The sequence below is a fragment of the Micromonospora sp. NPDC005206 genome (assembly GCF_040608175.1).
In the GTDB taxonomy this organism is placed as follows: Bacteria; Actinomycetota; Actinomycetes; order Mycobacteriales; family Micromonosporaceae; genus Micromonospora.
This window is the reverse complement of sequence record NZ_JBEXHU010000024.1, coordinates 1-112602: the sequence shown is the minus strand read 5'-3', so window position 1 is coordinate 112602 and position 112602 is coordinate 1. Positions and strand designations below refer to the sequence as shown.

The following is a 112602-nucleotide window of genomic DNA, read 5'->3' as shown; positions in this document are numbered from 1 at the left end:
CCGTCGACGCCGCCACCAAGCCCGCGCCAAGGCCAGCCACTACACCCGACAAGCCCTCATCGAGCCATGATCACGATCCCCGGCTGGAGTACTAGACGAAGGATTGAACCAGCCCTTCCAGCGCGGAAGACCTGTATGGCCCCCGCTCCCAGTTGAGACTGCCGCGGACGACGCGTCACCGTAAGAGCGAGCGCGTCTCATGGCTGCTCAAGCTCAGATGCACTACGCTCGACCGACCTGCATCATCGCGACGTTCTTGTGGGCCGGTGGCCGGTAGGGCGCGAACAGTGATGCGAAAGGAGTAGCCAAATGCCGGCGATCTTCATCGATCATCAGCCGAGAGGCCGCATCGCCTTCAACGACACGCTCGTACGCGATAGCTACACCGACAGCGCCCCGATCGACAATGACCTGCCGAGGTATGCCGTCGCGGTCATCTGCTCGCGGTCCTCATCAGAGCCGTCATCCGTTGAAGCGATCGCGATCGGATCGTTTCGCCGTAGCGTGCGAGTAACCAGCTTCGCCCGACGGTACGAAGTCTCCGGCATCTCGTTACTCCGGCGCCCGGTTCCGCTTGAAGCTGTGCTGGATCGTGTGTCGCCCCAGATCAAGCCACATGTGGCCCCGGCGCACACCGCGAGGAGCGCTCTGCCCGAGGGAAGCTCTACCGCCGTTGTTCGTGTATTGAGCGAGCTGACGAGTGACGCAGCCGGCCTGATCGAACAAGCGAGCGGCTACCCCATCGGTACCAGGCGGATCACCGAGGCACGGCGAACCTTACTCGCCGAAGAAAAGGACACCCTCGGGCTCATCGCCGAGATATCCGGTCTCGGTCGTCGCCTTGGCCAGCCAGGCCGCGCGCTAATGACTCCGCCCGACGAACTGGACACGCGCCGCACCTTGCTGGAGACAGCGCGGCTCAGCTACAACGACGAGGACACACTTATCGATCGCGACATGGAACGCTTCGATGGCATTCTAGGACGGCGCGCACGCAGGAACGCCCGGGGCATGCTGATCCGCCTTCGTGGCGGCGAAAGGCTCACTGTCCTCAACACGAACAAGCGCGACCTGGAAACCACCAGAGGCAGTGACCTCATCTACTACCATGCCGAGCGACATTGCGGCATCCTTGTGCAGTACAAACGTATGAAGCAGGATCCCGATGGCGGATGGACCTACCGCGGCGATCCCCAACTGGCGACTCAACTTCGCAGCATGCGCGCACTTGATCCAGGGAAACAACCCGGCACGGTCGGGCAATACCGGCTCAGCGCTCAACCGCACTACCTCAAGATCGTCCGCCCCAGTGACTACGACGGCCAGTCGACAGAGCTAATGAAGGGCCTCTATCTTCCACTGGATCTCGTCGACCTCATGCACGAATCTGCGGCCGACACGACCAAAGGTGGCGACAATCTGCGCGTCACGTGGGACGACGACCGATGGCCAACTCAACGGCACCTGAACAACACCGACTTCACGCAACTCTTCCGGGACGGCTGGATCGGCTCGTGCGGCACCACAAGCGACGAGATCCGAAGCTGGCTGGAGCCTCTATTCGACGCAGACGAACTGATCACGGTCGCCATCGCCGAAGGGGCATCGAATAAAGCCAGAACGCTACGGCACGCTGCGCCATCGGCGCAGCCGTCTACGCGGGTCCGATGATCTACCCATCACAGTCCGGCGCCGACCTGCGTGAGCCCCCGGGCGGCGGGCGATGCGCCGTCCGAGATCCTTCCCCCATTTACCCTCGAAAACCCGTGTCAATGGTTGACCAGCGGTGACAACTGGTGATCACCTTGTTGCTGCGTCCCCGGTTCGTGACCGCGCCGGAGTCTCTGAAAGGCTGGTCGTCACGTCTTGTGCGACCGGCGCGCCAGAGCCTAGCCAGAGGGGTGACCACGGCGAGGACGCCGACTGCGACGGATTCGCTGAGCCGGGACTGCCCCCGGTTCGGTTGACTCCTGACCTGTGGGGATGCGTTCCTCGCTGGAAGGATGTCTGTCATGCCGAAAGCGTTCCCGCCGGAGTTCCGCCGTGACGTGGTCGCGGTCGCCCGTAAGGGCGAGGCGCCCCTGTCGCAGATCGCGAAGGACTTCGGGATCTCCGAGTCGTGTCTGCACCGCTGGCTCAAGCTCGCCGACATTGATGAAGGGGTCCGTCCCGGGACCACCGGCAGTGAGTCCGCTGAGCTGCGGGAGCTGCGCAGGCGTAACAAGCTGCTGGAGCAGGAGAACGAGATCCTGCGTCGAGCGGCGGCGTTCTTCGCCAAGGAGATCGCCCCAAAATGATGTACCCGCTGGTCGGTGACCTGGCCGCGGACGGGATTCCCGTCGCGGTGACCTGTCGGGTGCTGGGCTTCAGCAAGCAGGCCTACTACACGTGGCGCGCCAACCCGGTCACCCGACGGGACCTCAACGACGCGTATCTGATCAACGCCGCCCTTCACATCCACCACGACGACCCGGCGTTCGGGTACCGGTTCATCGCCGATGAACTACCCGCCCACGGCATCACCGCCGGCGCCAATCGGGTGGCTAGGCTCGGCAAGGTGCAGCGCATCTGGTCGGTGTTCGCCAAGAAGAAGGGGCTGACCCGGCGGGCCGGGCCGCCGGTGCACGACGACCTGGTGCAACGCCGCTTCACCGCCGATGCCCCGGACCGGGTGTGGCTAACCGACATCACCGAGCACCCCACCGCCGAGGGCAAGCTGTACCTGTGCGCGATCAAGGACGTGTACTCCGGCCGGATCGTCGGCTACTCCATCGACTCGCGGATGAAGGCATCCCTGGCCGTCGCGGCGTTGTCCAACGCGGCCCGACTCCGGGACCCGACCGGCACGATCGTGCACTCGGACAGGGGCAGCCAATATACGTCGTTCCGGTTCACCACCCACCTCGTCGCCGCCGGCGTCGACGCCTCCATCGGCATCGTCGGTGACGCCCTCGACAACGCCCTCATGGAATCCACGATCGGCCTGTACAAGACCGAACTGATCAAACCGCGGCGGCCGCGGCGCAGCCTCGCCCAGGTCGAGCTGGCCACCGCGGAATGGGTCGACTGGTACAACCACCACCGCCTGCACTCCGCGATCGGACACCGCCCACCCGCCGAACACGAATCGATGTTCTACGCTCACCAACAGCCCGACCAGCCGGAGCTGGTCACAGTCTGAGGACTCCACCAGACTCGGGGCGGTTCAGCGATGATCACCTGTGCTGTCTCGTCGGTCCGTAGCCCGCGCATCGGTCTCAATCGGTGTTTGAGCTGGCTGTGATCAGCCTCGATCGGATTGTTGGCGTACTGCTCGACGTGGTGCCACGCGGACGGGATCAGCTCGTCGAGCACGCTGGGGTAGACCGGCGCGGCGTCGGTGACCACCTCGCTGGGTGTCACCTTCAACGTCGACAGCGCCTGGCGGAAGAACCGCCGGGCCGCGTCGGCGTCCCGGCGGGCCGAGACCAGCACGTCGATGACCTGCCCGTTCTCGTCGACCGCCCGGTACACGTACCGCCACACCCCGTTGACTTTGACGTACGTCTCATCAACGTGCCACCTGTCGCCTGGTGAGTGGCGGCAGAAGCGGGCGGCGTCGGCCAGCAGTGGGGTGAACCGCTGCACCCAGCGGTACACGGTGACGTGATCGACCTCCACGCCACTTTCGACCAGCAGTTCTTCAACATCCCGGTAGGACAAGCAGTAGCGCAGATACCAGCGTGCCGCGACCACGATCACCTCCGGCGGGAACCGGAACCCGGCGAACGCCGACTTCGGAGGCAGCCACGGGTCGGGTCGGGTCGATGACGTCACTGCTCCAGCCTGCCTCGATCTTGCCAACGCTCAACGCAACGGAGCCGCTCTACCCCCGTAGCACGCCGTTGACGCGTTCCAGCAGGGCTGTCAGGTCGGCTTGTGCCGAACTGCGGGTGAGCGTGCGGGCGGACGGCTGAGGGCGGGGGCTGCAGTCGAACGTCGGGCCGGTGGAGCACCGGGCTCACCCTGGCGGTGTTTGACCTGCTGCAACGCGCCGACGGCGCCGAGCTGCTGAACCGGCACTTGGCCCAGCCCCGTGCCGAGCTTGCCGAGCTGCTCGTCGGCCGCATCTCCGAACTCCTTGCGGATACTGACCGGAGAGTATACAAATAGCGAAGGAACCGATTCCGGCCGTCCGCGCACACCCGGCTACGGTGGCCCGCGGAACTTGGGGGACGATGTGATCGAAAGCTCGGCCACGTACCCGATCGCCGTCGAGGAGGACGCGAGCGCGGTTGCGGCGCTGCGTGAGGCCCTCGCGGAGGCGAACATCCCGACGCTGCTGATGGTCCTCGTGCAGCTCACCGGCGACCGTCATTGGCTGGCGGACCCGTACCGGCCCCAGCGCACCAAGGGGATGAGCGACAACGACACCGGCGGGCTGCCGCCGGAGGTCCAGGAGCTGATCCGCGGCGAGGCGTTTGACGCCATCCGGCGATGGCGCGCCGGCGAGCTGACCCCGATGGGTCTGCCGCCGGAGGAACTGTTCGTCGAGATGATGAGCGTCTGCGTTGGCGAGCCGGTCCCGCCGGAGTACGCGCCGATGATGGCCGAGGAGATGGGCTTCCGCGCGCGCGACGTCACCTGGGACACGTCGCCGGACCCCGAGGCGCTGAGCCGCTTCCACGTCCTGGTGATCGGTGCCGGGGTCTCCGGCCTGTGCACGGCCTTCAAGCTGGAGCAGGCCGGCATCCCGTACACGGTGATCGAGAAGAACGACGCCGTCGGCGGTACCTGGCTCGACAACCGGTATCCGGGTTGCGGGGTGGACACGCCGAGCCACCTGTACTCGTACTCATTCGCGCAGCAGGAGTGGCCGCACTACTACTCCAAGCGCCAGGACCTGCACGACTACCTGGAGCGGTGCGCCACCGAGTTCGGCGTACGGCACCGGATCCAGCTCCGCACCGAGGTGCGCTCCGCGCGCTACGACGCCGTGACGCACACGTGGACTGTCATGCTGCGCGGCCCCGACGGCACCGAGCGCGAAGTCGTCGCCAACGTGGTAATCAGCGCAGTGGGGCAGCTCAACCGGCCCTCCGTGCCGAACATCCCAGGGCGGGACACCTTTGCGGGGCCGGCGTTCCACTCCGCCCAGTGGCCGTCAGAGGTGGACGTGCGGGGCAAACGGGTCGCGGTGGTGGGCACCGGCGCCAGCGCGATGCAGCTCGTCCCGGCGATCGTGGACGAGGTCGCTCAGCTGACCGTGTTCCAGCGCTCGCCGCAGTGGACGGCACCCAGCGAGAACTACCGCCGCGAGGTCACCGACGGCATCAAACTCCTCATGAAGGAAGTGCCGCTCTACGCGGCCTGGTACCGGTTCCGCCTGGCGTGGGCCTTCAACGACAAAGTGCACGCCTCGCTGCAGGTGGATCCGGACTGGCCACACCCCGAGCGCTCGGTGAACGCGGTCAACGACGGGCACCGCCGCTTCTTCACCGACTACATGCTCGGCAAGCTGGGGGACCGCAGCGAGCTCATCCCCAAGGTACTGCCCGACTACCCGCCGTTCGGCAAGCGGATGCTGATCGACAACGGCTGGTTCGAGGCGATCACGCAGGACCATGTTGAGCTGGTGACCGAGTCCGTCGCGGAAATCCGCCCACACGGTCTGATCACTGCGGACGGTGCGGAGCACGAGGCGGACGTGATCGTGTTCGCGACCGGATTCGACAGCCGCAAGATGCTCGCGCCGATGGAGATCCGCGGGCGGTCCGGCCGGACCCTGCGCGAGACCTGGGGCGACGACGACGCCCACGCGTACCTCGGGCTCGCCATCCCGGACTTCCCGAACTTCTTCTGCCTGTATGGGCCGAACACGAACCTCGGCCACGGCGGCAGCCTGATCTTCCTGACCGAGTGCGGCGTCCGCTACATCATGGAGATCATCCAGGCGATGGTCTCCGGCGGACTGGCCGCCGTGGAGTGCCGCCTGGACGTCCACGACGCGTACAACGCCCGGGTAGACGCCGCGCACGGCCGGATGATCTGGACCCACACCGGGATGGACACCTGGTACCGCAACGCGCGGGGCCGGATCGTCACGAACTCGCCCTGGCGGGTCGTCGACTACTGGCAGATGACGCGCAGGGCGCGCCTGGAGGAGTTCCACGTGGAGGGAGCGTCGTGAGCGAGGTACTCATCGAGGTACGCCCAGACGGGGTCGCGACGCTGACCCTGAACGCGCCGGACCGCCGCAACGCGCTGACCGCGGAGATGGCCGACGAGATGGTGGCCGCCTGCGACGCGCTGGACGCCGACGAGCGGGTCGGCGCGGTGGTGGTGCAGGCGCAGGGCAAAGCCTTCTGCGCCGGGGCGCACCGCGACGTGCTCGCCGCGGTAGCGAAGGATCCTGCCGCCGACGGGGCGTATCGGACGCTGACCCGGATCTACGCCGCGTTCACCCGGGTCGGGCGGCTCGCGGCGCCGACGATCGCGGCCGTCCGTGGGCCCGCGGTCGGCGCCGGGATGAACCTGATGCTGGCCACGGATCTGCGCGTGGTGGCCGACGATGTGCGGCTGGCGTCCGGCTTCCTGCCGCTGGGCGCACACCCCGGCGGCGGGCACTTCACCCTGCTGAGTCGGACGGCGGGGCGCGAGGTGGCGGCGGGGATCGGGCTGTTCGGGGCAGCGCTCACCGGCCGGGAGGCGGTGCAGCGCGGTCTCGCGTTCGCGTCCAGTCCTGCGGACCAGGTGGAGGCCGAGGCGATCCGGCTGGCGTCCACGGTGGCCAAGGACCCGGCGTTGGCCCGGGCGGCGGCCCGCTCGTTCCGTCTCCAGGCTGGCCCGCCCGGCGTCGGCTGGGACGTCGGCGTGCAGGTCGAGCACCCCGCGCAGATGTGGTCGTTCCGGCGCGGCCCACTCGGGGAGGCCTGAGTGGCCCTCACCCTCCCGCCCGCGGTGCTGCCGAAGTCCGCGGAGGCACTCCGCGCCGAGGTGCGGGAGTTCCTGACCGAGCAGCGCGCGTCCGGGGCGTTCGTGCCCGGCGTCGACACCTGGCTGTCCAGCTTCGACGCGGAGTTCAGTCGCCGGCTGGGGGAGCGCGGCTGGCTCGGGATGACCTGGCCCAAGCGGTACGGCGGACATGAGCGCTCGGCGCTGGAGCGGTTCGTCGTCATCGAGGAGCTGCTCGCGGCCGGCGCGCCCGTCGCCGCGCACTGGGTGGCGGACCGGCAGTCCGGCCCGTCGCTCCTGCGGTTCGGCACCGAGAAGCAGCGCCAGACGTTGGTGCCCGCGATCGCCCGGGGCGAGTGCTACTTCGCGATCGGGATGTCCGAACCGGACAGCGGCTCCGACCTCGCCTCGGTGCGCACGAGAGCAACCCCGGACGGCGAGGGCTGGCGGCTCGACGGCACCAAGGTGTGGACCAGCGGCGCGCACCATTGCCACTACATGATCGCGCTCTGCCGGACCGGCCCGGACCGGCACGGCGGGCTCACCCAGTTCGTGGTGGACCTGTCCGCGCCGGGCGTGCAGATCCGTCCGATCGAGCTGCTGACCGGGGAGCACCACTTCAACGAGGTCGTGCTCGACAACGTGTACGTCCCCGGCGAGATGCTGCTCGGCACGGAGGGCGACGGCTGGAAGCAGGTCACCTCGGAGTTGGCGAACGAGCGCAGCGGCCCCGAGCGATTCCTCAGCACCGCGCAGCTCCTGGTCGAGCTGGCGAGGTACGCCGAGGCCGCACGGGACACCCGCACGCTGGCCACCCTCGGCGGGCTCTTCGCGCAGATGTGGTCGATCCGGCAGTTGTCCCTGCGGGTCGCCGGGGCGCTGGACCGGGGCGCCTCCGTCGAGGTCGAGGCGGCGCTGGTGAAGGACGTCGGCACCCGCTTCGAGCAGGAGGTCGTCGACGCGGTCCGCGTCGCGCTGGCCGGGAACGTGGACCGGGACAGCCGGGCGGCGGCACTGCTGACGCATGCCGTGCTGCACAGCCCGGGTTTCACGCTCCGGGGCGGCACCACCGAGATTCTCGGGGTCATCGTGGCGAGAGGGCTGGGGCTGTGAGCGACGAACGTGAGCTGCTGGCCGGTGCTGTCACCGACCTGCTGACAGACCACTGTGGGCCAGATCGGGTCGCCGCCGCCGACGGCGGCTGGGACGAGGGGTTGTGGCGGCACCTCGACCGCGCAGGGTTGACCGGCATCGGCATCCCCGAGGAGGCGGGCGGCTCCGGCGGCGACGTGGCCGACGCGGCGGTCGTCGCGCGGCTCTGCGCGAGCTTCGCCGCCCCGGTGCCGATCGCGCCGACGCTGCTCGTCGCCCCGTGGCTGCGGGACGCGGCCGGGCTCGCGCAACGGCCCGGCCCGGCGGCCGTCGCCGGGAAGGCCGACGTGACGGCGGTACGCGCCGACGGTGGCTGGACGCTGCACGGCGAGGCCCGCGGGGTGCCGTGGGGAGGGTGCGCGGCCAGCGTGCTGGTCCTCGCCTCGACAGATGAGGGGCTGGCGCTCGCGGAAGTCGTCGGGGCCGCCGCCACGCCCGGGACCAGCCCGGCCGGCGAGCCGTCCGACACGCTGCGGTTCCACGGCCTCGGCCTCCCCGACGAGCGGGTGCGCCCGGTCACCACCGAACTCCTCGGCGAGCTCCGGCTGCGCCAGGCGCTGGCAACCACGGTGATGCTCGCCGGGGCGCTCGACCGGGTGCTGCAGCTGACCCGGCGGTACGTCGGGGAACGGGTGCAGTTCGGCAAGCCGATCTCCTCGTTCCAGCTGGTCAAGCAGAAGGTCGCCGTCCTCGCCGGCGAGGTGGCCGTGGCCGGTGCGGCAGCGGACGCGGCGGTGCTCGCAGTGGCGGCAGGTTCCACCGACGCCGCACCGGCCGTGCTCGCCGCCCGCGTCCGGGCGGCGCGCTCGGCCACCGCGGCGACCGCGATCGCGCACCAACTCCACGGCGCGCTCGGCTTCACGAGGGAGCACCAGTTGCAGCACTTCACCCGGCGGCTCTGGGCCTGGCGGGACGATGGCGACGCCGAGGGCACGCTCCAGGAGGAACTGGGCCGGATCCTGGCCGAGCGCGGGGCCGCGGGTTTCTGGCCCACCGTTGTCCGGGCGGGGGTGTGACGATGGAGATCACCGCACTGTCGGTGTACCGGCCCGCTTGGGCCGACGCCCGGGGCCGCCGGATGCTCGGCCCGGACGAGGACGTCACCACGCTCGCGGTCGCCGCGGCCACGGGGCTGGGCGGGGAGGCACTGGTCGCGGTGGCGCGGGTCGTGCTCGTGACCCGCCGCCCGGACGCGACCCTGGGCACGTTCCCGGAGATCGTGCTCCAGGCCCTCGGCCTCGACCCGGCCACCCCGGTGGAGGAGCGGCTCGGCGGCGCGCCGTCCACGCTGGACGCCCTGCTGTCCGCCGCGCCGGGGACGCTGGTGATCGGCGTGGACCCGGCGGCCCCGGCGGCCGCGGGGGCGGCGCTCACCGGCCCGGGCGGGCTGTCGCTGGAGCGGGCGGACACGGTCCGCCACAGCGTCCCGGTCCGCACCCGGGCCACCGGCGATGCCACCGACCGGGTGTACGACGACCCGCGGCTGCTGCGGGAGCGGGGCTGGCGGCGGGCGCTGCCCGGCGCGGGAGAGGCGACCGTCGTCGCCGGGCTCCCCGACCGCGACGTTCGCAAGCTCGCCGAGGGAGCGCACGGGGTGCCCGACGCACAGGAGGCAGCTGCCCCGATCTTCGCGCTGGCCCGGGGGCCCGGACTCCTGGTCGCGGTCGAGAACGGGCACAGCGTCTCCGCCCGGGTCACCGGCGACGCCCCTTGCACGGTGACCGCCCGTACCCCGCACACCGCCCCGGAGACCTGGGCGCCCCGCACCCCGGCCGAGATCCCCGCCTCGCTCGCCTCCTACGAGCGGGCGCTGGAGGCCAAGGTCGGCCTCAAAGCGGGGGAGTGCCGGGACTGCGGCGAGCGCAGCCTCCCGCCGCGGACCCGCTGTCTCCACTGCGGCGGAATGGACACCCAGGACCTCGTCGCCCTGCCCCGGAGCGGGGAGGTCTACTCGATCGTCACGATCCACGCCACGGTGCCCGGCAAGCACGGGCCGTACTCGCTCGCGGTCGTGGGCCTCGCGGGCACCTCGCTGCGGACGCTCGCGCACGTCACCGACGCCGAGGCCGGCAGCGCGCGGATCGGGGACCCGGGCGCGCTGGTGCTGCGCTGCGTCGCCGTCCGCGCCGGAGTGCCCGACTACGGATACGCCTTCCAACCCGAGGAGCAGCCGTGAGAGATGTGGCCATCGTCGGGGCGGGGATGATCCCGTTCGGCGAGCTGTTCGACCAGGGCATCAAGGACATGGTCGCCCGCGCGTTCGACGCGACGCTCTCTTCCGTGGACAAGGGCATGCGGCCGGACGAGATCGGTGCCGCGTGGTTCAGCGAGGTGCAGAGCGTCGACGGGTTCCCGGCCGGGCTGCTCGCGGACAGCTGTGGCCTCGACGACATACCGGTGACCCGGGTGGAGAACGCCTGCGCCAGTGGCAACGACGCCCTGCGCAACGCGCTCTACGCGGTCGGCGGCGGGTACGTTGACGTCGCGCTCGTGCTGGGCACCGACAAGATCCGGGACACCTCGGCCAGCTCCACGTTCTGGGACTGGATGAGCACCAACCGGGACACGGCCTGGGACCTGCCGCTGGCGCTGATCTCGCCGGCCAGCTTCGGGCTGCACGTCGCCCGGTACATGCACGAGTTCGGCGCCACCCGCGAGCACCTCGCGATGGTCGCGGTGAAGAACCACCACAACGGCGCCAACAATCCCTACGCCCACCTGCGGTACGAGGTGACGATCGAGCAGGTGCTGTCGGCGCCGATGGTGGTGGAGCCGTTCGGGCTGCTCGACTGTGTGCCGCAGAGCGACGGCGCGGCCGCAGTCCTGCTCGCCGGCCGGGACGTGGTGGACCGCTATACCGACCGGCCGGTCTGGGTCCGTGGGGTCGGCACCGGAATGGACCGGGTGCTGCACGCCGAGAAGGCGAACCTCGCACGATTCCCGGCCACGGCGAAGGCGGCGAAGCAGGCGTACGCGATGGCGGGCATCGGGTCCGAGCGCATCGACGTCGCCGAGGTGCACGACTGCTTCACCGGCGTCGAGATGATGACGTACGAGGAGCTCGGGTTCTGCGGCCGCGGCGAGGCCCCGCGGTTGCTGGAGAAGGGCGCGACCACCCTCGGCGGGCGGCTGCCGGTCAATCCCAGTGGCGGGCTGAAGTCCAAGGGGCACCCGCCGGGCGCCACCGGCCTCGCGCAGTGCACCGAGCTGTTCGAGCAGCTGCGTGGCGAGGCAATCAACCAGGTGGACGGCGCGCGCTGGGCCCTCGCCCACAACGTGGGCGGCCCGACCGCGGTCTCCGCCGTGACGATCCTGGAGGGTCCCGATGCATGAGCTGAACGGCAAGGTCGCGGTCGTTACGGGCGCGGCGCAGGGCATCGGCCGCGCGGTGGCGTTCGCGCTCGCTGAGCAGGGCGCCCGGGTGGCGCTGCTGGACCGGGACGGCGACGGCGTCGCGCGCGCCGCCGCGGAGCTGGGTGACCGCGCTCTCGCGCTCGCGGTCGACGTCGGGGACGAGGCCGCCGTCACGGAGGCCGCGGACCGCGTCGAACGAAAGCTCGGCCCGCTCGCCGTCTGGGTGAACAACGCCGGCATCACCCGTCCGGCGATGCTGCCGTCGATGTCGGCGGACGACTTCGACCTGGTGCTGCGCGTGCACGCCCGCGGTACATTCCTCGGCCTGCGGGAGGCGGCCCGGCGGATGGGCGCCGGGGGCTCGATCATCAACGTCACCTCGTCCGCTGGGCTGGACGGCACGATCGGGCAGATCAACTACGCCGCCGCCAAGGGCGCGATTGTGGCGATGACGAAGTCCGCCGCCCGGGAGCTCGGCAAGGCCGGGATCCGGGTCAACGCGGTGTCGCCCGCCGCGGCCACTCCGATGACCGAGAAGATCCGGACGGACGAGCGGTTCGCCGCGCGCTACCTGGAGCGCATCCCGCTGCGGCGATGGGGTGAGCCGGACGAGGTGGCGGAGGCGTTCGTGTTTCTCGCCGGGGCCACGTCCCGGTACGTCACCGGCCAGGTCCTCTGCGTCGACGGTGGCACCTACATGGCCAGCTGACGTGGAAGGCATGGTTCCGGCGGAGCTGACCCCGGACGAGGCGCGGGTCGCGGCGCGGATCGCAGAGTTTCTGACCCCGGGCTGCCGGGTGGCGATCGCGGACGGGGCCGGGGCTCCGGTCGGACTGGGCCGCCCGCTGGCGTACGCCGCCCGGCAGGTCGGCGGGGTGCGGCTGCTGCTCGGCTGGTCGTTCACCCTGCCGGTGCCTGAGGACCCGGTAGCGTTCCCGGAGGTGCGGACGCTGCTCGGCGGGTACGCGCTGCGGCGGGCGTTCGGCGGCGGTGTGCGGTACCTGCCGGTCCGGCTCAGCGCGGTCCCGGCGTTGTTCGCCTCGGCGTGGCGGCCGGACGTGCTGCTGGCCGGGCTGCGGCCCACGCCGGGCGGGTTGGGCTTCGGCAGCGAGGTCGCCTGGATGCGCGCCGCGGTCGACGCCGGCGCGCACGTGCTCGCGGAGGTGAACCACGCGCTCCCGGCCGCCAGCCGCGAGCCCGCGCTGCCCGCCGGCCGGGTGACGATCGTGAGCGAGGTGGAGCGGCCGCCGCTGGAGCTGCTACGGCCCCGGGTCGACGACGTGTCCGACGCGGCGGGCCGGCATGTCGCCGCGCTGGTGCGGCCCGGCTCGGCGGTCCAGTTTGGCCCGGGCACGATCGGCGACGCCACGCTGCGGGCGCTGGACGTCCCGGTGCGCATTGACTCCGGGATCGTCGGCGACGCGGTGCTGGATCTGGACCGGCGGGGCCTGCTGGAGGGCGTTCCGCTCGCCACCTACGTCGCCGGGACGGCGGCGGCGTACCGCTGGGCCGACGGGCGGGCGATCACCGCGCGGCTGGAGCACACCCACGACCTCACCCGGCTGTCCCGGCAGCCGCTGGTCGCCGTGAACACCGCGCTCGAACTGGACCTGGTCGGCCAGGTCAACGTCGAGGGCTTCGGCGGGGACGTGGTGGCCGGGGTGGGCGGCCACCCGGACTACGCCGTCGCTGCGGCCCGGGCGATCCGGGGTCTGAGCGTGGTCGCGCTGCCCACCCGGCGCGGTGGGCACCGCACACTCGTCGACCGGCTGTCCGCGCCCACCTCCACCGCCCGCTCGGACGTCGACGTGGTCGTCACCGAGCACGGGTCGGTGGACCTGCGCGGCCGCACCGACGCCGAGCGCACGGCCGCGCTGCGGCGCCTGTGGGAGTGTTGAGGCTCCGGGACGAACTGGGATGAGCGGGGGCGTCGCCGCCCGGGGCCGCGGGACGCTGCCCGGGCGCAGACTTCGCCCTGCCTGCCCGTCCGGACCGGTGCTGATCCGCGCCCTTGGGCAGGTGCAGGTTCCGACCGTCCCACCCGAGTTTCGATATCCCGAGGTTCTTGACCCGCCGGGGCCCTTGTGTATACCGTCCGGTCAGTATCAATGTGATGCTCGTTACAGGTCTCCAAAGAGGAGTAGCCACGTGACATCCAGTACGAGGGGAGCCCAGGTGCGGACCGATGACGCACCGGACGGCCCGGGCCGACCGGCGGTGCTGGCGGTCGCGGACCTGACCGCCGGCTACGCCAAGCACACCGTCCTGCGGGGCGTCGGGCTCACGGTCGGCGAGGCCGAGCTGGTGGCCCTGCTGGGGCACAACGGGGCCGGCAAGACGACCCTGCTGCGCTCGGTCACCGGCCAGGTCAAGCCCGCCGGTGGCCGGGTGGCCCTGGACGGCGGGGACTTCACCGGCCGGCCGCCCTCGGCCACCGCGGTCGCGGGCATGAGTCTCGTGCCGCAGGGCCAGGGGGTGTTCCCCTCGCTGACGATCGAGGAGAATCTCACGCTCGCCGCCGCCACCGGCGGCAAGCGCGGCGCCTCGGCGAGCACGCTGGCCGAGACGAAGGCGTTCGTCTTCGACCTCTTCGGGATCCTCAAGCATCGCCCGAAGGACCGCGCCGGATCGCTCTCCGGCGGGCAGCGCCAGATGCTCGCGATCTCGATGGCGCTGATGACCCAGCCACGGCTGATGCTCCTCGACGAGCCGTCCACGGGCCTCGCCCCGGTGCTCGTCGACGAGGTGCTCGCCGCGGTGCGCACGGTGAACCGGGAACTCGGCACCAGCGTCCTGGTCGTCGAGCAGGACATCAAGCGGGTGCTGGGCGTCGCCGACCGGGCGTACGTCCTGAAGCTGGGCGCCCTCGTCTTCGCGGGGACTCCGGCGCAGCTGGAGACGAGGGACTGGGCAGAGCTCTTCTGAACGCGCACCACCCGGGCCTGGTTGCGCCCGGCCCACCTTGAGAGGAGAAGCCGTGAAGTTCGGAGCAGGTCGGCGGCGGCTGGTCGCGATAGCGGCGGTGGCCGCACTGGGTACCTCGGCATGTGGAGGGGCCGCCCAGGGCGGCGACGCCTCCGTGACCAAGGACGGCGTGACGACGTACAAGATGGGCGTCGCGATGGCGCTGTCCGGCAGTCAAGCGGCGCTGGGGCAGGACTTCGTCACGTTCGTGAAGTACGGCGTCGAGGACGCGAACAAGCAGTACAAGGCGGACGGTTTCCAGATCGAGCTCGTCACCGAGGACACCGCCGGCACCGCCGACGTCGGCCTCAGGGCGTTCAACAAGCTCACCTCGGTCGAGCAGGCGCCGGTCGTGTTCACGGCGTGGAGCGCGGTCGTCAAGGCGATGGTGCCGGCCGCGAAGGACGTCGGCGTCGCGCTGATTAACAGCGGCGCGAACAGCCCCGAGCTGGAGGGCGCCGGCGAGAACCTGCGCAACTTCTTCCCGCTCGCCTCCAACGACGTCGCCGCGGTCAGCACGTACATGGCCGAGACGCAGAAGAAGAAGCGGGCCGCAATCATCCACGTCGACAACGCGACGGGGCAGGGCGCGACGGAGGTCTACAAGAAGTCGTTCGAGAAAGCCGGCGGCGAGGTCGTCGCGGTCGAGTCGATCCGGCAGGACGCGGTCGACGCCTCGGCGCAGGTCGCGAAGGTGCTCGCCGCGAAGCCGGACACCATCCACATCCACGCGCTGCTCGGTGAGGCGCCGGTCATCTTCAAGGCGCTGCGCGAGCAGGGTTCGACGATTCCCCTCACCACTTACGCGGGGCTCGGCGAGGCCGTGGCGGTGCGCACCGCGGCCGGCTCGTCGATGGACGGGCTGGTCTACACGACGCTGGCGAACACCTCGGCGGAGGACCCGAAGATCGCGGCACTGGTCGAACGGTTCAAGAAGGAGAAGAACCGCGAACCGGCCGGCCTCTCCTACGACGTCTACATGTACGACAGCGCGTTCTTCTTCGCCGAGCTGGTCAAGGGCCTGCGCGCCGCCAACAAGCCGGTGACCGGGGAGAACATCCTCAAGGCTATCGGCGACACCGACAGCTTCCCGCTGCCGCTGCAGAAGTCGACCGAGTTCACTGACACGGGCACCGTCCGCAAGCCGGTGATCCTCAAGCAGATCGCGGCGACCGCGGACAACCCGGCCAAGGACAAGGCCGTCGCGACCATCGAGCCCTAGCCGACCCATCTCCCGCCGCCCCACCCCAGGGGCGGGGCGGCGGGACCCCCTGAACCGAGGGACGACCATGGACCTGCTCCTCCAGCTCGCCAAGAACGGCGCGATCATCGGGCTGCTCTACGGCCTGTTCGCGTACGGCATGAGCCTGATCATCTCGACGACCGGCGTGCTGCACTTCGCCCACGGGTTCACGCTCGTCGGCTCCGCGTACACGTTCTGGTGGCTGTTCCAGGGCCACGGCGTCCACCCGCTGCTCGCGGCGGTGATCACCCTGGCGGCGGCCGGGGCGATCGGTGTGCTGATCGAGCTCGGCATCTACCGCCCGCTGCGGCGCCGCCGGGCGGGGGAGATGGTCTTCCTCGTCGCCTCGCTCGCGGTGCTGACCCTTGGCCAGAACCTGCTGGTGCTGCTCTTCGGCACCGACCCCAAGCCCACACCGCCCTCGGACTTCATGTCGTGGAACGCCTCGTTCGGGCCGCTGCTGATTCGCACGTTCGACCTGCTGGTGATCGCGGCGAGCCTCACGGCGTTCGCCGGCCTGTACCTGCTCCAGACCAGGACCGCGGTCGGGCTGTCGTTCCGCGCCGTCGGGGACAACCCGCACCGCGCGGAGACCCTCGGCATCCGGCTCCAGCACACGTACGTGTGGGTGTTCCTGGCCGGCTCGGTGGTCGCGGGGCTGCCCGCGGTGCTGCTCGCCGTGCAGAACCCCGTCACCCCGTCCATGGGCTTCGACCTGCTGGTGAAGGCGGTCATCGCGCTGGTCATCGGCGGCGTCGGCAGCATGCCGGGCGCGCTGCTGGGCGGCGTCCTGATCGGGCTCGTCGAGAGCCTAGCCGTCTACCAGCTCCCGACGCACTGGGCCGAGTTCGTCCTGTTCGCGGTCCTGTTCCTGTTCGTCGTGATCCGGCCGAACGGCCTGACCCGCAACACGCTGCGGTCGGCATGACCGCGGCCGCCGCCGTCGCCACAGAAGGGGCCGCGTCAGCATGGCTTTCTATCTGAGCAACCTGATCGCGCTGCTGGCGATCTTCATCATCCTCGGGATGTCGTTCAACCTGCTGATGGGGAACGCCGGGCTGTTCTCGATCGCACACGGCGCCTTCTTCGGCCTCGGCGCGTACACCACCGGCCTGCTGATGCGCGATGCGGGCTGGGGATTCCTGCCCGCGCTGCTGGCCGCCTGCGCGTTGTGCGCGCTGATCAGCATGATGCTCGGCATCGCCGCCAGACGGGTCACCGACGTGTACCTGGTGATCCTCACGCTGGCCTTCCAGGTCGGGGCCATCGAGATCATCCGCAATTCCGAGCTGACCGGCGGAGCGGGCGGCCTGATCGGCATCCCGAGGCCGGATCTCCTCGGGGCGGTGCTGATCACGCCCGAGGAGGTTGCCACCCTCGCCGTCGTCTTCTGCCTGCTGGTCGCGGCCCTCCTACGGGGCGTGGTGCGCTCGCCGTTCGGCCGCTCGCTCAAGGCGTTGCGGGAGGACGAGTTGGCGGCCCGCTCGCTCGGCAAGGCCACTCCCGCCGCGAAGATCAAGGCGTTCGCGCTCTCCTCGGCGCTGGCAGGGATGGCAGGCGCGCTGTTCGCCGTCCAGGTGCGGTACATCAGCACCGCCGACTTCGGCCTCGACCGCTCAATCGAGGTCCTGTCGCTGACGATCATCGGTGGGCTCGCGGTGTGGTGGGGGCCGTTCGTGGGCGCCGCGGTCGTGCTGCTGATCCCCGAGGCGCTCACCTACCTCGACCTGCCGGACACGCTCGTCGGCGCGGTGAAGGGCTTCGCGTTCTCGCTGCTGCTGCTCGCGTTCCTGCTGTTCCGGCCGCAGGGCATCGCGGGCCGGCGGCGCCGGGAGGCCGCGTCCACTCCGGCGGCGAGTGTGGTCTCGAGGCAGCGGGAGGAGGAGTCGATCCTGCTCCCCGAGGCCGCCTCCCCGGTCGACGGGCGTTCTGGCGGCGACGCACTGCGGTGCGAGGGTGTGTCGATCTCGTTCGGCGGCCTCACCGCGGTCGACGACGTCACGCTGACGCTGCGGCCGGGCAGCATCACCGGCCTGGTCGGTCCGAACGGCGCCGGCAAGACCACGCTGTTCAACCTGCTCTCCGGGCTGCTGGACCCGAACACCGGCCGCGTGTACTTCGGCGAACGCGACATCACCCGGTCCCCATTGGACGCCAGGGCGCGGGGCGGAATTGTCCGGTCGTTCCAGGAGATGCGGCTGTTCGGCGGCATGACGGCGCGGGAAAACCTGCTCCTTGCGCTCACCCCGAAAAGCGACGAGCGGCTGCTCACCCCGGGCGTGGTGCTCGGCGGCAAGCACGGACCCGAGCGGGAGCGCCTGGCCCGGGCCGACGAGATGCTGGAGTACCTCGGCATCGCCCACCACGCCGACACAAACGCCGGCGACATGTCGTACGCCGAGCAGAAGTTGCTCATGATGGGGCGGCTACTCGCCACGAAGGCCGACTGCTACCTGTTGGACGAGCCCATGTCTGGGTTGGACGCCGCCGGGCGGGAACGCATCCTCGCGCTGCTGCGGGACACCGTCGCGCAGGGCGCCACGATCTGCCTCGTCGAGCACAGCCTCGACGTGATCCGCAGCGTCTGCTCCTGGGTCGTGTTCCTCGCCGACGGAAAGCTCGTCAGAGAGGGCCCGACCGCGGAGATCACCGGCGACCGCGAGCTTGCCGCGATGTACTTCGGAACATGAGAGGAACCAGAGTGGACGGAACCGTGATCGTCACTGGCGCCGCCCGGGGGCAGGGGGCCGCCGAGGCGCGTCTGCTCGCCGGGCAGGGCGTGGCGGTCGTGCTCACCGACGTACTCGACGCAGTGGGCGAGGATCTCGCGGACGAGTTGGGGGACCAGGTAATCTACGCCCACCTCGACGTCACGTCCGAGGCGGACTGGGCGCGCACCGTGGAGCTCGCCGAGCGGACGTTCGGCCCGGTGCGCGCGCTGGTGAACAATGCCGGCGTGAGCCACCGCGTCGGGCTGATGGAGATCGACCTCGGCGACTGGAACCACGTCCTCGATGTCAACCTCACCGGCCCGCTGCTGGGGATGCGCGCCTGCGTCCCGTCGATGCGACGTGCGGGTGGCGGGTCGATCGTCAACGTCAGCTCGATCGCCGGGCTGACGGCATACTCCGCCTCCGCGTACTCGGCGAGCAAGTGGGCGCTGCGTGGGCTGACCAAGGTCGGCGCGCTGGAGCTCGGCCCGTCCCGCATCCGGGTCAACTCCGTCCACCCGGGACTGATTGAGACGCCGATGCTCGGCGACGCGCCCCAGGCGATGCTCGACGCGTTCGCCAGCCTCACCCCACTGGGTCGGGGCGGGCGGGCGGAGGAGGTGGCGGCGCTGGTCGCGTTCCTGTGCTCCGACGGGTCGAGCTACATCAACGGCGCGGAGATCGCGGTCGACGGCGGCTTCACCGCCGCGGGCCAGATGCAGGGTGTGCTCGGCGCGATCGAGCGCACGACCGGGGGGCCCGCCACGCTGCGTGTCCCGCAGCGAGAGGAGTAGCAATGAAGTTCGGGTATCTGCTGGCCGGCCAGTTCCTGGAGGGCGAGGACCCGCAGGCCCAGCTCGGCCAGGCGCTGGAGCAGGTGCGGGCCGCGCGGGAGGCCGGGTTCGGCTCGATCTGGGTGACCCAGCACTTCCTCGCGGACTTCCAGTTCCTCCAGCCGATCCCGTTCCTCTCCCGGGTCGCCGCGGAGGCCGAGGGGATGTCCCTTGGCACCGCAGTGCTGCTGGCACCGATGTACCCGCCGGTGCTGCTGGCCGAGGAGCTCGCCACGCTGGACGTGCTCTGCGGCGGCAGGCTGATCGTCGGGGCCGGGGCCGGGTACCGCGAGGAGGAGTTCCAGGCGCTCGGCGTACCGCGGAAGGTGCGGGCCGGTCGGCTCGCCGAGACCGTGAAGCTGCTTCGACAGCTGTGGAGCGGCAAGCCGGTCACGTACAGCGGCAACGGCGTCGAGCTGAACGAGGCCCGGCTCCGGCTGCTGCCCGCGAACCGGGAGGCCACTCCGTTCTGGATCGGGGCCACCGGACCGAAGGGCGTCGCCCAGGCCGCGCGCATCGGAGACGAGTGGTTGGTGTCGCCCGAGTTGCCGATCGGCACGATCGTCGAGCGCCAGCAGTGGTATCGGGACGCGCTGCCCGAGGGCGTGCGCGCGGAGGACAAGCAGTTCCCGATCCTGCGCGAGGCGTACTGCGCGGCGAGCTACGACGACGCCGTGCGGATCGCCCGGCCGGCGCTGGAGACCAAGTACGCGGCGTACGCCCGGTGGGGTCACGAGGTCGGCTCGTTCGACGAGATGGCCCGGGACTCGTTCGTGCTCGGGGACGTCGATCGGTGCGTCGAGCAGGTCGAGCGGTACCGCGCCGAGGTGAACACGTCGTTCCTCGGCCTGCGGATGCAGTGGCCGGGGCTCCAGCACTCCGACGTGCTCGCGAGCATCGCGGCCTACGGCGACGTGATCGCGCGGTGCTCGCGGTGAGCGCGAGCGCGCCGGACTCTATGGGAGGTGTGATGACCCAGGACATGGCCGGGGTAACGATCGGCGCTCTGCTGAAGCGGGCGATCGAGCGGTCCGGCGACCGCGAGGCCTGTGTGGACGGTTGGCGGCGGCTGACGTACCGCGAGCTTTCCGCGGAAGCGGACCGCTACGGCCGGGCCCTGATGGCGCTCGACATCTCCTCCGGCGACCGCGTCTCGATCTGGATGGGCAACCGGCTGGAATGGGTCTGCTTCTACCTTGCGGCGGCCCGCATCGGCGCGGTGCTCGTGCCGGTGAACACCGGTCTCACCGTGGACGAGGCGGCGTACGTCGTCGGCCAGTCAGACTCGGTGATCCTTGTCGTCGGGGACCGGATCCGGGACCGGGACCTGGCCGCCGATGCGCTCGCGGTGCTCCGGGACGACCGGGTCAGCGCGCACACGGTCGTCGTGGCCGGGGAGGGCTGCCCGGAGGGGGCGCTGCCGCTGGACGATCTGCTCGCGCGGGCGGATGAGACCTCTGAGGCCGACCTTGCCGCACGGCTGTCCACCGTGGACGCCGACGACGTGGTGCTGATGCTCTACACCTCGGGGACGACCGGGTTCCCCAAGGGCGCGATGCACTCGCACAAGGTCATCCGGAACATGTGCGACGCCGCCGACCGGATGCGGATCTCGTCCGAGGACACGCTGGTGCTGTACCTGCCGCTGTTCCACGTCTTCGGCGCCGCGGCCCTGCTCAGCTTCATGTACGCGGGCGGCCGCATCGTGCTGCAGCGGTCGTACGACGTGGCGCAGACGCTGGAGCTGATCGAGCGCGAGCGCGCCACGGTTGTGTACGGCGTCGCCACCATGTACTACGACCAGCTGCAGCACCCGACGTTCCCCTCCCGGGACCTGTCCCGGGTCCGCCTTTGCCTCGTGCCGGGCACCGGCGACCTGATCCGGCTGGTCTCCGAGAAGATCAGCCCCGCCATCAACGTGTACGGGATGACCGAGACAACCTCGATCACCACGCTGGCGGGCATCGAGGACCCGTTCGAGCGGCGGGGAGACACGGTCGGGTACCCGCTGCCCGGGTTCGAGGTGAAGATCGTCGGGCCGGCCGGCGAGTCGCTGCCGGCCGGGGAGAGCGGCGAGCTGGTGGTCCGCGGGCACCCGGTGATGCTCGGCTATTACAAGAAGCCGGAGGCCACCGCGGCCGTCCTCGACGACGAGGGCTGGTTCCGCACCGGGGACCTGGCGGCGCTGACCGAGGACGGGTATGTGCGGTACGGCGGCCGGATCAAGGATATGTACAAGGTCGGCGGTGAAAACGTCGACCCGATCGAGGTCGAGACCGCCCTCCTGCGCCACCCCGCGGTCGCGATGGCCGCGGTCGTCGGCGTGCCGGACGCGCGGCTGGAGGAGGTCGGCGTCGCGTACGTGCAACTACTGCCCGGCACCAGTGTGTCGCCGGAGGAGCTGCGGGAGTTCGTGCTCGGACACCTGGCCCGGTTCAAGGCGCCGCGGCATATCCAGCTGGTCGAGGTGTTCCCGATGACGGCGAGCGGCAAGATCAAGCGGTACCTGCTGCGGAAGCGGTTCCTGGAGGCGCAGACGTGAGCTCGCTGGAGGAGCAGCAGGTGGAGGCATTCGCCCCGGGGCTGCTGCCGGCCCACCTCGGGATGACGATGAAGCGCTGCGGGGACGGCTCCGCGGTGGTCTGCCTGCCGTTCCGGGAGGTACACCGGCAGCACCTCGGCGTGCTCCAGGGCGGGGTCACCGCTACGCTCATCGATGTCGCGATGGCGTGGGCGGTCTCGTCGCTGATCCATCCGCGGTCGGCGCCGACGATCGACCTCAACGTGCAGTACCTACGGCCGGTCGTTGACGAGGATCTGGAGTGTGAGGCCACCGTAATCCGGGCGGGACGGTCCGTCGCCACCGCCCGGGCCGAGGTGACGACGAACACGGGAGCGCTCGTGGCGGTCGGTACGGGGACATTCTTGGTCAGGCCGTCGTGGTAGGACGAGCAGCATGAACATACGGGTAGCCACCGAGCAGGCTCCGCGGACGTCCCGCCGTGCCCTCGCGGAGGAGCAGCGCCGTCGCGCGATCCTCGACGCGGCGACCAGCCTGTTCGACGAGCGCGGGTTCCACGGCGCCACCACCGACGACATCGCCGAGGCGGCCGGGGTCACCAAGCGCACGCTCTACCGGTACATGTCGAGCAAGGAGCAGATCCTCTTCGAGATCCACGACCGTTTCCTGAACCGGACCGTGTTCGAGGAGGTCACCGGGGCGGGCACAGCGGTGGAGCGCTTCGAGCACATGCTCCGCACGCACGTCAACGTGGTCGCCAACCACACGCAGGAGATCCGCGTCTTCATGGAGGAGCGGAAGCACCTACCGGAGGATAAGAAGCAGGAGATCTACCGGGGACGCGACACGTACGAGGCCGTGCTGCGGGACATCCTCACCGACGGCATGGAGTCTGGCGTGTTCGTGCGCGGGGACGTAAGGCTGCTCGCACAGGGCGTGCTGGGCGCGCTCACCGAGATGTACCGCTGGTACCGGCCGCGGCGGAACTCCCGGCCCGACGCCATTGCCCGCGTGGTGAGCGATCTGTTCCTCCGCGGCCTGCTGCCGCCGGGCGCCGACACCGCAGGCGAACCGGCGAGCTGGGTCGAGGGCGTGCCCGAGGTCGGGTCCACCGCGGACTCCGACGAGCCGATGGCTCGGATCATGCACGCGGCGACCGAGCTGTTCAGCACCCGTGGCTACCACGGCACGGCCACCCGCGAGCTCGCCGACGCGGCCGGACTGACCAAGGGCGCGCTGTTCTATCACGTGGGCCACAAGGCGGAGGTGCTGTTCGCGATCCAGAGCGCGGTCGTGGAGGAGGGCATCGCCATGCAGGGCGCGGTGCTCGACACGCCCGGCTCGGCCGCGCAGACGCTCGCCCGGATGGTGGTGGGGCACTTCCGGATCCTGCACAACTACCACCACTCAATGGCGGTGGTGAGCGAGGAGCTGAAGTACCTCGACCCCGAGCCGAAGGCGGCCGTGATCGCGCGGCGCGACCGCTACACCGCGGGGATCCAGGAGCTGCTGCGGGTGGCCAGGGAGGCGGGGGAGCTGCGGGTCACCGACGACCGCGTCGACACGCTGACGATCCTCGGCATGCTGAACTCCACGTACCGCTGGTATCGGCCCGGTGGACGGCTCTCCGCTGACGCGATCGGCGTGCAGCTCAGCGATCTGCTGCTGCACGGGCTGCTGGCGGGGGAGGCACGCTGATGGTCGAGGTGAAGATCGAGGGCCGCTGCGCGTGGGTGAGCCTGGCGCGGCCGGACCGCCGCAACGCGGTGGACCGGCACATGGTCGCGGCGCTGCGGGAAGTCTTCGACGACATGGCGGGCCACGAGGACGTGGACGCGCTCGTGCTGCGCGGCCTCGGTCCGAGCTTCTGCGCCGGCGGGGACATCGCGGAGTTCCGGGAGCTGGGCGAGCTGGGCCCGGCCGAGTGCGAGGCGGTGTTCGCGGGGCATGTCGCGATGCTGGACGCGCTGGGGTCGCTGCCCCAGGTGACGGTCGCGGCGGTGCACGGCGTCGCGGCCGGGCTCGGTGTCTCCCTGGTCAGCCGCTGCGACCTGGCGGTGGCTGCGAGCTCGGCGCGGTTCCTGCTGCCGGAGCTGGCGATCGGGGTCGTGCCGTCGCTCGTGCTAGTGGACGCGCTGCGGGTGATGCCGGACAAGCGTGCCCGGGACTGGCTGCTCACCGGCGGTCAGCGGAGCGCCGCGGAGGCTCTCGCCGCCGGGCTGCTCAGCCGGGTCGTCGAGGACGCGGACCTGGCGGCGGAGGTGGACCGTATCGTCGCGTCGCTCGGCGGCACCTCACCGGTGGCGCTGCGGCGCACCGTCGCGCTGCTCGGGGAGGTGGCGGACGCCCCCGCGGATGCCTGGGGCGCGATCTCGGCCCGGGAGGCCGGGGCCGCGATGGGCAGCGCCGAGGCTCGGGAGGGCGTCCGGGCGTACCTGAAGCGCCGCCCACCCCGCTGGGAGGACGTCAAGGCCGGCTGACACGTTTACCGGGGCTGAATCCGGCGGTGTCCCCAGGTCGGGTTTCCGCGGCGAGTCGCAGCACCAGCTCCCGCACTTGCTGGTCGACCGGTGGCCGGCCGGGCCGGGCGTGCGGGTAGGTCCAGTGCGAGATCAGCTGTCGGTGCCAGCGGAGCAGGGTCGCTGGGGTGACGAAGAACGCCGCCCAGAGCGGGCGGGGCAGCAGCCGCGACAAGGCGGCCAGGACCACCCCGTCGGCCGGTTCGAGATCGGGGCGGTGCACCTCTCGGCGTAGCACCGCCACCTGGTGGCGGAGTACAAGTATCTCGACATCCTTGGCCCCGCCATCGCGGACGATCTGGGTCAACATCTGCAGGACCTGCCGAAGCAGCAGGTACAGAAGGGACGCGGTCATGGCCGCCATCGTGTCGGCCACGCCGGCGGCGAGCATGTGCCGAACCGCAGGTCAGCCGATGTAACCCAATTCTCGAGCCCCACAGGGGCAGGCCTCCTCGCACGGGAGATTGTGGACCCGAGGGTTGTGAACTTCGTCGCGGCTGCCTATGGTCGCCTGAAACCGGTTTCTGTGAGGCCGGTTACGGATTGAGGGAGCGATGGGCAACAGCCGTATGACGGTTCGCGAGATCGCCAGGCTCGCCGGCGTCTCCGTGGCGACCGTCTCGCGCGTCTCCAACGGCACCGGCCAGGTCTCGGAGGAGATGCGGCGACGGGTGCTAGAGGCGATCGAGAAGCACGGATACCGCCCCGACCACCTCGGCCGAGCCCTGGCCGCCGGCCGGCACGGCGCCCTCGGTCTGGTCTTCCCCGGTCTGTCCGGCCCCTACTTCACCGAGCTGATCCAGGGCTTCGAGTCCGAGGCGGTGGGGTCGCGGGCCAGCGTGCACATCCTCTGCACGCACCTGCGCTCCGACTCCGACGACCAGGTGCTGGAGATGGGCCGCCGGGTGGACGGCGTCGCCGTCATGGGTGGCACGATCGCCGACGGGGCGCTGCTCCGGCTCGCCGGGATGGTCCCCGTGGTGGTGGTCGCCGGCGAGGGGCCCGGCGACATCCCCTCGATACGCGCCGACAACGCCGGCAGCATGCTGGCGCTCACCCGTCACCTGCTCGCCGACCACGACCTGCGCGAGCTGACCTTCGTCGGCAACCCGGCCGGCTCGCCCGACGTCAACGAACGCTGGGCCGCCTTCCGGCGGGCGCACCACGACCTCGGCATCGAGCCGCCCAACGAGCCGGTCGCGGTCAGCATGCAGCAGGCCGACGGGTTGCTCGCCGCCGACCAGTTGCTGGGCGGCGACGCACCCCGGCCCGCCGGGGTGGTCTGCGCCAACGACGAGATCGCCCTCGGCGTGCTGGTCGGTGCGCTCGGCCGGGGCCTGCGGGTGCCGCAGGACCTGGTCATCACCGGCTTCGACGACGTGCCGGCCGCCGCCCTCGTCACCCCGTCCCTGACCACCGTCCGGCAACCCGTACGCGAGCTCACCGCCGAGGCGGCCCGGCTGATCCTGCGTGCCGCCGACAAGCCCGGCGACACTCCTGCGGGCAGTCTCGTGCTGCCCACCGAACTCGTCCTGCGCGGCAGTTGCGGCTGCTCGGCGCCTCCGACCGGAGGTACCGGCAGGTGAGTAGCTCACACCCATCGAAACCACCAACCTCCGGAGGTACGAGATGAGAAGTAGGCGGTTAACCGCCGCGGCCGCGGTCGTCCTGGCCGCGTCGGTCGCGCTGGCCGGTTGTGGCCGTGACTCGGGCGGCGGCCAGGACGAGGCGAAGTCCGTCGGCGCGGGAAAGGCGAGCGGGGACATCACCGTCTGGGCGATGGGCACCGAAGGCGAGAAGCTCGCCGAGTTCGCGAAGGAGTTCTCCACCGAGAACCCCGACGCCAAGGTCTCCGTGACGGCGGTGCCCTGGGACGCGGCGCACCAGAAGATCGCGAGCGCCATCGCCGCGAAGCAGACGCCGGACGTGTCGATGATCGGTACCACCTGGCAGGGCGAGTTCGCCAAGACCGGTGCGCTCGACCCGGCCCCGCCGGACCTCATCAAGAAAGACGACTTCTTCCCCGGCGCCTGGGACACCACGATCGTCGACAACACCTCGTACGGCGTCCCCTGGTACGTCGAGACCCGGCTGATCTACTACCGCAAGGACCTGGCCACCAAGGCCGGGTTTCCCGACGGCCCGAAGTCGTGGGACGACCTCAAGGCCATGGCCAAGGGCATGAAGGAGAAGGCCGGCGCCAAGTGGGGCCTCAACCTCCAGCCCGGCAAGACCGGCAGCTGGCAGTCGGTCCTGCCGTTCGCCTGGTCCAACGGCGCGGACGTGGCCAGCGCCGACAAGCTGAGCTTCGACACCTCGGAGATGACCGAGGCGCTCGCCTACTACCAGTCCTTCTTCAAGGAGGGCCTGTCCCCGACCGCGCTGCCGGACGGCTCGCTCGAGCCCGGCTTCGTCAAGGGTGAGATCGGCTCCTTCATCTCCGGCCCATGGCACATGGGCATCGTCGAGGAGCAGGGCGGCGCCGGCTTCAAGGACAAGTACGCGGTCGCGCAGATGCCGACGAAGAAGTCGTCGACCTCGTTCATCGGCGGCAGCAATCTCGCGGTCTTCAAGGATGCCAAGAACCGCGACGGCGGCTGGAAGTTCGTGCAGTGGCTGAGCCGGCCCGAGGTGCAGGTCAGGTGGTACCAGGCGGTCAAGGACCTGCCCGCGGTGCAGTCGGCCTGGAACGACCCGACGCTGTCCGGCGACACGTTCCTGACCACGTTCGGCCAGCAGCTCAAGAGCGCCAAGGCGCCGCCGGCGATCACGACCTGGGAGCAGATCGCGGCTGCCTTCGACCTTGAGGCCGAGAAGCTGTGCAAGCAGAATGCGGACCCGGCCGCGACCGCCAAGGCGATCCAGGAGAGAGCGAGCGCCATCGGGACCGGGAGCTGACATGGCCGCCGCCCCCGCGGCGACGGCACCGGCGCGACCGGCCGGGGCGACGAGCCCCGACCGGCCCGCCGGGTCGGTCCGGCGGCGGCAGCGCCTGCAGCGGGCGCTGACCGGCTGGGCCTTCTCTGCGCCCTTCACCGTGTTGTTCCTCGTGTTCATGGCACTGCCGGTGGTGGTCTCGCTGCTCATGAGCTTCACCGACCTGCGCTCCACCGACCTGCGCCACCCGCTGGCCGTCAACGTCGTCGGCATCGACAACTACACCCGCCTGTTCTCTGATCAACTGTTCCTGCGCTCGTCGGTCAACACCCTGGTCTTCGTCGTCATCGGCGTGCCGCTGACGATGGTGCTGGCCCTGGCCGCCGCGACCGCGCTCAACTCCGGGCTCGTACGCTTCCGCGCGCTGTTCCGGGTCGGCTTCTACCTGCCGGTCGTGACCAGCATCGTGGCGATCGCGGTGGTCTGGCGCTTCCTGCTCGATCCCGAGATCGGGCTGGTCAACAACCTGCTGCGCCTGGTCGGGGTCGACGGGCCGAACTGGCTGTACGACACCACGCTCGCGCTGCCGTCGCTGATCGTCATGGCGGCCTGGCGCAACTTCGGTTTCCTGATGGTGATCTTCCTGGCCGGACTCCAGGCGGTGCCGGCCGACCTCTACGAGGCGGCGACGCTCGACGGCGCGACGCGGTGGCAGCAGTTCCGCAACGTCACCGTGCCGATGCTCCGGCCGACGCTGCTCTTCGCCGGGGTGATCACCGGCATCGGCTATCTCCAGTTCTTCGAGGAGCCGCTCGTCATGACGCAGGGCGGCCCGCTCTCCTCGACGCTGTCGGTGTCGTTCCACATCTACAACCAGTTCGGCTTCGGCAACTACGGCTACGCGGCCGCCGCCAGCTACGTGCTCTTTCTGGCGATCGTGGCGCTGTCGGTCGTGCAGTTCCGCCTGCTGGGGGAGAGGAACTGACGATGGCCACGAAGGACACCACCCTGCGTACCCGCGATCGGGTTGCGAAGGCCGCGCTCTACGCCGTCCTGCTCCTCGGGCTACTCGCCGTGGCCGGACCGTTCCTCTGGATGGCATTGTCATCGCTCAAGCCGGAGCGGGAGATCCGCGACGTGCCGCCGACCTGGTGGCCCGAGACGGTCACGCTCGACAACTTCCGTGGGCTGTTCTCCCGGCTCGACTTTCCGCTCTACTTCTTCAACTCCGCACTGGTCGCGACGCTGGTCATGGTCGGCAACCTGCTGTTCTGCTCGCTCGTCGGGTACGCATTGGCCAAGCTGCGGTACCCCGGCAAGCGGGCGCTCTTCCTGGCCGTGCTCGGCATGCTCATGGTGCCCGGCATGGTCACCTTCGTCCCGCAGTTCGTGCTGGTCAGCAACATGGGCCTGACCAACACGTACGCCGGCCTGATCCTGCCGTTCCTCGTCGGACCGTTCGGCGTGTTCCTCATGCGGCAGTTCCTCCAGTCGATCCCCGACGAGCTCATCGAGGCCGCCAGGGTCGACGGCGCCGGCGAGTTCCGGATCTTCTGGCGGGTGGTGCTTCCGCTGTGCCGGCCGGCACTGGCCACCCTCGGGATCCTCACGTTCCTCGCGTCCTGGAACAACTTCCTGTGGCCCCTCGTGGTCGCCACCACGGAGGACAAGTACACGTTGCCGGTCGCCCTCGCGCTCTACAGCGTCGGCGAGAACGAACGCAACTACGGGCTGCTCCTCGCCGGCGCGGTCGTCGTGGTGCTCCCGGTGCTCATCGTGTTCCTGTTCCTCCAGCGGCACTTCCTGCGCGGCATCGCGACCACCGGAATCAAGTGACCATCCCCGAACCAGACAAGGAGACCCATGCGACGCCTTCTCGCACCGCTGCTCGCGCTGGCACTCGTGCTGGCAGGCGGCCCGGCCGCCGTCGCGGCACCCGGCGAGCGCGGCCCCGACCGGGCACTGCTCCGCTACGCCACGGACACCTGGCGGTCGATGGCCGCCATGACCGACCCCGGCACCGGCCTGGTCGCCGACAACATCACCGGCGACCTTGCCGCCGGCGGCCGCGCCACCTACACGTCCCCCACCAACATCGGCGGCTACCTGTGGTCTGCGGTGGTCGCCAGTAGGCTCGGCATCATCTCGCGGGCCGAAGCCCGCCAGCGGATCGCCAGGACCCTCGACACGCTCGCCCGGCTCAAGCATCACACCGCGTCGGGCATGTACTACAACTGGTACGACCCGCGAGACGGCTCGGTCGTCACGGTATGGCCCGACAACGGCGACCCGGTCTATCCCTTTATGTCGAGCGTGGACAACGGCTGGCTGGCGGCCGCGCTCAACGTGGTCAAGGGCGCCGTGCCGGAGCTGCGCGGCAAGGCCGACGCGATCCTGCGAAAGATGAACTTCGGCTTCTACTACAACCCGGCGGCGTCGACGCCGTTCGGGGCCAGCGGCCTGATCGCCGGCGGCTTCTGGGACGCGCCGCCCCCCGGGTGCTCGCAGCAGCGCGACGGCGTCTGGTTCACCTGCAACCACTACGACATCACCGTCACCGAGCCGCGCATCGCGACGTACCTCGGCATCGCGATGGGCCAGATCCCACCGAAGGCCTACTACAACACGATGCGCACCCTGCCGGCCACCTGCGACTGGAGCTGGCACGAGATGCAGCCGGTCGGCTTCGACACCACCTACGAGGGCGTGCCGGTGTACGAGGGCGCGTACCGGTACCGCGGCATCCAGTTCGTACCCAGCTGGGGTGGCGACATGTTCGAGGCCCTGATGCCGGACCTGTTCGTGCCCGAAGCGCAGTGGGCCCCCAACAGCTGGGGCCGCAACCATCCCGCGACGGTCGCCGGCCAGATTGAGCACGGGATGAACGACGCCGGGTACGGATACTGGGGCTTTTCCCCGGCGAGCGACCCGGCCGGCGGTTACCAGGCCTGGGGCGTCGACGCGATAGGCATGGACACCGACGGCTACCCGTCCGACATGGAGCGCTCGAAGTACGACGCCGGGTTCGGTGACTGCCGCCCAGCCGGCCCGGACCCCGACTACGGCGACGGCGTGGTGACCCCGCACGCGGCGTTCCTCGCCCTCCCGTACGCCAAGGCAGCGGTCGTCGACAACCTCGCCCGCCTCAGGGCCAACTTCGACTCGTACGGTCCCGGCGGCTTCTACGACGCGATCGCGGTCGGCAGCGGCACCGTGGCCAAGCGCTACCTCTCGCTCGATCAAGCCATGATCATGGGTGCGCTCGGCAACGAGCTCGCCAACGACCTCCTGCGCCGCGCGTTCGTCTCGCCACAGTTCGAACGCCGGATCCGTCCACTGATCGCACAGGAGACCTTCAACGTGCCGGCCAACCAGAGCCTTCCACAGCTGCGTGGGGCCGCCTGACGGCGCCGGAAAAGGTAACGGTCGACCTGCCCAACCCGTCGCGGTGCAGCGAAGTAGGGCCCACGGCCACGCGCCGTAGGGCGCTACTTCCGCAATCGAGCACGATCCTTCGAGTGGTCGGCACCGCGGGAGCCGAGCCGAGGCCGGCCGGTCCGCGGACCTGGCTGCCCGATACCCCGGCCGACGACGCACCGGGGTGGGCAGGGATCAGGCCCCGGGGACCTCCACCAGCACCGCGCCGGGCTGCGGCAGGTCCAGCTCGATCACCGCCGCTCCAGCGTCTGTGGAGGGCTGCACCTTCTCCGCCGCGACCTGGTCGGCGGCGCGCAGCGCGGCCCACTGCTCATCGGTCGGCCACTCGGCGACGCCCAACCGGTCGGCGAGGGTGGTGATGTCACCGTGCTCCCGGTCGAGCCGGGAAACCAGGGCGGGCCGTCCGGCCGCGCCGTCGATGACCAACCGGATCCGCCGGGCCAGCGCCGGGTCTCCGTCCCGCTTGCCCTGGTCGAGGGTGGACACCCAGACCAGGATCGCCAGGCTGCCGTCGCCGCGCCGGCTGGCCCAGCTCTGCACCAGACCGTCCGCGCCGTCGCCGGCGGCCCGTACCGGCAGTTCGGTCTCGCCGAGTTGCGCGAGCATCCGCAGCGCGTGGTAGCGCGGCTTGGCGATACCGCCGACAGTGAGCAGGCCGAACCCGCCGTGCAGCAGCCTCGGCGGCCGGCCGAGTTCCTCGAAGTGATCGCTGGCCACCCAGTAGGACAGCGCCTCGACCCTGCCTGCGGCCGACCGCATGCCGGTGAGCAGGAACGTGGCGGCCGAGGTACCGTCGCTGATCGGGTGGAAGTGGGTGGGGGTGACGCCCCACTCGGTCCACAGGATCCGCGCGTCGGGGAAGCCGAGGCGGGCCAGAGTGGGCCGCAGGTCCAGCGGCGGGCTGCCGTACGTGTGGGTGGAGACGAAGTCCACCGGTGCGCCGGACCGTACGGCATGCTCCAGCAGCGCGTCCACCCAGCCAGCGGCCGCCGACGAGGGCCCACCGACCGGGATCCGCGGGTCGACGTCCTTGACCGCGCGGGCGGTCACGTCGTACAGCCGCATCCATTCTTCGTGGCTGCCGCTCCAGAAGACCTCCAGGTTGGCCTCGTTCCACACCTCGAAGTCCCAACCGAGCACCTGCTCGCCGTACCGGTCCAGCAGGTGGGTCACCAGCGCCCGAACGAGCCCCGACCACCGGTCCCAGTCGCGCGGCGGGGAAATGATGCCGCGATAGTTGAAGACGGTGCGGTCCGGATCGCTGGCCAGATCGCGGGGCATGAACCCGATCTCCACCACCGGCGTCATTCCGACGCCCAGGAGTAGATCGTAAATCTGGTCCACGCGGCTGAAGTCGTACACCGGCTCGCCGTCGACCTCGCGGTAGACGCCGAGGTCGTCGTGCAGGATCGCGTGCGCCCGCACGGCGGTCACGCCGATCTCCTCGCGTACCCGGCGGAGCGCGGCCAGCAGTTCGATGCCGATCTCCCGGCCGCCTGAGTGGTCCCGGCAGAGCAGTTGGGACAGCCGCTCGCTGCCGATCATCGGCTGCCAGGGACGGTGCAGGGTGGTGCCCGGGGCGTCCGCGTCGAGGCGCAGCGTGACGGTGCCTGGTTCGCCGGCGCCGGGCAGGGCGGCCGCCGTGACCGGGTCGCTCAGCGCGCTGGTCACGGTCACCTCGGGTACGGCAGCCACCGCATACGCATACCGCTCGCCCGGCGTGCCGGTGGTGTCGACGTACCAGGTGTCGGGAACGGAGAGCACGTCGCCGCCGAGGTGGTCCAGCGGGGTGAACGGGCCGGACACCCGATCGCCATCCAGCGTTGCACGATGCACCAGGTAGCCGACCGTGCCGTCGACGGGATGCCAGGAGAGGCGGACGTGTCCGCGGCCGGGGGTGGCGGTGAGGCGGGCCGGTGGTGGTAGGTCGGGTAGCGCGGCCGTGTCGCCTTCGTCGCTGCGGCGGGCGATGCGGGCTTCCCAATCGGTCCGGGCGTCGGACGGCTGGGGTCCGCTGGTGTTCGTCACCGGGTACCTCCTGGCGGTCTTGATTGAACCGGTTCGACGAATGTAACCGGTTACCGTCCGTCGTGCGATCCCGCTACCCGCCGCCGGACGACCCCGCGGCGCTGCATGCCGCCCTGAACGACACGCTGGTGTTCGTGTCCAGCGACGGCGAGGCCGCGCGGGTGTTCGTCCACCACCACAACGTCCTCGACGCGGCCACGCGGACCGGGGTCGGGCACGTGGTGCTGCTCAGCGGCCTCGACGCGGATGTGACCTCCCCGTTCTGCTACGCGTACACCAACGGCCACACCGAGCGGCTGCTCCGCGCCTCCGGCCTCCCGTACCCCATCGCGCGCCGGCCTCTTCACCGAGTTCCTCGTCGGCCTGATACCGGGCGGTGTGGGACGCCGACGTCGTCCGCGACGACCTGCGGCAGCTGATCGCCGACCGGTTCGGTGGCCCGAACGCGGTGCTGGTGGTCGATGAAACCGGCGATCTGAAGAAGGGCACGCCATGGTGATGACTCGCACGAGCTTCAAGTCGCGCATGTCGTCGCGGACCTCGGCGAGGACCAGCCGCCGAGGTTATAGAAAAAAATGCTCACCTGGCGTTGGCAATTCGATTGTCCGCGGCGATCCAGTTCGTCTCCCATGTCTTCCCGCCGTCGTCTGAGAAGGCCTGTTCGGACCTCGCCTTGTCCGGCCCCTGCCGGAAGATGAGGAAACGCGCCCTGATCGCGCGTCCCCCGAGCTGGTCGTCGCCGTAGAACTCGCCCACACCGTCGTGGAACCCGCCATGCACGGACGGGGTGAGCAGTCCATCGCGGAGGTTCACGAAGGTCAGGCTCCAGCGCCCCGGCTGGGGCTCATAGAGCCGCAGATTGAGGCCCTCGATCCTTCCGTTCGGCCCCGAGACCGTAAGCTCGACGACATTCGCACGCCGGTCCAGCAGTGACGTGATCTCAACAAGAATCCGGGTGACCGGATAGGTCGTTGGCCGCCAGAGGTGTCCATGGTGGAGGCTGGTAGGTTGGCGGATCGTGTTCGCCGAGTCGCCGCAGCCGCCGTCGTATGACGAGTTGCTGGCGTTTGAACGCGGTGTTGGTGGCCCGGTTGGAGCAGGCCCTCGGCCGGATCGCCGAGTTGGAGGCCCGGCTGGGTATGTCGTCGAGGAACTCGTCGAAGCCACCCTCGTCGGATGGCCTGGTCAAGCCCGCGCCGAAGTCGCTGCGGAAGAAGACCGGTCGGGGACCGGGACGCCCGCCGGGGCAGCCCGGGTCGACCTTGGAGCGCGTCGCCGTGCCGGACGTCACGGTGCGGCATGTCCCGGCGGCGTGTGCCAGCTGCGGTGCCGGTCTGGGTGACGACGCGACGCAGGTGGGAGTACTGATCCGGCAGGTGTTCGGCATTCCGAGCCGAGACTGGTCGTGACCCAGCACGAGATCATCACCGTGGCTTGCCCGTGTGGGCACCACACCCAGGCCGGCGTACCTGCGCAGGCGAGCGCGCCGGTGGCGTACGGGCCGCGGATCGCCGCCCTGGGGGTGTACCTGCTGCACGGGCAGTTCCTGTCGATCGGGCGCACCGCGCAGACCCTGGCCGAGGTGTTCGCCGCGCCGGTCAGCGCGGGCACCGTGGCGTGCTGGGTGAAACGCGCCGCCCTGGGCGTCATCGACACGGTCCTACCGGTGATCCGCGACCGGATCACCGCGGCGCCGGTGGCGCATTTCGACGAGACCGGGTGGCGCACCGCCGGTGGGCTGGGCTGGTTGCACTCCGCGTCCACCCCCACCGATGTCCTGTACACCGCGCACCCGAAACGGGGGACCGCGGCGATGAACGACGCCGGGATCCTGCCCGTGTTCACCGGGATCGCCGTGCATGACGCGTGGGCGCCCTACGACACCTACACCCAAGCCACGCACGCCCTGTGCAACGCCCACGTCCTGCGCGAACTGGTCTACGTCGTGGACAACGCCGACACCCTCATCGCCGCATACGCCCAGCAGGCAATCACCGCCCTGCTGGAGTTGAAAACACTGGCCGACACCGCCGCCACCACCGGCACGGCCCTCGACGCGGCCGCCACCACCGAACACACCCACCGGCTGCGATCCGCCGTCGTCCTCGCCGCGAACGCCACCGCGGGCGCCGGGGAACAGGCTGTCATCGGCCGGTGCGGTGCGTAGGGTCCGGCGTTCGGTGCGACCGTGTCCGCGGTCGTCGTCGACGTGCGTGTGGTCGGCGAACTCGGTGTCGGTACCGCGTAGCAGCGCCTGGGCGGCCTGGTAGGCGAGGGGCTGATTCCCCTTCAAGACCAGAAGGTAGTGGGCGTCGAGGACCTCGGTGATCAGGCGGGCGGTCTTCTTCGTCGTGTGCAGTGTGTCCAAGGTCAGCATCATCCCGGCCACATCGAGGGGTGCCAGCAGGTCGGCGACCACCGTGTTCTCGCCGCGTTTGTCCGGGACCTGGCGTTGGCCCAGGATCACGCCGCCGTGGTGGGTGATCGACGCGACCAGGAACACCTGCCCGGTCGGGGTGCGGGTCCCGCGCAGGAGTTACCCGTCGACCGCGGCGGCGGGCAGCAGCCCGGCCGGCCGCGGGTGGGTCACCGCCCGCTGCTCGGCCCGGCGCTGCTCCCGTTCGAGGGGTCCCGCGGTGGCCGCGATGACCGGGACGGGCGCATCGCCTCGCACGACGTCCGCGGCGTATCCGCAGGTCGCCGTATCGAGGGCGTCACCGTCCAGACCGGCCAGGACCCGGCGGAAGGTCCGTTCGCTGGGCACGGTGTACCGGCCGAGCAGCGGGTCGAACCGGGCCCCGATCCGGTGCAGGACATCTTGCGGGGTACCCGCCGCCCACTGCCGGATCGCCGCCACGGAGTCGTTGCCCACCACCAAGGTTGCGCACGCGGTCAGGACCAGGATCACCACGAGCCGGTGGCGAAGACCCCGCAGCCGGCGCGGGTTGGGTACCTGCCCTAGACGGTTGAGCAGCGATGACGGCACCGACAACGGGTCCGTGGCAAGTTCGGCCTCCCAGAGGGCCAGATCCGCGAGGTGGTCAACAGCAGGGCTGATCGGGGAAGATGAGGACACGAGCGCGGCTCCTGAAACGATCTTCTGGCGTAGGCACCCGAAAGATCATCAGAAGTCGCGCTCGTCCCACAACTCCACCCCCAAAACGTGAACAGACCACCGCAAGTCGGCACAACGCCGGGGCCGTGGCCGACGGCTCAGTCATCAGCGAGCTGCACCGTCAGCACCGGGCGACCGAGTTCAAGAAATTCCTGATCACCATCGACAAGAGCGTCCCGGCCGAGCTCGACGTGCACCTGATCTGCGACAACTACGGCACCCACAAAACGCCGGCAGTACGTGCCTGGCTGGCGAAACACCCGCGGTTCCACATGCGCTTCACCCCGACCGGCTCATCATGGATCAACCAGGTCGAACGCTGGTTCGGCTTCCTTACCGACCAGAAAGTCCGCCGCGGAACCCACAAAAGCGTCCAGGCCCTTGGAGCTGACATCCGATCCTGGATCGCCGACTGGAACAGCAACCCCCGACCGTTCATCTGGACCAAGACCGCCGAAGAGATCCTCGAATCACTCGCGCGATTTTGTAGGCGAATTTCCGGCGCGGCACACTAGCCGCGCCAGGCCGAGACGACCCTCCGCAAGCCGGATGACCTCGGACGACACCCGATTCCGACCGGCTTGCCGAGAGTTCACACCGAAGGCGTCTATCTCGTTGTAGTCGGACACAGTGGTCGTCCTCGCGCGTCGAAGGGCTCAGTTGCCAGCCGCCGGTCGACGCGTCTGGGTCGCGCGGCGGCCGGCCCTCGGCCGGGTCTACCGGTGATCTTCTCTCATGATCAGCACGGCATGGTCACTGATTGTGATCGGAACGACCTATTGATCCGTCTGCTAAACCGGTCTAGCATTCCCCAAACCGGTTTAGCGACAGTGGTGCTCCGCGCTCTGGCGGGTACGGGAAGGAGGCCGAGTTGGTCAGCCGAGACCGGCCGACAATTACCGACGTCGCCCGTGCCGCCGGGGTCTCCAAGGGAGCGGTTTCCTTCGCCCTCAACGGCCGGCCCGGGGTGGCCGAGGAGACCCGCCAGCGCATCCTGGCGACGGCGAAGGCGCTGGGTTGGACCCCGAGCCACCGTGCCCGGGCCCTGTCCACCTCGCGGGCGTTCGCCGTCGGCCTGGTCCTGGCGCGCCCGCCGGAGTTGCTCGGCGCCGACCCGTTCTTCCCCGCCTTCATCGCCGGCGTGGAACGAGTCCTGGTCGAGCGGAACCAGGCGCTGGTCCTCCAGGTCGTCCCCAGCCAGCGGGCGGAGGAGGCGGGCTACCGGCGTCTGGCCGCCGATGGGCGGGTGGACGGGGTCTTCCTCCTCGACCTGCGGATCGCCGATCCCCGGATCGCCCTGCTGGAGGAGCTGCGGCTGCCTGCCGTCACCCTCGGCCGTCCCGACGTTGCCAGCCCGTTCCCGGCGGTGCTCGTCGACGATCGGCGGGGGATCACCGCCGCTGTACGCCATCTGGTGGAGTTGGGGCACCGGCACGTCGCGCACGTCGCCGGCCCGGACCACTTCCTGCACGGGAGGGCGCGGCGGGAGGCCTGGGAGAACGCGCTGCGGGCCGCCGGGTTGTCGCCCGGGCCGTGCGTGCCCTCCGACTTCTCGGCGGCCGGTGGGGCCGCAGCCACCCACCGACTGCTCGACCTGGCCGAGCCGCCGACCGCGATTATCTACGCCAACGACGTGACGGCGATGGCCGGCATGGCTGTGGCCCGGGAGCGTGGCCTGGACGTCCCGGGCCGGCTCTCGGTCACCGGCTTCGACGACACCGAATTGGCCGCCCACATCAGCCCGGCGCTGACCAGCGTCCGGACGGATCCGTCCGGGTGGGGCGGCGCCGCCGCCCGTACCCTGCTCAACCTCATCGACGGCGACGGCGGCGCGGATGTCGAGATGCCCCCCGCGCAGCTCGTCGTTCGCGCCTCCACCGCCGCACCACCCCCACCACCCCCACCGCCGTGACCGGCCGGCCGGCGTCGCGCCGGCCCGGCCGGTCGATCGTCACGGCAGTCGAGATCGGAGACCCATCATGAAACGGACCGTCCCCGCCGCGTTGCTCGTGCTCTCCCTCGGCCTCACCGCAGCCTGCAGTGACGGCGGCTCCGACGCCAAGGCCGACTCCTCGGCCAAGGGGCCGATCACCATCTGGCTCTCCAACAACAAGGAGGAGTTGGCCTGGGGCACGGCGATGGTCGAGGCGTGGAACAGCCAGCACGCCGACCAGAAGATTACCGCCCAGGAGATCCCGGCCGGCAAGTCCTCGGAGGAGGTCATCGGCGCCGCGATCACGGCCGGGAACGCCCCCTGCCTGATCTTCAACACCGCGCCGGCCGCGGTGCCGCAGTTCCAGAAGCAGGGCGGGCTGGTCGCGTTGGACGACTTCGAGGGCGCCAAGGGCTACATCGAACAGCGGTCCGGTTCGGTCGCCGAGCAGTACAAGTCGCCGGACGGCAAGTACTACCAGATGCCCTGGAAGGCCAACCCGGTCATGATCGTCTACAACAAGGCGATCATGCAGAAGGCCGGTGTCGATTCGGAGAACCCGCCGCTCGGCACGTACGCGGAGTTCCTCGACACGAGTCGGAAGATCAAGTCCTCCGGCGCCGCGCAGGCGGCCATCTACCCCTCGCCGACCAGCCAGTTCTTCCAGTCCTGGTTCGACTTCTACCCGCTGTTCGTCGCCGAGACCGGCGGCAAGCAGCTCGTCGAGGACGGCAAGGCGCAACTCAACTCGGCCGAGGGGCAGCGGGTCGCCGACTTCTGGAAGACCCTCTACGCCGAAGGACTGGCCCCGAAGGAGCAGTACAACGGTGACTCCTTCGGTGAGGGCAAGGCCGCCATGGCGATCGTCGGCCCGTGGGCGATCGCCGTCTACGGCAACAAGATCAAGTGGGGTCTGAAGCCGGTCCCGACCTCCGCCGGCAAGCCCGCCGCCGAGACGAAGACCTTCAGCGACGCCAAAAACGCCGCCATGTACTCCTCCTGCCAGAAGCGGGGCACCGCCTGGGAGGTGCTGAAGTTCGCTACCAGCCAGGAGCAGGACGGCGCGCTGCTGAAGGCGACCGGCCAGATGCCGCTGCGGACCGACCTGACCGCCACCTACGCGGACTTCTTTACCCAGAAGCCCGCCTACCGCGACTTCGCCGACCAGGCCGGGCGCACCGTCGAGGTACCGAACGTGCCGAACTCCATCACCATTTGGCAGACGTTCCGGGATGCGTACTCCGAGTCGGTGATCTTCGGCAAGCGGCCGGTGGCCGACGCGTTCGGCGACGCCGCGCAGAAGGTCGACGGGCTAGCCGGCCAGCGATGAGCGCCCGCCTCACCCGGGGTACGCACCAGCACCCCGGCCGCCGACCGGTGACGGCCCTGCTCGGCCGTCACCCGGTCGGGCTGGCCCTGACCGCGCCCTACGCCGCGTTCATCGTGCTGGTTTTCGCGTACCCGCTCGGGTTCGCCGTTTGGATGAGCTTCCACGACTACTTCTTCGCCGCGCCGGGAGCCCAGGTCGAGCGTCCCTTCGTTGGGCTGGAGAACTACCGGGCCGTGATCGGCGACCCGGGGGTCCGGCAGGCGTTCGGCAACATTCTGGTCTTCCTGCTGATCAACGTGCCGCTCACCGCCGTGCTGGCGCTCACGCTCGCCGTGGCGCTCAACCGGTCCATCCGGGGGCGCACCTTCCTGCGGGTCGCCTACTACGTGCCGTACGTGACCGCCAGCGTCGCCGTGGTCGGGGTCTGGCTCTTCCTGTTCAGCTCGGACGGCCTGGTCAACAGGGTCCTCGGCCCGCTCGCCCCGGACCCGTCCTGGCTGGTCAACGAGACGCTCGCGATGCCGCTCATCGCGGTCTTCGTGGCCTGGAAGCAGCTCGGCTTCTTCATCCTGCTCTACCTCGCCGCGTTGCAGACCGTCCCGAAGGAGCTGTACGAGTCGGCGGCGGTGGACGGGGCGACTGCCTGGCAGCGGTTCCGCTCGGTGACGGTACCGGCGGTCCGCCCCGCCACCACCCTGGTGGTGATCCTGGCGACCATCACCGGCGCGAACCTCTTCACCGAGCCCTACTTGCTCACCGGAGGCGGCGGCCCGAACGGCGCCTCCACCTCCCCGGTGCTGCTGATGTACCAGCGCGGCATCGAGCAGGGCGCCCCGGACGTTGCGGCGGCGATCGGTGTGCTGCTCGTCGTTGGCGTCGTCACCGTATCGATGATCAACCGTCGACTGCTGGAGAGGCCCTGACATGTCGACCAGCACCCTCGGCACACCCGCACCCACACCCGCACCCACACCCGCACCCGGAGTCGCGTCCGCGTCCGTGGCACGCCGTCGCCCCGGCACCCTCCGACGGGTGCTGCGCACTACGGCCCTGGTCGCCTTCGCGCTCGCCTTCATCTTCCCGTTCTACTACATGTTCATCGGGTCGTTGCAGGCCGAACCGGACACCTCCCCGGCCGGGGCTTTCCCTACCGGCGGCCTCACCCTGGACAACTACCGGGAGATCAACGCCGAGATCGACCTGCTCCGGTCCCTTGCCAACTCCGGGATCTTCACCGGCGGGGTCATCCTCGGCACGGTCGTCTTCGGCGTACTCGCCGGCTACGCGCTGGCGCAACTCAGCTTCCGGGGCCGGGGCACCCTCTTCGCGCTGGTCCTGCTGGTCCAGGTGGTGCCGTTCCAGCTCCTGCTGATCCCGCTCTACGTGCTGATCGTGCGCGGCTACGGGCTGGCCGACTCCTACCTCGGGATGATCCTGCCGTATGCGATCAACACCACGGCGGTCTTCGTCTTCCGGCAGTTCTTCCTGCAACTGCCGGCCGACCTCTTCGCCGCCGCCCGGATGGACGGCGCGGGCGAACTGCGCATCCTCTGGTCGGTCGCGCTGCCGCTGGTCCGCCCGGCACTGCTCACAGTGGTGCTGCTGACCTTCATCGGCCCGTGGAACGAGTTCCTCTGGCCGTTTTTGATCACGAAGCAGACCGACATGCAGCCGCTGGCGGTCTCGCTCGCCAACTACCTGAGCAACGTCGCCGCGCGGGCCGCCAACCCGTACGGCGCGATTCTCGCCGGCGCCTGCGTCCTGGCCGCACCAGCCGTCGCGCTGTTCGTCGCCTTTCAGAAGCACTTCACTTCCAGCAACATCGGATCTGGCGTAAAGGGTTGAACCGTTGACTGTCTCCACCGTCGTCCCGTACACCCTCACCCGACTCGGCGTGGTCATGGCGCCCGAGGCGGCGGAGCCGCTGGAGGTCGAGGGGGTGCTCAACCCGGCCAGCGGGCGTACCCCGGACGGGAAGCTCCACCTGCTGCCCCGGCTGGTCGCCGAGGGGAACGTCTCCCGGGTCGGGCTCGCCGAGGTCGAGTTCCACGACGGGGTACCGGCCGGGGTGATCCGCCGCGGCGTCGTCCTCGCCCCCGACGAGAGGTGGGAGCGCGGGCTGAACAACGCCGGGGTAGAGGATCCGCGCGCCACCTGGGTGCCGAGCCTCGGTATGCACCTGATGACGTACGTCGCCTACGGGCCACTCGGGCCGCGCTTGGCCCTGGCCGTCTCCACCGACCTGCGCACCTGGCGCCGCCTCGGTCCGATGCAGTTCGCCTACCAGCCGGGCCTGGACACCGACCTGAACCTCTTCCCGAACAAGGACGCGGTCTTCTTCCCCGAGCCGGTACCCGGCCCGGACGGCCGGCCCTGCTACGCGATGCTGCACCGTCCAATGTGGGACCTGGGCTGGTTCCGCCCCGGTGAGGGGGTGCACCTGCCCGCCGGAATCACCGACGAGCGGCCCGGCATCTGGATCTCCTACGTCCCCGCCGAGGAGGTGCACTCCGACATCACCGCCCTGGTCCGGCTCCGCGACCACCGCTGCGTCGCCCTGTCCGAGTTCCCGTACGAGGAGTTGAAGATCGGCGCCGGCCCGCCGCCGATCCGGGTGGAGGAGGGCTGGCTGCTCATCCACCACGGGGTGACCGGCCACATCCCCGACACCTTCGACCCCAGCACTCAGAAGGTCGAGTACGCGGCCGGGGCGATGCTGCTCGACCCGGCCGACCCGGGCCGGGTGCTTGCCCGTACCGCCGAGCCGATCCTGGTGCCCGAAACGGAGGACGAGCGCTCCGGCACCGTGCCGAACGTGGTCTTCCCGACCGCGATCGAGGAGGTCGACGGGCTCCGGTACGTCTTCTACGGGATGGCAGACGCCAAAATCGGCGTTGCCCGGCTGGACCGTGTCCGGTAAGTCGGGCGGTCCGGCCCGACCGGTCATCGTTACCGGGCCGGCTGCCGCACCGGGGTGGGCCCGGTGACCGGCCCGGCCGCGCTGCGCCTCGGCGTCGTCGGGGCCGGCGGCTTCGCCACCTTCCTCTCCGGCGCCCTGCGCGACCTGCCGGACGTGACGGTGACCGTGGTCGCCGACCCGGACACCGACCGGGCCGGGCGGCTGGCCGGGACGCTGGCCGCCCGGGCGGTGCCGGACTGGCAGACGCTTGTCGCCGCCGACGACGTGGACGTCGTGGTGGTCGCCACCCCGCCGGCCGGCCACGCGCAGATCATCCTCGCGGCGCTGCGCGCCGGCCGGCATGTCTTCGCCGAGAAACCCCTCGCCACCGGCGAGGACGACGCCATCGCCATCCGGAACGCGATCGCCGCCACCGGCCGCGTCCTGGTGGTCGACCACGTGCTGCGCTACAACCCCGTGCTACGGGCGCTGGCCCGGCTGCGTGACCCAAGGTTCGGCACGCCGCCCGGTTCCCCGCCCGGCCCGCCGCCCGGCCCGCTGCTCAGTCCGCTCCGGCGGCTTGCCTTCGAGAACGACGCCAGCGACGAGGATCTCGGCTCGGAGCACTGGTTCTGGGACGAGCGGGTCAGCGGCGGGATCTTCGTCGAGCACGGCGTGCACTTCTTCGACGCGGCCGACGCCCTGGTCGGCTCGACCCCCGAGTCGGTGCAGGGCATGCTCGGCCACCGCCCCGGCAGCGACCTGGTCGACCTGGCGGTCGCCACCACCCGGTACCCGGACGGCGCGGTGGCGACGTTCGCGCATGGCTTCAGCCACGCCCACCGGTGTGAGCGGCAACTGATGCGGATCGACTTCGGCACCGCCGAGGCCCGGGTGACCGGCTGGATCCCGGTGCACGCCACCGTCGACCTCTGGACCGACGACGCCGGAGCCGCGCTGGTCGGAAGCCTGCCGGCCCGGGTCGCGGAACTGCTGGCCGTCGACGGCCACAGGTTGGGTGACCGGGCCGCCGTCGAGGTGGCGGTGCACCGGCACGCCGGCCCGGCACACACCCGGGATCGGGGCCACGAGCGCCGGCTGCCGCATCGCTGCCGGATCACCGTCGACCTCGGCGGCGAGGCCGCCAAACCGTACGTCTACGCCGAGAGCGTGCGGGCCGTCATGTACGACCTGGTGCGCTGCGTCCGTACCGGCGACCGGCCCGTCGCCGGAGTCACCGAGGGCGTGACGGCGGTGACCGTCGCCGCCGCGGCCCGCCGCTCCGCCTGCGAGGAACGCACCGTCCACCTCGGACAGCAGCCGTCGGGACGCCCGACGGCTGCCCCCACCACTCACCCGTCCTGACCGAGGAGACCCCCGTGAAACGTCGATCGCTGCTGCTGGGCAGCCTCGCGCTCACCACCCCGCTGCTGGCTCCTGCCCCGGCCGGAGCCGCCGCCCCCGCCGCCGCCCCGCGGAGCACGGTGGCGCGGGGCCGTCCGCTCACCAACCTCGCCCACCTGGACTTCCTGCGGCAGGACGTCACGCCGCCGGACCAGCACGGGCACACCACCTACCGGCTCGCCGACACCCCGCGAATCGGGGTGCTCTGGACGTACGCCGAACCCGGGCCGGACGGCGAGTTCCGCCGGGTCGGCGGCGGAGCATACGACCCGGAAACCGACACCTGGGGGCAGGGCGCCTACAACGCCGACGACATCTCCCGGGCCGCGGTGGTCTACCTGCGGCACTGGCGGCAGACCGGGGCCACCACCAGCCGCGACGGTGCGTACCAGCTCCTGCGCGGCCTGACCTATCTGCAGACCGCGGACGGTCCGCACGCCGGCAACGTGGTGCTCTGGATGCAGCCAGACGGCACGCTCAACCCGAGCGCCGAGCCGAAGGAACTGCCGGACCCGTCCGACAGCGACGCGTCGTACTGGCTGGCCCGGACGATCTGGGCGCTCGGCGAGGGGTACGCCGCGTTCCGCGCCACCGACCCGGACTTCGCCGACTTCCTGCGGAACCGCCTCGACCTGGCGATCGCCGCCGTGCAGCGCCAGGTGCTCGTCCGCTACAACCGGTGGCAGATCATCGACGGGGAACGTACCCCGGCCTGGCTGATCGTGGACGGCGCGGACGCCACCGCCGAGGCGGTGCTCGGTCTCGGCGCCTACGTCGAGGCCGGCGGCGGCACCACCGCCCGCCGGGCGCTGCGCCAACTCGCCCGGGGCATCGCCGCCCTCGCCGACGGCGACGTGCGGGAATGGCCATTCGGTGCGATCCGTCCCTGGGCGCTTTCGCGCTCGGTCTGGCACGGATGGGGCGCCCAGATGCCGGCCGCGCTCGCCCGGGCCGCGCAGGCACTCGGCGACCGGACCCTGCTCGGCCCGGCCGTCACCGACTCGGCCGTCTTCACCCCCTGGCTGCTCACCTCCGGCGGCCCGGACAACGGCCGGCTGCCCACCCGCACCGACCGGACCCAGATCGCCTACGGCGTCGACTCCCGGGTGCAGTCGCTGCTCGCCGTCGCCGATGCCAGCGGACGTTCCGGGTTCGCGCAGCTCGCCGCCGTCACCGCCGCCTGGTACTTCGGCGCGAACCCGGCCGGGACGCCCGGCTACGACCCGGACACCGGCCGGGCCATCGACGGCATCAACGGCGACGGGCAGGTCAACCGGAACTCCGGCGCCGAGTCCACCATCCACACGCTGCTCAGCATGCTGGCCCTGGACGCCCGTCCCGAGCTGACCGCCCTCGCCCGCCGCACCGAGGTCGTCGAACGGGTCGGCGCGGTGACCCTGGAAGCCGAGGATGCCGCCCGATCGGGTGGGGCGACCGTGGTCACCCCACCGTCCGCTTGGACCGGCGAATCGCTGATCAGTGGGGCGTACGTCGACCTGCCCGCCGGGGCCGGGCTGCGCTGGCAGCTCCCGCCGGCCGACCAGCCCCGGCTGGTGCTGCCCGTGGTGGACCTGCGTTCCGGCGTACCCGCCCGGACGGTCTGGCGCAGCGACGCCGGACCGCTCGGCGAGGTCGACCACGCCCGGATCGGCGCCCAGGGCAACTCCCCGGCCCCGGGCGCCCTGCTCCCGGTCACCCTGCCCCGCGAACTCGCCGCCCACGCCACGGACCTGACCGTCGAGGCGGCGGCCGGGGAGCCGGCGACCGTCGACGCGGTCGTGCTGGAGCCGCTGGTCTCCCGGCTCACCCTGGCCGGCGGCGAACGGCGCACGACGCTGCTGCGCAGTGCTGCCCGGACCGCCCGGACGGCGGAGATCACCGCCACCGGACCGGCCACCGTCGAGGTGTACGACGCGGCGGGCGTGCTCCGCTCGCGGGGCACCGGCGCCGCCGCCACGCTGCGGGTCACCGTGCTGCCTGGCGGCTTCACCCTGGTCCGCCAATGACCGGGTCCGCGCCGGGGGAGCTGTGGTGGCGCGGCGGGGTCTGCTACCAGGTGTACGTGCGCAGTTTCGCCGACTCCGACGGCGACGGAGTCGGCGACCTGCCCGGGGTGACCGCCCGCCTGCCGTACCTGGTCTCCCTCGGCGTGGACGCCGTCTGGCTGACCCCGTTCTATCCGTCACCGATGGCCGATGGCGGGTACGACGTCGCCGACTATCGCGGTGTCGACCCGGCCTTCGGCACCCTCGCCGATTTCGACGCGCTCGTCGCCGACGCGCATCGGCTCGGCCTGCGGGTCGTCTGCGACCTGGTGCCCAACCACACCTCGGACCGGCACCCTTGGTTCCGCGAGGCGCTCGCCGCACCGCCGGGCAGCCCTGCCCGTCGCCGGTACGTCTTCCGTCCGGTCGATGACCACGACCCGGACCGGCCACCCAACGACTGGCGTTCGGCGTTCGGCGGGAGCGCCTGGCGGCGGGTGCCGAGCCCGGACGGCTGGCCCGACGAGTGGTACCTGCACCTGTTCAGCCCCGAACAGCCCGACCTGAACTGGGACAACCCGCAGTTGCGGGCGGAGTTCCGGAAGATCGTCCGGTGTTGGCTGGACCGGGGTGTGGACGGGCTGCGCATCGACATGGCGCACGCTCTGTTCAAGCACCCCGACATGGTCGACGCCGGCGCCGGACAGCACATCGAGTTCCGGCGTAACCACCTGATGCCCTTCTTCGACCAGCCGGGCGTGCACGGGCTGTACCGGCAGTGGCGAACCATGGTCGACGCGGTGCCGGGGGAGCGGGCGCTGATCGGGGAGGTGTGCCTCTTCGACGCCGACCGGCAGGCCCGGTACGTCCGCCCCGACGAGCTGCATCAGGCGTTCACCTTCGAGTTGCTGGAGTGCGACTGGTTCGCCCCCGCGCTGCGGGACACCATCGGGCGGACGCTCGAGGCGTACCGCCGGGTCGGCGCCCGGCCGGCCTGGGTGCTTAACAGCCACGACGCGACCCGGACCGTCACCCGCTACGGTTCGGGAGGTGGGGGCCCGCGGGCGGCCCGGGCCCGGGCCGCCGCCCTGTTGATGCTGGCGCTGCCCGGCGCGGCGTACGTCTACCAGGGGGAGGAACTGGGGCTGCCCCAGGTGGACCTCCCCGACGAGGCGCTCCGCGACCCGATCTGGGAACGCTCCGGGCGGACCGTGCGCGGGCGGGACGGCTCGCGGGTACCGATTCCGTGGACGGCGGACGGCGAGACGTACGCCTTCTCGCCAGACGGCGCCGACCCGCCCTGGCTGCCGCAGCCCGACGGCTGGGGAGCCTGGAGCGTGCAGCGGCAGACGGCCGACCCGGCCTCCACGCTGGCGCTCTACCGGGCGGCGATTCGGTTGCGCCGGAAGGTGGGGGAGAACATCGGGGCCGCTGAGCTGACTTGGTGGGACGCCGGACCGGACGTGGTGGCGTTCCGTCGCGGCGACGGGTTTGGCTGCGCGGTCAACACCGGCGGCGGGGCGGTGCCGCTGACCGGTGTCGGCCGGGTGCTGCTGGCGAGCGTACCGGCCGAACCGGCGGGCGGGGCGCTCCTGCTGCCGCCGGACGCCGCGGTCTGGTTCATCCCGGCCTGAGAGGGCGTCTGATTCACGTATTTTGCGAGTGATGCTGCCTTCAGGTGTCTCGCCAGGTTGGGGTGGTTTCGTCGGTGATGCGTTTGGTGAGGTTGTCGATCATCGCGATGCGGATCATGCTGGCTGAGTTGTCGGGTAGGGCTTCGTAGTCGCGGGCGAGGCGTCGGTGTTGCATGATCCAGCCGAGGGTGCGTTCGACGACCCATCGGCGTTTGACCACGGAGAATCCTTTGATCTGTGGGTCCCTGGTGACGACTTCGACGTCGATGCCGAGGGCGGCGCCGTGTTCGATGACCTTGTTCTTGAAGCCCGCGTCGACCCAGGTCTTGGCCAAGGCAGGGTGGATGGCTTTGGCCTGGTCGAGCAGGTTGATGCCGATGGTGTTGTCGCTGGCGCTGGCAGCGGTGACGACGACGGCGAGGAGTAGGCCGAGGGTGTCGGTGATGATGCCCCGCTTGCGTCCGACGATCTTCTTGCCGGCGTCGATGCCCTGGGTGGGCAGGGGTGCGTTGGTGGAGGTTTTCACACTCTGGCTGTCGATGATGCAGGCCGACGGGTGCACGGCACGTCCGGCCTTGGTGCGGGTCAGTCCGGTGAGCTGGTAGTTGAGCTGGACGAAGATGCCGTCGTTAGTCCAAGCGGTGAAGTAGCCGTAGACGGTCTGCCAGGGCGGGAGATCGTGGGGCAGATAGCGCCGGGCGATGCCCGTGCGGTTGACGTACAGGATCGCGTTGAAAATCTCCCGCAAGTTGTGGGTGGCAGCGCGTCCGCCGACGCCGGCCTGGGTACGGGCCTGACGCCAGGCATTCAGGCGTGGTGCGATCAGCGCCCAGCGGGCGTCGGACAGGTCGCAGGGGTAGGTAGGTCGCTCAACCATGCCGTGGTTCTACTGTGGACGAGCGGTAGTGGATCGCACCCGCGGTCCGACCACACGAGGACTTTTCTGAACCAGACACGTTCCGTGGAACGAAGCTGGCATATCGTTGCGACATCAGTCAGGCAAATGGTGCCGATAGCCGTGAGTCGTCGGCTCTACTGGCCCGGCAGCCGGCGGGCCGAATGCTGCTGATCCCACGCAGACAAGATTAAAACGCCCAGTCAGAAGGCATTCGATGAACCGGTGTCCCGCTATAACCTGTTTGCGGCGTGCCCTATTCTGCCGCTTTGCGGTTTGGATAGTGACGTGATCTCAACAAGAATCCGGTAGGTATCGGTATTCGAAGTGGATGAGGTGGAGAGCAGCGCGGACGATGTCGCCGATCTGCCGTGGGCTGGCGGTGGTGTGGCGTAGGGTCCGCCATCGGCCGGTGAGGATCGCGAAGCCGCGTTCTCCGAGGCACCGCATGGATCGAAGGATCGCGTTGTGGGTGCGGTTGTCTGCGGCGAGGCGGCGGCCGTCGGCGGGCTGCTTGTACGGGGTGTGGATGCCCTGGCCAGCGCCTTCGTAGCCGGAGTCGGCCAGGGTCGGCAGATCCAGCGCCGAAGCGGCCCAGTAGAGCGCGCCGGTGAGGTCCAACTGTTGGGCGCAGGTCAGGTCGTGCAGGTGTCCGGGCATCGCCTGCGAGGTCCAGATCGGTAGCCCGTCCGGGCGCATGATGGCTTGGATGTTCGCACCGAAGTCGCGGTGTTTCCCGGAGTACCAAGCGTCGATCGTTTCGCCTTTCACGCTGGTGGTCGTCTCGGCCAGCCGGTCGGTGTCGAAGAGTTTCCCGTCGAGGATCACGTGCGACCAGCCGTCGGCGGCTACCCGTTGCAGGGCGTCGTGCAGGGTGGGTGTCTGCGCCGCCAGGACGCGTACGGCCTCGGCGACGTACCGGTAAGCGGTTGCCCTCGACACGCCGAACCCGGCCCCGAGGGTGGTCTTGTCCTCGCCCTTGCGGAACCACACCAGCACCAGAAGCGCCTGGTAGAAGCACGTCAGCGCCCGGGATCGCGGTCGGGTTCCCACCGTCCGACGCTCAGCGCGAAGCAGACGCGCCACGTGTCGCACGAGTTCCCTGGGCACGTCAAGCCTGGCAGAATAGGTGATCACGTGGAGCCCTCTCGGAGACTGATTCCGTCGCAAGAACCTGTCTACCGATGGCTCCACGTCCTTATCCCACGCTGTCCGCTATGGACGCTATGCCCGTGTCATGCCGAACCGCGCCCGGATCCTTGCTGAGATCACCTCAGTGATACGACTCCGCCCTGACGGGCCAGTCGACGCCTGTTTCGTCTCGCTTCACGTACCAGATTCCGTCTGACGTAGATCTGGCCGTGAATCGCCGTCCCTGTCGCCTGCGACCCTCACCGCTCCGTCCAGAGTAGATCTCTGCCATGACCGCTCGCCGCGCCTACCCGTCCGACATCTCCGACGCCCGCTGGGCGCTGATCGCACCGACACTGCTCGCCTGGCAGAAGACCCGCCTCGACCGGCGACCCACCGGCGAGCCGGCCCGCACCGACGTCCGAGAGGTGTTCAACGCCATCCTCTATGTCAACCGGACCGGGATCGCCTGGAAGTACCTGCCTCATGACTTTCCGCCACACACCACGGTGTACTACTACTATGCCGCCTGGCGCGACGAAGGCCTCCTCGCCCAGCTCAACGTCGACCTGACCGCCCTGGCCCGGGTGAAGGCCGGCCGCGATGCGCAGCCCACCGCCGCGGTCGTCGATACACAGAGCGTGAAGACGTCCACGAACCCACCGACCGCCACGCAGGGAACCGACGCGGCCAAGAAGATCGTCGGACGCAAACGCAGCGTAGTCACCGACACCCTCGGGCTGCTGCTGGCCGTCATCGTCATGGCCGCCTCCGCCACCGAGAACACCGCCGGAATCCAAGCCTTGGAGCAGGTCAAGGCCACCCATCCCACCGTGACCAAGACGTGGGTGGACGCCGGCTTCAAAACCAAGTTCGTCGAACACGCCGCCACTCTGGGTATCGACGCCGAGGTCGTACCGCGCAACACCAACGTTCGAGGCTTCCACGTGGTCAAACGGCGCTGGGTCGTGGAGAGGACCCTGGGCTGGCTGATGCTGCACCGCAGACTCGTCCGCGACTACGAGACTCTCCCGGCCAGTTCCGAAGCCATGATCCACATAGCGATGATCGACAACGTCAGCCGCCGCATAACGGAAGAATCAACACCCACCTGGCGAGGCACATATTAGTAAATCAAGAACAAATCGAACGCCCTCTGAGACAACATGACACCGAGAAGGACCGCACCCGCGCATGTCATCATCGCTGATCGACGTGATCCGTCAGCATGCCCCTGCCCCATCCGGCGCGACGCCCGCCGTCCGGGAGGCATATGGCCTGTTGGAGGCCCTGGCGCGGTTTCCCGACCCGCGTGACCCGCGGGGGATCCGGTACCAGGGGATCGCGGACAGTCCCGCGTCAATCCACGAAAGGGGCGGTTCAGGTCCCTGACTCAAACCCGGCCCGCTCGACAGCAGCGTGTCCGGCCCGCCCGATTCGAGGATCCGGCCGAATGACCCCTAGCCACCGCAAGCCGGCCCGGGTAGTCCGAGGACTCCACGACGCCCGTCGTGGCCCCCGGAGTACCCGTCCGTTCAGCGGCGACTTGTCAGTTGCGGCCCGCCATAACGCCGCCGTCCACGTTCCAGATCGCGCCGGTCACCCAGTCCGTCTCGGGCGAGAGGAGGAAGGTGATGGTGGAGGCGATGTCGCGCGCCGTGCCGATCCGGCCGATCGGGTGGAACGCGTCGAAGCCGTGCAGGACCTGATCGATCTGGTCCTTCGGAATGAAGCCCTCATACAGCGGCGTGGCCACGACCGCGGGCGCGACCGCGTTGACCCGGATCTTGTGGGGGGCCAGTTCGATCGCCAGGTGGCGCTGTTGCGTTGCGGGTCAAGGGAGATGGCGAGCCCGTTTCGGGTCCGCGGTCAGATCCCGTGGGCCAGCTCGGTGAACGCGGCAGCGACCCTCTTCGCTGGCGGGACATCGACGGAAAGTTCGTAGTGACCGCGTCGCAAGTTCTGCATGAAGGCGTGTCCGGCGATGATCACTTGTGCGGTCTGGTCGGTCCGGAGTCCACGCATGGGTCGTAGCCGGTGTTTGAGCTGGCTGTGATCCGCCTCGATCGGATTGTTCGCGTACCGCTCGACGTGGTGCCAGGCCGAGGGGATCAGGTCGTCGAGCACCGCGGGGTAGACCGGGGCGGCGTCGGTGACGACCTCGCTGGGCGTCACATTCAGCATCCGCAGCGCACGCTGGAAGAACCGCCGGGCCGCGGCGGCATCGCGGCGGGCCGAGACGAGCGCGTCGATGACCTGCCCGTGCTGGTCGATCGCGCGGTAGACGTACCGCCACACGCCGTTGACCTTGACGTAGGTCTCGTCGACGAACCACCGGTCACCAGGCGAGTGGCGGGCGAACCGGGCCACGTCGGCCAGCAGCGGCGTGAACCGTTGCACCCACCGGAACACGGTGACGTGGTCGACGTCAACACCGCGTTCGACGAGCAGCTCCTCCACGTCTCTGTACGAGAGGCAGTACCGCAGGTACCACCGGACCGCGACGACGATCACCTCGGACGGGAAGCGGAACCCGGTGAACGCCGACTTCGGTGGCGACCAAGGGCGACGAAGGCTGGACAGCGTCACCCGTCCAGCCTGCCTCGGCCCCTGGGATCCGGCAACGCAACAGCGCCCTTCCCGTCACGGTCCCGGATCAGGAACCGCGTCCGGCAGCCGGCGTCCTCGAGGTCCATGACCAGGTTCTTTGCCGCTTGTGCCACCCACGTGGCGGTCGGGTGCGTGGTCACGCCCAGGACCCGGACCCGTCGGTTGGCGTGCTCGATCACCGCGAGCACGTACAGCCGCGCTCCGGTCAGGGTGACCGTCTCGAAGAAGTCGCACGCCAGCAGGGCGTCGGCCTGCGAGCGCAGGAAGTCGACCCACGTGCTGCAGGCGCGCTCGGGCGCCGGGTCTATCCCGGCCTCTTGCAGGATCTCCCACACGGTGGACGCGGCCACCTTGATTCCAAGCACGAGCAGTTCGCCGTGAAGTCGGCGATATCCCCAGCTGGGATTCTCCCGCGCCAGGCGCAGCACCAGGGCGCGAATCGAGTGCACGGTCCGCGGCCGGCCCGGGCGCTTGGGCCGGGACCGAGCCGCGTGGCGGTGTGCGAGCAGGTCGCGGCGCCAGCGCAGGACAGTGTCGGGGCGCACCAGCAGCGGCATCCGACGCAGCACGTCTGCCGGGAGCCGGTGCAGCAGCGCCGCCAGGAACGCCCGATCGCTCGGGTGCAACCGCGGTCTCTGCTTGCCCAGTTGCCGCTCCAGCAGGGTGATCTGATGACGCAACGCCAGGATCTCCACGTCCTTGTCCCAGTCGCTCATCGGCAGCAGGCGCAGCATGGCGAACGCGTTTGTCACGCCCAGGTAAGCCAGTCGCAGCAGCACGGCGGACCATCATGCCGTGCCGATCATCGGTGCGCGAGAGCCCCAGCGCGCAATCGGGATCGACATCCCGTCCACCCCAAGCACCGGCTCCGACCAGGGCGGATGGAGTTTTCGGCAGGGGCAGCGTTCCCGTCGTACGGTGCCCACCCATCGTTCGGCGAACGCGTTTGCCCGGGGTGCCTGCGGCGGGGTCTTGATCACGTCGATGGCTTCGGCGGTGAACACGGCGTCGACGGTGTTCGTGAACTTCGTGTCGCGATCGCGGAGCAGGAACCGCAGCCCCGCCGCGTGTTGGTCGAGGTCCATCAGCAGATTCCGTGCCTGCTGGGCCACGCAGGCGCCCGTTGGATGCGCGGTCACCCCAACCACGTGGACTTGGCGGGTGGCGATCTCGACGAAGAACAGCACGTAGATCCGCTTGAGCAACACCGTGTCGACGGTGAAGAAATCACAGGCCAGGATTGTGCGGGGCTGGGCGGTCAGGAGCTGCCGCCAGGTCGGTCCGGACCGCCGTGGTGCCGGGTCGACCCCGGCCTGGTTGAGGATCTTCCACGCCGTGCTGGCCGCAACCCCGTGGCCCAAGCCGACCAGCTCACCCTGGATGCGGCGGTGCCCCCACGACGGGTTCTCCGCCGCGAGTCGCAGCACCAGGTCGCGGACCTGTGCGTTGACCGGTGGCCGGCCCGGCCGGGCATGCGGGTACGTCCATCGTCGGGCGACCAGTTCACGGTGCCACCGCAACAGCGTGGCCGGGGTGACGATGACCGCCGACCAGCGGGGGCGGGGCAGCAGCCGCGACAGCACCGCCAGCACCGCCCGGTCGGCCGGCTCGAGATCGGGCCGGTGCACCTGGCGACGCAGCACGGCCACCTGATGGCGGAGCACCAGGATCTCCACATCCTTGGCCCCACCGTCGCGGGCGATCTGGGACAACATCTGCAGGACCTGGCGAAGCAGCAGGTACAGCAACGACGCGCTCATGGCCACGAGCATGACGGCTGCGCAGGGCTCGAGCTCGCACAGAACCTCACTTCAGACAGCCGAACCGAGTATTCGAGCCCCACACGTTGACGGCGATGACGTCGACCGTCGGCGCGGCGAGCGGCAACACGATCTGGAAGATCGCCTGGTACGGCAGGCCGCGCCGGCCCAGCTTGCCGGCGGGGCCGGCCTCCACGAGCGCGTGGCGGCGCTTCCACCTTGCCTGCATCGTGCCGTAGCACCAGCGGTAGTGCTGCCGCCACAGCTTGCCGCAGCGACGAGGGCGCCTCGGTCCAGGCGATCGCACGTTCCTCGTACACCATCGTCCAACCGGCGCGGAGCACCGCCATCGTGAGGTCGGTGTCCTCGGCGAGGGTGTCCGCGGGCAGCCCGCCGACCTGGGCGAGGACCTCGCGGCGGAACGCGCCGATCGGTCCGGGGACAGTGGGCATGCAGCCCAGGACGTCGTACGTCCGGCGGTCGAGGTTGAAGCCGATGACGTACTAGAGGTGCTGCCACCGGCCGAGCATGCGCCGCCGGTTGGCGGCTTTCGTGTTGCCGGAGATCGCCCCGACCGTCGGATCGGCGAATCCCTGCACGAGCCGATAGACGGTGTCCGGCTGGAAGACTGTGTCCCCGTCGACCAGGACCAGTAGGTCGGCGCGGGCGTGCCGGATGCCGGTGTTGAGCGCCGCGGGCTTGCCTGGCCGAGCGCGCCGTGGCGGCGGGCCACGTCGAGCCCGAAGGCGCCGGGAATGCCTTCCTGGTCTGCGAGCAGATGGCCGGGTACGTGCGGCACGTCGTACACAGTCACCGCGGCTTCTTCGGTCTGCAACGGATCTCCGCCCGAGTTGCCAAGGCCACCAACAACGGCGGCAAGGTGGACCTGTCGGCGCAACCGGAACACCAGATCCTCGGCAACCAGAAGACCGACGGGTTGATCGGCAACCGCTCCGGCGCCCGTGCGTCGGGACTCGTCGCTTCGGGATTCCCCGCCCGGCTCACCCCCGATGCGGCGGCCTTCGTGGACGCGACCTATCTGCCCTCGCTGGAACAGGCGTGGGGCCGCGACGCGCACGCCCTGGTACGGGCGCCGGCGCAGGAGCGCATGATGTTCGATCTGCGCCCGAACGGCCGGCGCGCAGGCAGGAGCAGGCTGAGCACCGCCGCCCCAAGCCACACGCCGATCCCGACGCCGAAGGCGGCTCCGTATCCGGCGTTGCTCGGCAGGTCCCGGCCCGGCTCGGTGTAGACGTCGAGCACCAGCGCGCTCAGCGTGCTGCCGATCGAGTAGCCGATGCTGCGCAGCACCTGGTTGAAGCTCGTCGCGCTGCCGGTCTCCTCGGCCGGAACCGCGTTGAGCAGGACTCCTAGGCTCGCGGAGAAGGTAAGCCCGACACCGAGGCCGGCTAGGCCCATGGCGAGGAACGGCTGCCACAGCTGTTCGCGCCAGAGCGCGAGTAGCCCGGTCGCCGCGACGAAGACGAACGCGCCGAGGGTGATCGTCGGTTCAGCGCCCACCCGTCGACGCAGGGCTGGTGCGACCCGGTTGGCGACGACGCTCCCGACGGAGAAGGGCACCAGGACCAGCCCGGCCACCACGACCGGCACGCCGAAGCCGTATCCGGCGGTGGGTGGTGTCTGCACGAACCGGATGACCAGCGCCATGAGCAGATAGATGCCCACCCCGGCGAGGAGCGTGGCGACGTCCGCGGTCAGCACCGACCGGTCTCGCAGCAGGCGCAGTTCGACGAGCGGGTGTGCACAGCGGATCTCATGCGCCACCCAGAGCGCGAGGAGGGCGGCGGATGACACCAGCAGGCCGATGACCGGACCGGACGACCAGCCCCAGTGCTCGCCCTGGCTCAACCCCACCAGGAGCGCCACCAGGGAGGCGCTCAGCGCCACGACCCCGAACAGGTCGAACGGCCGGTGCCGCGCCGCCGAGCGCGCCGGGATGACGAGCCAGGCGAGTACGAGCACGGCCGCGCTGATGCCGACACCGAACCAGAAGGCCGCCCGCAGGCCCATCCGGTCGGTGATAAGGCCGGTGATCGGATATCCGAGCCCGACTCCGGAGACGGTGGTGACCGACAGCGCGGCGATGGTGGAGCGTGCTCGATCCATCGGAAGGTTCTCCCGCGCGACGGTGATCACCAGCGGCACCATGCCCAGGCCGACGCCCTGCAGCGCGCGGCCCGCGAGGAGTTGGGCGAAGTTCGCCGAGACCGCGGCGAGCAGGCTGCCGGCCAGGGTGAGGCCGAGGCAGCCGAGGATCACCTGGCGCCGTCGGGGCCCGTCGCCGAGGCGGCCCATGGTCGGGGTCGCGACCGCCCCGGCCATCAGCGCCACGGTCAGCGACCACTGGGCCGAGCTGACCGAGACCTGGTAGTGCCGCGCGACGGTCGGGATCAGCTGCGCGCCGAGACTGCTGATGACTGCGGTGACCAGCCCGATGGCGATCAGAGCCGGTGGCAGCGCGGCGATGTGGCGGTCGGAGAGCAGGTCGGGACCGCCCGGCGTGGTGGGGGTGGTCGTGCCCGCGGGGCGTGTCACTGCGGCCTTGAGGCCCCTCACAGGTCGGCACGGAGAAGCTCGGTGACCGCTGTCTGCGCCTGGGCGAGCGCCAGAGCGAACTGTCTGCCCTCGTCGGCGGTCGGCATCCGGCTCGTCGGCACGGCGACCGCGATCGCGGCGAGCGGAGCCCCGATGAGATCCCGGATCGCGGTGCCGACCGCGCTGATCCCCTTCTCTCCCTCCTCGACGTTCACCGCGTACCCGAGATCGCGGATCGCGGCCAGCTCCGTTTCCAGCTGATCCCAGGTCTGGATGGAGGACGCCGTCCGGCTCTCCAACTCGCGGTTCGGGTAGCGGCGGTCGAGCTCGGTGCTGGGCAGCGCGGCGAGGATCGCCTTGCCGCCGGCCGTGCAGTGGGCCGGCAGCATGAGCCCGGTCCGGCTGCCGACCCGGACCGACCGGGGACTCTCGACGCAGTCCATGAACCGTACGTTCTGGCCTTCGAGCAGCAGCAGCGAGACCGTCTCCTGAGTTTGCTCGCGCAGCTCCTCAAGGACCGGTCGGGCGACCCGACGGATGTCGATCCGCCCGATGGCGGCGAGCCCGATCTCGTTCAGCGAGGAGCCGGGGCGGTACGCGCCGTTCGGCTTGTCCTGCATGACGAAGCCTCGCGCCCGCAGGGCGGTGAGCAGGCGGTGGGCGGTGGACCGCGCGACGCCCAACTCCTCGGCCGCCTCGGCGACCCGCAGCACACGGCGTTCGCCGATGAGCTGCAGCAGCCGCAGCGCGTTGTCCACGGATGACAGGCCTCCGTCCGAGGGGGCACTCGAATTCTGCATGCAGGAAGAGTAGACCAAGATCTTCCTTCATGTGGAAGCTTGTGCCTAGGGTGGCGCAATGACTTCCTCGCCTGGAGAAAATCGACCCCCCGTGGCCGTCGTCGGCGGCGGGCCTGTTGGCATGACCGCGGCCGCGGCGCTGTCGGGCGCCGGCATCCCGGTCGTGGTTCTCGAGGCTGAGCCGGTGGCGAAGACCGACTGGCGTGCCTCGACGTTCCATCCGCCAACCCTCGAATTGCTGAGCGAACTCGGCGTCGTCGAGCAGATGCACGCCGAGGGCCTCATGGTGCCGCGGTACCAGTTCCGCGACCGCCGGGACGGGCTGGTCGCGGAGTTCGACTTCGGGCTGCTGCGTGAAGAGACGCCCTATCCGCACCGGTTGCAGCTCAACCAGCAGCATCTGGTGCGGATGCTGGCGGACCGGCTGCGGGACCAGCCACTGGCCGAGGTGCGGTTCGGATGCCGCGTCACCGACCTCGACACCGCAGGCGACGTCACCACGCTGACCGTCGAGACGCCCACCGGCGTGGAGCGGCTGGCCTGCTCGTACGTCATCGGCGCCGACGGCGCGAGCAGCACGGTACGGGGACTGCTCGGCATCGACTTCGAGGGCTTCACCTATCCCGAGCGCTTCCTGATCGTGAGCACGTCGATCGACATCCGTGAGCTGTTGCCCGATATCGCGGACGTCAACTACATCGCCGATCCCGAGGAGTGGCTGTTCCTGCTGCATACGCCCGAGTCGTGGCGCGCGGTCTATCCGGTGCCCGCCGGACAGTCACGGGAGGAGGCCACCGACCTCGCGGAGATCCAGACGCACCTGCAGGGCATTGCCGCCTACCCGCCGGGGTACCCGGTGGGCGACTACCAGCTCTACAACGTGCACCAGCGGGTCGCCTCCACGTTCCGGCTCGGCAACTGCGCCCTGATCGGCGACGCGGCACACATCAACAGCCCGCTGGGCGGCGTCGGACTCAACAGCGGCATCCACGACGCCATGGATCTCACCCGCCGGTTGACCCGCATCCTGCGCGACGGCGCCGACGCCGACGCCGAGCTGGACCAGTTCGCCCACCTGCGGCACCGGGTCGCCGTCGAGTACGTCCAGGCCGACACCCAGCGGAACACCGAGCGGCTCAACGAGCGCGACGAGGGAAAGCGGCAGGCGCACCACGCCGAGTTGCGGGCGATCGCCGGCGACGTCGAACGGTCTCGGGCGTGGTGCCGGCGGGCGTCACTCCTGGCGAGCGTGCACGAGTTCGGGATCGGCCACCCGCTCGAGCCGGCCTCCTACCCCACCGGGCCGACCGCGGCCCGCACCGAGCGTCACTGAACGGAGAGAACGCTGTGACAATCGAAAAATCCGTCCCCGACGTGACCGTCGACGAGGAGCTGGAAGCGTTCTACGCCGACCTGGCCGCGGTCCATCTGCACCCGCTGTGGACGATCACCAAGCAGCTGCTGACGCCGACGCCACAGCCCCGGGCGGTCCCGTGGCTCTGGTCGGCCGAGACGCTCAGGCCGCTCGCCGAGCGAGCGTTGCGGCTGGTCCCCGTCGAGCGCGGCGGCGAGCGTCGGGTGCTGAGCCTCGGCAATCCCGGGCTGGGTGGCCTGCCCTATGCCGCCGGAACGCTCTGGGGCGCGATCCAGTGCCTCGGCCCGGGGGAGACCGCGCCAGCCCACCGCCACTCGCCCGGTGCGATCCGGTTCGTGCTCGAAGGCAGCGGCGTCTGGACGACCGTGAACGGCGATCCGTGCGACATGTACCCCGGCGACCTCGTGCTGACCCCGGCCAGTAACTGGCACGAACACACCAGTGCCGGCACCTCGCCGATGCTCTGGTTCGACGGCCTCGACCTGCCCATGGTGGAGGCGCTGGACGCGATCTTCTTCGAGCCGTACCCGCACGACCGGCAGCCCGACAGCGGCGAGCACAACCAGTCCGAGGCGCGCGAGCGGGGACACGGGCAGCCGTACGCCGAGGGCGCGGTGACCGCACTGGACCCCGAGCACTCGCCGCTGCTGGTGTATCGGTGGACCGATACGGACGCGGAGCTGACCCGGCTCAGCGAGCTACGTGACGAGGCGATGGTCAGCCTCGAGTTCGCGAACCCGCGTACCGGGGCGAGCGTGCTGCCGACCCTGAGCTGCGGTATGCACCGGCTGGCGGCCGGACGGCGGACCGCGCCGATCCGGCATACCGGCAACACGATCTACGTGGTCTACCGGGGGTCCGGTAGCACGGTGGTTGACGGGGTCCGGCTCGACTGGTCCGCGGGCGACATGTTCGTCGCGCCGTCCTGGGCGGCGGTCGAACACCTGGCACACGAGGGTGCCGACATCTTCACGTTGGGTGACGCGCCGGTGCTCCGCGCGCTCGGCCTCTACCGCGAGCAAGTGCTCGCCGATCCCCAGCGCGTCGACCGCGTGTTCACGCCCGAACAACAGCCATGACGCCGATGCCCGATGGTACGACCCGGAGCCGGAGGAACAGACGATGAAACTGGCGATCTTTGATGAGCTGCGTCTCGGTGTCGCCGTGGACGGGGGCATCGTCGACGTCACCGACGCGCTGCCGTGGGCGCACGATCCGGACCCCTTGACGGCGGGCTGGTGGCGCCGGTTGTGCCGGGATTTCGGCCAGGTGCGGGCGGAGCTTGAGGCGGCCGTCCGGCACGGGGTGGTGGTGCCACTCGACGCGGTGCGGCTGCACGCCCCGGTGGTCAACCCCTCGAAGGTGCTGGCTTCGGCGTCCAACTATCGGGAGCACGTCGCGGAGATGCACGGCGTGCAGGAACGGACGCTGGGACGCGTCGAGTCCTGGATGATGAACTTCGACGTCTTCCTGAAGTCGCCGTCGTCCATCGTCGGTCCGGCCGACGACATCGTGCTGCCGCGCGACGTGATCGCGGCGGGACACGAGGTGCATCACGAGTCGGAACTCGTCGTCGTGATAGGTACCGGGGGGAAGGACATCCCCGAGTCGGTGGCGCTTGAGCACGTGCTCGGCTACACGATCGGTCTCGACATCACCGTGCGTAGTGACGGCGACCGGTCCCGTCGCAAGAGCTACGACTCCTTCAGCCCGCTCGGTCCGTGGGTCACGACCAGTGACGAGGCAGGAGACCCGGGTGACTTCGACATCCGGCTCACCTGCTCGGGCGAGCCGAGGCAGCAGGTGAACACCTCGACCCTGATCACACCGGTACCGGCGATCGTCTCCTACGCCTCTTCGATGATGACGCTGCTCCCCGGCGACGTCATCTTCACCGGCGCCCCGCCCGGCGTCGGGCCGATCGTGCCCTGCGATGTGCTGGACACCTCGATCAGCCGCCTCGGAGAAATGCGGATCCGGGTGCGCTAGCGCGAACGGCGGCGCTTGGATTCACCACGCTCGCTCCAAGTTATTCCGTAACAAGGAATCCACTGAGGAAAGAGTTCCACAGGGTAGAAGTTTCCCCCCGCCGCGCTTACTGTACGTCGAACTGGACGACCGCCGCGCGGACGGCGGATACGGAGGTCAGCGCCCCCGCGCTGCCTGGTCCAATGGAGGTCAGCCTTGCGTAGACATATCAAGATCACTCTAGCCACCCTGATGGTCGCCCTCCTCGCCGCGGGCTGCGGCGACAACGCGGGCGGCGACTCCTCGGGCGGCGGGAACTCGGGAGTCACCGACGTCAATGTCGGGATCGTCCCCTTCTCGCCCAATGCGGTCCTCTTCCAAGCGATCGAGGGTGGCATCTTCAAGAAACACGGACTGAACGTCAAGACGACCTCGGCGGCGGCGCCGACCCCGATCGTCGCGGCGATGGTCAGTGGCCAGCAGCAGTTCGGCTTCGTCACCACGCCGGTGCTCATCAACGCCAACGCCGCGGGTACCGCGGTGAAGTGCGTCGCGCCCATCGACGGCCAGGTCAGCAAGGAGCGCGACTCCAGCGCTCTCGTCACCGCCGCGAACAGCGGCATCAACTCCCTGGCGGACCTCTCCGGCAAGAAGATCGCCGTGGTCCAACTGTCCAGCATCAACCTGATCGGGGCGAAGAAGCTGGCCGAGGAAGCGGGCGCGACGAATATCGAATGGGTGGTGATCCCGTTCCCGCAGATGCCCCAGGCACTGGCCGATGGCCGAGTCGACGCGGCGGTGGTCACGACGCCGTACCTGGAGACGGCCCTGAAGGCGGGGGCCAAGGCCCTCGCGCACCCGAGTTCCGACCTCTGGCCCGAGGGCACCGTCTACTGCTATGGCGCCACCGCCAAGTACCTGGACGAGCACCCCGACGTGGCCAAGGCGTTCCAGGACGCGATGACCGAGGCCATCACCTACACGAAGGACCACGAGGACGAGGTCAAGCAGACCCTCGTGAAATACCTCAAGTTGACTCCCGAGGCGGCGAAGGAGCAGATCCTGCCGACCAACTACGTCCCGGAGATCAATGTGGCGTCCATCGGTGACATCCAGAACGTGATGGAAGCCCAGGGCGCCATCAAGACGAAGGTCAACCCGGCCGACCTCGTCTGGCAGCCCGCGGGCTGATCAGCGACCGGGAGCGGAAGGAAGAACCATGAGCCAGCCTGTCAGTTCGGACCGCGCCGCCGGCGTGGGGCTGCTCGGTGATCACCGCGCGAGCGTCGTCGTCGCCGGTGAGGTGTTGCCGTCCGAATACCAGCCGGTGCACAATCCCGCCCGCACCGACGAGGTCGTCGGTACGGTGGCCATCGGCACCGCCGACCACGTCGACCGGGCGGTCGCCGCGGCCTCGGCCGCGTTCGGGGCCTGGTCGACGGCGTCGCCGTACGAGCGGGCCGACCGGCTGCGGGCGGCGGCGGCGGAGATCGCGGAACACGCGCTGGACCTCTCCGAACTGCTCACGCGGGAGCAGGGCAAGGTGCGGTGGGAGTCGAAGATCGACGTCGGGGGTGCCGCCCACATCCTCGGGTACTACGCCGGCTTGGCCGACCAGTTGGCTGACGACGACGTCTTCCGCAGGGACGCCCGGGGCACGATCTACACTGGCCGGCGCCCGATGGGTGTCACCGGGGTGATCGTGCCCTGGAACAGCCCGGTCTACCTCGCCTTCCTGGGCATCGCGCCGGCGCTGCTCGCCGGCAACACCGTGATCGTCAAGCCGTCGGAGTACGCGCCGCTGGCGCTCGGCCGGGTGCTGGACCTGCTCGCCCGGCACCTTCCGGCCGGGGTCGTCAACACGGTTCCCGGCGGCGCGGAGGCCGGCTCGGCGATCGCCCGGCACCCGCTCATCCGCAAGGTCTTCTTCACCGGCAGCACCGCGACCGGACAGCAGGTGATGCGCGACGCGGCGGGGAACCTGAAGAACATCAGCCTCGAACTCGGCGGCAACGACCCCGCCATCGTGCTCGAGACCGCACGGATCGACGACACGCTCGTCGACGAGCTGGTGCGCAGTGTCTTCACGGCGACCGGTCAGATCTGCTTCGACGTCAAGCGGATCTACGTGCATGAGTCGCACTACGTCGACTTCGTGGCCCGGTACGTCGCCGCGGCAGACCGCATCGTGGTCGGCGACGGACTCGATCCCGGTACGACAATGGGGCCGGTGAACAACCGTCCGCAGTACGAGCGGCTCCAGGGACTGATCGAGCGGACCCGGGCCAGCGGCGCGACCGTCCGTACCGTCGGGACCCGACTCGATCCGGCCGGTTGGGACCGTGGCCTGTTCCTCATGCCCTCGGTGGTCACCGACGTCGAGCCCGGTGCCGAGATCGTGGGCTGCGAGCAGTTCGGGCCGGTCGTCCCGGTGCTGCCCTTCACCACCGACGAGCAGGCCGTCAGACTCGCCAACGACACCGAGTTCGGTCTCAGCGCCTCGGTATGGAGCGCGGACCGGGCCCACGCGCTCGGCGTCGCCCGGCAGTTGCAGTGCGGAAGCGTCTTCCTCAACGTCCACCGGATGGGCGCTTCCGATGTCTCGATGCCGTTCGGCGGCTTCAAGTCGAGCGGCATCGGTCGCGGCCATGGGATGGCCGCGCTTGAGGCGTGTACCGAGACCCAGATCATTGCTGACTACGTCGACGTGTCGGCGTTCCCCGGACCCGATCGACGCTGAGCTCGGAAATTCCGCTTGACAAGGCACACCCGTCCGCGAACGGCCCCGACGCACCGTCGCGTCGCGTGCCGGACCCGCGGGCCCCTCCCATCACCACCACCTCGCGCGAAGGGGGTCTCGGATGAATGTACTGAACGCCAGCTGGTTCAAGCTGCTGGCAAAGGTCGCTGTGTTCGCCGCCGCGCTCGCGGCATGGCAGTTCTGCAGCGCCACCGGCCTGCTCGCTCAGGACTCGTTCCCGTCGATGACCAGCACGGTCACCGAACTCGTCCGGCAACTCGGCTCGGCCGAACTGTGGACTGCGGTCGGGCAGACCCTGCAGGGATGGGGGCTCGGCCTGTTGATCGGCGGCGGCCTCGCCATCCTCACCGGTACGCTGCTCGGGCTGAACAGGTTCGCCTATCGCAGCGTTATCCCGGTCGTCGAGTTCCTCAAGACCGTTCCCGTGATCGCGATCCTTCCGCTCGTGGTCTCCGTGTACGGCGCGACGACGGACATGAAGGTCTTCCTGGTCGCGTTCGGCGTCTACTGGCCGCTGACGATTCAGGCGATCTACGGCATCCGGGCCGTTGACCCGGTGGTCCGCGACACAGCCCACATCCTGCAGTTGCGCGGCTTCCGCCGGATCGCCGTGGTGACCCTGCCCAGCGCCGCGCCCTTCCTGGCGACTGGTGTACGGGTCGCCGCGGCGGTGGGACTCATCCTCGCGGTCATCGCCGAGCTCATCGGCGGGGCCCCCGGGCTGGGGCTCAGCCTGCTGACCGCGGAGAACGCCGGTCCCACCCAGCTACCCGCGCTGTACGCGTTCATCCTCATGACCGGTCTTACCGGCGTGGCCGTGACGGGCGTCTTCACCGCGGTCGAGCGGCGGTTGCTGCACTGGCACGAAAGCCAGCGGAACCCTGCGGCGAGGGCGGCATGACCATGACAGCTGTCAGCGAGAAGACCGAACCTGCCGTGCGAACCACCAGGCCGGCCCGGCCGCTGCCCGGCCGGGTCTGGGACGTGGTCTCGCGTACCTGGTTCTTCGTCGCCGTCGTCATCCTGTGGTGGGTGCTGTCGGCGAACAGCACCTCCACGTTCTTCCCGCCCCTGCGGGACATCGTCCAGCGGTTCTACGAGTTGTGGATCGTGGGGGACACGGCGAGCACGCTGAAGGCGAGCCTCGTCAACTTCGTGATCGGGTATGGCGGCGCCAGCGTGCTCGGTGTCGCGTTCGGTGCCCTGCTCTGGCGGTTCACTCGGATAGCCCACGCGGTGTCCCCACTGCTGTACTTCATCTACGTCATCCCCTCGGTCGCGATGCTGCCCGCGGTCATCGCGGTGATGGGGATCGGTTCCGGAATGAAGATCACGATTATCATCCTCGCCGCGATCTGGCCCACCCTGCTAAACACGCTCGACGGTATGCAGGGCATCGACGCGATCAAGCTCGACACGGCGAAGGTCCTGCACATGTCCTCGCTGCGTACGGTCCGCTCGGTGGTGTTGCCGGGCGCCCTGCCCCAGATCATGGCCGGCCTGCGGCACAGCCTGCAGATCGCGGTGATCATGATGGTGGTCAGCGAACTGGTCGCGTCGACCTCCGGGATCGGTTTCTTCATTCTCGACGCCCAGCAGCGATTCGCCTTCACCGACATGTGGACGGGGATCATCGTGCTGGCCCTGATCGGAAGTGCCCTGACGTTCCTGTTCATCGCCGTCGAGCGGGTGGTCCTTGCCTGGTACATCGGCGCGCGAGCCGTCGAAGAGAAGGGTTGAGCGCCATGGCGCGTCCCATAACCACAGAGGTCGCCGCGACGACCGCCGCAACCGGGTCGGCCGAGGGTCAGCCGGTGCTGTCGATCAACAGCCTGCGCAAGGTGTACAACGCCGGCCGACCGGACGAGCGGGAGGCGATCGCGGACGTCTCGTTCGACGTCGGCAAGGGCGACTTCGTCTGCGTGGTCGGACCGAGCGGCGCGGGCAAGACCACCCTGCTGCGCTGCATGAGCGGCCTGCTGCCGGCCACCTCTGGCGAGGTGCGCTTCGAGGGCATGCCGCTGCGCCGGGTGCCCGACCGGCTGAGCGTCGTGTTCCAGGACTACAGCCGGTCCCTCTTCCCGTGGCTCACGGTCCCGGCCAACGTCGCCGTACCGCTCAAGGTGGCCGGGTACGACAAGCAGAGGCGCAAGGCGCGCGTCGACGAGGTGCTGGCCGCGGTCGGCCTCGGTGACGTCGGTAAGCGCTATCCGTGGCAGCTCTCGGGGGGCATGCAACAGCGCGTCGCGATCGCCCGCGCGCTGGCGCACGAGCCCGACCTGGTGCTGATGGACGAGCCGTTCGCGTCGGTCGACGCACAGACGCGCTTCGACCTGGAGGACCTGATCCTGCGGGTGCGCAACGAGTACAACGTCACCGTTGTGCTGGTCACCCACGACATCGACGAGGCGATCTACCTCGCGGACCGGGTCGTGGTGCTGAGCAGCCCGCCGAGCCGGGTCCGCGAGATCGCCGACATCCCGCTGGAGCGTCCGCGCAACCAGCTGACCACCCGATCGAGCGAGACGTTCGGCCGGTTGCGCCGGCACCTGCTGGAGCTGGTGACCAGCTAACGCCGCCGGCGGTGCCGGCCGAGAGAGCCGGCCGGAACAGATCGAGAGACAAAGGAAGGAGTACGCGGATGCGACCCGTTGCCGACGTGCTGCTCGACGTGGTCCGAGACTGGGGCGTCGGCCACTTGTTCACCTGCCCCGGCAGCACCGAGGCGGCCGTCCTCGACGCGCTCGTGGTCCGCGACGACGTCGAGTTGGTCCTGACCACCCATGAGGCGGTCGCGGTGTCGATGGCCGACGGGCTGTCCCGGGCCACCCGCGCACCGAGCGTGGCCTATCTGCACGCCAACGTCGGGCTGACCAACGGGCTGAGCCACCTGTACGCGGCGCAGCTCGCGTACTCGCCGGTCGTGGTGCTCAACGGGCTGAAGCCGAGTTCGATCCAGGCCCGTGGCGGCTTCACCACCGGCCGACGGATGCGTGACCTGGTCCACCAGTACGTCAAGTCGGACTGGCAGTCCCTGACGGCCGACGGCATTCCCGAGGACGTCAACCGTGCCTTCCGGACCGCGGTAACGGAGCCCGCGGGACCGGTGTGGGTGGGGCTGAGCCAGGATCTGATCGAGCAGAGCACCGAGGCGGCTGTCTCGGAGGTCGGGACGTACCGGTTCGACTCGCGCACCGTGCCGTCGCCGGCCGCGGTCGCCGCGGCGGCCAGGCTGATCGCGTCGGCCCAGCGGCCGGTGCTGATCGCCGGTAGCGAGCTGGCCCGGGCCGGCGCCGTCGACGAGCTGGTCAAACTCGTCGAGGCACTCGGCATCCCGGTCCTGCACGAGGACCGGCGGGGGTTCGAGCGGCCCGGATTCCCGACCGACCATCCGCACTTCAACGGGCAGTACGAGCCCAACCACCCACTGGTGCGGCAGGCCGACCTGCTGGTCTTCCTGGGCGCCCGGTTGTTCAACGAGTTCGAGCCGGCGCGCGTACCGCCGATCCCGCCGGGCGCCCGGGTGATCCACAGTCACACCGATCCGCAGCACGTGGCCGCGATCCACGGGGTCGACGTCGGCCTCGTGGGCGACCAGCGGCTGCTGATCGAGGCGCTGCTGGCCACGGTGCCGGTGCCGATCGGGCCGCGCGAGATGCCGGCGTACCCGGGTCAGGGCGAGCGGACTCCGACGCGGACTTCCGGCGGCGCGCTCCGGCCGGCGGACGTGGTGGACGTGATCACCGAGTCGATGCGGGGAGCCGCCCTGGTCGGTGACGCGACGACCGCGGGCGGCGTGTTGCAGCAGCGGGCCGGGCAGCGTACCGGCGACGACTACTTCGTCTCCACCTCCGGGTCCCTCGGCTGGGGCATGGGCGCGGCGCTCGGGATCAAGCTGGGGATGCCGCAGCGCCAGGTGGCCGCCGTCCTGGGCGACGGCGTCTTCCAGTTCGGGATGCCCGCGCTCTGGACCGCGGCCAGACGCGCGATCCCGGTCACCTACGTCGTGCTGAACAACCAGCGGTACGCCGCGGTCGGAGCCGCGCTGCGCCGGCTCGGCGGGCACGCGGTGCAACGCCAGGATTATCCGGGAACCGACATCGCCGGGCCCGCCATTGCGGACGTCAGCACGGCTTTCGGCGTACCGGGGCAGCGGGTCGACTCGCTGGGCGATCTGCGGGAGTGCCTTGCCAGAGCGCGCGGGCTCGACCATCCGACGTTGGTCGAGGTCATGACCGACCCCGCGGATTTCGGGCCGTAGCCGTGGACCCGATCTCCCGGGGGCGCGGTGGCCTGGTACTCATCATCGGCGCGGGCATCGGTGGCCTGGTGCTCGCCCTGGAACTGCACGATGCCGGCATCCCGTGCCGGATCTACGAGGCGGTGCCGGAGATCCGTCCGCTCGGGGTGGGCGTCAACGTCCTGCCGCACGCGTCCCGAGTGCTGTGCCGGCTCGGCCTGGAGGACGCCCTCACCCGGGTGTCGGTGACCACCCGGGAATCCGTGTTCTACAACCGGTTCGGTCAACTCATCCACCGCGAGCCGAGCGGGCGGTACGCCGGGTACGACCATCCGCAGTTCTCCATCCATCGGGGCGATCTGCAGCGGGTGCTGCTCGACGCGGTGTACGACCGGCTGGGCGCGGACGCGGTCGTGCTCGACCACCGCTGTACCGGCGTCACCCAGGACGACCACGGCGTACGGGCGCGGTTCCGCTGTTCCAGTACCGGCGAGGCGCTGCCGACCGTCGCCGGGAAGGTGGTGGTGGCCTGCGACGGCATCCACTCGACAATCCGAGCCCAACTACACCCGGACGAGGGTCCGCCCCGGTACTCAGGGATCAACATGTGGCGGGGAGTCACGGTTGGCCCGCCGGTCCTGACCGGGGCGAGCATGATCCGAGCCGGCTGGCTCGATCGCGGGAAGATGGTCATCTATCCGATCCGGGACGACGTAGACGGGCGGGGGAGTCAGCTCATCAACTGGGTCGCGGAGCTGGAGATGCCGCGGCACGTGGAGCGCGACTGGGGCCGGCACGGTCGGCTCGAGGACTTCGTCGGCGCCTTCGAGGACTGGCACTTCGACTGGCTCGACGTCCCGGCGATGCTGCGCGGCACCGAGTTGGTCTTGGAGTATCCGATGGTCGATCATGATCCGCTGGACAGGTGGACCTTCGGCCGGGTGACGCTGCTCGGCGACGCGGCGCACCCGATGGTGCCGCGCGGGTCCAACGGGGCCGGGCAGGCGATCCTCGACGCGCGGGCACTGCGCCGGGCACTGACGACCATCGACCACCCGCGATCGGCGCTGCGGGCGTACCAGGAGCAGCGGCTGCTGATCACCGCCCAGGTGGTCCGGACCAATCGCAGCACGCCGCCCGACGCGATCATCCGCGAGGTCTGGCAACGCACCGGGGACCAGCCGTTCGACCGCATCGAGGATGTGATCAGTGCGACCGAGCTGGAGTCGATCTCGCGGCGCTACCAAAAGGTCGCCGGCTACTCACCAGAGGCGCTGCGCGGCAGCGACTGAGCCGCGTGCTCCGGCGATGGAGCAGCGGCCGGATCCGGCGACGGAGCACCAGCCAGAAAGGACAGACGGATGACCCTGACCACGCGTTCCGAGGGCGCTGGCGACGTCGGGGCCCCGGACGGCCCGCGCCAACCGGACCGTACGCCCGAGCTCGACGCCCTCTACCGAGGGTTCGAGGCCGAACTGCTGGTGCCGTTGTGGACCCAGATCGACGACCTGATGCCCATGCAGCCACAGCCGAAGGCGCTGCCGAAGGCGCTGGCACCACCTGCTTCCGCTCGCCGAGCGGGCGGGTGCACTCGTGCCGGTCGGCCGGGGCGGCGAGCGCCGGGCGATCGCGCTGGCGAATCCGGGCCTGGGCGGGCTGCCGTACGCCACCCCGACGCTGTGGGCCGCGGTCCAGTACCTCGGCCCCCGGGAGAACGCGCCGGTTCACCGGCAAACCCAGAACGCCTTGAGAGGAAGTGTCAAGTGAAGCTCGCGACGCTGCGCATCAACGGGGGCACCCGCGCGGTCCGGCTCGCCAGCGACGGGTACGTCGACCTGGGCGTCGCCGACGTCGGCGAATTGTTGTCCCGCAACGACTGGGCGGCTCTGGCGTCGGCGTCCGGCGGACCGACGTACCCGGCCGAGGGTGCCGACCTCGCGCCGGTCGTACCGCGACCCGGCAAGATCGTGTGTGTCGGGCTGAACTACCGCAACCACATCCTGGAGATGGGACGGGAGTTGCCGCAGTTCCCGACCCTGTTCGCCAAGTATTCCGAGGCGCTCATCGGCGCCGCCGACGACATCGCGCTGCCGGCCGAGTCCGACGCCGCCGACTGGGAGGCCGAACTGGCGGTTGTCATCGGCTCCACGGTGCGCCGTGCCATCGCGGAGCAGGCCGCCGCGGCGATCGCCGGGTTCAGCGTCCTGAACGACGTCACCATGCGCGATTGGCAGTACCGGACACCGCAGTGGCTTCAGGGCAAGACCTTCGAGGCGACCACACCCTTCGGTCCCGTGCTCGTCACCCCCGACGAGTTGCCCGGCGGGGTCCGGCCGGCGCTGACCATGACCGCGTCGGTCGACGGAGAGCTGATGCAGAAGGTCGACACCGCCGAGCTGGTGTTCACGCCGGCCGAGCTGGTGGCGTACGCCTCGGCGATCTTGACCCTGCGGCCCGGCGACGTGATCGCGACCGGTACGCCCGGCGGTGTCGGATACGCCCGCACGCCGCGGCGCTACCTCGGCCACGATTCGCGGCTGGTGACCGAGATCAGCGGGATCGGGCGACTCGACAACCGGGCGGCGCGATGAGCATCCGGGACTGGATGGACCAGGGGACCAGGTTGTTCCTGTCCGCGGTGGATGGATTGAGTGACGACCAGTTCAACGGGCTGACCGCGCTGCCCGGCTGGACCCGTGCGCATGTGGTCGCCCACGTGCACTTCAACGCCGAGGCGCTGCGCCGGCTGACTCGCTGGGCCCGCACGGGGGAGGAAGTCCGGATGTACGCCGACCCGGTCCAGCGCGCCGACGAGATCGAAGGCGGAGCCCTACTCCCGCCGGCACAGTTGCGGGAACTCGTGCACACCTCCGCGCTGGCCCTCGCCGCTGACCTTGACTCGCTGTCACATTCGAGCTGGAGCAACGAGGTGGTCACCGCGCAGGGGCGGACGGTACCCGCGACAGAGATCCCCTGGATGCGAACCCGGGAGGTAACGGTGCACGCGGTGGACCTCCGGGCCGGCGTCGGGTTCGCCGACCTGCCGGACGACCTCAACGCCATGCTGGCGATCGACGTCGTCAAGAAGCGGTCGTCCAGCGGTGAGGCCGCTGTGCTCGCCGAATGGCTCACCGGGCGCACAGCCGCCAGCCCCACCCTGGGCCCCTGGCTGTGAGCCCACGGGCACGGCAAAGTCGATGATTGGGCTTTTATGCTGGTAGCGGCTCCAGGTGTTTGAGGACGCGGCGGTTCTTGCGGGCGTTGTGGCGTAGTGGGCGGCGATGTTGGTTCGGTGCCGACCCGTGGCACCTCAGTCAGGGTTTGCGGGCGACGCCTCCGTAGACGGAAGCGTCGGCGGCGGACGGGCGCGGCTGCGGCTCGTTTTGGTCAACTGCTTCAGCAGCCCATCCGGGCCCGTCAGCGACAGACCGTGTTCCTTGGCCGCCCGGACCAGCTCCGCCGCGGCCTTCGCCTCCGCCGACAGCTCAGGCCGCTTCTTCCGTCCAGTCACGTCATTCAGTGTCGCGGTCATCACGGCACCCTCCTCACCAGGCACAACGCCCCGGCAGGTCAGGCCGGAAACACCGTTAGATCCACACTCCCGCGGCTCGAGCTTGGCAGCTGCATCGGTCGACTGGTGTGAGGGCGACGGCAGGTTGGCTTGGACCTTCGCCACCATGACGGTGCCGGGCCACCCGCCCCGGTTCCACCGGCGAGAGGGTAACGACGCGGACAGCGTCGCCCGGCCGGGTGGCGCGAATCGATATCTTCTGACTGACACAACGGCGAGGGTTGCCGTGTGATGGTCGATCATTCCTAGAGGCGAAGGTCGTGGCGGGATTGTCACGGGGGTCCTGTTGCTTGCCGGATCGATGAACGCGTTGTACCCGGGTGGGGGCCGAGGTCAGATCGCCTGGGCGAGGTCAGCAAACGCCGTCGACACTCGCGTTGCCGGCGGGGCATCGACGGCGAGTTCGTAGTGGCCGCGTCGTAGGTTCTGCATGAAGGCGTGTCCAGCGATGATCACCTGCGTTGTCCTGTCGGTTCGTAGTCCGCGCATCGGTCTCAACCGGTGTTTGAGGTGGCTGTGGTCGGCCTCGATTGGATTGTTCGCGTACCGTTCGACGTGGTGCCACGCCTGCGGGATCAGCTCGTCGAGCACTCTGGGGTAGACCGGCGCGGCGTCGGTGACGACCTCGCTGGGTGTCACCTTCAACGTCGACGGCGCCCGGCGGAAGAACCGGCGTGCCGCGTTGGCGTCCCGTCGGGTGGAGACGAGCACGTCGATGACCTGCCCGTACTGGTCGACCGCTCGGTACACGTACCGCCACACGCCGTTGATCTTGACGTAGGTTTCGTCGACGAACCACCGGTCACCTGGGGAGTGCCGGCAGAATCGGGCGGCGTCGGCCAGCAGTGGAGTGAACCGTTGCACCCACCGGTAGACCGTGACGTGGTCGACCTCGACTCCGCGTTCAACCAGCAACTCTTCAACATCGCGGTAGGAGAGGTTGAACCGTAGATACCAGCGGACCGCGACGACGATAACCTCGGACGGGAAACGGAAACCGGCGAACGCCGACTTCGGTGGCAGCCACGGTCGCGGACGGGTCGACAGCTTCACCAGTCGAGCTTGCCTTGGCCTTGCCAACGCTCAACGCAACAGAGCCAGCTAGGCTGACGCGCCCCGGCGGGCAGCGTTGGACACCCTCGCCTGCCATAACAGCACAGTCGGAACGACCACGAGCTCAACGCCCAGGGCGCCGAGGAAGATGGGGTGCGGCCAGCCGGAGACGGCGGCGGCAAGCAACCGGGCCAGACCGCCGAGAAACGCCGCGCCGAGTGCGACGCGCAGCACGGCGGTAGCGTGTTGCACCGTCGGGATCGCCCACCACACCACCACCCCCGCAACGAGCCAGAATGCGTTGGTGAACCGGTATTCGCTGTCCACGGTGGCGTCGACTGGACCGCTACCCGGTAACGCGGTCGGCCCTGCCAACATCCCGTACAGACCCGAAGCCACCGCGACCGAGGCCAGGATCGCCAGTACGACTTGCAAGCTTCGCTTGCTCACCAAATTCTCCCTCGTCCGCCGCGCTCGCCACCGATGATCTTCCGATAAGTACGAGCCAACGATGTGGTGCGGAGCCTACCGATCGGGCGTATCCATCACTCGCTCGCTGTCCGCTCCGCCGGCATCGACGAACCACCGGTGGCCGGCCGCTCCGGGTCATCATGGTGAGTTGGCTGCGGCTGGTGCAGCGTTGGGGGCGTTGACGGTGGCGCGTTCAGAGGGGGAGTCTTGAACCGCAGTGTGAGGGCCACGAGACCTACGATGAGCGACACGCCGCCGCCGAGGAGGAAGGTCGATCGAGCGCCGAACTGTTCGGCGACCCAGCCCGGGTCTGACAGGCTGATGCAATCATCTGGGCGTGAGTTGTAGTTTGCCATGAATGGCGATCATGGATTTGTGGTCGACGTCGGCCCACCGATACGAACCCCCATGCCTACGGTAGGCGGGTCGCGATGGGTAGGCGCACGCCGTTCTCTTGGTGACGGTAGGTCCCATGGTGGGGGAGCGGGGTGCGGCGGGACCCTGGCGACGTCCTGTCGGCGTGCCCCCCCGTTTACCCCTCGAAAACCGCCGCCTGCGGCTGACAAACAGTGACAAGAAGCGATCATTGTTTGGACGTGTCTGTGCAGCTCGGCGCCTATTTCCCGACAGCTAATGACAAGGTCGGAGTGGCTACGGTTGGTAACAAGGGGTCGTCGGTTCGAATCCGGCCGTCCCGACAGCGAGAGGGTCTCCGCAGGTCAGAGCCTGTGGAAACCCTCGTTTTCATGATTGAGTTGGTCAAGGCGTCTGTGTGCCGGGTGCTCGTGGAGCCCTTGACTCGGCGGATCCCTCGACCCTGCGGGTCCTAAAGCCCGCACTGCGGACGGCCGGCCTGGCATCTTTCGTTCGGCCCTCGGCCGTTGCGCTGGTCAACTGCTGGTCGTGCACGTTCTGGGACCGGATGCCGTACTCCGAGGCGCCGAGGTTCAGGTCCGTCTTGCAGCAGCCTCCGGCTTTGCAGCCGACGATGCCTTCGGATGACGCGTCACGGACCGCAAACGTGCAGGAATGCACGAGGACCCCCCGCTGGCCAGCGGCGCGCCGGTGTGCGCGGACCATGGAAGCGGGCAACGAGTTCACTGTGCGAGTTGGGCAGGCCGCCGAGCGGTCGAGTCGCGAGAACGCCTCCCGCCACCGATGGATAGGGTTGCTGGTCGACGCACCGGGAAGGGGACGGATGGCTGCAGCAGCATCAGGGCCCACGTTCGGGCTGGACGAGTTTGGTCTTGACGACCGGATGCGGCTGTTCGGCTACGTCACGGCCGATAATCGGTTCGCCTACCTGTGGCTGCTGCGCGCCTTCGACGCGGCGCGATCCAGCTACCAGGTCGTTCTTCACACCGCCGAGGTGGCCGCCGCGCTCGACGCGCTCCACCGGTCGAACCCCGACTGCCCCGACCCGGCACAGCTGGAGCTGCCGCGGCTGCTCGACGCCCTGGTGGAATGGGGCGTGCTCGACCGCAGCCAGGATGGGACGCGCGCGACAACGCTGGCCGAGTACCGCAACCGGCACTCGGTCTACCAGTTTACGGAGGCCGGCTACCGGGCCCACCGGGCGGTGGAGGCCGTGCTCTCGGCGACCATGGACGACGCGACGCTGTCCCGGTTGGTCTTCGCCGACCTGTTGGCTGACCTGAAGGCGCTCGCGGTGGCCAACGACGCCGGCGACGCCGAGGAGGTCTACCGCAAGTTCAACCGGCTCGACCGGGCGTTGGCCGACATCGCCGAGCGGGCCGCCCGCTTCTACCACATGCTCGGTGACCTGGGCCGCACCAACGACGTACGGCCGGAGGCGTTTCTCGCCCACAAGGACGCTCTGCTGGCCCACCTGCGCGACTTCCACGACGAGCTGCAGCGCTACACCCCCCGGCTTCGCGAGGCGGTGCACGAGGTGGAGGCGACTGGCTTGGAGCGGCTGGTCGAGGCGGCGGCCGAGGCAGACGAGCGGCTGTTCCACACCCCGGTTGAGCGGCTGGAGGACTGGCGGCGCCGGTGGCGTGGGTTGCGATCGTGGCTGGCACCATCCTCGCCGGAGCAGAGTAGCGAGGCCGACCGGCTGGGCGACGCCACCATCGCGGCGATCGGCGACGTGCTGGCGCTGCTGCGTCGGGTGACCGAGGCCCGCCGCGGCGGGGTGAGCCGGGAGTCGCAGCTGCGCCACGTGGCAGCGTGGTTCACCCAGGTTGCCACGCAGGAGGCGGCGCACGCGCTCTTCGATGTGGTCTTCGGGCTCGGCGCACCCCGACACGTCGGCGTGGCACATCCGGATCCGGAGGCGATCGCCAGCCGGCTGTCGTGGTGGGAGGCGCCGGCGGTCGAGCTGTCCCGCACGCTGGTGGCGACCGGCCGTGCGCCGGGGCAGGGCAGGGGTCGGCCGGCCCGCCTGGACCGTGGCGACGACCGCCGGCACCGGCTGCGCGGCGACCAACTGGCCCGGGAGCGGCGGTTGACCGACGCCGCCGCCGTGCTGGCCGCCGACGGGGTGACGACCGGACACCGGCTGGACGAGCCGCAGGCGCAGGTCCTGCTGCGGCTACTCGACATCGCGCTCGCCGCCCGGGTTGGTGGCGCCGCCGCGGTGCCGTTGGCTGCGGCCGCCCACGGCGTCCGGCTCACCCTCACCCCGACGCCGGGACGGTTCAGCACGGTGTCCACCGCCGCCGGGCAGCTGCACCTCGATGGGTACGAGCTGAGGGTCACCGCCGCGCAGCACACCGCCGTCCGCCGCGAGTTGGTGCCGGCATGAGCGCGGCCAGCGAGCGGACGCGGTCGACAATCGGTCACCGGTTCGCCGGCGACATCTCCGAGCTGGAATTGGCGGACTACCAGCGCGCCGTCCGGCTGGTCCTGCGCCACCCGTTGATCACGGCGACCTGGCCGGACGAGCGGGCGCTGCCCCGGGTACGCCGCTTCGCCGCCGCCCTGCGTCGGGATCTCGCCGAGGCCTTCGGCTATCGGCTGGAACTGCACGGCGCGACGGCCCGGCTGGTCCGGGTGTCCGACGGGCTCGACGCGACCCAGCCGGCGATGTCCCGGACCGGGCGTCCGTTCGACCGGCAGCGCTACGCGTACCTGTCGTTGTGCCTGGCCGTGCTGGGCCGCGCCGGCATCCAGATCACCCTCAGTGAGCTGGCCGACTCGGTCGGCGGCGACGCGAACCGGATCACCGGCCTGGGGTTGGACCCGGACCACGGGCCGGACCGGCGGGCGTTCGTCGACGCGGTGGGCTGGCTGGAGGAGCGCGGTGTGATCCGGCTTGCCGACGGTTCCAGCGTCGCCTGGGCCAGCGACCCCGGCTCCGGCGAGGCACTGTACGACGTCGCGCGGGACGTGGTGTTCGCGCTGTTCCGGCCGACCCGCGTGCTGCAACACGTCGAGTCGGTGGCGGCGCTGCTCGACCGGACGATGGCCAGCAGCGGCAACGCCGAACGCCGGGCCGCCGCGCAGGCCGCCCGGCGGGCGGTGGTGGAGTCGCCGGTGGTCTATCACGCCGACGTCGAGCCGACGGTCGCCAATCACCTGCGCGGGGCGGCGCTCGCCACCGACCTGGCCCGGCTGACCGGGCTTCGGGTGGAGCGACGCGCCGAGGGGGTGCTGTTGGTGGACACCGCCGGGTTCACCGGGGAGCGGTTCCCGGGCACCGGTTCGGTGGCGCAGGCGGCGGTGCTGCTGTTGGTGGAGATGGCCGACCGGATCGCCGACCCGGACGGCCGCCGGGTCAAGCGGCTCGCCCCGCCCGACCCGCTGAGCCGGCAGCAGGCGATGGTTGACCGGGTCGACGCCGGTCTGCCCACCGCCACCCTGGTGGTGCTGGACGACGCCGCCGCGGACCATCCGTACCCGGTGGACGGCGGCGGCAACCCGGACGAGACCGATGGCGGCGGCCGGCTGCCGTTCATCACCGACAGTTTTCTCCGCGAGGCGGTCGGTGAGATTCTGCGCCGGTACGGTTCCGCGTTCGGGGCGCAGTGGCACGCCGACCCGGAACGGCTGCGCACCGAGGCGGTGGCGCTGCTGGAGCGCTTCGGCGCGACCACCACCGTGCCGGGCGGGGTGCTGGTCCTGCCGTTGGCGGGCCGGTACCGCCACACCGTCGCCGCGGTCAGGCAACGCGCCTCCGCCGAAACCCTCTTCTGACCTCGGGAGGTAGATCGTGATCGAGCAGCGCACCGTCCGCCGGTTCGCCCCCACCCGGGCTGGGATCATCAACCTGTGGGACTACCGCGACGAGGAGTTCCTCTTCGTCGACGGGTGGTTGGTGCTGCGTGGGCCGAACGGCTCCGGCAAGACCAAGGCCTTGGAGGTCCTCTTTCCCTTCGTCCTCGATGGGCGGATCGAGCCGCGCCGGCTCAACCCGTTCGCCAGCGAGGACCGGACCATGAAGTCGAACCTGCTGTACCGGGGGCAGGAGGTCACCCACGCGTACGTGTGGATGGAGTTCTGCGACGGCGAGTCATACGTGACGGTCGGCATCGGCCTGCGGGCGCACCGGCACGTCGACCGGGTGACCCGCTGGCACTTCGTTGTCGACGGCCGGGTCGGGGTGGACTTCTCCCTGCTGGATGCCGACGACCGGCCGCTGAACCGCCGCGACCTGATCACCCACCTGGGCGCCGACGCGGTACGGGACTCGGCGGAGGATTACCGGCACCTCGTCGACGCCCGGCTGTTCGGACTCGGTCCGGCCCGTTACGAACAGTTGCTCGACCTGGTGCTCACCCTCCGTAAGCCACAGCTGGCCAAGGACCTCAACCCGGTCGAGTTGTCCCGCACGCTGCAGCGCGGCCTGCGTCCGGTCGAGGACCACCTTCTCGTGGAGGCGGCCCGCTCATTCGACGACATGGAGGCGGTCGCCCGTACCCTGGAGGGGTTGGTGGCGGCCGACGGTGCCACCGCGGCCTTCCTGACGGTCTACTCGACCTACCTGCGCACCCACGCCCGGGCGGCGGCCGACATCCTGACGGCCCGCCGTGAGGCGGTCGCCGCGCATTCGACCGGGCTGGTCGACGCCCGCCGCGTCGCGGGGGAAGCCGTTGAGGCCGAGTCGGCGGCCACCGCGCGGCTGCGCGCGGTCGAGGGCGAGCCGGGTCGCCTCCGGGCCCACCTGGACAGCTTGAAGAGTTCGGCGGCATACCAGTCCCACGAGCAGCTCGCCGACCTTGAACGGCACGTGCACGACCTGGCCGAGGCCGCGGACCGGGCCGGCCTGGCCGTCACCGTCGAGCAGGACGCGGTGTCGCGGCGGCGCGGCGAGTGGGAGCGCGCCGCGGTGGCGACGCGCGACGCGCGGGCCGCCGCCGACCGGCTCGCCGCTGACCTGATACTGGACGCCGAGACCGCCGGGATCACCTGGAGTGCCGCCGACACCGACGCCAGTGATCTGGCGGCACGGCTCACCGCCCGCACCGGTGCCCGCCGCGACGACGTACGCGCCGTCCGAGAGCAGTCGGCCCGGCACGGCCAGGCCGAGCGGGACCACGACCGGGCGGCGGCCGATGCGGCGGGCTCGGCGGAGGCTGTCGTCGACGCCGAGCAGGCCGAACAGCGCGCAGAGGCTGCGGTCACCGACGCCCGCGCGCAGGTGCACGCCCAGGTCGGGAAGTGGGCGGACGACAACTCGCGGCTGCTCTCCGACCTCGGGCCGCCCGACGGTACCGCCGCTGGGCGTGGCCTGGCGGCCCGGCTGGGCGAGGCCGTCGATGCCGCCGGTGAGCCCGGCACGCACACGCTGCGGGAGGTGTACGCCGCAGCCACCGCCGCCGGCGTGACGCAGCGCCGGGATCGGCTCGCGTTGTTGGCAGCCCGCCGCACGGCGCTGGATGACCGGCGAGGTGAGGTCGTCGCCGAACGTGACCGGATCGCGGACGAGCACGACGACGCGCCACCCACCCCGGCGACCCGTCCGGCGTCGCGCGCCGGCAGGTCCGGGGCACCGCTGTGGCGACTGGTCCGCTTCACCGACGCGGTCACCGGAGCGGACGCCGCAGCCATCGAGGCGGCCCTGCACGCCGCCGGCCTGCTGGACGCCTGGCTGCACCCGGAGCCGGACAACCTGACGGCCGGGCTGGCCGGTGCCGACCTGGACGGCTACCTGCTGCCACTGCCAACGGGTCGTCGCCCGACCGGCCCCACCCTCGCCGACGTGCTGACCGCCGAGGACCAAAACGATGTACCCGTCGCCCGGATCACCGACGTGCTCGCCTCGGTAGCGTTGGCCGACGCGGTCACGCCGGAGGCCACCGCGCCGGTCGTGGTGGGCGTGGACGGCCGGTACGCCCAGGGCGTCGGCGTCGGCCGGTTCGCCAAGATGGAGTGCGAGTACATCGGCGCGACTGCCCGGGCGGCCCGCCGCGCCGCCCGGGTCGCCGAGTGCGACCGGATCCTGGCGGTCGTCGACGCCGATCTCGGCGCGCTGGACCGCGACCTCGCCGCCGACGAGCAGCTGCTGGCCGCCGTGGACGCCGCCGGAGCGCAGCTCCCGCCGATCGCGCCGATCCAGACGGCGCTGCGCGAACTCGATCGGGCGGCCGCGACGCTGCGCGCCCGCCAGGAGGCCGCCAACGCCGCCTCTGCCCGCCTCGACCAGGCCTTGGCCGAGCGGGCCGCCGCAGCCGCCGCGCTGCGCCGGGCCACGGCGGAGCGGTCCCTGCCGGTGGAGCAGCTCGACCAGACCGCCGACGCGGTGGATCGCTTCGAGAAGCGGGGCGTCCGGCTGGAGAGCGCCCGGCCGGCCGCGGCGCGCGCCGCCGAACAGGAAGACCAGGCCCAGCTGCGGCACGACGAGGCGGTGGACCGGCTCACGGTCGCGCAGGACGCCGCGCGTGCCGCCACCGCCCGGCACGAAGAGAAGGCGGAGGCGTACGGGACGCTGCGGTCCAGCGTCGGCGCCGAGGCGGAACGGGTGCTGGCCGGCGTGGCCCGGACCGCCGACGAGGTCATCGCCGTCGAGCGGGCCGTCGAGAGTGCCCGGGGCGACGTCGGCGCCGCCCGGGAACGGCGGGCCGCCGCGGCGACCCGGGTCGAGCTGGGCGAGCAGGCCCTCGCCGCCGCGGTCGCCGAGGCGCACCACGACGCGCTGCGGCTGCGCCCGTACGCTCAGCCGGACCTGCTCGGTCTGCTGCGCTGCCCGACCGGGCTGCGCTGGCCGGTCCGGACCGAGTCCGCCGGTGAGGAGGGCTCGCAGCTGGACCCGCAGGTGGCCGCGCTGCACGAGGCGATCCTGGCCGCCACCCGGGAACTGAGCCCGACCGAGACGTCGCTCAAGCAGAGCGCGACCCGGCTGACCACCGCCCTGACCGAGTTGCAGGCGCAGCTGCCCGCAGCCGGGCTCGATCACCGGCCCGAGTGGGACACCGACGACGGTGTCATCGTGGTCCGGGTCGCCGACGAGCAGGGGCTGACCCCGGTGGCCCACTTCGCGGACCGGATCGCCCGCGAGCGCCGCGATCAGGAGCAGCTGCTCACCGACGCCGAACAGCGGGTGCTGGAGGACGCGCTGCTGGGCCAGCTGGCCCGGCAGATCCACCACCGCACCATCGAGGCCCGCGATCTGGTGGAGGCGATGGACGGCCAGATGCGGGCGCGGCGGATGTCCTCCGGACTCACCGTCGGTGTCGGCTGGCGGCTGGCCGACGACCTCGACGCCGAGCAGCGCGAGGTCTGCAAGCTGCTGGAGCGCGACCCGGCCCGGCTCGGGCCGGGTCAGCTCACCACGATGCGCCGGCACTTCGCCGCCCGGATCAAGGCGGCCCGGGCGACGGCGCCTGAGCGGCCGTACCGGGAGCTGTTGGGGGAGGTGCTCGACTACCGGCAGTGGCGGACCTTCGCCTTCACCCTGCACCGTCCCGGCGGCGGCGCGGAAGCCCTGACCCGGGCGCGGCACAGCCAGCTCTCCGGCGGCGAGCAGTCGATCTCGCTGCACCTGCCGCTCTTCGCCGCCGCCAACGCCCTGTTCGGCTCGGCGCGGCCGGACGCGCCCCGTCTGCTCGGCCTGGACGAGGCATTCGCCGGGGTGGACGACACTGGCCGCGGCGAGCTGATGGCCCTGGCGAAACAGTTCGACCTGGACCTGTTCATGACCGGGTACGACCTCTGGGCCACCCACCCGGCGGTCAGCGGCGCGGCGCACTACGACCTGTCGCACTCCACCCTGGAACACGCCGTGTCCACCGTGCTGCTGGTCTGGGACGGCTCGGTCAACGTGGCCGACTTCGACGGGACGCTGACGCGGGCGCTCGGCTCGCCGGAAACCCGCCGGGCGTCGGGCCGTGACACCGCGCTCGTCGAGTTCGGCCTCGGCGACGAATGAGTGGCGGTGAGCAGCAGCGCCCGCCCGGCCGGGTCGGGTGGGCGCAGCTTCCCGACGCACCCGGTTGGCGGCGGCTGCTGTCCGTCGCCCGGCGCAGCCTGGAACGCACGGGCGGCCGGCTCGACACCGCCGTCTCCCTGAGCGCGCCCACGGACGACGAACGGCTCCTGGTCATCGGGCTGACCGGCAGCCACCGCTCCGCCGGCGCCGGCCGGTTCACCGTACGGCTGTCGGACGTGGATGCGCATCTGCGCGGCGTGTACGGAGTCGGCCTGCCGGAGGTGCTCGCCGCGGCGGCTCCGCTGCGGAACCGGCCGGCGGACGCGAAGCGCGAGGCGCTGGCGCGGGACGCCATCCTCACCGTGGCCCACGAAGGCCGGCACGCCGGCACCGACTGGTACGCAGGCTGGCTCGAAGGACTTCGTCGGGACGGTACCCTCACCCGGGCCGTCCGAGCCGGGCTGCCGTTCGAGGACGTGGTCCGCGTGCTGGACGCCTTGCCTGCCGCGGACGAGCCGATGCCGGTCTTCGCCGACCGGGTGCTCAACGACACGAAGGCCCTCGCGGACGGGGCGCTACGAGGGCTGGTTCTGCGCGCGGTCGCAGCCTGGCAGCGGGCGCCCATGCCGGCCAGCGGCGAACAGGAAAGGGCGCTGTGGGAGTCCGTCGGCCTGGTCCCCGACGACCTGGCCAGCCAGGTGCTGGTGCTCAATGTGCCCGCCACCGGTGGCCTGCTCGGGCGGTGGTTGACCGATGCCGCCGGTTCCGGCGTGCCGATGCGGGTCACCCTGCACCAACTCCGCCTGGCACCCCTCGCCCTGGCCTGTGCAGAGGTCTTCGTCTGCGAGAACCCGGCTGTACTGCGCGCGGCGGCCACCGCCCTGGGGCCGCGAGCGCCGGCGCTGGTCTGCACCGAAGGCGTGCCCTCGGCCGCAGTGCACACGCTGCTGCGCGCCGCGACGGGCGTAGTGATCCGCTGGCGCAACGACTTCGATTGGACCGGCGTACGCCTGACGGCAGCGGCCCTCGACCGGTATCCCAATGCGGTTCCGTGGCGGATGACGGCAGCCGACTACGTGCCAGGAGCCGGCACCGGTCCCGACCTGATCGGAGCGCCGGCCGTAACGTCCTGGGATCCGCCACTGCAGGAGGAGATGCGAAAGGCGGGTCGAGCGGTCATGGAGGAACGTTTGCTCGATGCACTCCTCGCCGACCTATGCAAGGCCGGCGGTGACGCCAGCAGGTGAGGATCCCCAATGGCCTGCAGACCCGACGGTGGCGATGATGTCCATGCACCGACGTGGTGAGCTCCTCGCGGCGGCGCCGGGTCGTGACGACGGCTAGTGAACGGGACCAGGAGTAATGGGCGGTCCAGTCGGCGTCGAGTGTGTAAGCGGGCAGCCCGACCCCTTTACTCGGCCGGGTATGCTGATTGGCGACCTGGGAGAACGTGCTTGAGTACGCCGCGGTGGCCTTCAACTACTGGGGGTCAAGGGGTCGTCGGTTCGAATCCGGCCGTCCCGACGCAGGTGAGGGGCCATCTCGGAAGATCGAGACGGCCCCTTTGTCGTACCTGGGTGACTAACTGAGTGACTATGCCTCAGCGTCGAAGATCCGGTCCATGGCGACAGCGCCGCTCAGCAGCACCGGCCGCAGTTGGTGCCGGTAGACGCTCTCGGTGACAGTCGTGCCGGAGTGGCCGCAGAGGCGGCGATCTGTTCAAGGCTCATGCCGCTGTCCGACAGCAGGGACACGAAGCTGTGCCAACTCGTTTCCTCCACCTCCGGCAACGGCGGCGGATCGGAGACGTCATGTGTCTCGTACCGAGGTTCGATCCGCGGCGGCAGCCGGCGGAACCGGTTGTCCATGCCACCACAGTCGCAGACGCCGCCAAGGCAACCCCGGGCCAAGGGCTATCGCCGTACAGCACGGAAGTGCAGCAACGAGCTGGACCGTTGGAACCCCAGACCGGCCGGCCGAGGCTCCCCACCTCCGTACGGAACCGTAGGCGACCCTGTACCGTGCCAAACTCATCGCACCTGGTGTGAGCTGCTGTTTCGCGTCCCTGGCACAGGATGGCGGGCGTGTTGGTTCGGTTGCTGTACTTGAGCGCGGTGCGCGTGTTCGGCTGGCTGTGGCAGGCCACGCGGAGCGAGGCCGCGATGGTCGCGGAACTGCTGGTGCTGCGCCACGAGGTTGCTGTACTGCGACGCCAGATCGGCCGGCCGCGGCTGTCGTGGCCGGAACGCGCGGTGTTGTCCGCGCTGGTCCGGGCCCTGCCACGAGAACTGTGGAAGCACCGGATCGTCACCCCGGCGACTCTGTTGGCCTGGCATCGCCGACTGGTCGGCCGACGCTGGACCTATCCGAACCAGCAGGGACGGCCACGGATCAGCGACGAGATCTGTGACCTGGTGCTGCGCCTGGCCCGGGAGAACCCCGGCTGGGGGCACCGGCGCATCCAAGGCGAACTCGTCGGCCTCGGCCACCGGGTCGGCGCCGGCACCATCCGCCGCATCCTCGCCGGATCGAGTGTCGGCCCCGCCCCGCGTGAGCTCGACACCAATTGGCGGACATTCCTGCGCGCCCAGGCGGCTGGGCTACTGGCAACCGACTTCTTCCACATCGACACCATCACACTACGGCGGCTGTACGTACTGTTCGTCATGGAGGTCACGACCCGGCGGGTCCACATCCTCGGCGTCACGGCCCACCCGACCGCTGCCTGGGCCACCCAGCTGGCCCGGAATCTGGTGGTGGACCTCGGGGACCGTACGAACCCATTCCGATTCCTGATCCGCGACCGCGACGCCAAGTTCACAGCTTCCTTCGACGCCGTGTTCGCTGCCGAAGGCATCGACGTCGTGAAGATCCCGCCGCGCACACCTCGGGCGAACGCGTTCGCGGAGCGTTTCGTGCGCAGCGTCAGGGCCGAGTGCACCGACCGGGTCCTGATCTACAACGAACAGCACGCCCGCACGGTGTTACGCGACTATGAGGACCACTTCGACCGGCACCGGCCGCACCAGAGCCTGGACCAGCATCCACCCGACCACGACCCCCGTGCGGTCGTCGCGATCGACAAGCCGATCCGGCGGCGCCGCGTCCTGGGCGGCGTGATCAACGAGTATCACCGGGCAGCTTGAGCTACTCGCAAATTCGCAGCTCACAAGCCTGAAACAGAGTTTTGGCACCGTATAGGATCGCCATCGTGCCCAGATTGCGGCCGGTAGGCCCGCCGCCCGAACTCAGCCGCGGCACCACGGACGCTGATCAGCGAGATCGTTTGACCATCCGACGTGCTCGGCCCGGCTTCTTCCGGCCTCTGGCTCAGTCTGCCGGCAAGCGTCCGAGCCGGGCTCGAGCAAGCAGCCCAGCATTGCGTCGACGCTACCGACGAACGGCAGTTCCTTGCCACCTGGTTCGTGACCGAACTCGACCTCCCCGACCTTGCCCCTGCCGGAAACCCCATCCGCCCTGGTCGGACCCGGTGCGTGGGTCGGGGGCGGAATGGTGGCTGGTCAGCGGAGAGCCGCCGAGGCGCGGGCGCCCGCGAGGTTCGCCTGGCGCAGGACGATGGTGGTGGCTGGCTCGGGCGGTGTGCCGAGCGCGGTCAAAGTCTCCCGTACGCGGTGCACGGTTCGTCGCAGCGCGGCCGGGTCACGGCGTTGCGTCTCCACGGCCAGCAGCAGTCGCATGCAGCGTTCGGCGTACGGCTCCACCGCCAGCGCTCGCTGGGCCAGGTCCCGGGCGGCGGTGGTGTCGCCTTCGGCCAGCCGACGTTCGCCGAGCGTCAGGGCCGCCTCGGTGAGTTCCGCCAGCATCGACGCCCGCACGGTGTCGAAGTCCGGCAGGCCGAAGAGTTCGACGAGCGGTTCTCCCTGCCACAGTCCGACGGCCGCGGTCAGCGCGGCGTCGGCGGCCGTCGGTTCACCACGGCGGCGGGCCCGTCCGGCCTCGTCGAGGTGATCCCGCAAGTCGGCCACGTCGATCGTGAGTGCCTTCGATCGCACCAGCCAGACTCTGCTCCGATCGCTGCGCAGGTGTCCGCCGCTGTCACCGGCCGGACGGTCCGCGTCCAGGACGCGGCGCAGATAGGTGAGGGTCACCCGAAGGTTGCGGGCGGCGGCGTCCTGGTCGAGGCCGGGCCAGAGCAGATCCATGAGGCGGACCCGGTCCATCTCACCGTGCACGGCCAGCACGGTGAGGAGTTCCCGTACGCGGCGGCGGCTCAGGTCCGGCGGACGCACCTGCGTGCCGTCGACGAACAGCCGCAGGGGCCCGAGCGCCTCGATGCGGGTCCGGCCGGCCGGGGTGGCGGGGACGGCGGCGAGCAGCCGGCGGGCAGCCGTGGCGAGCGCCGGCCGGGGGTGATCGGTGAGCGGGAGCAGTGCGTCGTGCGCGGGCCGGTCGAGATGATCGGAGAGCCACTGCATGAGCTGCCGTCCGAACGGCAGGCCGGCGGCTTCCGCGTGGGCCGCGAGTTCCGCGGACCACGGCAACGGGAAGGCGATGAGCACCGTTTCCGGATCGACGTCTCCGGTGGTGGTGATACGCCCGGCTCGGGCGGCGAGCAGCAGGCGCGCGGCGGCTTGGACCCGTTGGTGGGACGGCCCCAGTGGCTTAGCGTCCCACAGGCGGCGGGCTTCGGGTGACAGCACGTAGCCGTACGCGAGGAACCTGCGCAGGTGCACGGCTGCCACCGGGTCGGACAGGGGATGCTGGGCCAGGAAGTCCTCGATCCGGGTGCGTGCGGCTGCCTCGTCACCGTGCAGAACGGCCCGTGCGGCTGCGGCGGTCGCCAACATGGCCGCGTCGCGGGTGTCGGCGCCCAGCCCGCTCTCATCCAGCTGCGCCGACACGTGACGCAGCGCCGTCCGGTCGCCCAAGGAGGCGGCGACCACCGCGGCGAACGCCAGGAAGTTGAAGCGGTAGCGGTCATTGGCGTCGGCTTCCGGCAGGTACGGCGGCTGCGTCGAGCGGTGCCGGGCTGTGCCGGGTAGCAGATCGGCGGGCCGCCCGGCCATCCAGCGCGCGAACTGTGGCATTCGGCGCACGTGGGCGTGGGGTGAAGCCGCGAGATGTCGTTCGGCGAGGTCGGCCGCCTCGTCCGCGCGTCCGGCGAGCAGGAGCAGGTAGACGTGGAACCGTACGACGATCTTCCCGGGCTGTTGGTCGATGTCGGCGGCCGACAGCGCTTCGACGGTGGCCAGGGCGTCGTCGAGCGAGCCGAGCAGCTCGTGGATGGCTCCCCGGACTCCGGCCATCAGCAGCCGCAGGGTGGGCAGGTCGTCGGCGCCGGGCAGGTCGAGGGCCGCCTGGAACAGCTCGCCCAATCGCGACTCGTCGCCGCGGGCGTGTGCGGCGATGGTCGCCAGGCTCAGCGCCGCGGTCTCGGTACGGACGTCGCCGGCCCGGTGGGCGTCCTCCGCCACGGCGTCCACCATGCGGTCGACCTCGATGTCGTCGGCCCGGGAGGCGTACCGGGTGGCGGCGGTCAGCAACTGCAGACCGGGCCGGCCGTGGTCGGCTTCCGGCACCGCGGCGAGCCAGCGCACGCCGGTGTCGTGGGGGAACGTCGCCAGGGTCGATTCCACCAGCGACGTCGCGGCGCGGTCGAGCAGGGCCACGTCGCCGGCCGTGATGGCGATCGTCCCGGCACGTAGCGCGTCACCGCGTTCGAGGAGTAGGTCGGCGGCCTGCGCGCGGACGGCGGCCACCCGGTCGGCGGGCAGCAGCCGGGCGAGTGCACCGGTCCAGAGCGGATGCGCGCGCACCTCGTCGTCGCCGAATCGCGACACCAGCGGCACCCGCGCGGCGAGCAAATCGAGATCTGTGCGCACGCCGGCGAGGGTGAACAGGGTGTCGCCGTCGGCGGAGCCGAGAACGGCCAGGTGCAGCAGCACCTCCCGATCGGCGTCGGTCAGGGTGGAGAGCACCTCGTCCCACAGATAGTCGCGGGCGATGCCGGCTGGCACGGCCAGGGTCAGCCGCACCATTGCCGGCCAGCCGCCCAAACTGTTCACGTCGGCGACCGGGCGGTCGGCGTGCAGCGCGACCCGGTCCAGTTCGGAGGCGTCGAACGCCAGGTCGGACTCGTCGAAGCAGCGGATCCGGTCCGCGGCGTGCAACCGGGCCAGTGGCACCGGCGGGATGCTGCGCCCGCACAGCACCAGATGCGCACCCGCAGGCAGCCGGGTGACCAGATCCGCGATGAGACGGTGACCGGAGGAGTGCGGCGCCACCTCGTGGACGTCGTCGAGGATCAGGCAGGACTCGAGCGGTGAGCAGGAGCGCAACGCCTCCAGCACGGTGTCCAGCGGACCCGCCGCCAGGGCGTCGAAGCCGACCGCACGGCAGATCGCCTCGGCCAAGCGGCGGGCGTCCTCGTCACCCGGCTCGCAGGTGATCCACGATTCCAGTCCGCGCGGGTCGGCGGCGTGCGATCGCGTCGCCTGCGCCAGCGCCGTCGATTTACCGAATCCCGGGCCGGCGACCACGGTCGTCACCGGTACGTCCCATCGCTCGTCGAGCCGATCGATCAGACGCGTCCGCAGGATCTCGCCGACGATCGCCTGCGGTGGCCCGTCGAGCTGCCGGGGCACCGGCGCCCGTACGGATTCGGTGCCCTGCCGAGGGTGCATAGTCCCATGAGGCGGCCGCGACGAGGCCCGGGACAAGGGGCGAGTCACGTATCGGACTGGCGGCCGCCTGGCTAACGATCGGCTAACGGCGCGGCACCACGCTGAGGACATCCATCAGGGCCACGGCCCACGAGCAAGGAGAAAGAGATGTCCGAAGCACGAGTCGCCAAGCACACCTTCGTCTACAACGGGGAGAGGTACTTCCGGGACAAGTCCGAGGACGTGCTGATGTGCTCCTACGGCGAGAAGGAGGACCCACTGGGCACCAAGGCGAGCCTCAACGTCACCAACCACGTCGACCGCGCCCTGCTGAAGGGCAAGGTCCGCTACGTCACCACCGCGGACGTCGAGTGGACCCGCCAGGCCCGGGCGGACGTCGAGGCCGAGGGCCAGCTGAAGTACTTCACCCTGGACGCCGCCGGCACCGCGACCTTCTCGTACGAAAAGGCCAAGAGTGGCCGGCTGAAGCTGGCGAAGTTCGTCATCGACGAGGGACCGCTGCAGTCGCTGCTGAACAACGACGCCACGGGCGCGCGGCGGTTCCTCGCCCAGGAGGGCAAGGACGGCCGGATCGTCTCCACGATCTGGGTCTTGGTGGAAGGCAAGATCGCCGAATCGTTCGCCGCCGCCGGCACGTCCACCGGCGCTATCGACGCCGAGGTCCTTTCCGCCGCCAAGCTGCGGCTCACGGTCAAGAAGTCGGGCAGCGCGAGCGGCACGACGGCGATCGTGCTGGAGGAGGGCACCACGTTCGCGTACCTGATGCACCGGGTCCAGAAATGGAACAAGGACAAGACCCACGTCGAGGAACTGGACATCGACGCCAAGGGCCTCAACTGACGTGAGGCCGGCCGCGTTGGCCCACCGCTTGGCTGTCTAGGCCGGCAGTGGGCCAACTGCCTGTGGCGCCCAGGAACCGGTCGTCGAGGGTCGCCACGTCGACGTCCGGTTGGTCGTGGACGGGCCAGGGTCATTGCGTTCTCGGGTAACTGCTGGTCACGGCCGCGATGAGGTCGTGTGGGCGGCGGTTGGCGCGTCGGGTTGCGCGGGCGATGTTGGTGTCGCCGTTGGTGCGGTGGTAGCCGATCGCGGTGTTACGCAGGGTTGCGATGGCGGCGGGTCTGGTGCCGGTGCGGGCCTGGGTGGAGGTCTTCACGGAAAGTGACGTCCCGGACGTGGTGGACCAGGTTCTCGATGTGCCATTCGCGGCGGGCCCAGTCCTGCAGGTCGGCGGGTTGGGCCTGGTCGGCGGGCAGGGACACCGTGTAGTAGGCGGTCTCGCGGCTGGTCTTGCCGTTGCTGGTGGTGCGGGTCCGGGTGATCCGGACGGCCTGCTCGGCGTGGGGGGAACCTGATTCCGTCGGGGGTGCGCACGGTGATGGCTTTGACGGTGCGGGTCTCGCGGCGTCCGTGGCCGTGGTCACGGCGGCGGTCTCCGATCGGGACGTCCGGCCAGGGTAGGGCTTTGAGCTGGGCGTGCAGGGTGGGCTGGTTGCCTTTCGTCGGGATCATCAGATGGGCGCCGCGGGCGGCGAGCTGTTCGGCGTGGGCGGTTTTATGTGTGGAGGGCGTCGGCGATGAACAGCAGGCCGGTCAGGCTGCCGAATACGGCCTCGACCGCGTCGAGCAGTGGTGTGAACGCCGGGATTTCGTTCGACTTCGCGTCGACGGTGACCTGGGCGATCACGATGCCGGTGCTGGTGTCCAGCGCGGACAGCAGGTGAACCTGGCGGCCGTCGCCGCAGCGGGCTCCGCGTAGGGTCTTGCCGTCCACGGCGATCACTGTCCGGTACCTGCATGGCCGGGTAGGGCCCTGCCGAGCGCGGGTCTGGAGCCAGCCGGCCAGGACGGTTGCCCGTTGACCGTCGTCGAGGCGGGTCAGCAACCGCCACACCGTGGTGCCGACGGGCAGCCCACGGTCGAAGCCGAGCCGGTCCCGGGCCTTGTCGTCGAGGTCGTGGAGCCAGTCAGTGATCGCGGCGAACGACGACGCTCCGGCCAACACGGCACAGACCGCGACGGTGAGCAGCCCGCCCAGGGGGTAACGCACCCCACGCGGGTCGCGGGGATCCGTGACCGCCGACAAGGCGTCCACCAGTCCCGGTCTCTCACCCTCGGTGACTGCGCAGGGTGCCGCGTCAGGGCTGCTGGTGACTGCGGACAGTGCCGGGACCGGGCATGATGACATCGGCGGGTGCGGTCCTCGGGGTGTCGTGAAGCGTAGAGAACTCCATGATCACCATGGCGATCTCACCCGCTCATGCCGCCTCCACAGAGGCCACTCACCCCACAGATCGCCAGCTCAACGCCCCACCGCCCGACTACGCAATCGCCCTGTAATGCCGGCGTTGATGATGGCCTGGGAATTCGTCGAGAACTTGTGGCCATCCATGTTGCGAACCATGATCGGGCGCGTTGTACCCGTGCCGTACGGGTCCTCCTCCGGCGACTTCGAGAGCCGGTCGAGCGTCGCGCGGTCGAGGATCGTGCCCTTGGGCTGCATCGCGTCGCCCATGAAGTTGCGGGCGGACAGGATGTAGTTTCTGTTAAGGTAGCCCGCCTGCTCGGCACTGGTGAGGCAGGCCTTGAGCTTGCCGAGCACCACGTCGACCGTGCCACCTTCGTAGCCCATGTCGCAGTCGATGATCCTGGCGCCATGCAGGTGCCCGTCACCGAGGCCCGGCATGAGCACCTTGCCCTTGAGGTCGACGACCTTGGTGTTCGGCCCGACCCACTTCTTGGTCTGGCCCGGGTTACCGACCCCCACGAAGACGATCTTGCCGTCCTTGACGGCGAGGCATCCGAGAACTTCGCCTGGTTCGGGCCGTACTGGAGCACCTTGCCGTTAACGAAGAACGTGTCGGCATGGCCGGCCCCGCTCTGGGGGGCCGAAGCCGCCCCGGCCGCGCCGGTAATGCCGAGAGGAAGTGCCAGAGCCGCGGCGACGGCGATGGCACTGCGGCGGAATCGTGAGGGTGTGCGGCTACTTCCCGGTCCTACGTGCAGGGTCATTGCGTTGTGGGGTAGCTGCTGGTCACCGCGGTGATGAGGTCGTGTGGGCGGCGGTCGGCGCGTCGGGTTGCGCGGGCGATGTTGGTGTCTCCGTTGGTGCGGTGGTAGCCGATCGCGGTGTTACGCAGGGTTGCGATGACGGCGGGTCCGGTGCCGGTGCGGGCCTGATGTAGGTTTTCACGGAAAGTGACGTCCCGGACGTGGTGGATCAGGTTTTCGATGTGCCATTCGCGGCGGGCCCAGTCCTGCAGGTCGGCGGGTTGGGCCTGTTCGGCGGGTAGGGACACCGTGTAGTAGGCGGTTTCGCGGCTGGTCTTCCCGCCGGTGGTGCGGGTGCGGATGATCCGGACGGCCTGCTGTGCGTGGGGGAACCCGATGCCTCCGGGGGTGTGCACGGTGATGGCTTTGACGGTGCGGGTCTCGCGGCGTCCGTGGCCGCGGTCGCGGCGGCGGTCTCCGATCGGGACGTCTGGCCAGGGCAGGGCTTTGAGCTGCTTGAGCAGGGTGGGCTGGTTGCCTTTCGTCGGGATCATCAGGTAGGCGCCGCGGGCGGCGATCTCGTTGGTGTGGGCGGTCTGGGTGTGCAGGGCGTCGGCGATGAACAGCAGGCCGGTCAGGCTGCCCAGCACTGCCTCGATCGCGTCGAGCAGGGGCGCGAACGCAGGGATTTCGTTCGACTTCGCGGCGATGGTGACCTGGGCCAGGACAATGCCGGTGCTGGTGTCCAGCGCGGAGAGCAGGTGGACCTGGCCGCCGCCGGGACGGCGGGCTCCCGGGCAGGGTCTTGCCGTCCACGGCGATCACCGTGCGGTACCTGCGTGGCCGGGATGTGACCGGCCGAGTTCGGGCCCGCAGCCAGCCGGCCAGAACGGTGGCCAGCAGCCCGTCGTCGAGGCGGGTCGACAGGCGCCACACGGTCGTACCCACGGGCACCTGACGACCGAAACCGAGCCGGTCGCGGGCCTGCTCGTCCAGATCGTGCAACCAGTCGGTGATCGCGGCGAACGACGACGCGCCCGCCAGGACCGCACACACCGCGACCGTCAAAAGGCTCGACAGCGGGTAACGCACCCCACGCGGGTCGCGGGGATCCGGGACTGCTGACAAGGCGTGCAGCAGCCCCATCGTCTCACCCTCGGTCACCGCGGGTGGTGACGCGTCAGGGCTGCCGGCGACCGCGGACAGTGCGGGGATCGGGCATGATGGCATCGGCGGGTGAGATCCTCGGGGTGTCGTGAAGCGTAGAGAACTCCATGATCACCGACGTGATCTCACCCGCTCTTCTCGCCTCCACAGAGGCCACTCACTCCATAGATTCCCAGCTTAGGGAACCCCCCGACCGACTACGCAATCACCCTGGCCGGCATTACCGCCGACACTGTGCCGCCGTCGGGTGGATTCATCGGGCATGACGAGAACGGTGAGCCGAACGGGACGTTCGCCGACTTCTCGGCGAACTTCGGCCCGGCGACGCCGCAGGCGCCGGACGCGGACTACCAGCAACTCGTCGCCAACATCAAGAAGGCCAATCGTCTGGGCGTCACGGCCATCCTCCGGCCGGGCGGCAGCGCGACGGATGCACAACTGGCCAAGCGTCTGGCCGATGACGGCAACATGACGGTCCACTTCAACCAAGCCCTCTCGGCCGGCGGCGTCCGCGGGGCGTCCGAGGCCGAGGTCGACGAACTCATCGCGGGGGTCAACAAGGTCCGCGATGAGTTCGACGGCTACTCCTCGCCCAACAGCCCCGGCTCGCTCAGCATCGACACGGTGAAGATCTTCTGTGACGGCGTGCCGGAGTACCCCGGCCAGACGGCGGCCATGGAGAAGCCCTACCGGATCAACGTCGGCACGACGGAGAACCCGGTCTGGGTCGAGGGTGACCTGCGCGGAGAGGAGCCGTCGTGTGACGACGCGCGACTCGGCTTCCTCAAGCTCGACGCGAACAAGTGGACCATCCACACGCACAGCATCGGTGACCGGGCCGTGCGCGTGTCGCTAGAGAACTTCGCGGAGATCAAGAAGACCAACCCTGCGTGGGACCGTCGCGACACCATCACCCACCTGCAGTTCGTCAACAAGTCGGACTACAAGCGGTTCGGGGAGATCGGCGTTGTGGCGAGCATGTCCCTGCAGTGGGCGCAGCGGGACGGCTGGACCGTCAACGGCGCCGAGGGCTACATCGCTCCTGAGGACCTCGCCGGGATGTACCCGACGAAGTCGCTGCTGCGCAACGGGGCGGTTGTTGCCGCCGGCTCGGACTGGCCGGTCACCGATCTCATTCCGTGGACCGCGATCGAGACCGCGATCGACCGCGAAGGTGAGGTCAACGAGGCCGCCGGGATCCTGCCCGGCAAGCTCGTGGCCACCGAGGGGATCTCGCTCGTCGAGTCTCTCAAGGCGGCGACCATCGGTGTGGCCTACCAGCTGCACCAGGACGACGTCACCGGCTCGATCGAGGTGGGCAAGTTCGCCGACCTTATCGCCATCGACCAGGACCTGTTCGGCATCCCGACCGAGAAGATCTCCGACACCAAGGTGCTCATGACCATGCTCAAGGGCGAGGTCGTCTACTCGGACCCGGACGCACCGGTCCTGTGACGCGATCACACTGACGGCAGGCCGGTGGGGCATCAGCTCCACCGGCCTGCTCCTTCCCCCGTCGACACGTTCTGCCCGTAGAGAGGTAAAGAGACTCCGATGGGATTCCTGAACCGGAGTGTTCCCTCCCGGACCGCCAGCGCCGTCACCGCCGGTGTGGCAGCGCTCCTGCTCCTTTCCTGGTGTGCGGCCACCAGTGATGCCACGACGATCGGCGGCACGCCTCGTCCGAGCGTCTCCGCCGGTAACGAGGACGAACACGGTCACGAGGCCACCGAGAGCCACTCGGAGGAGGACCACGGTCACATCCACGATGCGCCCGTCCGCACGCCCGAGTTCACGCGAGACCCGAAGCTCGCCTCTCTCGACCTCGCGACGGTGCCTCCGATCGTGTTCGCCAGCAACCAAGGTGGGGCGTTCCGCCTTGCGGGAGTCCGTCCCGACGGGTCCGGCCTCGTGCGGCTGTCCGAGCTCGCCGCGACATCACCCTCATGGTCGGCGGACGGGGCGCGCCTGGCCGTGGTCGGCCGGATCTTCGAGGACTCGCACTACGAGCAGGCCGTGTTGGTGCTCGGTGTAGGTTCAGGGGTGAAGGAGCTGCTGACCGGCTCGCGGATTCCCTCCACATCGACGTTCCGCTCGGCTGACGAGATATACGCACAGACGGCGCAGGTGTCGTCTCGCGAGTCGTCCGGAGCACAGTCGGTTTCAGGTGTTGAGGTCCTACGTCTCGGCGGTGGAACCAGCAGGTCCGTCCTCAAGGAGAAGGTCTCGGTCTATCATCCGGCGTGGTCCCCCGACGGGAAGCGGCTCGCCTACGTGACCGCGACCCCGGGTTGTCGGGCGACCCCCGAGAGGCCGTGCGAGCAGCTGCTCAAGGTGACAGATGGCTCGGCGGTCACCACGGGCGGGGTGGCCGCAAACCCGTCGTGGTCTCCGGACGGTTCGACGGTCGCCTACAGCTGGCTGGTCAACGGCAAGCGGCAGGTACGCCTCGCGACCCAGAGTGGCGATGTCACCGAGGTGACCGCGGGCAGCGAGGACGCCGATGACCCGACGTGGTCCCCGGATGGGAAGGCACTAGCGTACCCAAGCGGGTGTGAAATCTGGGTACAGCCGATCGCCGGTGGGGCCGCGACGAACATCACGAACACTCCGGGTGAGTGTGAGATTGCGCCCGCCTGGCGCCCTTCAGCGCCCTAGCCTCGGTCTTTCGCTCACCGCAGCGGTGTTCCGCGCTTCTCCCACGCCCGATTCATCAGTGCGTCGACGGCGCGGTCGGCCCGCGCGTCGTCGACACGAACGACCTTGCGGTAAGCCTCGCCCAGTTGACTGCTGAAGCTGTCGACCCAGGCCGCACATTCCACAGCTACGATGAAGATCATCGCGGCCAGTGCGTGGGTGCGGCCGGTGTACTGCGCTTCTTCATCTGCCTCGGCGTTGGCTTGAAGCGCGACGAGTGCACCACGCGCGACGTTCCAATTCGTCCTTGTCGACCCGTGCGCGAACTCGCCGAGGGCCCGGTTCAACAGGTTCAGGCGCTTCCAGCCAGCGCCCTCTATCCAGTCGCGAGGGGTGGACTTCGGGCTCGCTTCAATCCTGACAGCGCGATCCGGCCTCAGCCGCCAGGTGCGTGCTCGTGCCACCTGTTCGATCACGCACCGCAGGCAGCCCATGCCACGGTCGTCGTCTTCGAGCCACAGCCACTGTGCTGATCGCAGGCCAGATGCGCAGACCGCGAATGCGTCTGCCGCTGAGCGCTTTGCGGGGTCCTGACGCAGCCACAGGGCGAGCATCGCTGCCATCTCGCCAGCCAGCACAGCCTCGGTTGCAAGGTCCTGGATGCCCTTTTCATCAAACCGGTCACCACGCACCTCCCGCTCCATCTTCTGGGCGTGCTCGGCGAGTATGAGCGCCCGGAACCGCTGAGCGCCGAAGCTCAGGACCGGCCACAGTTCCGATGGCGCATCGGGGCGCTGACCGGCGCGCAGCGCGGAGACCACACGCCGGTGTTCGGAGGCGGTCGCACCGAGCACGCCCTCGACGCCCCGGAAGTGATCCGGCAGCAGAGGGAACAGGAAGGCTCGAAGGTCGGGCACCCAGCTTCGGGCTGGCGAGACGAGCCGAACCATGTTGACCATCTGGGCCCGATAGCCCCAGCCCCTTGCTTCGGCAACGGTCGCGAGGCACCTGCGGATGTGGCTGAGGCTGACCACCAGTGAATCGCTGATGGTGTCGAGGAGCCTGACGTGTTCGCTCGAAGGGGTATCGGTGACGTCGGCGATATCAAGCCACACGAGCGGCATCAGCCGGCCGCGTCCATGCAGCAGCTCGCTGACATCAGCGAACAGATCGCCCACCGGGGTTGCGACTCCGTCTGGCCAGACCACCGGCGCGCTCCACAGCCGGTTGAGCCAGGCGACGGTGGTCTCGCCCGACTCCTGGCGGATCAGGCTGTTGAATTCGAGATTCGACGACCAGCGCTCCAGTTGGGTCCGGGCGATAATGCTCGCACCGACCGGCTGCAGACTCATCATCAGACGCACCGCCGCGGCGATGCTGTCCAGCCCCCACGCCAGGTGGTCTTCCCAGGCCGGGCCTGAATGAATGGGCGCACGCCCTGGGTGCGCCCCCAGTTCTTCAGCAGCCAGCGCCAACGGCAGGTAGCTCGCAAGCAGCGGCAGGCCGATGCATTGCATCGTGTGACCGACCTCGGCCATACGTTCCATGCGCTGGTTGTGCCGCGAGATCAATGCCTCGGCAACGCCGTCGTGACCACGGTCGTGCAGCGCGGCCTCGAAACCTGCAACGGTCGGTGGAACGCTACGTCCGCGCCGCTCAGCCCTGCCGCCAACCTTCAGCGACGCCCGTTGGGCGGCGCGGCGGGCCGCTCGCGGACGAACACGCTGCCGACCCCGTCCCTGGCTCACCACGACGATACACCCCACCGGGTTCCGGGCCGGCATCTCGTCAACCGCCGTCCGCGTCAAAACCATAGACAACAGTGGGTGTCTCACCAAGCCAATATCGCCACGTCGTGCCCGCCGGGCACCGCACACGACAAAGGGGCGCCGCCTGAGCAGCGCCCCTTTCGTTCTGCCTTCGCCCTGGGTCACTTCAGGGCAAGCCGCCCGCTGAGGGTAGGCCTCGCTCAGGCCGCGCGGTCGACGCCGATCGAGACAACCGTCTCGTCGCAGCGTGTGCACCGCAGGCCGTACCGGTCGGTGACCTCGGCGCTACCGACCAACATCGTGGGGTGCTCGGCGTGCCCACGCTCGGCGGCGAGCCGGTTCAGCCGTCGCCAGAATGGCGTGCTGCCGAACGTGCTGGCCGGCTCAATGAGCGGGGCCGAGGGCTCCGCGCGTTGCCGCTGCATCCCTCGGCACCCCCTTTTGTCAGCCGTCGTGGTGGTTCAGCTCAAAGCGAGCCGTTCGCCCTCAAAGTCCGCGACGATCTCGAGCTTCCCGCCGAGGGCAGACACGTACCGCTCGATCGTGCCGACCTCGGCCGCCGGCAGCTCGCCCTTCTCGATCGCGGCAACCCGGGGCTGCGAGACGTGCATCCGCGCGGCGACATCCTGCTGCGTGAGGCCGCGGCTCTCACGCATCTCCTTGAGGCGGTACGCACGCACCTCGTTGCGCATCTGCTCGGCGAGCTCGTCGACCTTCGCCTCGTCGAGGTTCATGCGGGAGCGCACTTCCTGCCAACTACGTGCCATCAGCTTGGTCCTTTCAGCTCTCGCAGGTGTTCGGCGAACAGTCGGTCGGCTTCCAGAATGCTGGTCTCGTACCAACCCTTCCAGTTGCCGGATTTGTCGCCTGCCACCAGCAGGATGACTTCCCGCTGAGGGTCGAAGGCGAACAGGATGCGGATCTCGGTCTTTCCTGCCGAGCCCGGCCGCAGCTCCTTCATGTTCTTGTAGTCGGAGTTCTTGACGCGGTCGACGAGGGGACGCCCCAGTGTGGGACCCTCCTCGCTGAGGACCTTGATGGCCGCGGCCACCTGGTGCGCAGAATCCGGATCGTCCTTTTCCAGGCGGATCAGCCAGTCCTCAACCCCATCACTGAGGTTGATCTGCCAGCCGCTCACAGGGCCACTATAGCGCACGTATCACTCCTGCGTTATAACGATCGCTTTCCTCGGAATGCGACACACGGATCGTCTTCATCACATCGCCAGCGCATACGCGCATCCGGCGCCTGCGAGGAACAGCAGCGCAACAGCCACCCGCTCCCCCATCCCGCCGGTGGTGAACCGGATGGCGCGAGGGCTGCCGACGCTGCGCCAGCGGCAGCCGCGGATGCGCAGCGGCCACCACAGCGGCGAGCCGCTGCGAGTGAGCGAGTCACCCAGGGAGTGGGTGAAGGTGCCCAGGCCAGCGGCCGCCCCGACCCACCACCACGAACCGCCGGGCACCAGGGCGTCGACGCAGATCAGCGCCAGGCCGGTCAGCAGCAGCGAGCCGAGGGTGGCGGCGAAGCGGTGCGCGCCGCGGCCGAGCCGCCGGAATCACACGACTCGTGCTCAGAGGGTTGGCGCTGACGGCGCTGGCCCTCGGCGCATGGGCCGCTGCCGACTCGGCGGACCCTGGAACCGCCCGAGCCAACGACCGCCCTCCACCGGTAGTCACGGGTCTACTCGGTGGCGTCGGCGAGACGCTGGACGCGCTGCTTCCGAACGCCCCGCTGCGCGACGCGATCACGCCAGGGCCCAGGCCGAAACCGCAGCTGCTCAACCCGGACCGGCCGAGACAGGAACGCCCGCTGCTGCTGGACCGCCCCGACGCGAGGCCGGAACCGCGGCCACAGCCGCACCCCGGGCCGAAGCCGGCCGAGGTGCTGAAGCCGGCACCCGTTGCGAACGGCGGCACACCCAAACCCGCGCGTCGCACCGTCGATGGCGCGGGGTCTGTCGTACTCCGCGTCGGGCCACAACTGGACCCCGTCGTGGAGGCGCTGCTCGCGCTGCCGCTCATCGACCCCGTCGACGACCTTTGTTGGCACACGGCCACGCTGCCCGGCAGCGTCGTCGAGCCCGGTCTGACGGACGCGCTCACGCCGATACTCACGCCCCTGGGCCTCGGCGAGAGCTCGATCGTCTCCGTCCCTGCTGCGCCGCCCCGCGCCGCGCCGGCAACCGCCGTTGCGCGAGCCCCCACCGGCGCCACGCCCGACAGGCGTGCAGCGGTTGAGGAACGCGCCGCCGGCCATACGCGAGCGGGCACGCCAGCGCGCGTGCCTTACAACGAGCGCCCCAGCACGACCGTCTCACCCGACCCTCTGCCGCCCCGACCCACGGCGGCGCCACGAGTGGAGTCGGGCGGGGCGCACACGCCGCCCGGCTGGGTCGGCGCGGGCGCCCCGGTGGTCGCGCCCGAGGCCGCCGCTCTGCCGGCCGTCAGTACGCCCCAGGACGGTGAGACCCGGTGGAGGCCCCGACCGGCAACCCGACCCGCGTAACTCCTCCTCCGGCCGCTTCGCGCGGCCCATGCCGCCGCGCACCCCGATGGCGCGACGGCGGGGAGGTGCTGCGCACCTCCAACCCGGTCACCCCTTGGTTGGAGAACAAGAAGATGAGGATGCGGACCACCACGAAGCTCTGGATCACCGGCACCCTGAGCTGGACGTTCGCGCTCAGCCTGTTCGCCTTCACGCTGGGGACAATGGTCGCCGGCAAGGTAGCTCCACCCGGGGCGTACAGCCTGATCTCCGCTAGACCATCCGCGCCGTGACCGGCCTGGCCAACGACCGCGCCGCCTCCCGATGAAACCCAACCCAACACCCATCACAAGTGATCTCCAGGTCGTAAGGGCAAAGGTCCTCCTGCAGAGTCTTCGGCGAAATCGCGCTCACGAAGCTGGACAGCCAGCCCGCTGCCAGCTTTCCGCTCTGTCCGGAGGTGTTGCTGCGCCCCGTCCGACCCCAGCCCAGCGCTACCCGCGGCGGCTCGGCATGAGCCGGGCAGAGACGGCGATGCGGTTCCAGGCGTTGATGACGGTGGCCGCCATGATCAGATTCCCGACCTCGTCGTCGCTGAATGCCGCCCTGGCGGCCTCGAAGACTTCGTCCGGCACGTGGCCCTCATGCAGCGACGTAACAGCTTCGGTGAGGGCTAGTGCTGCCCGTTCCCGCTCGGTGAAGAAGGGCGCTTCACGCCATGCGTCCAGCACATACAGGCGCTGCTCCGTCTCCCCGAGTCGCCGCGCCGCCGCGGAGTGCATATCGAGGCAGTAGGCGCAGCCGTTCACCTGAGACGCACGCATCTGCACGAGAAGAAGGATCTCCGGCTCGATGCCGGCCTTCCGCGCCGACGTCTCGACCGTTTGGGCGAACGCTCGCATCGAGGCGTACCCGTCGGGCGCGATCGAACTCAGGTTCAGGCGTGGCGTCGGGGATGTCGACATTGGTTCCTCTCCCTTGTTATCGGTTACGTCCTTGTATCGAGCAAGCAGGCAGCAACGTCGTTCTGACGGACGGCCAAGGCAGTTCACGGAAACGAGATCGGCCGGCACATAGCGCCCGAACATCATGGCCGGTGATGCGAATGATGTGGTCCAGCAGCGTGGGCGAGGTGGCCTCGACCGTCTTATCTACCGGCACCCAGGCGGCGCGGGCGAAGATCGCCCGGACGCACGTGTTGTCACCTTCGTGGCACCGTTCCTCTAGCATGGTGCCCAGCGCGAGACATCGGTCGCGTCAACCGGAGGCAGCGGTGCGACATCAACAGCAGGGCTGGCAAAAGTTTCACGTCGCGCTCCCATCGCATTGACCGATGGGCCGATGTCTCCGGCGCAATCGGGTCGTACATACCCGGGTACGGCATCTGCTCCTAGCCAAGATCGTGGTGGCATGGATTTTTCGCACCAATCGCCCGGAAGGCCATCTGGTGGTGTGGACACCGCGCCAACTGCCCGACGAGCTACGCACCGTTGGCAAGCTTCTAGCGTTCGACTCGACCTGGCGCGCCGTCGACGCCCCACCCGAAGGCGAGCCATCGCCCCGTGCGGACGAGTTGTTCGTCCGCGCGCAGCACAGCCTCGTGGAGGCGCTGGAGGTTCGGGCCCGGCTGCACGCCGAGCTGTTCCATGAGCAGCGACCGCGCGCAACGGAAGGCGTGCAGCGCCTCGGCCTGCCGTCCGGCCCGGTAAAGCGCCAACATCAGCAGGGCGTGAAAACCTTCGCGGTAGGGGTGCGCGGCCGCGAGCCCTGCCAGCTCGGCAGTCAGCTCAGAGTGACGGCCCAGGTCGAGATCGAGCTGGATCCGCCTTTCCAGCGCAACCAGGCGCCGCTCCTCGATGCGCTCCCCAGCAGCCTGCAGGTACGGGGTCGGCAGCCCGTCGAGCGCGGGTCCGCGCCCGAGCGCTAAGGCGTCGTTGAGGGTGCTGCTGGCCTCGACCAGCCGGCCGTCTGCCGCTAGTGCGTCAGCGCGGGCTAGATCCTTGTCTAACCGATGGAGGTCGAGCTGCCCGTCGGACAAGACGATGAGGTAGCCCGACCCTTTCGTGGCGATCAGATCGGCGCCCAGGCCAGCCTCGCGTAGCACGCGGCGCAGACCCGATACTCGGTTCTGTACCTGAAACCGGGCACTAGACGGCGGGTTTCGCCCCAAGCTGCGTCAACGAGCTGGTCCATCGGAGCCACCCGGTTGGCCTGCAAGAGCAGCGCCGCGAGGACACAGCGGCTGCGCGTGCCTGCGATGGCCACCTCGCCCAGGTCGGTGCGTACCTCGAGAGGACCGAGAAGCCGGAACTGGGTAGGCCGCCCAGCCCTTGGAGGGTCGGTCAGCATCTTGGTGCGCACATAGCGCGGACGATAACGAGTGTCCACACACTCAACACGATATGCCGAGTCATTCTCACTGCCTTCTTTCTGGTCGAACCCACCGCTGTAGGTGGCCACTGTTACCGGTTGGACCGGTGCGTTCCGGCCGCCGGTCAGTCGCGGTGGCGGGACGTCGAGCCGGGACCGTGACGCCGGTGTGGCAAAGGTCGCGCGCGGCTCGCGTCCTATATAGATCGTCCGAACGCGGTGCCGTGCTGTGCTGACCGTCATGGCCACCGTCACTCCCGCCCCTGCGAGTAGGCAGGCCCGCTATCCGCGGCATCACCCTTGTGGCGTTCAGGATCCCCTACGCTGGTAGCCGACTGGTCCAGCGCGGCGGCCCACCGGGCGGTGTCCGTGACCTGCCGGAGGCCGGACACTCGGCCGTCGAGGACCGTCCACACATGGGCGAACCACGCCTCGAACACGCGACCAGTGCCGCGCGCGACACCGCGGTAGGTGCCCAGGGTCACGACTGTGCCAGTCCCGACCTGCAGGTGCTCCTCCGGTACCGCGACCACGTCGAAGTGACGGTACGTTTCCACCCATATCCGCGACAGCCACTCCTGCGGTCCGTAGGCCACCCGCCCGCCAACATGCGGCAGACCCGGACACGTGAGCCCCACGCACGCCGGATGCAACAAACCGACAGCGGCATCCGTGTCCCGCCGCCGCAGCGCGTCGTACAACTGCTCCACGAGCATCCCAGCCAACAGCATGACCCGGCCCCTCCAGGATCTGCACCTAGCTGCTTTGGTATTCGAAGCAGCCGCCTCGATGGTAATGCGTCGGAAAACGAAGCGCAAGATGCGAAAGGAGTGGCCGGACGCCACCGTGCGGCGCCGTTTGGTCACACCACACGGTGCCGCACGTCCACCGCTGAGCAGAAGGCAAGCACCCGAGAACGTCATCCAACGGGCGAGGGCTGACCGGGAGGATCGAGGAACCAAGGTGTCACAACGCGAGCGGCTGATCGACTACTGGGACGACCGGGCTTTAAGTTACGAGCAGAAGATGGCCTCTCGAAAGCGCCTCGGCCGACAGGCCGGCCTCGGCGCCGTAGGCGGCGGCCGCGGCCTCCCCAATCGCTGTGCCGACCAGGAACTGGCGCGGGGCCAGGGCGACGAACCGGATCCCGAGCTTGCGGGCGTGGGCGGCGCGCCGGAGGTAGCCGGCCAGGAACATCTGCATCCGCTTGGCGCCCGCGTAGCGCGGGATAAGGAGATCTCGCGGCTGCGTCAGCGGGTCGAGCGTCTGGAAGCGGACCTGGGCAAGGCCAGGACGGTGATCGACGTGCAGGGAAAACTCTCCGCGCTGCTGGGTCAACTCGCGACCGACAGCCCGCCGACCGGGAGCGAGCCCACCTCATGACCGCGTTGGTCGATGACGCGATCGCGGAGCTGGAGCCGTTGATCGGGACCAGGGCGGCGTGCCGCGCGACCGGCCGTGCGCAGGCCAACCACTATCGCTGGCACCGGCAGTCGCCCAAGCCGACGGTAACGGCACGGCGTGAACGCCGGCCGTCGCCACGAGCACTCGACCAGCGTGAGCGCGACAGCGTGCGAGCGCTGCTCAACAGCCCCGGCTTCGGCGACAAGGCGCCCGCGGCGGTCTATCACGAGCTGCTCGACGAGGGTGTCTACCGTTGTTCGGTGTCGAGCATGTACCGGATCCTGCGCGCCCATGGCGAGGTGAGGGAACGCCGCGCGCAGGCGGCGCATCCAGCGCGGGTGAAACCGGAACTGCTTGCCACGAAACCGAATCAGGTCTGGTCGTGGGACATCACGAAGCTGCATGGCTCGGTGAAATGGTCGTACCACTACCTGTATGTGATCATCGACATCTATTCACGGTACGTGGTCGGCTGGATGATCGCCGAACGGGAATCGGCGGCGCTGGCGGAGAAGTTCCTCGCCGACACGGTCGTCAAGCAGGACGTGGACCGCGACACGTTGACCATCCACGCCGACAACGGCTCCTCGATGGCATCCAAACCGGTCGCGTTCCTCCTCGCCGACCTCGGTGTCACGAAAACGCACTCCAGACCGCATGTCAGTAACGACAATCCGTACTCCGAAGCGCAGTTCAAGACGTTGAAGTACCGGCCCGACTTCCCGCAGCGCTTCGGCAGCCTGCAAGACGCCCGCACGTTCTGCAAGACGTTCATGGCCTGGTACAACGACGAACACCGGCGCAGCGGGATCGGCTACCACACACCCTCAGACGTCCACCATAGACAAGCCGGCGACGTCCGCGAAGCCCGCGCCGAGGTCCTGGCCGCGGCCTACACCCGCAACCCCCGAACGGTTCGTGCGTAAACATCCCGAACCACCCGCGCTACCCGAACCCGCCTGGATCAACCAGCCACCCGCGCAGGAGACCAGCACCGAGCACCAGCCTCCATTAAAAATATCTTGAAAACGCCGCCTCAAAAATCTTGACACGTTCCGTCGTTAGAACGTGTCCGTCGTGCGTTTCAGGTCCTGCTCGGCGGACGAAGGGGCATCGGCGAACTCGGCAGCCCAGCGGTTGGACCAGCGAACAAGAGGGCGCAGGGCCTGGTAGGCGCCCTGGCCTAGCGCAGACAGGGCGTAGCTTGTGTCGGGCAACTGTTCGACAAGACGGGCGTCGAGCAGTTCGGCGAGCCGCTGCCGCAGGACGCTGGAGGACATGTTGTCGCAGCGTTGCTGCAGGGCGCGGAAGCCGAGTGCGCCCGCGCGCAGCTCCCACACGATGCGCAGGCTCCACCGCCGCCCGAAAAGGTCGAGCGCGGCCATCAAGGGACGACCGGTGCTGGATCCACGGACCTTGTGACCCGGCTTTGGCGTCGTCATGTGAGCCCTGCCACTCCTTGTCTCACCTTGCGCTTCGTTTTCCGACACACTACCGTCAAGACGCCTGCTTCGAAGATCAAAGCGCCAGTATCGGTGTTGGAGGTTGAACATGAGCCTGCTAGCAACGCCACTATGCCAGAAGCTGGGCATCGACGTTCCCATCTTCAGGCGCCGATCGGCTCTGCGGCCACGCCTGAGCTCGCTGCGGCAGTCGCCGATGCCGGCGGGCTCGGGATGTTGGCGCTGACCTGGCCACCGAGGCGGAGGCGGTGGATTGGGTGCGCCGAGTCAGACAGGCCACCAACCGGCCGTTCGGAGTGAACTTCGTCCTGGACTTCCCGATCACTGACACGTTGGCGGCATGTCTGGACGAGGGGGTCCCTGTCGTCTCCACCTTCTGGGGCGACCCGGCGACCGTCACCGGGCGCATCCACGCCGCCGGGGCGCTGCACCTGCATGTGGTGGGAAGTGTGGAGGAGGCCAGTCGGGCAGTCGACGCGGGTGTGGACATCGTCGTCGCACAGGGCTGGGAAGCCGGGGGCCATGTACGAGGCCAGGTCACGACGCTGGCGTTGGTGCCCGCGGTGGTGGACGCGGTGGACCCGGTACCCGTTATCGCTGCCGGCGGGATCGGCGACGGGCGGGGGTTGGCTGCTGTCCTGGCCCTTGGCGCGCAGGCGGGCTGGCTGGGGACACGGTTCCTCACCGCCGTCGAAGCGCTGACGCACGACATCCATCGTCGGCGAGTGATCGAAGCCGCCGCACAGGACGCGGTATACACCCGGTGCTTCGACGACAGATGGCCAAACGCCCCGCACCGCGCTATCCGGAACTCCACCCTGTCGCAATGGGAGGCCGCCGGCTCGCCCACGGCTCCACGCCGGCCCGGTGAAAACGAGATGGTAGCCACGGATACCAGTGGCCGTACCCGTCTGCGGTATGGGGTCGGGATGCCGTTGGCGGGGATGACCGGTGACACGGAGGCCATGCCCCTCTACGCCGGCCAGTCCGCCGGCCTGATTCGCGAGATCGCACCCGCCGCGCAGATCGTCACCGCGATAGCGATCCAAGCTGGCCAGATCATCGAAGCGTTGCGCCAGCGCCCGTCGACGACGGCCCGCTAGCACGAAAGGAAGACCAGGTGTTGAAAGCAACGTGCGCCACCAGCACCACGCCGGCATATGGTCCACCAAATTTCCCGACCGCGAGCGGTGAGGACGCCGTGCGTCGCGCCCTCGCTGAAGACGCCACCGCCGACGACATGACCACTCGATGGAGTGTCCCTCGCGGCACCTGGGCCCAGGCGCGGATTATCACCCGAGAGGCTGGCATCCTCGCTGGACTACCAGTCGTCACCGAGGTCTACCGCCAGGTAGACCCCGACGTGACAGTCACGACGGCCGTCGATGAGATGGCGAGCGTACGGGCCGGCGATGTTCTCGTCAGACTCGACGGCCCGGCACGCAGCATCATCACCGGCGAGCGAACAGCCCTGAACTTTCTGCAGCGCCTGTCCGGCATCGCCACCATGGCCCGTCACTTCGTCGATGCCGTGGGCGGCGTGCCGGCTCGCATCCTCGACACCCGCAAGACCGCCCCAGGCCTACGGACCCTCGACAAATATGCGGTCACTGCCGGAGGAGCGAGCAACCATCGCCTAAACCTCTCCGCGATGGTCCTACTCAAAGAAAACCACATCGAGGCAGCCGGCGGGATCACCGCCGCGATCGATGCCATCAGGGCAGGCATGACCGCCGAGGCGCGCCGCGTCCCCGTCGAAGTGGAGGTCCGCAACGTCGCCGAGGCCGAGGAGGCTCTCCGAGCCGGCGCAGATTGGATCATGCTCGACAACATGTCCCAGCATGACATCGCACACGTGGTCGCCCTGCGCGACAGGAGTGACCACCTGCACGTGAAACTGGAGGCCTCCGGCACCGTCACCATCGCGACCGTGCGCCGCATCGCGCAAACCGGCGTGGATGCCATCTCGATCGGAGCACTGACCCACAGTGTCCATGCTCTCGACCTGAGCCTACTGATATCGCCGACGGCCGCTCCACCTACCCGGCTCGGCTGAGGATGGACTCACCACCAGCCAGACAAGGAGACAGACCATTGGGCGGGTGCCGAGGTGCCTTCGGTCGAACTCAAGGTCGTTGGGCAGATGTACCGGGCCCTTCGTGACCGCGACGCCGCCGCGATCGTGGCTCTTTTGCACGAGGACTGCGTCGTGCGGACCGCACCAGGCCTGCCGTTCGCCGGAGGCAGCACGACGCATGGCCCTGCCGAAGCGCTGGAACTCGTCTGGGCTGAGATTGATCGACACCTCTCGGTATGGCCGGATGTCGAGAGATGCATCCCGGATTCGGCCGGGACGGTCGTGGGCGTCGGCGTCTACCGTGGCGAAGCACGAGCTACCGGCCAGCGGTTCGAGGCCTGGTTCGCACATCAATGGATCCTCGACGACGGACGAATTGCCGGGCTCAGGCAAATCACCGACACTGCTCAGTGGATCAGAGCGCCCGGATCGGCGCCGTGACACCCAGGAGGACCCCTGTGGAGGAGCTACTGGCGTTGGGACGTCGCATGCTGGCCGACCAGCCGTTCAGTTCGCTGATCGGCGCTAGTCTGAGCGAGTTGACGACCGGACATGCCGTCCTGCAAGTGCCGATCGTTGCCGGCCTGACACAGCAGGACGGTCACTTGCACGGGGGTGTGGTCAGCTATGCGGCGGACAACGCGTTGACGTTCGCCGGCGGCTCGGTGCTTGGCGCGGCTGTCCTGACGTCGGAGTTCAAGGTGAACTATCTGCGGCCGGCGCGTGGTGTCACCCTCGTCGCCCGCGCTCGGGCGGTTCACTGGACGCGGCGCCAGGCCGTGTGCGTTTGCGAGCTGTGGGCCGTTGACGATGCAGGCGTTGAGTCGCTGTGTGCCGTTGCGCAGGGAACGATCGTCAGGTCGACTAGAGCTGGCGGAGGGATCCACAGTTGAGTCTGCCTATGTGGGGCTGACGATGTCGTTGGCGCCGCGGCTCGTGTCGCCCGTCCATGGGTGCAGGCGTGGCAGCCAGGCCGGTACGGCCCACCGGTATTCCTCGTAGTCGGCTCCGAACCGGCGGACGAGTGACGGCTCCTCGTACCAGCGGATGAACGACGCCGTGGCGATCCAGAAGGCTGCCGCGTACAACAGGAGACTGATCCGGCCGAGTAGGAGTGTCTGACCGATGATGACAACCAGGAGCCCTACGTACATGGGGTTGCGAACGTATCGGTTGAATCCGTCGACCACCAGCCGTTCGGTGGGCGCCAGTGGCATCGGTGTGCCCCCTGCCAGGACGAACCGCGTGAACGCGTGTGCGGGCGGGATGAGCCCTGCGCAGATCAGCACGATTCCCACGAGTTGCGCGGCGATCCAATAGGGCGTCACTTCTTGCGTGTCCCAGCGGCGTGATGAGCCAGGGTCCCAGCCCGACGACGGTGCCCGGGACGGCTACGAAGAACGCCGCGCTGGTTAGTGCCGCCTTCGTCGTCTGCATGTCACGACTCCTCTTCGATGACGTCGATGCTCCGCGGGAGGGCAGAGGATCAGGTGTCCAGCATGTCTTTCGCCTGGGTCGTGTCCCTCCTTCAGACTCAGAGACCCCGGTACATGTTGTGGACAGCGGTTCGCGGGTGGTGACGCAGGGCAGCACTCGGTCGTTCGTGGAGCGTCGCGGCGGTGCGCGCTTCCGGCCTGAGTCCGAATGCTCCACCGGCTATGACTCGAAGCAGGTTCCCGGTGGACATGAAGTCCTGGATTGGGACGGTGCCGGCGAACATCCCGAGGAACCGTTCGATCTGCCGCGGACGTCCGTGCAATGTCCGCAGAAAGAGCCGTTCCCGAAGGCTGGGCGGACCGTACCTCGCCAGTGCGGTGGTGAATTCGTACAGGGGGATCGCCGCCGCGTCGCGCTGGGCGCCGTACGTCGCGAGCCTGTCGTTGGCGATCGCATCGGCAAGCAGTTCGGCGTCGCGGAGGGCATTGCTGATGCCATGAGCGGTGATGGGGTCCATGACAAGGCCGGCGTCGCCGACGAGCGCCCATCCCGGACCCTGTGGGACGCGGAGCGTGTTCGGTAGATCGGGTGTCGTCCGGATTCGCTCGACGCGGGTGCCTTCGCGGGCGAGCCAGCCGAGGTTGCCGCATCGGTCGAGGAGGCGGTAGAGGTTGCGCTCGACGTCCGCGCGATAGGCGCTAAAGCCTGCCAGGGGTGCAAACACGGCCAGGAGGAGGCGGTCGTCGTTTGTGGGAAAAGCGGCAGCGGCGACATCGGGACGCAGGTAGAAGCCGCCCGACGGTACTCTGACACCGGTGAAGTAGGCATAACTGGCGAAGCTCGCCGTCGGCCTCTCACGGTAGCGGCCGGCCCCGACGGCGTCGGCGATGGTGGAGTGTTTGCCGTCGGCGCCCACGACGAGCGGCGCCTTCTCGACCACGTCGGGACCGTTGCGCGCGCGACCGTAGATGCCTGTGATCCGGTCACCGTCTGATACGACGCCTGCGACGATGAAGCCTTCGCGGACCTCGGCTCCCGCATCGCGAGCCGCCTGCACGAGGATGGAGTCGAGAACGGTGCGGCGTGGGCTGATCAGCATGTCCACGCCCTCGTGCGCCGGGAAGCGGCCTTCCAGTACAGCCGCCGTCGTATCGAAACGGGCACGGCGGGTCGCCGGTGCGCCTGCCGCGAGGATCTTGTGGAGGAGACCCCAGCGGTGCAGGCGTGCCGTTCCCGCAACGTGCACCTGATGGGTGGAAATGGTGTCGCTGGGAAAGTGCGCCCGGTCCACGGCCAGCACGCGCAGGCCCTGGCGGGCCAGCAGCATAGCCGTGGCCGCGCCGGCGACCCGCGTGCCTACCACGATGACGTCCCATCTGCCTGTCATGCGCGTGCTCCTCCGACACAACTCATCCCTTGCCAACGTTCGTTGGCCTACGCGTGTTGACCCTACTACCGCAGGGGTGATCGGCCTCCGACAGCGGCGGGAGTGTGCCGCGCTCCACATCGGCCTTTGCTTGCGCGGCCCGCAGTTGCCGGTGCGAATTGATGAGCCATTGAGGACCGGAGGTCACGACCGTCATGATCGGCGATCGACGGCCGACACGAGGCGCGGCGCCAACGACATCGCCGTGTCGAGGATCGTTGACCCGGACCCTGCTCGACGAAGGGTTGGTCGCATGAGGCGAGTCACTATCGTTACCGGCGGATCGCGCGGCATCGGCACCGCCACCTGCCGTCGCCTGGCCACCGCTGGCCACGACGTCGCAGTCGGCTACCGCAGCGACCCGGCGGCCGCCGAGGTCGTCGTCGCGGACGTCCGCCCGGGCAAGTCCGCGGTGGCCATCGGCGTCGAGACCGCCGACGCCGGCTCGGTCCAGGCCCTATTCGACGGTACGGCGGCCGCGCTCGGACCGGTGACCGGCCTGGTGAACAACGCCGGGGTGGGCAGCCCGATCGGCGCGTTCGTCGACCTGGACGAGGCCGACCTGCGCCGGGTCGTGGACGTCAACGTGATCGGTGGCATCCTGCGCGCGGGAGACGGCCCGGCGGCTGGGACCGGGCGACGCCATCGTCAACATCTCCTCCGCCGCCTCGATGCTGGGCAGCTCGGGGGAGTACGTGCATTACGTGGCGAGCAACGTGGTCGCCGACCCGCTCACCATCGGGCTGTCCAAAGAGCTCGGCCCGGCGGGGATCCGGATCAACACCGTGTCCCCGGGCATCATCTACATCGAGTTCCACGCCACGCACAGCGGCGAGCCCGGTCGGCCTGACCGGCTCGGATCGTAGGTGCTGCTCGGCCGGTCCGGGCAGCCCGACGAGGTCGCCGCCGCGATCGTGTGGCTGATGAGCGACGAAGCGTCCTATGTTTCGGGAACCAACCTGCGGGTGGCGGGCGGACGCTAGAAAGCGCTCGATCCCTGGTAGAGCCGACCCGTACCGCCGCCCATCCCCGCTCAGACAGGTCCTGCCCGACGAACCCGCCCGCTCGATGACGGCGCCCATGCTGATCCTCCAAGCTCTGGTCGGGAACCGCGAATCCAAGATGCGACGGTTGCGGTGGGCTCCAGCTGGCCTCCGGAGGAACTGTCAGGACGTGTGCATGAGGTCGGTGGGCGGTTGAGGTGTCCACCGCATCCTAATCCTGATGTTGTTCGCGCCGTGTCGGTTAACGTTCTGGAAGCCGAGCCGCCGGTAGAGGGCGCGCGCGCCGTGATTGATGTCTAGAACGTCCAGCACGACGGGTAGGCCGCGGCCGGCGGCCTCGCGCAGCAGCTGACCGATGAGCTGGCTGCCCATGCCGCGACCTTGGTAGCCGGGATGGATCTCGACGCGTTCCAGGTAGGTCTCAGTGGGACGGTGCTCGACGATCATCACGCTGGCGTCGTGGCCGTTGACGGTGACGATCCGGGTGCGGGTGGGGTCGAGCCGCGCTCGTGGAATGCGTACTGGGTTTGTTCGTTCCAGCCCAGATGGCCCCAAAATACGCGCAGACCGCAGCGCGGTGGACGGTGTAACAGAATGGACTGTCCGTCGAAGCGGCTGGGCCAAGGCCGATGGTGTTCATGCCGCGGTGTTTGCGAGGCGTTCGAAGATATGACGGTTGACGAAGACGATGCCGGCGTGCACGAGCGCGCCGAGGCGGGGTGCCGTGACAGCGGGGCGGAGGTCCCAGGGCGGCTTCGCCCAAGCCCTACCCTCGTGAGTTCCGTGATGATGTTGTGCGGGTGGCCCGTGACCGTGATCCGGGCGTGACGGTCGAGCAGATCGCGAAGGACTTCGGAGTCCACCCGATCACGTTGTTCAAATGGCTGCGGCAGGCTGACGTTGACGCTGGAACCAAACCGGGTGTCAGCGGCAGCGAATCAGCCGAGCTGCGCGAGGCCCGCAAGCGATCAAGTTGCTGGAGCAGGAGAACGAGGTCCTGCGCCGGGCCGCTGCCTACTTGTCGCAGGCGAACCTGCCGGGAAAAGGCTCTACCCGCTCGTGAGCGAGCTGGCCGCCAACGGGATCCCCGTGGCGGTGACGTGCCGGGTATTGAACATCGCTCGTCAGCCCTACTACCGGTGGCTCGCCCGGCCCGTCGGCAACGCCGAACTCGTTGCCGCTTACCGCGCGAACGCCCTGGTGGACGCCCATCGCGATGACCCGGAGTTCGGGTACCGGTTCCTGGTCGATGAGGCCCGCACCGCCGGACAGGTGATGGCTGAGCGCACCGCGTGGAAGATCTGCTCGGATAATGGCTGGTGGAGTGCCTTCGGCAAGCGCAAGAGGCGCGGCAAGGGTGGCAAGGTCGGTCCGCCGGTGCATGACGACCTCGTGAAACGAGACTTCACCGCCGACGGGCCGAACCAGTTTTGGCTGGCCCCACGCCGCGCAGGCGCTGCAGATCCGCCGCCGCCGACGCCGCCTGGACCAGCCGAAACGCTTCACCACCGAAACCGTCTACGCCATCACCGACCTGCGCGTGCCACAAGCTACGCCCGCGCACCTGGCCGGCTGGGCCCGCAGCCACTGGTCGATCGAGAACAAGGTCCACTGGTGAGTCGGCCTGGGGCGCGGTGCCGGGATTACTCCCGGTCCGTTTCCCCAGGCCGCTCTCCGAACCCGGCGTGCCTGTCTCCAGGCACCGGGCTCTCCACGGTTGTTGCCGTCAGGCTGGTTGCGCCCGCCGGACCCAGGGGTTAGGGATCGCTGCGCCTCGATAGCGGTAACGGGTGACCGTGACCGCGGCGAGGTCGAACAATGCGATCCCGTCCGCCGCCAAGGGTTTCCACCGTCCTTGCCCGGTGGTGAACCGACGCCGGAACTGCGTCCACGTCCACCGGTGAAGCGTCCGCCACCACCGCACGACTCTGTTCCACACGAAGTGGGCCAGTTGCCGGAAGGTGTTCTTGGCGACCGCGTGCCGGAAGTACGTGGACCAGCCGCGCAGGATCTGCCCGAGGCGGATCAGCACGGCTGCCGGGTCCTGCTGTGATGTCCTGCGGGTCAGGGCACGGACCTTGCTCTTCAGCGACCGGATCGGCCGGCCGCCGATGAACGTGTACACGTGCCACTTCAACGACCCCCGTTTACGCCGCCACTGGATGCGGAAGCCGAGGAAATCGAACCCTTCGCTCATGTGGACTACGCGGGTCTTCTCCACCGACAGGCGGAGCCCGATCGTGGCCAACACCTTCGCGATGCTCTCGCGCAAAGCCTCGACGTCAGCCTTGACACCGTTTACCAGTACCGCGAAATCGTCTGCATAACGCACGATCCGCCAGTTCGGCAGCCCTCTTTGACGTCGATATCGGCGGCGGCCGTCGGTACTCATCGTCCCGCCCGGCTGCCACGGCAGATGGACATGCTCATCGAGCACGCTCAACGCGATGTTCGCCAGTAGCGGTGACAAGATCCCGCCCTGAGGTGTTCCGATAGCCGTGTCCTCAAGGTCGCCGAGCTCACTCAGCAGACCAGCCTTGAGGAACGCCTTCACCAACGCCAGTACCCGCTTGTCCTTGATCCTCGACCGGACCCGGTCCATCAAGGCGGTGTGATCGATCTCGTCGAAACACGCCTTGATGTCGGCGTCCAGCACCCACCGGTAGCTCTTGCTACCGAACAGGTGGATCTCAGCAATCGCGTCCTGCGCCCGCCGCCGAGGCCGGAAACCATACGAGACCGGCACGAAGTCGGCCTCGAAGATCGGCTCCAGCACCAGCTTCAGGGCCGCCTGGACAACTCGGTCCGCCACCGTCGGTATCCCGAGGCGGCGGACCTTTCCCGACCCTCCCGGCTTGGCGATGGTGCGTTCCCGCACCGGTAATGGCCGGAACGTCCCCGCCTTCAACTGGGAACGCAAGTCCTCCAGAAACCCAGGTGCGCCCATCTGCTCCTCCACATCGGCGACTGTCAGGCCGTCGACGCCGGGAGACCGGGCGCCCCGGTTGCCCGCGACCCGATCGAACGCCACGATCAGCGTCGCCGGGTCGTACACGAGATTGAACAGGTCATCGAACCGGCGGCCACGATCGGCCGCCGCCCAACGATGAAGCTTGGCCTGCATCTCCGATACCCTGGCGAACGGATACCACTGCTCACCAGGACCGCCGGGATTCCCCAGTGGATCTTTCGGCATTGCAGTCTCCTTCCCTTCCACAACCGCTGCCGTCCTTCCCCATGTGACCGGCTCTCCCGGCCTCGGAGTACTACGACGGCTCCGCCCCACCCCGATCCGATCGGTCGACAGTGGACCCAGCCCTTCCCACGCACAGG

100 protein-coding genes and 10 pseudogenes are annotated in these 112602 nt (G+C 69.6%); 70 read left to right on the top strand and 40 right to left on the bottom strand.

What is annotated here, in order from left to right; genetic code table 11:
- Positions 1-309 precede the first annotated feature (309 nt).
- Positions 310-1671, top strand: a complete 1362-nt coding sequence (locus ABZU69_RS30755; protein ID WP_354967803.1) for a hypothetical protein — start codon at positions 310-312, stop codon at positions 1669-1671.
- Positions 1672-2012: 341 nt separating this feature from the next.
- Positions 2013-3181 (top strand): IS3 family transposase gene (locus ABZU69_RS30750; protein ID WP_354967802.1). Its coding sequence is split into 2 segments (ribosomal slippage): positions 2013-2286 and positions 2286-3181, totalling 1170 coding nucleotides; the frame shifts between segments, so codons are not numbered across the junction.
- Here ABZU69_RS30750 and ABZU69_RS30745 read toward each other — a convergent pair.
- Positions 3142-3786: an IS6 family transposase gene (locus ABZU69_RS30745; protein ID WP_354967812.1), complete on the bottom strand. Its 645-nt coding sequence runs from the start codon at positions 3784-3786 to the stop codon at positions 3142-3144. The two genes, ABZU69_RS30750 and ABZU69_RS30745, sit on opposite strands and share 40 nt — an antisense overlap.
- A gap of 225 nt (positions 3787-4011) precedes the next feature.
- On the opposite strand from ABZU69_RS30745, the gene ABZU69_RS30740 reads away from it, so the two are divergent.
- The 19 genes from ABZU69_RS30740 to ABZU69_RS30650 all read left to right on the top strand — a co-directional run bounded on the left by ABZU69_RS30740 (position 4012) and on the right by ABZU69_RS30650 (position 24191).
- Positions 4012-4152, top strand: a complete 141-nt coding sequence (locus ABZU69_RS30740; RefSeq protein ID WP_354967801.1) for a hypothetical protein — start codon at positions 4012-4014, stop codon at positions 4150-4152.
- 67 nt (positions 4153-4219) lie between these two features.
- The gene (locus ABZU69_RS30735; protein WP_354967800.1) at positions 4220-6169 is read left to right on the top strand and encodes an NAD(P)/FAD-dependent oxidoreductase; all 1950 of its coding nucleotides are present in this window, start codon (positions 4220-4222) and stop codon (positions 6167-6169) included.
- Positions 6166-6915, top strand: coding sequence for an enoyl-CoA hydratase-related protein (locus ABZU69_RS30730; RefSeq protein WP_354967799.1), 750 nt, complete (start codon positions 6166-6168; stop codon positions 6913-6915). Before ABZU69_RS30735 ends, ABZU69_RS30730 begins: the two co-directional genes overlap by 4 nt.
- On the top strand, positions 6916-8046 hold the full coding sequence (locus tag ABZU69_RS30725) for an acyl-CoA dehydrogenase family protein (protein WP_354967798.1): 1131 nt from the start codon (positions 6916-6918) through the stop codon (positions 8044-8046).
- The gene (locus tag ABZU69_RS30720) at positions 8043-9101 is read left to right on the top strand and encodes an acyl-CoA dehydrogenase family protein (protein ID WP_354967797.1); all 1059 of its coding nucleotides are present in this window, start codon (positions 8043-8045) and stop codon (positions 9099-9101) included. Before ABZU69_RS30725 ends, ABZU69_RS30720 begins: the two co-directional genes overlap by 4 nt.
- 2 nt (positions 9102-9103) lie before the next feature.
- The gene (locus tag ABZU69_RS30715; protein WP_354967796.1) at positions 9104-10261 is read left to right on the top strand and encodes an OB-fold domain-containing protein; all 1158 of its coding nucleotides are present in this window, start codon (positions 9104-9106) and stop codon (positions 10259-10261) included.
- Positions 10258-11418 carry a thiolase family protein gene (locus tag ABZU69_RS30710; RefSeq protein WP_354967795.1) on the top strand — a complete coding sequence of 387 codons (1161 nt, stop codon included), beginning with the start codon at positions 10258-10260 and terminating at the stop codon, positions 11416-11418. The genes ABZU69_RS30715 and ABZU69_RS30710 overlap by 4 nt, the downstream gene beginning before the upstream one ends.
- Complete coding sequence (locus tag ABZU69_RS30705; protein WP_354967794.1) at positions 11411-12148, top strand: SDR family NAD(P)-dependent oxidoreductase; 738 nt, start codon at positions 11411-11413, stop codon at positions 12146-12148. Before ABZU69_RS30710 ends, ABZU69_RS30705 begins: the two co-directional genes overlap by 8 nt.
- Before the next feature lie 10 nt (positions 12149-12158).
- Complete coding sequence (locus ABZU69_RS30700) at positions 12159-13337, top strand: acetyl-CoA hydrolase/transferase C-terminal domain-containing protein (protein WP_354967793.1); 1179 nt, start codon at positions 12159-12161, stop codon at positions 13335-13337.
- 277 nt (positions 13338-13614) lie between these two features.
- Positions 13615-14364 carry an ABC transporter ATP-binding protein gene (locus tag ABZU69_RS30695; protein WP_354967792.1) on the top strand — a complete coding sequence of 250 codons (750 nt, stop codon included), beginning with the start codon at positions 13615-13617 and terminating at the stop codon, positions 14362-14364.
- A 52-nt stretch (positions 14365-14416) separates the two neighbouring features.
- Positions 14417-15625 (top strand): ABC transporter substrate-binding protein, encoded by a 1209-nt coding sequence (locus tag ABZU69_RS30690; protein ID WP_354967791.1) that lies wholly within the window; start codon positions 14417-14419, stop codon positions 15623-15625.
- Positions 15626-15692: 67 nt separating this feature from the next.
- The gene (locus ABZU69_RS30685) at positions 15693-16574 is read left to right on the top strand and encodes a branched-chain amino acid ABC transporter permease (protein ID WP_354967790.1); all 882 of its coding nucleotides are present in this window, start codon (positions 15693-15695) and stop codon (positions 16572-16574) included.
- Positions 16575-16614: 40 nt separating this feature from the next.
- A complete protein-coding gene (locus ABZU69_RS30680; protein WP_354967789.1) occupies positions 16615-18336 on the top strand; it encodes an ATP-binding cassette domain-containing protein in 1722 nt (573 codons plus the stop codon).
- A complete protein-coding gene (locus ABZU69_RS30675; protein ID WP_354967788.1) occupies positions 18333-19151 on the top strand; it encodes a glucose 1-dehydrogenase in 819 nt (272 codons plus the stop codon). The genes ABZU69_RS30680 and ABZU69_RS30675 overlap by 4 nt, the downstream gene beginning before the upstream one ends.
- A gap of 2 nt (positions 19152-19153) precedes the next feature.
- Positions 19154-20128 carry an LLM class flavin-dependent oxidoreductase gene (locus tag ABZU69_RS30670; RefSeq protein ID WP_354967787.1) on the top strand — a complete coding sequence of 325 codons (975 nt, stop codon included), beginning with the start codon at positions 19154-19156 and terminating at the stop codon, positions 20126-20128.
- 32 nt (positions 20129-20160) lie between these two features.
- The gene (locus ABZU69_RS30665) at positions 20161-21732 is read left to right on the top strand and encodes an AMP-binding protein (RefSeq protein ID WP_354967786.1); all 1572 of its coding nucleotides are present in this window, start codon (positions 20161-20163) and stop codon (positions 21730-21732) included.
- Positions 21729-22136 (top strand): PaaI family thioesterase, encoded by a 408-nt coding sequence (locus ABZU69_RS30660; RefSeq protein WP_354967785.1) that lies wholly within the window; start codon positions 21729-21731, stop codon positions 22134-22136. Before ABZU69_RS30665 ends, ABZU69_RS30660 begins: the two co-directional genes overlap by 4 nt.
- A 10-nt stretch (positions 22137-22146) precedes the next feature.
- On the top strand, positions 22147-23409 hold the full coding sequence (locus ABZU69_RS30655) for a TetR family transcriptional regulator (RefSeq protein ID WP_354967784.1): 1263 nt from the start codon (positions 22147-22149) through the stop codon (positions 23407-23409).
- Complete coding sequence (locus ABZU69_RS30650; protein WP_354967783.1) at positions 23409-24191, top strand: enoyl-CoA hydratase-related protein; 783 nt, start codon at positions 23409-23411, stop codon at positions 24189-24191. The genes ABZU69_RS30655 and ABZU69_RS30650 overlap by 1 nt, the downstream gene beginning before the upstream one ends.
- Here the strand turns inward: ABZU69_RS30650 and ABZU69_RS30645 are convergent.
- The gene (locus ABZU69_RS30645) at positions 24178-24585 is read right to left on the bottom strand and encodes a hypothetical protein (RefSeq protein WP_354967782.1); all 408 of its coding nucleotides are present in this window, start codon (positions 24583-24585) and stop codon (positions 24178-24180) included. The two genes, ABZU69_RS30650 and ABZU69_RS30645, sit on opposite strands and share 14 nt — an antisense overlap.
- A 199-nt stretch (positions 24586-24784) precedes the next feature.
- Here ABZU69_RS30645 and ABZU69_RS30640 point away from each other — a divergent pair, with 199 nt between their 5' ends.
- From ABZU69_RS30640 to ABZU69_RS30620, 5 genes are read left to right on the top strand one after another with little or no spacing between them, the layout of a single operon-like run.
- On the top strand, positions 24785-25816 hold the full coding sequence (locus tag ABZU69_RS30640) for a LacI family DNA-binding transcriptional regulator (RefSeq protein ID WP_354967781.1): 1032 nt from the start codon (positions 24785-24787) through the stop codon (positions 25814-25816).
- A gap of 43 nt (positions 25817-25859) precedes the next feature.
- A complete protein-coding gene (locus ABZU69_RS30635) occupies positions 25860-27128 on the top strand; it encodes a sugar ABC transporter substrate-binding protein (RefSeq protein ID WP_354967780.1) in 1269 nt (422 codons plus the stop codon).
- A 1-nt stretch (position 27129) separates the two neighbouring features.
- Complete coding sequence (locus ABZU69_RS30630; RefSeq protein WP_354967779.1) at positions 27130-28092, top strand: sugar ABC transporter permease; 963 nt, start codon at positions 27130-27132, stop codon at positions 28090-28092.
- A 2-nt stretch (positions 28093-28094) separates the two neighbouring features.
- A complete protein-coding gene (locus ABZU69_RS30625; protein WP_354967778.1) occupies positions 28095-28943 on the top strand; it encodes a carbohydrate ABC transporter permease in 849 nt (282 codons plus the stop codon).
- 27 nt (positions 28944-28970) lie between these two features.
- On the top strand, positions 28971-30512 hold the full coding sequence (locus ABZU69_RS30620; protein WP_354967777.1) for a glucoamylase family protein: 1542 nt from the start codon (positions 28971-28973) through the stop codon (positions 30510-30512).
- Between the two features lie 207 nt (positions 30513-30719).
- Here the strand turns inward: ABZU69_RS30620 and ABZU69_RS30615 are convergent, their stop codons facing one another.
- A complete protein-coding gene (locus tag ABZU69_RS30615; RefSeq protein ID WP_354967776.1) occupies positions 30720-32573 on the bottom strand; it encodes a xylan 1,4-beta-xylosidase in 1854 nt (617 codons plus the stop codon).
- A gap of 62 nt (positions 32574-32635) precedes the next feature.
- On the opposite strand from ABZU69_RS30615, the gene ABZU69_RS30610 reads away from it, so the two are divergent.
- Together ABZU69_RS30610 and ABZU69_RS30605 are read left to right on the top strand one after the other, a co-directional pair.
- A complete protein-coding gene (locus ABZU69_RS30610) occupies positions 32636-32992 on the top strand; it encodes a hypothetical protein (protein ID WP_354967775.1) in 357 nt (118 codons plus the stop codon).
- Positions 32947-33063, top strand: a pseudogene (locus tag ABZU69_RS30605) (IS701 family transposase); the annotation flags it as partial. The gene ABZU69_RS30610 and the pseudogene ABZU69_RS30605, both read left to right, overlap by 46 nt.
- An 89-nt stretch (positions 33064-33152) precedes the next feature.
- On the opposite strand, the gene ABZU69_RS30600 reads toward ABZU69_RS30605, so the two are convergent.
- Positions 33153-33386 carry a hypothetical protein gene (locus tag ABZU69_RS30600; protein ID WP_354967774.1) on the bottom strand — a complete coding sequence of 78 codons (234 nt, stop codon included), beginning with the start codon at positions 33384-33386 and terminating at the stop codon, positions 33153-33155.
- Positions 33387-33649: 263 nt separating this feature from the next.
- Between ABZU69_RS30600 and ABZU69_RS30595 the strand changes: the two genes are divergently transcribed.
- Positions 33650-33982, top strand: coding sequence for a DUF6444 domain-containing protein (locus ABZU69_RS30595; RefSeq protein ID WP_354967811.1), 333 nt, complete (start codon positions 33650-33652; stop codon positions 33980-33982).
- Entirely contained in the window at positions 33979-34740 is a 762-nt protein-coding gene (locus ABZU69_RS30590) for a transposase (protein ID WP_354967773.1), read from the top strand. Before ABZU69_RS30595 ends, ABZU69_RS30590 begins: the two co-directional genes overlap by 4 nt.
- Before the next feature lie 36 nt (positions 34741-34776).
- On the opposite strand, the pseudogene ABZU69_RS30585 reads toward ABZU69_RS30590, so the two are convergent.
- Together ABZU69_RS30585 and ABZU69_RS30580 are read right to left on the bottom strand one after the other, a co-directional pair.
- Positions 34777-35040, bottom strand: a pseudogene (locus ABZU69_RS30585) (hypothetical protein); the annotation flags it as partial.
- A gap of 69 nt (positions 35041-35109) precedes the next feature.
- Positions 35110-35649, bottom strand: a complete 540-nt coding sequence (locus tag ABZU69_RS30580; protein ID WP_354967772.1) for a transposase family protein — start codon at positions 35647-35649, stop codon at positions 35110-35112.
- Positions 35650-35783: 134 nt separating this feature from the next.
- Between ABZU69_RS30580 and ABZU69_RS30575 the strand changes: the two are divergent.
- The 9 genes and pseudogenes from ABZU69_RS30575 to ABZU69_RS30535 form a co-directional block, all read left to right on the top strand.
- Positions 35784-36203, top strand: a pseudogene (locus ABZU69_RS30575) (transposase); the annotation flags it as partial.
- Positions 36204-36559: 356 nt separating this feature from the next.
- On the top strand, positions 36560-37600 hold the full coding sequence (locus tag ABZU69_RS30570; protein ID WP_354967771.1) for a LacI family DNA-binding transcriptional regulator: 1041 nt from the start codon (positions 36560-36562) through the stop codon (positions 37598-37600).
- A 67-nt stretch (positions 37601-37667) separates the two neighbouring features.
- Positions 37668-38951, top strand: coding sequence for an extracellular solute-binding protein (locus ABZU69_RS30565; protein WP_354967770.1), 1284 nt, complete (start codon positions 37668-37670; stop codon positions 38949-38951).
- Positions 38948-39874 (top strand): sugar ABC transporter permease, encoded by a 927-nt coding sequence (locus ABZU69_RS30560; protein WP_354967769.1) that lies wholly within the window; start codon positions 38948-38950, stop codon positions 39872-39874. Before ABZU69_RS30565 ends, ABZU69_RS30560 begins: the two co-directional genes overlap by 4 nt.
- Positions 39875-39983: 109 nt before the next feature.
- Positions 39984-40796, top strand: a complete 813-nt coding sequence (locus ABZU69_RS30555; protein WP_354967768.1) for a carbohydrate ABC transporter permease — start codon at positions 39984-39986, stop codon at positions 40794-40796.
- 4 nt (positions 40797-40800) lie between these two features.
- Positions 40801-41871, top strand: a complete 1071-nt coding sequence (locus ABZU69_RS30550) for a hypothetical protein (protein WP_354967767.1) — start codon at positions 40801-40803, stop codon at positions 41869-41871.
- A 63-nt stretch (positions 41872-41934) separates the two neighbouring features.
- Entirely contained in the window at positions 41935-43215 is a 1281-nt protein-coding gene (locus ABZU69_RS30545) for a Gfo/Idh/MocA family oxidoreductase (RefSeq protein ID WP_354967766.1), read from the top strand.
- Positions 43216-43229: 14 nt separating this feature from the next.
- Positions 43230-45260, top strand: coding sequence for a hypothetical protein (locus ABZU69_RS30540; protein ID WP_354967765.1), 2031 nt, complete (start codon positions 43230-43232; stop codon positions 45258-45260).
- Entirely contained in the window at positions 45257-46873 is a 1617-nt protein-coding gene (locus ABZU69_RS30535) for a glycoside hydrolase family 13 protein (protein WP_354967764.1), read from the top strand. Before ABZU69_RS30540 ends, ABZU69_RS30535 begins: the two co-directional genes overlap by 4 nt.
- Positions 46874-46913: 40 nt before the next feature.
- Here ABZU69_RS30535 and ABZU69_RS30530 read toward each other — a convergent pair whose 3' ends face one another.
- Positions 46914-47750 carry an IS5 family transposase gene (locus ABZU69_RS30530; RefSeq protein ID WP_354967763.1) on the bottom strand — a complete coding sequence of 279 codons (837 nt, stop codon included), beginning with the start codon at positions 47748-47750 and terminating at the stop codon, positions 46914-46916.
- 312 nt (positions 47751-48062) lie between these two features.
- A complete protein-coding gene (locus tag ABZU69_RS30525; RefSeq protein WP_354967762.1) occupies positions 48063-48821 on the bottom strand; it encodes a transposase family protein in 759 nt (252 codons plus the stop codon).
- Between the two features lie 368 nt (positions 48822-49189).
- On the opposite strand from ABZU69_RS30525, the gene ABZU69_RS30520 reads away from it, so the two are divergent.
- Positions 49190-50029: an IS5 family transposase gene (locus ABZU69_RS30520; protein ID WP_354967761.1), complete on the top strand. Its 840-nt coding sequence runs from the start codon at positions 49190-49192 to the stop codon at positions 50027-50029.
- 419 nt (positions 50030-50448) lie between these two features.
- Here the strand turns inward: ABZU69_RS30520 and ABZU69_RS30515 are convergent, their stop codons facing one another.
- The 7 genes and pseudogenes from ABZU69_RS30515 to ABZU69_RS30485 all read right to left on the bottom strand — a co-directional run bounded on the left by ABZU69_RS30515 (position 50449) and on the right by ABZU69_RS30485 (position 56625).
- Positions 50449-50685 carry an SDR family oxidoreductase gene (locus ABZU69_RS30515; protein ID WP_354967810.1) on the bottom strand — a complete coding sequence of 79 codons (237 nt, stop codon included), beginning with the start codon at positions 50683-50685 and terminating at the stop codon, positions 50449-50451.
- Positions 50686-50768: 83 nt separating this feature from the next.
- Entirely contained in the window at positions 50769-51482 is a 714-nt protein-coding gene (locus tag ABZU69_RS30510) for an IS6 family transposase (protein WP_354967809.1), read from the bottom strand.
- Positions 51483-51484: 2 nt separating this feature from the next.
- On the bottom strand, positions 51485-52288 hold the full coding sequence (locus ABZU69_RS30505) for a helix-turn-helix domain-containing protein (protein WP_354967760.1): 804 nt from the start codon (positions 52286-52288) through the stop codon (positions 51485-51487).
- A 9-nt stretch (positions 52289-52297) separates the two neighbouring features.
- The gene (locus ABZU69_RS30500) at positions 52298-53269 is read right to left on the bottom strand and encodes a helix-turn-helix domain-containing protein (protein ID WP_354967759.1); all 972 of its coding nucleotides are present in this window, start codon (positions 53267-53269) and stop codon (positions 52298-52300) included.
- 88 nt (positions 53270-53357) lie between these two features.
- Positions 53358-54258 (bottom strand): annotated as a pseudogene (locus tag ABZU69_RS30495) (glycosyltransferase family 2 protein); the annotation flags it as partial.
- Positions 54259-54304: 46 nt separating this feature from the next.
- A complete protein-coding gene (locus tag ABZU69_RS30490) occupies positions 54305-55825 on the bottom strand; it encodes an MFS transporter (protein WP_354967758.1) in 1521 nt (506 codons plus the stop codon).
- A 17-nt stretch (positions 55826-55842) separates the two neighbouring features.
- Entirely contained in the window at positions 55843-56625 is a 783-nt protein-coding gene (locus tag ABZU69_RS30485; protein WP_354967757.1) for an IclR family transcriptional regulator, read from the bottom strand.
- 58 nt (positions 56626-56683) lie between these two features.
- Here ABZU69_RS30485 and ABZU69_RS30480 point away from each other — a divergent pair, with 58 nt between their 5' ends.
- From ABZU69_RS30480 to ABZU69_RS30420, 13 genes are all read left to right on the top strand, one after another.
- Positions 56684-57958, top strand: coding sequence for an NAD(P)/FAD-dependent oxidoreductase (locus ABZU69_RS30480; RefSeq protein WP_354967756.1), 1275 nt, complete (start codon positions 56684-56686; stop codon positions 57956-57958).
- A gap of 14 nt (positions 57959-57972) precedes the next feature.
- Complete coding sequence (locus tag ABZU69_RS30475) at positions 57973-59079, top strand: cupin domain-containing protein (RefSeq protein ID WP_354967755.1); 1107 nt, start codon at positions 57973-57975, stop codon at positions 59077-59079.
- Between the two features lie 43 nt (positions 59080-59122).
- Positions 59123-59989 (top strand): fumarylacetoacetate hydrolase family protein, encoded by an 867-nt coding sequence (locus ABZU69_RS30470; RefSeq protein ID WP_354967754.1) that lies wholly within the window; start codon positions 59123-59125, stop codon positions 59987-59989.
- A gap of 195 nt (positions 59990-60184) precedes the next feature.
- On the top strand, positions 60185-61159 hold the full coding sequence (locus ABZU69_RS30465) for an ABC transporter substrate-binding protein (protein WP_354967753.1): 975 nt from the start codon (positions 60185-60187) through the stop codon (positions 61157-61159).
- A gap of 28 nt (positions 61160-61187) precedes the next feature.
- Positions 61188-62708: an aldehyde dehydrogenase family protein gene (locus ABZU69_RS30460; RefSeq protein WP_354967752.1), complete on the top strand. Its 1521-nt coding sequence runs from the start codon at positions 61188-61190 to the stop codon at positions 62706-62708.
- A gap of 121 nt (positions 62709-62829) precedes the next feature.
- Entirely contained in the window at positions 62830-63630 is an 801-nt protein-coding gene (locus ABZU69_RS30455; RefSeq protein WP_354967751.1) for an ABC transporter permease subunit, read from the top strand.
- Positions 63627-64469 carry an ABC transporter permease gene (locus ABZU69_RS30450; protein WP_354967750.1) on the top strand — a complete coding sequence of 281 codons (843 nt, stop codon included), beginning with the start codon at positions 63627-63629 and terminating at the stop codon, positions 64467-64469. Before ABZU69_RS30455 ends, ABZU69_RS30450 begins: the two co-directional genes overlap by 4 nt.
- A 5-nt stretch (positions 64470-64474) precedes the next feature.
- A complete protein-coding gene (locus tag ABZU69_RS30445) occupies positions 64475-65302 on the top strand; it encodes an ABC transporter ATP-binding protein (RefSeq protein ID WP_354967749.1) in 828 nt (275 codons plus the stop codon).
- Between the two features lie 68 nt (positions 65303-65370).
- Positions 65371-66990: a thiamine pyrophosphate-binding protein gene (locus ABZU69_RS30440; RefSeq protein WP_354967748.1), complete on the top strand. Its 1620-nt coding sequence runs from the start codon at positions 65371-65373 to the stop codon at positions 66988-66990.
- A 2-nt stretch (positions 66991-66992) separates the two neighbouring features.
- On the top strand, positions 66993-68261 hold the full coding sequence (locus ABZU69_RS30435) for a flavin-dependent oxidoreductase (protein ID WP_354967747.1): 1269 nt from the start codon (positions 66993-66995) through the stop codon (positions 68259-68261).
- A 301-nt stretch (positions 68262-68562) separates the two neighbouring features.
- Positions 68563-68736, top strand: a complete 174-nt coding sequence (locus tag ABZU69_RS30430) for a hypothetical protein (RefSeq protein WP_354967746.1) — start codon at positions 68563-68565, stop codon at positions 68734-68736.
- Complete coding sequence (locus ABZU69_RS30425) at positions 68733-69560, top strand: fumarylacetoacetate hydrolase family protein (protein WP_354967745.1); 828 nt, start codon at positions 68733-68735, stop codon at positions 69558-69560. Before ABZU69_RS30430 ends, ABZU69_RS30425 begins: the two co-directional genes overlap by 4 nt.
- Positions 69557-70144 carry a maleylpyruvate isomerase family mycothiol-dependent enzyme gene (locus ABZU69_RS30420; protein ID WP_354967744.1) on the top strand — a complete coding sequence of 196 codons (588 nt, stop codon included), beginning with the start codon at positions 69557-69559 and terminating at the stop codon, positions 70142-70144. Before ABZU69_RS30425 ends, ABZU69_RS30420 begins: the two co-directional genes overlap by 4 nt.
- Positions 70145-70348: 204 nt before the next feature.
- On the opposite strand, the pseudogene ABZU69_RS30415 reads toward ABZU69_RS30420, so the two are convergent.
- The 4 genes and pseudogenes from ABZU69_RS30415 to ABZU69_RS30400 form a co-directional block, all read right to left on the bottom strand.
- A pseudogene (locus ABZU69_RS30415) lies at positions 70349-70501 on the bottom strand (IS256 family transposase); the annotation flags it as partial.
- A gap of 372 nt (positions 70502-70873) precedes the next feature.
- Positions 70874-71563: an IS6 family transposase gene (locus tag ABZU69_RS30410; RefSeq protein WP_354967808.1), complete on the bottom strand. Its 690-nt coding sequence runs from the start codon at positions 71561-71563 to the stop codon at positions 70874-70876.
- A 78-nt stretch (positions 71564-71641) separates the two neighbouring features.
- Positions 71642-72043 carry a DUF4345 domain-containing protein gene (locus ABZU69_RS30405; protein WP_354967743.1) on the bottom strand — a complete coding sequence of 134 codons (402 nt, stop codon included), beginning with the start codon at positions 72041-72043 and terminating at the stop codon, positions 71642-71644.
- A 95-nt stretch (positions 72044-72138) separates the two neighbouring features.
- Positions 72139-72420, bottom strand: a complete 282-nt coding sequence (locus ABZU69_RS30400) for a hypothetical protein (protein WP_354967742.1) — start codon at positions 72418-72420, stop codon at positions 72139-72141.
- Positions 72421-73262: 842 nt separating this feature from the next.
- On the opposite strand from ABZU69_RS30400, the gene ABZU69_RS30395 reads away from it, so the two are divergent.
- Genes ABZU69_RS30395 through ABZU69_RS30380 form a run of 4 tightly spaced genes read left to right on the top strand, consistent with a single transcriptional unit; the run spans position 73263 to position 81640 of the window.
- Entirely contained in the window at positions 73263-74831 is a 1569-nt protein-coding gene (locus ABZU69_RS30395; protein ID WP_354967741.1) for a TIGR02677 family protein, read from the top strand.
- Entirely contained in the window at positions 74828-76222 is a 1395-nt protein-coding gene (locus ABZU69_RS30390) for a TIGR02678 family protein (RefSeq protein ID WP_354967740.1), read from the top strand. The genes ABZU69_RS30395 and ABZU69_RS30390 overlap by 4 nt, the downstream gene beginning before the upstream one ends.
- A gap of 16 nt (positions 76223-76238) precedes the next feature.
- Positions 76239-80393, top strand: coding sequence for a TIGR02680 family protein (locus ABZU69_RS30385; protein WP_354967739.1), 4155 nt, complete (start codon positions 76239-76241; stop codon positions 80391-80393).
- Positions 80390-81640, top strand: coding sequence for a TIGR02679 family protein (locus tag ABZU69_RS30380; RefSeq protein WP_354967738.1), 1251 nt, complete (start codon positions 80390-80392; stop codon positions 81638-81640). The genes ABZU69_RS30385 and ABZU69_RS30380 overlap by 4 nt, the downstream gene beginning before the upstream one ends.
- A gap of 346 nt (positions 81641-81986) precedes the next feature.
- On the opposite strand, the pseudogene ABZU69_RS30375 reads toward ABZU69_RS30380, so the two are convergent.
- Positions 81987-82156 (bottom strand): annotated as a pseudogene (locus tag ABZU69_RS30375) (site-specific integrase); the annotation flags it as partial.
- A gap of 321 nt (positions 82157-82477) precedes the next feature.
- Between ABZU69_RS30375 and ABZU69_RS30370 the strand changes: the two are divergent.
- Positions 82478-83539 (top strand): integrase core domain-containing protein, encoded by a 1062-nt coding sequence (locus ABZU69_RS30370; protein ID WP_354967737.1) that lies wholly within the window; start codon positions 82478-82480, stop codon positions 83537-83539.
- A gap of 375 nt (positions 83540-83914) precedes the next feature.
- Here the strand turns inward: ABZU69_RS30370 and ABZU69_RS30365 are convergent, their stop codons facing one another.
- Entirely contained in the window at positions 83915-87037 is a 3123-nt protein-coding gene (locus ABZU69_RS30365) for a BTAD domain-containing putative transcriptional regulator (protein ID WP_354967736.1), read from the bottom strand.
- Positions 87038-87184: 147 nt separating this feature from the next.
- On the opposite strand from ABZU69_RS30365, the gene ABZU69_RS30360 reads away from it, so the two are divergent.
- Positions 87185-87877 (top strand): hypothetical protein, encoded by a 693-nt coding sequence (locus tag ABZU69_RS30360; RefSeq protein ID WP_354967735.1) that lies wholly within the window; start codon positions 87185-87187, stop codon positions 87875-87877.
- A gap of 130 nt (positions 87878-88007) precedes the next feature.
- On the opposite strand, the gene ABZU69_RS30355 is transcribed toward ABZU69_RS30360, so the two are convergent.
- The 5 genes and pseudogenes from ABZU69_RS30355 to ABZU69_RS30335 all read right to left on the bottom strand — a co-directional run.
- Positions 88008-88193: a hypothetical protein gene (locus tag ABZU69_RS30355; protein WP_354967734.1), complete on the bottom strand. Its 186-nt coding sequence runs from the start codon at positions 88191-88193 to the stop codon at positions 88008-88010.
- 399 nt (positions 88194-88592) lie between these two features.
- Positions 88593-89087 (bottom strand): ISAs1 family transposase, encoded by a 495-nt coding sequence (locus ABZU69_RS30350; protein ID WP_354967733.1) that lies wholly within the window; start codon positions 89085-89087, stop codon positions 88593-88595.
- A 252-nt stretch (positions 89088-89339) separates the two neighbouring features.
- Positions 89340-89804 (bottom strand): hypothetical protein, encoded by a 465-nt coding sequence (locus ABZU69_RS30345; protein ID WP_354967732.1) that lies wholly within the window; start codon positions 89802-89804, stop codon positions 89340-89342.
- A 241-nt stretch (positions 89805-90045) separates the two neighbouring features.
- Positions 90046-90753: an ISAs1 family transposase gene (locus tag ABZU69_RS30340; RefSeq protein ID WP_354967807.1), complete on the bottom strand. Its 708-nt coding sequence runs from the start codon at positions 90751-90753 to the stop codon at positions 90046-90048.
- A gap of 208 nt (positions 90754-90961) precedes the next feature.
- Positions 90962-91174 (bottom strand): annotated as a pseudogene (locus ABZU69_RS30335) (transposase family protein); the annotation flags it as partial.
- A 189-nt stretch (positions 91175-91363) separates the two neighbouring features.
- Here ABZU69_RS30335 and ABZU69_RS30330 point away from each other — a divergent pair.
- Together ABZU69_RS30330 and ABZU69_RS30325 are read left to right on the top strand one after the other, a co-directional pair.
- Entirely contained in the window at positions 91364-92650 is a 1287-nt protein-coding gene (locus tag ABZU69_RS30330) for an amidohydrolase family protein (RefSeq protein ID WP_354967806.1), read from the top strand.
- Positions 92651-92749: 99 nt separating this feature from the next.
- Entirely contained in the window at positions 92750-93853 is a 1104-nt protein-coding gene (locus ABZU69_RS30325) for a DPP IV N-terminal domain-containing protein (RefSeq protein ID WP_354967731.1), read from the top strand.
- Positions 93854-93867: 14 nt separating this feature from the next.
- Here the strand turns inward: ABZU69_RS30325 and ABZU69_RS30320 are convergent, their stop codons facing one another.
- The 5 genes from ABZU69_RS30320 to ABZU69_RS30300 all read right to left on the bottom strand — a co-directional run bounded on the left by ABZU69_RS30320 (position 93868) and on the right by ABZU69_RS30300 (position 97105).
- Positions 93868-95583, bottom strand: coding sequence for a hypothetical protein (locus ABZU69_RS30320; RefSeq protein WP_354967730.1), 1716 nt, complete (start codon positions 95581-95583; stop codon positions 93868-93870).
- A gap of 218 nt (positions 95584-95801) precedes the next feature.
- Positions 95802-96026 carry a hypothetical protein gene (locus ABZU69_RS30315; RefSeq protein ID WP_354967729.1) on the bottom strand — a complete coding sequence of 75 codons (225 nt, stop codon included), beginning with the start codon at positions 96024-96026 and terminating at the stop codon, positions 95802-95804.
- Positions 96027-96062: 36 nt separating this feature from the next.
- Positions 96063-96335 (bottom strand): helix-turn-helix domain-containing protein, encoded by a 273-nt coding sequence (locus ABZU69_RS30310; RefSeq protein ID WP_354967728.1) that lies wholly within the window; start codon positions 96333-96335, stop codon positions 96063-96065.
- A 32-nt stretch (positions 96336-96367) separates the two neighbouring features.
- Positions 96368-96739 (bottom strand): type II toxin-antitoxin system RelE/ParE family toxin, encoded by a 372-nt coding sequence (locus ABZU69_RS30305; protein WP_354967727.1) that lies wholly within the window; start codon positions 96737-96739, stop codon positions 96368-96370.
- Between the two features lie 78 nt (positions 96740-96817).
- Entirely contained in the window at positions 96818-97105 is a 288-nt protein-coding gene (locus ABZU69_RS30300) for a metal-dependent hydrolase (protein ID WP_354967805.1), read from the bottom strand.
- A gap of 1069 nt (positions 97106-98174) precedes the next feature.
- Between ABZU69_RS30300 and ABZU69_RS30295 the strand changes: the two genes are divergently transcribed.
- Positions 98175-98381: a hypothetical protein gene (locus ABZU69_RS30295; protein WP_354967726.1), complete on the top strand. Its 207-nt coding sequence runs from the start codon at positions 98175-98177 to the stop codon at positions 98379-98381.
- Positions 98382-98582: 201 nt separating this feature from the next.
- Here the strand turns inward: ABZU69_RS30295 and ABZU69_RS30290 are convergent, their stop codons facing one another.
- The 3 genes from ABZU69_RS30290 to ABZU69_RS30280 form a co-directional block, all read right to left on the bottom strand.
- Complete coding sequence (locus ABZU69_RS30290; protein WP_354967725.1) at positions 98583-99053, bottom strand: carboxymuconolactone decarboxylase family protein; 471 nt, start codon at positions 99051-99053, stop codon at positions 98583-98585.
- A 536-nt stretch (positions 99054-99589) separates the two neighbouring features.
- Complete coding sequence (locus ABZU69_RS30285; RefSeq protein ID WP_354967724.1) at positions 99590-100192, bottom strand: AfsR/SARP family transcriptional regulator; 603 nt, start codon at positions 100190-100192, stop codon at positions 99590-99592.
- Positions 100193-100709: 517 nt separating this feature from the next.
- Positions 100710-101189 carry a nuclear transport factor 2 family protein gene (locus ABZU69_RS30280; protein ID WP_354967723.1) on the bottom strand — a complete coding sequence of 160 codons (480 nt, stop codon included), beginning with the start codon at positions 101187-101189 and terminating at the stop codon, positions 100710-100712.
- 232 nt (positions 101190-101421) lie between these two features.
- Between ABZU69_RS30280 and ABZU69_RS30275 the strand changes: the two genes are divergently transcribed.
- Entirely contained in the window at positions 101422-101841 is a 420-nt protein-coding gene (locus ABZU69_RS30275; RefSeq protein WP_354967722.1) for a hypothetical protein, read from the top strand.
- A gap of 5 nt (positions 101842-101846) precedes the next feature.
- Positions 101847-102888 (top strand): annotated as a pseudogene (locus ABZU69_RS30270) (IS3 family transposase).
- 35 nt (positions 102889-102923) lie between these two features.
- Here the strand turns inward: ABZU69_RS30270 and ABZU69_RS30265 are convergent.
- Positions 102924-103304: a helix-turn-helix domain-containing protein gene (locus ABZU69_RS30265; protein ID WP_354967721.1), complete on the bottom strand. Its 381-nt coding sequence runs from the start codon at positions 103302-103304 to the stop codon at positions 102924-102926.
- 317 nt (positions 103305-103621) lie between these two features.
- Here ABZU69_RS30265 and ABZU69_RS30260 point away from each other — a divergent pair, with 317 nt between their 5' ends.
- The 4 genes from ABZU69_RS30260 to ABZU69_RS30245 are packed head-to-tail and all read left to right on the top strand — an operon-like array spanning position 103622 to position 106295.
- On the top strand, positions 103622-104428 hold the full coding sequence (locus ABZU69_RS30260; RefSeq protein WP_354967720.1) for a nitronate monooxygenase: 807 nt from the start codon (positions 103622-103624) through the stop codon (positions 104426-104428).
- A 17-nt stretch (positions 104429-104445) separates the two neighbouring features.
- Positions 104446-105381, top strand: coding sequence for a carboxylating nicotinate-nucleotide diphosphorylase (nadC, locus tag ABZU69_RS30255; protein WP_354967719.1), 936 nt, complete (start codon positions 104446-104448; stop codon positions 105379-105381).
- A 54-nt stretch (positions 105382-105435) separates the two neighbouring features.
- Positions 105436-105843 carry a nuclear transport factor 2 family protein gene (locus ABZU69_RS30250; RefSeq protein ID WP_354967718.1) on the top strand — a complete coding sequence of 136 codons (408 nt, stop codon included), beginning with the start codon at positions 105436-105438 and terminating at the stop codon, positions 105841-105843.
- Between the two features lie 17 nt (positions 105844-105860).
- Positions 105861-106295, top strand: a complete 435-nt coding sequence (locus ABZU69_RS30245) for a PaaI family thioesterase (RefSeq protein WP_354967717.1) — start codon at positions 105861-105863, stop codon at positions 106293-106295.
- A 6-nt stretch (positions 106296-106301) separates the two neighbouring features.
- Here the strand turns inward: ABZU69_RS30245 and ABZU69_RS30240 are convergent, their stop codons facing one another.
- Together ABZU69_RS30240 and ABZU69_RS30235 are read right to left on the bottom strand one after the other, a co-directional pair.
- Positions 106302-106730: an isoprenylcysteine carboxylmethyltransferase family protein gene (locus tag ABZU69_RS30240; RefSeq protein WP_354967716.1), complete on the bottom strand. Its 429-nt coding sequence runs from the start codon at positions 106728-106730 to the stop codon at positions 106302-106304.
- Between the two features lie 206 nt (positions 106731-106936).
- Positions 106937-108226 carry an NAD(P)/FAD-dependent oxidoreductase gene (locus tag ABZU69_RS30235; RefSeq protein ID WP_354967715.1) on the bottom strand — a complete coding sequence of 430 codons (1290 nt, stop codon included), beginning with the start codon at positions 108224-108226 and terminating at the stop codon, positions 106937-106939.
- Between the two features lie 292 nt (positions 108227-108518).
- Here ABZU69_RS30235 and ABZU69_RS30230 point away from each other — a divergent pair.
- Positions 108519-109248, top strand: a pseudogene (locus tag ABZU69_RS30230) (SDR family oxidoreductase).
- 183 nt (positions 109249-109431) lie between these two features.
- On the opposite strand, the gene ABZU69_RS30225 reads toward ABZU69_RS30230, so the two are convergent.
- Complete coding sequence (locus ABZU69_RS30225; protein ID WP_354967804.1) at positions 109432-109716, bottom strand: GNAT family N-acetyltransferase; 285 nt, start codon at positions 109714-109716, stop codon at positions 109432-109434.
- A gap of 332 nt (positions 109717-110048) precedes the next feature.
- On the opposite strand from ABZU69_RS30225, the pseudogene ABZU69_RS30220 reads away from it, so the two are divergent.
- Positions 110049-110177, top strand: a pseudogene (locus ABZU69_RS30220) (transposase); the annotation flags it as partial.
- A gap of 106 nt (positions 110178-110283) precedes the next feature.
- On the opposite strand, the gene ABZU69_RS30215 reads toward ABZU69_RS30220, so the two are convergent.
- A complete protein-coding gene (locus ABZU69_RS30215) occupies positions 110284-110775 on the bottom strand; it encodes a hypothetical protein (protein WP_354967714.1) in 492 nt (163 codons plus the stop codon).
- A gap of 220 nt (positions 110776-110995) precedes the next feature.
- On the bottom strand, positions 110996-112465 hold the full coding sequence (ltrA, locus tag ABZU69_RS30210) for a group II intron reverse transcriptase/maturase (RefSeq protein WP_354967713.1): 1470 nt from the start codon (positions 112463-112465) through the stop codon (positions 110996-110998).
- Positions 112466-112602: the final 137 nt, after the last annotated feature.

Bases quoted from the DNA above. Each gene is read 5' to 3' on its own strand.
- ABZU69_RS30755 (WP_354967803.1), top strand. From the start codon at position 310: ATGCCGGCGATCTTCATCGATCATCAGCCGAGAGGCCGCATCGCCTTC.
- ABZU69_RS30715 (WP_354967796.1), top strand. From the start codon at position 9,104: ATGGAGATCACCGCACTGTCGGTGTACCGGCCCGCTTGGGCCGACGCC.
- ABZU69_RS30705 (WP_354967794.1), top strand. From the start codon at position 11,411: ATGCATGAGCTGAACGGCAAGGTCGCGGTCGTTACGGGCGCGGCGCAG.
- ABZU69_RS30700 (WP_354967793.1), top strand. From the start codon at position 12,159: ATGGTTCCGGCGGAGCTGACCCCGGACGAGGCGCGGGTCGCGGCGCGG.
- ABZU69_RS30685 (WP_354967790.1), top strand. From the start codon at position 15,693: ATGGACCTGCTCCTCCAGCTCGCCAAGAACGGCGCGATCATCGGGCTG.
- ABZU69_RS30680 (WP_354967789.1), top strand. From the start codon at position 16,615: ATGGCTTTCTATCTGAGCAACCTGATCGCGCTGCTGGCGATCTTCATC.
- ABZU69_RS30675 (WP_354967788.1), top strand. From the start codon at position 18,333: ATGAGAGGAACCAGAGTGGACGGAACCGTGATCGTCACTGGCGCCGCC.
- ABZU69_RS30670 (WP_354967787.1), top strand. From the start codon at position 19,154: ATGAAGTTCGGGTATCTGCTGGCCGGCCAGTTCCTGGAGGGCGAGGAC.
- ABZU69_RS30665 (WP_354967786.1), top strand. From the start codon at position 20,161: ATGACCCAGGACATGGCCGGGGTAACGATCGGCGCTCTGCTGAAGCGG.
- ABZU69_RS30655 (WP_354967784.1), top strand. From the start codon at position 22,147: ATGAACATACGGGTAGCCACCGAGCAGGCTCCGCGGACGTCCCGCCGT.
- ABZU69_RS30650 (WP_354967783.1), top strand. From the start codon at position 23,409: ATGGTCGAGGTGAAGATCGAGGGCCGCTGCGCGTGGGTGAGCCTGGCG.
- ABZU69_RS30645 (WP_354967782.1), bottom strand. From the start codon at position 24,585: ATGACCGCGTCCCTTCTGTACCTGCTGCTTCGGCAGGTCCTGCAGATG.
- ABZU69_RS30640 (WP_354967781.1), top strand. From the start codon at position 24,785: ATGGGCAACAGCCGTATGACGGTTCGCGAGATCGCCAGGCTCGCCGGC.
- ABZU69_RS30635 (WP_354967780.1), top strand. From the start codon at position 25,860: ATGAGAAGTAGGCGGTTAACCGCCGCGGCCGCGGTCGTCCTGGCCGCG.
- ABZU69_RS30630 (WP_354967779.1), top strand. From the start codon at position 27,130: ATGGCCGCCGCCCCCGCGGCGACGGCACCGGCGCGACCGGCCGGGGCG.
- ABZU69_RS30625 (WP_354967778.1), top strand. From the start codon at position 28,095: ATGGCCACGAAGGACACCACCCTGCGTACCCGCGATCGGGTTGCGAAG.
- ABZU69_RS30620 (WP_354967777.1), top strand. From the start codon at position 28,971: ATGCGACGCCTTCTCGCACCGCTGCTCGCGCTGGCACTCGTGCTGGCA.
- ABZU69_RS30565 (WP_354967770.1), top strand. From the start codon at position 37,668: ATGAAACGGACCGTCCCCGCCGCGTTGCTCGTGCTCTCCCTCGGCCTC.
- ABZU69_RS30560 (WP_354967769.1), top strand. From the start codon at position 38,948: ATGAGCGCCCGCCTCACCCGGGGTACGCACCAGCACCCCGGCCGCCGA.
- ABZU69_RS30535 (WP_354967764.1), top strand. From the start codon at position 45,257: ATGACCGGGTCCGCGCCGGGGGAGCTGTGGTGGCGCGGCGGGGTCTGC.
- ABZU69_RS30530 (WP_354967763.1), bottom strand. From the start codon at position 47,750: ATGGTTGAGCGACCTACCTACCCCTGCGACCTGTCCGACGCCCGCTGG.
- ABZU69_RS30520 (WP_354967761.1), top strand. From the start codon at position 49,190: ATGACCGCTCGCCGCGCCTACCCGTCCGACATCTCCGACGCCCGCTGG.
- ABZU69_RS30500 (WP_354967759.1), bottom strand. From the start codon at position 53,269: ATGAGCGCGTCGTTGCTGTACCTGCTGCTTCGCCAGGTCCTGCAGATG.
- ABZU69_RS30485 (WP_354967757.1), bottom strand. From the start codon at position 56,625: ATGCAGAATTCGAGTGCCCCCTCGGACGGAGGCCTGTCATCCGTGGAC.
- ABZU69_RS30480 (WP_354967756.1), top strand. From the start codon at position 56,684: ATGACTTCCTCGCCTGGAGAAAATCGACCCCCCGTGGCCGTCGTCGGC.
- ABZU69_RS30470 (WP_354967754.1), top strand. From the start codon at position 59,123: ATGAAACTGGCGATCTTTGATGAGCTGCGTCTCGGTGTCGCCGTGGAC.
- ABZU69_RS30460 (WP_354967752.1), top strand. From the start codon at position 61,188: ATGAGCCAGCCTGTCAGTTCGGACCGCGCCGCCGGCGTGGGGCTGCTC.
- ABZU69_RS30455 (WP_354967751.1), top strand. From the start codon at position 62,830: ATGAATGTACTGAACGCCAGCTGGTTCAAGCTGCTGGCAAAGGTCGCT.
- ABZU69_RS30450 (WP_354967750.1), top strand. From the start codon at position 63,627: ATGACCATGACAGCTGTCAGCGAGAAGACCGAACCTGCCGTGCGAACC.
- ABZU69_RS30445 (WP_354967749.1), top strand. From the start codon at position 64,475: ATGGCGCGTCCCATAACCACAGAGGTCGCCGCGACGACCGCCGCAACC.
- ABZU69_RS30440 (WP_354967748.1), top strand. From the start codon at position 65,371: ATGCGACCCGTTGCCGACGTGCTGCTCGACGTGGTCCGAGACTGGGGC.
- ABZU69_RS30420 (WP_354967744.1), top strand. From the start codon at position 69,557: ATGAGCATCCGGGACTGGATGGACCAGGGGACCAGGTTGTTCCTGTCC.
- ABZU69_RS30400 (WP_354967742.1), bottom strand. From the start codon at position 72,420: ATGGCAAACTACAACTCACGCCCAGATGATTGCATCAGCCTGTCAGAC.
- ABZU69_RS30395 (WP_354967741.1), top strand. From the start codon at position 73,263: ATGGCTGCAGCAGCATCAGGGCCCACGTTCGGGCTGGACGAGTTTGGT.
- ABZU69_RS30390 (WP_354967740.1), top strand. From the start codon at position 74,828: ATGAGCGCGGCCAGCGAGCGGACGCGGTCGACAATCGGTCACCGGTTC.
- ABZU69_RS30380 (WP_354967738.1), top strand. From the start codon at position 80,390: ATGAGTGGCGGTGAGCAGCAGCGCCCGCCCGGCCGGGTCGGGTGGGCG.
- ABZU69_RS30365 (WP_354967736.1), bottom strand. From the start codon at position 87,037: ATGCACCCTCGGCAGGGCACCGAATCCGTACGGGCGCCGGTGCCCCGG.
- ABZU69_RS30360 (WP_354967735.1), top strand. From the start codon at position 87,185: ATGTCCGAAGCACGAGTCGCCAAGCACACCTTCGTCTACAACGGGGAG.
- ABZU69_RS30325 (WP_354967731.1), top strand. From the start codon at position 92,750: ATGGGATTCCTGAACCGGAGTGTTCCCTCCCGGACCGCCAGCGCCGTC.
- ABZU69_RS30315 (WP_354967729.1), bottom strand. From the start codon at position 96,026: ATGCAGCGGCAACGCGCGGAGCCCTCGGCCCCGCTCATTGAGCCGGCC.
- ABZU69_RS30310 (WP_354967728.1), bottom strand. From the start codon at position 96,335: ATGAACCTCGACGAGGCGAAGGTCGACGAGCTCGCCGAGCAGATGCGC.
- ABZU69_RS30290 (WP_354967725.1), bottom strand. From the start codon at position 99,053: ATGTCGACATCCCCGACGCCACGCCTGAACCTGAGTTCGATCGCGCCC.
- ABZU69_RS30280 (WP_354967723.1), bottom strand. From the start codon at position 101,189: ATGCTGTTGGCTGGGATGCTCGTGGAGCAGTTGTACGACGCGCTGCGG.
- ABZU69_RS30265 (WP_354967721.1), bottom strand. From the start codon at position 103,304: ATGACGACGCCAAAGCCGGGTCACAAGGTCCGTGGATCCAGCACCGGT.
- ABZU69_RS30235 (WP_354967715.1), bottom strand. From the start codon at position 108,226: ATGACAGGCAGATGGGACGTCATCGTGGTAGGCACGCGGGTCGCCGGC.
- ABZU69_RS30225 (WP_354967804.1), bottom strand. From the start codon at position 109,716: ATGATCGTCGAGCACCGTCCCACTGAGACCTACCTGGAACGCGTCGAG.
- ltrA (WP_354967713.1), bottom strand. From the start codon at position 112,465: ATGCCGAAAGATCCACTGGGGAATCCCGGCGGTCCTGGTGAGCAGTGG.